Source organism: Pseudomonas putida (assembly GCF_001976065.1).
Classification (GTDB): Bacteria; Pseudomonadota; Gammaproteobacteria; order Pseudomonadales; family Pseudomonadaceae; genus Aquipseudomonas; species Aquipseudomonas serbica.
In genome coordinates this window covers 630,103-745,445 of record NZ_MNAH01000001.1, presented here as the reverse complement: position 1 = coordinate 745,445, position 115,343 = coordinate 630,103, and the positions used below count along the sequence as shown (strand labels likewise).

At 59.9% G+C, this 115,343-nt stretch carries 107 protein-coding genes and 7 pseudogenes (1 of these 114 running past the window's edge); 79 read left to right on the top strand and 35 right to left on the bottom strand.

Annotated features, from left to right (window positions below; translation table 11 throughout):
- The 6 genes from BKX96_RS03460 to BKX96_RS03435 form a co-directional block, all read right to left on the bottom strand.
- Positions 1-241, bottom strand: partial view of a 3-hydroxybutyryl-CoA dehydrogenase gene (locus BKX96_RS03460; protein ID WP_046815603.1) — the beginning only. It extends 758 nt beyond the left edge of the window; the window shows 241 of its 999 coding nt (coding positions 1-241); it begins with the start codon at positions 239-241; the stop codon falls past the left edge of the window.
- Complete coding sequence (locus BKX96_RS03455; protein WP_046815604.1) at positions 241-1,347, bottom strand: NAD/NADP-dependent octopine/nopaline dehydrogenase family protein; 1,107 nt, start codon at positions 1,345-1,347, stop codon at positions 241-243. The genes BKX96_RS03460 and BKX96_RS03455 overlap by 1 nt, the downstream gene beginning before the upstream one ends.
- A 95-nt stretch (positions 1,348-1,442) precedes the next feature.
- A complete protein-coding gene (locus tag BKX96_RS03450) occupies positions 1,443-2,417 on the bottom strand; it encodes an AraC family transcriptional regulator (protein WP_046815605.1) in 975 nt (324 codons plus the stop codon).
- Between the two features lie 82 nt (positions 2,418-2,499).
- Positions 2,500-3,855 carry a spinster family MFS transporter gene (locus BKX96_RS03445; RefSeq protein WP_077182704.1) on the bottom strand — a complete coding sequence of 452 codons (1,356 nt, stop codon included), beginning with the start codon at positions 3,853-3,855 and terminating at the stop codon, positions 2,500-2,502.
- Between the two features lie 160 nt (positions 3,856-4,015).
- Positions 4,016-5,266: an OprD family outer membrane porin gene (locus BKX96_RS03440; RefSeq protein ID WP_077182703.1), complete on the bottom strand. Its 1,251-nt coding sequence runs from the start codon at positions 5,264-5,266 to the stop codon at positions 4,016-4,018.
- 330 nt (positions 5,267-5,596) lie between these two features.
- Positions 5,597-6,313, bottom strand: a complete 717-nt coding sequence (locus BKX96_RS03435; RefSeq protein WP_077182702.1) for a FadR/GntR family transcriptional regulator — start codon at positions 6,311-6,313, stop codon at positions 5,597-5,599.
- Between the two features lie 384 nt (positions 6,314-6,697).
- Between BKX96_RS03435 and BKX96_RS03430 the strand changes: the two genes are divergently transcribed.
- The 8 genes from BKX96_RS03430 (at position 6,698) to BKX96_RS03395 (ending at position 17,071) form a co-directional block, all read left to right on the top strand.
- Complete coding sequence (locus BKX96_RS03430; RefSeq protein WP_077182701.1) at positions 6,698-8,065, top strand: MFS transporter; 1,368 nt, start codon at positions 6,698-6,700, stop codon at positions 8,063-8,065.
- Between the two features lie 42 nt (positions 8,066-8,107).
- A complete protein-coding gene (gene gudD, locus BKX96_RS03425; RefSeq protein ID WP_046815610.1) occupies positions 8,108-9,460 on the top strand; it encodes a glucarate dehydratase in 1,353 nt (450 codons plus the stop codon).
- 125 nt (positions 9,461-9,585) lie between these two features.
- Positions 9,586-10,338: a histidine utilization transcriptional repressor HutC gene (gene hutC / locus BKX96_RS03420; protein WP_046815611.1), complete on the top strand. Its 753-nt coding sequence runs from the start codon at positions 9,586-9,588 to the stop codon at positions 10,336-10,338.
- Between the two features lie 393 nt (positions 10,339-10,731).
- Entirely contained in the window at positions 10,732-12,411 is a 1,680-nt protein-coding gene (hutU, locus tag BKX96_RS03415) for a urocanate hydratase (protein ID WP_077182700.1), read from the top strand.
- A 145-nt stretch (positions 12,412-12,556) separates the two neighbouring features.
- Entirely contained in the window at positions 12,557-13,723 is a 1,167-nt protein-coding gene (locus BKX96_RS03410; protein WP_077182699.1) for a CaiB/BaiF CoA transferase family protein, read from the top strand.
- On the top strand, positions 13,713-14,855 hold the full coding sequence (locus BKX96_RS03405; protein WP_046815256.1) for an acyl-CoA dehydrogenase family protein: 1,143 nt from the start codon (positions 13,713-13,715) through the stop codon (positions 14,853-14,855). The genes BKX96_RS03410 and BKX96_RS03405 overlap by 11 nt, the downstream gene beginning before the upstream one ends.
- 93 nt (positions 14,856-14,948) lie before the next feature.
- Entirely contained in the window at positions 14,949-16,370 is a 1,422-nt protein-coding gene (locus BKX96_RS03400; RefSeq protein ID WP_046815255.1) for a purine-cytosine permease family protein, read from the top strand.
- An 80-nt stretch (positions 16,371-16,450) separates the two neighbouring features.
- Positions 16,451-17,071, top strand: coding sequence for a TetR/AcrR family transcriptional regulator (locus tag BKX96_RS03395; protein WP_077182698.1), 621 nt, complete (start codon positions 16,451-16,453; stop codon positions 17,069-17,071).
- A 28-nt stretch (positions 17,072-17,099) separates the two neighbouring features.
- On the opposite strand, the gene BKX96_RS03390 is transcribed toward BKX96_RS03395, so the two are convergent.
- Positions 17,100-17,798, bottom strand: a complete 699-nt coding sequence (locus BKX96_RS03390; RefSeq protein ID WP_077182697.1) for a potassium channel family protein — start codon at positions 17,796-17,798, stop codon at positions 17,100-17,102.
- 294 nt (positions 17,799-18,092) lie between these two features.
- Between BKX96_RS03390 and BKX96_RS03385 the strand changes: the two genes are divergently transcribed.
- Positions 18,093-19,295, top strand: coding sequence for a cation:proton antiporter (locus tag BKX96_RS03385; RefSeq protein WP_077182696.1), 1,203 nt, complete (start codon positions 18,093-18,095; stop codon positions 19,293-19,295).
- 291 nt (positions 19,296-19,586) lie between these two features.
- On the opposite strand, the gene BKX96_RS03380 is transcribed toward BKX96_RS03385, so the two are convergent.
- The gene (locus BKX96_RS03380) at positions 19,587-20,492 is read right to left on the bottom strand and encodes a MerR family transcriptional regulator (protein ID WP_410454519.1); all 906 of its coding nucleotides are present in this window, start codon (positions 20,490-20,492) and stop codon (positions 19,587-19,589) included.
- Between the two features lie 172 nt (positions 20,493-20,664).
- Between BKX96_RS03380 and BKX96_RS03375 the strand changes: the two genes are divergently transcribed.
- From BKX96_RS03375 to BKX96_RS03345, 7 genes are all read left to right on the top strand, one after another.
- Entirely contained in the window at positions 20,665-21,111 is a 447-nt protein-coding gene (locus BKX96_RS03375) for a PAS sensor domain-containing protein (protein ID WP_046815250.1), read from the top strand.
- Positions 21,112-21,235: 124 nt separating this feature from the next.
- Positions 21,236-21,658 (top strand): nuclear transport factor 2 family protein, encoded by a 423-nt coding sequence (locus BKX96_RS03370; protein WP_077182695.1) that lies wholly within the window; start codon positions 21,236-21,238, stop codon positions 21,656-21,658.
- A complete protein-coding gene (locus tag BKX96_RS03365; protein WP_077182694.1) occupies positions 21,655-22,404 on the top strand; it encodes an SDR family NAD(P)-dependent oxidoreductase in 750 nt (249 codons plus the stop codon). The genes BKX96_RS03370 and BKX96_RS03365 overlap by 4 nt, the downstream gene beginning before the upstream one ends.
- Positions 22,405-22,410: 6 nt before the next feature.
- The gene (locus BKX96_RS03360; protein WP_046815247.1) at positions 22,411-23,658 is read left to right on the top strand and encodes an NAD(P)/FAD-dependent oxidoreductase; all 1,248 of its coding nucleotides are present in this window, start codon (positions 22,411-22,413) and stop codon (positions 23,656-23,658) included.
- Entirely contained in the window at positions 23,655-24,467 is an 813-nt protein-coding gene (locus BKX96_RS03355) for a DUF1365 domain-containing protein (RefSeq protein WP_077182693.1), read from the top strand. Before BKX96_RS03360 ends, BKX96_RS03355 begins: the two co-directional genes overlap by 4 nt.
- Complete coding sequence (locus BKX96_RS03350; RefSeq protein WP_077182692.1) at positions 24,442-25,701, top strand: SAM-dependent methyltransferase; 1,260 nt, start codon at positions 24,442-24,444, stop codon at positions 25,699-25,701. The genes BKX96_RS03355 and BKX96_RS03350 overlap by 26 nt, the downstream gene beginning before the upstream one ends.
- Before the next feature lies 1 nt (position 25,702).
- Positions 25,703-26,194 carry a DUF2878 domain-containing protein gene (locus BKX96_RS03345; protein ID WP_046815244.1) on the top strand — a complete coding sequence of 164 codons (492 nt, stop codon included), beginning with the start codon at positions 25,703-25,705 and terminating at the stop codon, positions 26,192-26,194.
- 16 nt (positions 26,195-26,210) lie between these two features.
- Here BKX96_RS03345 and BKX96_RS03340 read toward each other — a convergent pair whose 3' ends face one another.
- Positions 26,211-26,747, bottom strand: a complete 537-nt coding sequence (locus BKX96_RS03340; RefSeq protein ID WP_077182691.1) for a DUF3833 domain-containing protein — start codon at positions 26,745-26,747, stop codon at positions 26,211-26,213.
- A gap of 10 nt (positions 26,748-26,757) precedes the next feature.
- A complete protein-coding gene (locus BKX96_RS03335; protein ID WP_077183126.1) occupies positions 26,758-27,276 on the bottom strand; it encodes a chalcone isomerase family protein in 519 nt (172 codons plus the stop codon).
- Between the two features lie 228 nt (positions 27,277-27,504).
- Between BKX96_RS03335 and BKX96_RS03330 the strand changes: the two genes are divergently transcribed.
- Positions 27,505-27,750: a hypothetical protein gene (locus tag BKX96_RS03330; protein WP_046815242.1), complete on the top strand. Its 246-nt coding sequence runs from the start codon at positions 27,505-27,507 to the stop codon at positions 27,748-27,750.
- Between the two features lie 48 nt (positions 27,751-27,798).
- Here the strand turns inward: BKX96_RS03330 and BKX96_RS31840 are convergent.
- From BKX96_RS31840 to BKX96_RS03310, 4 genes and pseudogenes are all read right to left on the bottom strand, one after another.
- Positions 27,799-28,059: pseudogene (locus tag BKX96_RS31840) on the bottom strand (nucleoside deaminase); the annotation flags it as partial.
- Positions 28,060-28,164: 105 nt separating this feature from the next.
- Positions 28,165-28,416, bottom strand: a pseudogene (locus BKX96_RS03320) (solute carrier family 23 protein); the annotation flags it as partial.
- Positions 28,417-28,706: 290 nt separating this feature from the next.
- A complete protein-coding gene (locus BKX96_RS03315) occupies positions 28,707-30,041 on the bottom strand; it encodes a sensor histidine kinase (RefSeq protein WP_046815240.1) in 1,335 nt (444 codons plus the stop codon).
- A complete protein-coding gene (locus tag BKX96_RS03310; RefSeq protein ID WP_046815239.1) occupies positions 30,038-30,697 on the bottom strand; it encodes a response regulator transcription factor in 660 nt (219 codons plus the stop codon). The genes BKX96_RS03315 and BKX96_RS03310 overlap by 4 nt, the downstream gene beginning before the upstream one ends.
- 132 nt (positions 30,698-30,829) lie before the next feature.
- Between BKX96_RS03310 and BKX96_RS03305 the strand changes: the two genes are divergently transcribed.
- From BKX96_RS03305 to BKX96_RS03285, 5 genes are all read left to right on the top strand, one after another.
- The gene (locus BKX96_RS03305; protein WP_046815238.1) at positions 30,830-31,153 is read left to right on the top strand and encodes a PepSY domain-containing protein; all 324 of its coding nucleotides are present in this window, start codon (positions 30,830-30,832) and stop codon (positions 31,151-31,153) included.
- Positions 31,154-31,245: 92 nt separating this feature from the next.
- Positions 31,246-31,716, top strand: coding sequence for a DUF2271 domain-containing protein (locus BKX96_RS03300; RefSeq protein WP_077182690.1), 471 nt, complete (start codon positions 31,246-31,248; stop codon positions 31,714-31,716).
- A gap of 25 nt (positions 31,717-31,741) precedes the next feature.
- Positions 31,742-33,922: a PepSY domain-containing protein gene (locus tag BKX96_RS03295; RefSeq protein ID WP_077182689.1), complete on the top strand. Its 2,181-nt coding sequence runs from the start codon at positions 31,742-31,744 to the stop codon at positions 33,920-33,922.
- Entirely contained in the window at positions 33,912-34,877 is a 966-nt protein-coding gene (locus tag BKX96_RS03290; protein ID WP_077182688.1) for an FAD:protein FMN transferase, read from the top strand. The genes BKX96_RS03295 and BKX96_RS03290 overlap by 11 nt, the downstream gene beginning before the upstream one ends.
- A 69-nt stretch (positions 34,878-34,946) precedes the next feature.
- The gene (locus BKX96_RS03285) at positions 34,947-35,648 is read left to right on the top strand and encodes a VIT1/CCC1 transporter family protein (RefSeq protein ID WP_077182687.1); all 702 of its coding nucleotides are present in this window, start codon (positions 34,947-34,949) and stop codon (positions 35,646-35,648) included.
- A gap of 96 nt (positions 35,649-35,744) precedes the next feature.
- Here BKX96_RS03285 and BKX96_RS03280 read toward each other — a convergent pair whose 3' ends face one another.
- On the bottom strand, positions 35,745-37,058 hold the full coding sequence (locus tag BKX96_RS03280) for a sigma-54 interaction domain-containing protein (RefSeq protein ID WP_077182686.1): 1,314 nt from the start codon (positions 37,056-37,058) through the stop codon (positions 35,745-35,747).
- 235 nt (positions 37,059-37,293) lie between these two features.
- Here BKX96_RS03280 and BKX96_RS03275 point away from each other — a divergent pair, with 235 nt between their 5' ends.
- Genes BKX96_RS03275 through BKX96_RS03255 form a run of 5 tightly spaced genes read left to right on the top strand, consistent with a single transcriptional unit; the run spans position 37,294 to position 41,606 of the window.
- Positions 37,294-38,172, top strand: a complete 879-nt coding sequence (locus BKX96_RS03275) for an MBL fold metallo-hydrolase (protein WP_077182685.1) — start codon at positions 37,294-37,296, stop codon at positions 38,170-38,172.
- 51 nt (positions 38,173-38,223) lie between these two features.
- Positions 38,224-39,894 (top strand): bifunctional protein tyrosine phosphatase family protein/NAD(P)/FAD-dependent oxidoreductase, encoded by a 1,671-nt coding sequence (locus BKX96_RS03270; RefSeq protein WP_077182684.1) that lies wholly within the window; start codon positions 38,224-38,226, stop codon positions 39,892-39,894.
- Between the two features lie 28 nt (positions 39,895-39,922).
- Positions 39,923-40,723: a sulfite exporter TauE/SafE family protein gene (locus BKX96_RS03265; RefSeq protein WP_077182683.1), complete on the top strand. Its 801-nt coding sequence runs from the start codon at positions 39,923-39,925 to the stop codon at positions 40,721-40,723.
- Between the two features lie 26 nt (positions 40,724-40,749).
- Positions 40,750-41,184, top strand: coding sequence for a YeeE/YedE family protein (locus BKX96_RS03260; protein ID WP_077182682.1), 435 nt, complete (start codon positions 40,750-40,752; stop codon positions 41,182-41,184).
- Positions 41,185-41,186: 2 nt separating this feature from the next.
- Positions 41,187-41,606, top strand: a complete 420-nt coding sequence (locus tag BKX96_RS03255; protein ID WP_046815228.1) for a DUF6691 family protein — start codon at positions 41,187-41,189, stop codon at positions 41,604-41,606.
- A gap of 97 nt (positions 41,607-41,703) precedes the next feature.
- Here BKX96_RS03255 and arsA read toward each other — a convergent pair whose 3' ends face one another.
- Positions 41,704-43,464: an arsenical pump-driving ATPase gene (gene arsA, locus BKX96_RS03250; RefSeq protein ID WP_077182681.1), complete on the bottom strand. Its 1,761-nt coding sequence runs from the start codon at positions 43,462-43,464 to the stop codon at positions 41,704-41,706.
- Between the two features lie 347 nt (positions 43,465-43,811).
- On the opposite strand from arsA, the gene phaC reads away from it, so the two are divergent.
- Positions 43,812-45,488: a class II poly(R)-hydroxyalkanoic acid synthase gene (phaC, locus tag BKX96_RS03245; RefSeq protein WP_077182680.1), complete on the top strand. Its 1,677-nt coding sequence runs from the start codon at positions 43,812-43,814 to the stop codon at positions 45,486-45,488.
- Positions 45,489-45,530: 42 nt separating this feature from the next.
- Here phaC and BKX96_RS03240 read toward each other — a convergent pair.
- The 4 genes and pseudogenes from BKX96_RS03240 to BKX96_RS03225 form a co-directional block, all read right to left on the bottom strand.
- Positions 45,531-46,134 (bottom strand): annotated as a pseudogene (locus BKX96_RS03240) (LysR family transcriptional regulator).
- Between the two features lie 165 nt (positions 46,135-46,299).
- Positions 46,300-47,754: a TrkH family potassium uptake protein gene (locus tag BKX96_RS03235; RefSeq protein WP_077182679.1), complete on the bottom strand. Its 1,455-nt coding sequence runs from the start codon at positions 47,752-47,754 to the stop codon at positions 46,300-46,302.
- Between the two features lie 141 nt (positions 47,755-47,895).
- Entirely contained in the window at positions 47,896-48,633 is a 738-nt protein-coding gene (locus BKX96_RS03230) for an SDR family oxidoreductase (RefSeq protein ID WP_046815224.1), read from the bottom strand.
- Positions 48,634-48,763: 130 nt separating this feature from the next.
- Positions 48,764-49,333 (bottom strand): NADPH-dependent FMN reductase, encoded by a 570-nt coding sequence (locus BKX96_RS03225; RefSeq protein ID WP_077182678.1) that lies wholly within the window; start codon positions 49,331-49,333, stop codon positions 48,764-48,766.
- A 145-nt stretch (positions 49,334-49,478) separates the two neighbouring features.
- Between BKX96_RS03225 and BKX96_RS03220 the strand changes: the two genes are divergently transcribed.
- Positions 49,479-50,387 (top strand): LysR family transcriptional regulator, encoded by a 909-nt coding sequence (locus BKX96_RS03220; protein WP_077182677.1) that lies wholly within the window; start codon positions 49,479-49,481, stop codon positions 50,385-50,387.
- A gap of 93 nt (positions 50,388-50,480) precedes the next feature.
- Here BKX96_RS03220 and BKX96_RS03215 read toward each other — a convergent pair whose 3' ends face one another.
- On the bottom strand, positions 50,481-51,350 hold the full coding sequence (locus BKX96_RS03215) for a helix-turn-helix domain-containing protein (RefSeq protein WP_410454518.1): 870 nt from the start codon (positions 51,348-51,350) through the stop codon (positions 50,481-50,483).
- A gap of 352 nt (positions 51,351-51,702) precedes the next feature.
- On the opposite strand from BKX96_RS03215, the gene BKX96_RS03210 reads away from it, so the two are divergent.
- The 19 genes from BKX96_RS03210 (at position 51,703) to BKX96_RS03120 (ending at position 73,120) form a co-directional block, all read left to right on the top strand.
- Positions 51,703-52,467 (top strand): SDR family NAD(P)-dependent oxidoreductase, encoded by a 765-nt coding sequence (locus BKX96_RS03210; protein WP_046815221.1) that lies wholly within the window; start codon positions 51,703-51,705, stop codon positions 52,465-52,467.
- Positions 52,468-52,684: 217 nt separating this feature from the next.
- Entirely contained in the window at positions 52,685-53,083 is a 399-nt protein-coding gene (locus BKX96_RS03205) for a hypothetical protein (protein WP_046815220.1), read from the top strand.
- A gap of 525 nt (positions 53,084-53,608) precedes the next feature.
- The gene (locus tag BKX96_RS03200) at positions 53,609-54,445 is read left to right on the top strand and encodes an ABC transporter ATP-binding protein (RefSeq protein WP_046815432.1); all 837 of its coding nucleotides are present in this window, start codon (positions 53,609-53,611) and stop codon (positions 54,443-54,445) included.
- Positions 54,446-54,481: 36 nt separating this feature from the next.
- Positions 54,482-55,483, top strand: coding sequence for an ABC transporter substrate-binding protein (locus BKX96_RS03195; protein WP_077182676.1), 1,002 nt, complete (start codon positions 54,482-54,484; stop codon positions 55,481-55,483).
- A gap of 28 nt (positions 55,484-55,511) precedes the next feature.
- A complete protein-coding gene (locus BKX96_RS03190) occupies positions 55,512-56,288 on the top strand; it encodes an ABC transporter permease (RefSeq protein ID WP_077182675.1) in 777 nt (258 codons plus the stop codon).
- Entirely contained in the window at positions 56,285-57,052 is a 768-nt protein-coding gene (locus BKX96_RS03185; RefSeq protein WP_143512380.1) for an SDR family oxidoreductase, read from the top strand. Before BKX96_RS03190 ends, BKX96_RS03185 begins: the two co-directional genes overlap by 4 nt.
- 19 nt (positions 57,053-57,071) lie before the next feature.
- The gene (locus BKX96_RS03180) at positions 57,072-57,611 is read left to right on the top strand and encodes a cupin domain-containing protein (RefSeq protein ID WP_046815217.1); all 540 of its coding nucleotides are present in this window, start codon (positions 57,072-57,074) and stop codon (positions 57,609-57,611) included.
- Positions 57,612-57,615: 4 nt separating this feature from the next.
- The gene (locus BKX96_RS03175) at positions 57,616-58,500 is read left to right on the top strand and encodes an alpha/beta fold hydrolase (protein ID WP_077182674.1); all 885 of its coding nucleotides are present in this window, start codon (positions 57,616-57,618) and stop codon (positions 58,498-58,500) included.
- Positions 58,497-59,333, top strand: a complete 837-nt coding sequence (locus tag BKX96_RS03170) for an IclR family transcriptional regulator (protein WP_008054905.1) — start codon at positions 58,497-58,499, stop codon at positions 59,331-59,333. Before BKX96_RS03175 ends, BKX96_RS03170 begins: the two co-directional genes overlap by 4 nt.
- A gap of 1 nt (position 59,334) precedes the next feature.
- On the top strand, positions 59,335-60,132 hold the full coding sequence (locus tag BKX96_RS03165; protein ID WP_046815215.1) for an SDR family oxidoreductase: 798 nt from the start codon (positions 59,335-59,337) through the stop codon (positions 60,130-60,132).
- On the top strand, positions 60,125-61,807 hold the full coding sequence (locus BKX96_RS03160) for a thiamine pyrophosphate-binding protein (protein ID WP_046815214.1): 1,683 nt from the start codon (positions 60,125-60,127) through the stop codon (positions 61,805-61,807). The genes BKX96_RS03165 and BKX96_RS03160 overlap by 8 nt, the downstream gene beginning before the upstream one ends.
- Positions 61,808-61,817: 10 nt before the next feature.
- Positions 61,818-62,621, top strand: a complete 804-nt coding sequence (locus BKX96_RS03155) for an aspartate dehydrogenase (protein WP_046815213.1) — start codon at positions 61,818-61,820, stop codon at positions 62,619-62,621.
- A 9-nt stretch (positions 62,622-62,630) separates the two neighbouring features.
- A complete protein-coding gene (locus BKX96_RS03150; protein WP_077182673.1) occupies positions 62,631-64,127 on the top strand; it encodes an aldehyde dehydrogenase in 1,497 nt (498 codons plus the stop codon).
- On the top strand, positions 64,124-65,104 hold the full coding sequence (locus tag BKX96_RS03145) for a VOC family protein (RefSeq protein ID WP_077182672.1): 981 nt from the start codon (positions 64,124-64,126) through the stop codon (positions 65,102-65,104). Before BKX96_RS03150 ends, BKX96_RS03145 begins: the two co-directional genes overlap by 4 nt.
- Position 65,105: 1 nt before the next feature.
- On the top strand, positions 65,106-65,333 hold the full coding sequence (locus tag BKX96_RS03140; protein ID WP_077182671.1) for a recombinase-like helix-turn-helix domain-containing protein: 228 nt from the start codon (positions 65,106-65,108) through the stop codon (positions 65,331-65,333).
- A 21-nt stretch (positions 65,334-65,354) separates the two neighbouring features.
- Entirely contained in the window at positions 65,355-66,389 is a 1,035-nt protein-coding gene (locus BKX96_RS03135; protein WP_077182670.1) for a Rieske 2Fe-2S domain-containing protein, read from the top strand.
- 68 nt (positions 66,390-66,457) lie between these two features.
- A complete protein-coding gene (locus BKX96_RS03130; protein WP_077182669.1) occupies positions 66,458-67,417 on the top strand; it encodes a PDR/VanB family oxidoreductase in 960 nt (319 codons plus the stop codon).
- 390 nt (positions 67,418-67,807) lie between these two features.
- Entirely contained in the window at positions 67,808-69,037 is a 1,230-nt protein-coding gene (locus BKX96_RS03125) for a putative porin (RefSeq protein WP_046815207.1), read from the top strand.
- A gap of 213 nt (positions 69,038-69,250) precedes the next feature.
- On the top strand, positions 69,251-73,120 hold the full coding sequence (locus BKX96_RS03120) for an autotransporter outer membrane beta-barrel domain-containing protein (protein WP_077182668.1): 3,870 nt from the start codon (positions 69,251-69,253) through the stop codon (positions 73,118-73,120).
- A gap of 46 nt (positions 73,121-73,166) precedes the next feature.
- On the opposite strand, the gene BKX96_RS03115 is transcribed toward BKX96_RS03120, so the two are convergent.
- Both BKX96_RS03115 and BKX96_RS03110 read right to left on the bottom strand, forming a co-directional pair.
- The gene (locus BKX96_RS03115) at positions 73,167-74,030 is read right to left on the bottom strand and encodes an MBL fold metallo-hydrolase (protein WP_077183123.1); all 864 of its coding nucleotides are present in this window, start codon (positions 74,028-74,030) and stop codon (positions 73,167-73,169) included.
- 304 nt (positions 74,031-74,334) lie between these two features.
- A complete protein-coding gene (locus BKX96_RS03110; protein ID WP_077182667.1) occupies positions 74,335-75,837 on the bottom strand; it encodes a sensor domain-containing diguanylate cyclase in 1,503 nt (500 codons plus the stop codon).
- Positions 75,838-76,094: 257 nt separating this feature from the next.
- Between BKX96_RS03110 and BKX96_RS03105 the strand changes: the two genes are divergently transcribed.
- The 9 genes from BKX96_RS03105 to BKX96_RS03065 all read left to right on the top strand — a co-directional run bounded on the left by BKX96_RS03105 (position 76,095) and on the right by BKX96_RS03065 (position 83,255).
- On the top strand, positions 76,095-76,919 hold the full coding sequence (locus BKX96_RS03105; RefSeq protein WP_077182666.1) for an AraC family transcriptional regulator: 825 nt from the start codon (positions 76,095-76,097) through the stop codon (positions 76,917-76,919).
- Between the two features lie 72 nt (positions 76,920-76,991).
- Complete coding sequence (locus tag BKX96_RS03100; RefSeq protein WP_046815203.1) at positions 76,992-77,378, top strand: cupin domain-containing protein; 387 nt, start codon at positions 76,992-76,994, stop codon at positions 77,376-77,378.
- Between the two features lie 176 nt (positions 77,379-77,554).
- The gene (locus BKX96_RS03095) at positions 77,555-77,830 is read left to right on the top strand and encodes a metal/formaldehyde-sensitive transcriptional repressor (protein WP_046815202.1); all 276 of its coding nucleotides are present in this window, start codon (positions 77,555-77,557) and stop codon (positions 77,828-77,830) included.
- 19 nt (positions 77,831-77,849) lie between these two features.
- The gene (gene dmeF / locus BKX96_RS03090; protein WP_077182665.1) at positions 77,850-78,800 is read left to right on the top strand and encodes a CDF family Co(II)/Ni(II) efflux transporter DmeF; all 951 of its coding nucleotides are present in this window, start codon (positions 77,850-77,852) and stop codon (positions 78,798-78,800) included.
- Entirely contained in the window at positions 78,787-79,158 is a 372-nt protein-coding gene (locus BKX96_RS03085; RefSeq protein ID WP_077182664.1) for a hypothetical protein, read from the top strand. The genes dmeF and BKX96_RS03085 overlap by 14 nt, the downstream gene beginning before the upstream one ends.
- Before the next feature lie 2 nt (positions 79,159-79,160).
- Entirely contained in the window at positions 79,161-79,343 is a 183-nt protein-coding gene (locus BKX96_RS03080) for a DUF1289 domain-containing protein (protein ID WP_046815199.1), read from the top strand.
- Between the two features lie 463 nt (positions 79,344-79,806).
- Positions 79,807-81,141 carry an MFS transporter gene (locus tag BKX96_RS03075; protein ID WP_077182663.1) on the top strand — a complete coding sequence of 445 codons (1,335 nt, stop codon included), beginning with the start codon at positions 79,807-79,809 and terminating at the stop codon, positions 81,139-81,141.
- Between the two features lie 126 nt (positions 81,142-81,267).
- Entirely contained in the window at positions 81,268-82,458 is a 1,191-nt protein-coding gene (locus BKX96_RS03070; RefSeq protein ID WP_248686964.1) for an OprD family porin, read from the top strand.
- Between the two features lie 83 nt (positions 82,459-82,541).
- A complete protein-coding gene (locus BKX96_RS03065; RefSeq protein ID WP_046815196.1) occupies positions 82,542-83,255 on the top strand; it encodes a GntR family transcriptional regulator in 714 nt (237 codons plus the stop codon).
- Between the two features lie 8 nt (positions 83,256-83,263).
- Here BKX96_RS03065 and BKX96_RS03060 read toward each other — a convergent pair whose 3' ends face one another.
- Together BKX96_RS03060 and BKX96_RS03055 are read right to left on the bottom strand one after the other, a co-directional pair.
- A complete protein-coding gene (locus tag BKX96_RS03060) occupies positions 83,264-84,214 on the bottom strand; it encodes a PDR/VanB family oxidoreductase (RefSeq protein WP_077182661.1) in 951 nt (316 codons plus the stop codon).
- 76 nt (positions 84,215-84,290) lie between these two features.
- Positions 84,291-85,349, bottom strand: coding sequence for a Rieske 2Fe-2S domain-containing protein (locus BKX96_RS03055; RefSeq protein WP_046815194.1), 1,059 nt, complete (start codon positions 85,347-85,349; stop codon positions 84,291-84,293).
- 245 nt (positions 85,350-85,594) lie between these two features.
- On the opposite strand from BKX96_RS03055, the gene BKX96_RS03050 reads away from it, so the two are divergent.
- Entirely contained in the window at positions 85,595-86,932 is a 1,338-nt protein-coding gene (locus BKX96_RS03050; RefSeq protein ID WP_046815193.1) for an MFS transporter, read from the top strand.
- A 259-nt stretch (positions 86,933-87,191) separates the two neighbouring features.
- Positions 87,192-88,097 carry a universal stress protein gene (locus BKX96_RS03045; protein ID WP_077182660.1) on the top strand — a complete coding sequence of 302 codons (906 nt, stop codon included), beginning with the start codon at positions 87,192-87,194 and terminating at the stop codon, positions 88,095-88,097.
- 344 nt (positions 88,098-88,441) lie between these two features.
- On the opposite strand, the gene BKX96_RS03040 is transcribed toward BKX96_RS03045, so the two are convergent.
- Together BKX96_RS03040 and BKX96_RS03035 are read right to left on the bottom strand one after the other, a co-directional pair.
- Positions 88,442-88,879 carry a bleomycin resistance protein gene (locus tag BKX96_RS03040; protein WP_077182659.1) on the bottom strand — a complete coding sequence of 146 codons (438 nt, stop codon included), beginning with the start codon at positions 88,877-88,879 and terminating at the stop codon, positions 88,442-88,444.
- Positions 88,880-89,302: 423 nt separating this feature from the next.
- Entirely contained in the window at positions 89,303-90,232 is a 930-nt protein-coding gene (locus BKX96_RS03035) for a LysR family transcriptional regulator (RefSeq protein WP_077182658.1), read from the bottom strand.
- A gap of 176 nt (positions 90,233-90,408) precedes the next feature.
- On the opposite strand from BKX96_RS03035, the gene BKX96_RS03030 reads away from it, so the two are divergent.
- The 13 genes and pseudogenes from BKX96_RS03030 (at position 90,409) to BKX96_RS02970 (ending at position 99,485) form a co-directional block, all read left to right on the top strand.
- Complete coding sequence (locus BKX96_RS03030; RefSeq protein WP_046815189.1) at positions 90,409-91,479, top strand: alpha/beta hydrolase; 1,071 nt, start codon at positions 90,409-90,411, stop codon at positions 91,477-91,479.
- A gap of 82 nt (positions 91,480-91,561) precedes the next feature.
- Complete coding sequence (locus tag BKX96_RS03025; protein WP_046815188.1) at positions 91,562-92,692, top strand: MFS transporter; 1,131 nt, start codon at positions 91,562-91,564, stop codon at positions 92,690-92,692.
- 25 nt (positions 92,693-92,717) lie between these two features.
- Positions 92,718-93,206, top strand: coding sequence for a cyclophilin-like fold protein (locus tag BKX96_RS03020; RefSeq protein WP_248686926.1), 489 nt, complete (start codon positions 92,718-92,720; stop codon positions 93,204-93,206).
- An 80-nt stretch (positions 93,207-93,286) separates the two neighbouring features.
- Positions 93,287-93,784 carry a (R)-mandelonitrile lyase gene (locus BKX96_RS03015; RefSeq protein WP_077182657.1) on the top strand — a complete coding sequence of 166 codons (498 nt, stop codon included), beginning with the start codon at positions 93,287-93,289 and terminating at the stop codon, positions 93,782-93,784.
- Positions 93,762-94,550 carry a carboxymuconolactone decarboxylase family protein gene (locus BKX96_RS03010; RefSeq protein WP_077182656.1) on the top strand — a complete coding sequence of 263 codons (789 nt, stop codon included), beginning with the start codon at positions 93,762-93,764 and terminating at the stop codon, positions 94,548-94,550. The genes BKX96_RS03015 and BKX96_RS03010 overlap by 23 nt, the downstream gene beginning before the upstream one ends.
- Positions 94,551-94,557: 7 nt before the next feature.
- Positions 94,558-94,734 (top strand): annotated as a pseudogene (locus BKX96_RS03005) (2Fe-2S iron-sulfur cluster-binding protein); the annotation flags it as partial.
- A gap of 170 nt (positions 94,735-94,904) precedes the next feature.
- Positions 94,905-95,291, top strand: coding sequence for a putative quinol monooxygenase (locus tag BKX96_RS03000; protein WP_077182655.1), 387 nt, complete (start codon positions 94,905-94,907; stop codon positions 95,289-95,291).
- Positions 95,292-95,566: 275 nt separating this feature from the next.
- Positions 95,567-95,962, top strand: coding sequence for a DUF1330 domain-containing protein (locus BKX96_RS02995; RefSeq protein WP_077182654.1), 396 nt, complete (start codon positions 95,567-95,569; stop codon positions 95,960-95,962).
- Positions 95,963-96,076: 114 nt separating this feature from the next.
- Entirely contained in the window at positions 96,077-96,604 is a 528-nt protein-coding gene (locus tag BKX96_RS32765; protein ID WP_179092120.1) for a hypothetical protein, read from the top strand.
- Positions 96,605-96,723: 119 nt separating this feature from the next.
- Entirely contained in the window at positions 96,724-97,128 is a 405-nt protein-coding gene (locus tag BKX96_RS02985) for a DUF6632 domain-containing protein (RefSeq protein ID WP_077182653.1), read from the top strand.
- Positions 97,129-97,368: 240 nt separating this feature from the next.
- Positions 97,369-97,887: a cysteine hydrolase family protein gene (locus BKX96_RS02980; protein ID WP_077182652.1), complete on the top strand. Its 519-nt coding sequence runs from the start codon at positions 97,369-97,371 to the stop codon at positions 97,885-97,887.
- A gap of 129 nt (positions 97,888-98,016) precedes the next feature.
- Positions 98,017-98,394: a c-type cytochrome gene (locus BKX96_RS02975; protein ID WP_077182651.1), complete on the top strand. Its 378-nt coding sequence runs from the start codon at positions 98,017-98,019 to the stop codon at positions 98,392-98,394.
- A 107-nt stretch (positions 98,395-98,501) separates the two neighbouring features.
- On the top strand, positions 98,502-99,485 hold the full coding sequence (locus BKX96_RS02970; protein ID WP_179092119.1) for an NAD-dependent epimerase/dehydratase family protein: 984 nt from the start codon (positions 98,502-98,504) through the stop codon (positions 99,483-99,485).
- Here BKX96_RS02970 and BKX96_RS02965 read toward each other — a convergent pair.
- Entirely contained in the window at positions 99,451-99,864 is a 414-nt protein-coding gene (locus BKX96_RS02965; protein ID WP_077182650.1) for a MerR family transcriptional regulator, read from the bottom strand. The two genes, BKX96_RS02970 and BKX96_RS02965, sit on opposite strands and share 35 nt — an antisense overlap.
- Before the next feature lie 251 nt (positions 99,865-100,115).
- On the opposite strand from BKX96_RS02965, the gene BKX96_RS02960 reads away from it, so the two are divergent.
- Entirely contained in the window at positions 100,116-100,661 is a 546-nt protein-coding gene (locus BKX96_RS02960) for an NMCC_0638 family (lipo)protein (RefSeq protein WP_077182649.1), read from the top strand.
- 100 nt (positions 100,662-100,761) lie between these two features.
- On the opposite strand, the pseudogene BKX96_RS02955 reads toward BKX96_RS02960, so the two are convergent.
- Positions 100,762-102,061: pseudogene (locus BKX96_RS02955) on the bottom strand (IS110 family RNA-guided transposase).
- 288 nt (positions 102,062-102,349) lie between these two features.
- Positions 102,350-103,528, bottom strand: a complete 1,179-nt coding sequence (locus tag BKX96_RS02950) for an MFS transporter (protein WP_077182648.1) — start codon at positions 103,526-103,528, stop codon at positions 102,350-102,352.
- Between the two features lie 94 nt (positions 103,529-103,622).
- On the opposite strand from BKX96_RS02950, the gene BKX96_RS02945 reads away from it, so the two are divergent.
- From BKX96_RS02945 to BKX96_RS02925, 5 genes and pseudogenes are all read left to right on the top strand, one after another.
- Positions 103,623-104,516 (top strand): LysR substrate-binding domain-containing protein, encoded by an 894-nt coding sequence (locus BKX96_RS02945; RefSeq protein ID WP_046815182.1) that lies wholly within the window; start codon positions 103,623-103,625, stop codon positions 104,514-104,516.
- 203 nt (positions 104,517-104,719) lie between these two features.
- On the top strand, positions 104,720-105,175 hold the full coding sequence (locus BKX96_RS02940) for a GNAT family N-acetyltransferase (RefSeq protein WP_077182647.1): 456 nt from the start codon (positions 104,720-104,722) through the stop codon (positions 105,173-105,175).
- A gap of 5 nt (positions 105,176-105,180) precedes the next feature.
- Positions 105,181-106,350, top strand: coding sequence for an NAD(P)/FAD-dependent oxidoreductase (locus BKX96_RS02935; protein ID WP_410454517.1), 1,170 nt, complete (start codon positions 105,181-105,183; stop codon positions 106,348-106,350).
- Positions 106,304-106,639, top strand: a pseudogene (locus BKX96_RS02930) (Mut7-C RNAse domain-containing protein); the annotation flags it as partial. The gene BKX96_RS02935 and the pseudogene BKX96_RS02930, both read left to right, overlap by 47 nt.
- Positions 106,632-106,946, top strand: a pseudogene (locus BKX96_RS02925) (GNAT family N-acetyltransferase); the annotation flags it as partial. The pseudogenes BKX96_RS02930 and BKX96_RS02925, both read left to right, overlap by 8 nt.
- A 137-nt stretch (positions 106,947-107,083) precedes the next feature.
- On the opposite strand, the gene BKX96_RS02920 reads toward BKX96_RS02925, so the two are convergent.
- The 5 genes from BKX96_RS02920 to BKX96_RS02900 all read right to left on the bottom strand — a co-directional run bounded on the left by BKX96_RS02920 (position 107,084) and on the right by BKX96_RS02900 (position 113,032).
- Complete coding sequence (locus BKX96_RS02920; protein ID WP_077182643.1) at positions 107,084-108,154, bottom strand: threonine aldolase family protein; 1,071 nt, start codon at positions 108,152-108,154, stop codon at positions 107,084-107,086.
- A 112-nt stretch (positions 108,155-108,266) separates the two neighbouring features.
- Complete coding sequence (locus BKX96_RS02915; protein WP_077182642.1) at positions 108,267-109,082, bottom strand: helix-turn-helix transcriptional regulator; 816 nt, start codon at positions 109,080-109,082, stop codon at positions 108,267-108,269.
- Between the two features lie 341 nt (positions 109,083-109,423).
- Complete coding sequence (locus tag BKX96_RS02910; protein ID WP_077182641.1) at positions 109,424-110,587, bottom strand: lipase family protein; 1,164 nt, start codon at positions 110,585-110,587, stop codon at positions 109,424-109,426.
- Positions 110,574-111,611, bottom strand: a complete 1,038-nt coding sequence (locus BKX96_RS02905) for an LssY C-terminal domain-containing protein (RefSeq protein WP_218639271.1) — start codon at positions 111,609-111,611, stop codon at positions 110,574-110,576. The genes BKX96_RS02910 and BKX96_RS02905 overlap by 14 nt, the downstream gene beginning before the upstream one ends.
- A gap of 239 nt (positions 111,612-111,850) precedes the next feature.
- Positions 111,851-113,032, bottom strand: a complete 1,182-nt coding sequence (locus BKX96_RS02900; RefSeq protein ID WP_218586520.1) for an LssY C-terminal domain-containing protein — start codon at positions 113,030-113,032, stop codon at positions 111,851-111,853.
- A gap of 781 nt (positions 113,033-113,813) precedes the next feature.
- Between BKX96_RS02900 and BKX96_RS02895 the strand changes: the two genes are divergently transcribed.
- On the top strand, positions 113,814-115,052 hold the full coding sequence (locus tag BKX96_RS02895) for an FAD-dependent oxidoreductase (RefSeq protein WP_077182639.1): 1,239 nt from the start codon (positions 113,814-113,816) through the stop codon (positions 115,050-115,052).
- Positions 115,053-115,343: the final 291 nt, after the last annotated feature.

Genomic DNA, 115,343 nt, shown 5'->3' with positions numbered 1-115,343 from the left:
TCAACCGCGACAGCGCGATATCCGACTGCTCCGACTGGAGCACGCCGAGGCGTACCAGCATCTGCAGCTCGCCGCGCAGGTTGGTGCGCACCCGCTCGAAGTAGCCGTGGCGCTCATCCTCGGCGCGATCCTTGATGTCGATGAGGGTTACTGGCAGGCCCGCATGGATGAACGCCAGGGCAATGCCCTCGCCCATGCGGCCGGCGCCGACCACGGTGACTTGGGGCAGCGCGGCGCTCATCAGTTGTAACCCCTGGTCAGCAGTTCGGTCATCTGCGCCCGGCTCAGCGTGGCCAGACCCAGGTTTTCCAGGGTGCGGCCTTCGGCGTAGAGATCGCGCCCCGCAACGACCGAGGCAATGCTCAGCAGGCCTTGGGCAACCGGGGTCGGCACACCGGCCCAGCGGCCAACGGACACCAGGAAGGACAGGCCCAGGCGGGTGTCTTCGAGCATGTAGCGATGTTTTTGCAGGTCGATGTCTTCGCGCCAGTCGCCGCTGTCGGTGAGCTTGCCATGGGCACCGCGACCGTACATCCATTCCTCGCCAGCGCTGCTGTTGTAGTGATCAGCCAGCGGGAAGTGCGGCGCGCCGTAGGTCAATGCTTCGCGCACGGCCATGCGTTCGGCATCGAGCTGGTTGGTCACGCGGCGAATCGACGGTTGGGTGCCTTCGTTGTGAATGTCCCAGGCCTCGAAATGCTCCAGGGGACCGGCGTTCATCATGATCAGCGGCGGGTGGATGATGGGACCTGCGTTCATCAATGCACCGCTCAGGGCGTCTTCGATCGGCTCGATGCTCGGGTAGGCTTCACGCAGCACCGCAAAAGCATGCTCGGACAGGTGGCTGGGGAACACGCCAGTCGGCAGACGGCTGGCATAGCAACTGATCACCAGGTCACTGGCGCCATGCTTGCGCACCAGGTACGGCAGCGTGCCGGTCTCGGCGAAGGCGACCTTGCTGCGGTTGCCGGCGTCGGCCATGGCCTTGGCGAACACGTAGCTGCCAAAAGTGCCCGGTGGCAGGAACACCACCTGGCCGTCGCGCAGATGCGGCGCCACGTGTCTGGCCAAATCTTCGTGGGAGGTCGCTGGCAGCGGGATGATGATCAGCTGCGCGTCGGCCAGGGCTTCGTCCAGGTTGTCGGTCAGTGACAACTTGTCACCTGGATTGCCGACCGATAGCTGGCGAGTGCCGCGATAGTCCTTGATGGTCAGGCTGCCGATCGCCAGCAGCTCTTTGAGCGCAGCAGAATCGCGACGCCACAGGCGGGTCTGATGCCCCTTTTCAGCCATTTCGACAGCAGCGGCATAACAGCCGTGTCCACCACCCAGCACCGTAATCTTCATGGAGTCACTCCTCTTGTAAGAGACTCGATGCTAGCGAGTGGTGCCGCCGCAGGCTTATCCGATTGCGCAGCCGACTCACGGATTACGCAGGCGTCTCAATGTTTCTTGCGCCGCAAAGTGTCCGACGGCAGGCAGCCATAACGTTGACGATAGGCACTGGAAAAATGCCCGAAGCTGTTGATGCCGTGACGCAACAGGATATCGGTGACGGATTCGCAGCCCTTGCCCTGCTGCAGCGACTCGTGGATCACCGCCAGGCGCCGGTCGCGGATGTACTCAACGGGCGCTTGCTGGAGAAACTGCTTGAAGCCGTTTTGCAAGGTACGCACCGAGACACCACACAGCTCGCTCAGGGTCGCCAGGCTGATCGGTTGGTCGAGGTGCTCCTCGATGTAGTCGCGGGCCTTCTTCACGTGGTGCGGCAGCGGCGCGCGCGAATCGAGCAAGAGCTCCGCGCCGTAGTTATGCGGCAACTGGGTGAGCAATAGTTGCATCAGGTAGTCGGACAGGCCGCTGGCGAGGCGCGAACCGTCGACGCCGCTGCCGTAGAGCCGGCAGATGTAGTCCAGGGTGTGATAAAGGCTGACGATGCCGGCACGCCGATGATCGACGCTGACATCGAAGATCACCGCTTGGCGCAGGCTGCGACCGAGCAAGCGTTGCAATTGCATCTGCAGGGCATCACGGTCGATGCGCAGGATCAGGTTGCGGCACTCGCCATCGGTGACGATGCGGCTTTGCGCGAACGGCGAGGAAACGCTCAGGTAGCCCGACTGCATTGCCGCGCTGCGCCGACCGTGGGCCACTTCGCAATGCCCCTGCAAGGTGATGCGAAACAGGTACTGATCGGCAATGTCGCCGATCGTGATCTCCACCGGCGCGCCATAGCGCAGGTCGAGCAGCGCCGAAGTGCCGAAGAACACGCCGTTGAGCCGGGTATGAATGGGCTCGTCACGCAGCACGTTGAAGCTGTGCGGGCACAGGTAGTGGCTGACCTTGTCCTTGATCTCACGGTAATCGGCTGAACTGAGCAGGCTGTGCCGTTCCAGCAGGTGTACGTCATTCAACATCAGAGGCTCTCCTGACCTGAAGCGGATCAGCCCCGCTGCGTTGTACGGAGCGAGGCTGAAGCACCACTATGGACTATTTACTTCACGCCTGGGCAGGGTACTCCCGTGCATAGCTTTCGCGGAAACGGCGGCAGCCGTGCCATAGCAGCAGCACAGTCAACGCCGACGCCCCGCAGATCACCAGCGACATCGACGAACCTACCGCCGCGGGCGATCCGAAGTAGCGGTCGGTCAACAGCGCCACCAAGGTGGTGCCCAGGCCCAACCCCAGCAAATTGCTGATCAGCAGGAACACCGCCGAGACCTGTGCACGCACCTGGTTCGGCGCAAGAATCTGCATCGCCGCCGTGGACGCCGGCATCGGGAACGAGGCGAAGAACATCGCCGGCACCAGCAGGGTCACCGACAGCCACAGTTGATCAGCCTGGGGGAACAGCACGGCTGGCACCGCCATGCCGAGGGCGCCGATGACGCCGGTGCGCATCGCGGCATCCTGATGTCCTTTCCTGGCCAGGTAATCGGTGAGCCATCCACCGAACAGCACCCCGGCGGTGTTGGCCAATAGCAGTACGGTGCCGAGCATGTAGCCTGCTTCCATCGGCGACAGGCCGAACTTGCGGATATACAGCGCCGGGCTCCAGCTCATCATGCAGAACAGCACCATGGCGTAGAACGAAAAGCCCAGATAATGGCAGGCGAAGGTGGCACGGTGACGCCCGAGGAAACGCAGGCCGTCAGTCATCCCGACCTTCCTGGCCCTGCCCTGCGCATCGACCTGCAGGCCCTTGCGCGCCGGGTTACGCACGGTGAGCCAGATCAGCAGGCCGACCACGATGCCGGGCAGGCCGACAATGAAGAACGCCAGCTGCCAGGCTTTCATCGCACCGAGAAAGGCCACCTCGATGGTGTTCATGTCCTTGAGCATGGCGATCACATAGCCACCCACCAGGAAGGCCAGGCCGCCACCGACGAACGAACCGATCGAATAGATGCCGACTGCGCGGCCGAGTTTTTCCTTGGGGAACATGTCGCTGAACATCGAGTAGGCCGAGGGCGACAGGGCCGCTTCGCCGACGCCGACGCCAATGCGGGCGAGGAACATGTGCAGGAAGTTCTTGCTCAAGCCGCAGGCAGCCGTCGCCAGGCTCCAGAACACGACGCCGACGGCGATGATTTTCGGCCGGGAGAAACGGTCCGCCAGATAGGCGATGGGCATGCCCATGAAGGCATAGAACAACGAAAAGGCCAGCCCGTGAAGCAGGCTGAACTGAGTGTCGCTGATCTGCAGGTCGGCTTTGATCGGCTCGATCATCAGCGCCAGGATCTGTCGATCAACAAATGAAAAGATGTAGGCGATCATGCACAAACCGACCACGTACCACTCGTAGAGGTAGGTTTTCTTGTTTTGCAGGACCGTACTGTCGACCTGGATATTCACTAGTGTTTGCTCCTTCTGGAATCCGCTCATGGGCGCAGCGCGCCGGGTAACGGTGCACGGCGCGCCGACTGGAAAGTTGCAGGGCAGATGCAAAGGACAATGGGTTCGAACATGGTCAGGCCTCTTATTGTTATGGGGTCAAGCGCTGGCTGGACTGGACTTACCAGAACTTCCAGGTGTAGGTCGTGGCGACACGGAATTCGTTGTAGTCGTAGCCGTACTTCTGTTTCACATCGATGTTGCGCAGGTCCAGCCCGAGGCCTGCCAGCGCCCCGCTCTGTACCACGTAGCTGAGCCCCAGGAAACGTTCGCTTTCCTGATTGTCGCTCAGGTTGCCGCCACGGTCCCAGTTCGTGCCCTTGATGTAGCGGGTGTAGAGCTTCAGCCCTGGCATGCCCATGCCGGCAAAGTCATAGCTGTAGCGCGCCCCCCAGGACTTTTCATCCGGGCGGACAAACCCCAGTGACGACCAGTGCACCAGGTAAGGTTGCGGGATGTAGCCGTTCATCGTCGGGAACACACTGTCGCCGAGCATGCGCTGGTAACTGAGGCCAAACATGTGCGCCCCCTTGAGCAGGGTAAACAAGGCACCGTAGGAACGGTTGTCGATCTCACCGTTCAAGGCACTGCCGTCTTCATTGTTATTGAAGTAACGCAAGTCGGTCTTGAGTTTGTAGCCGTTACCCAGATCAGCCATGTGCATCAGACCGAAATAGTGCTGCTGATAAATGTCGTGCAACACGCCGTAGAAGTAACTGGCTTGCAAAGTCTTGGTAATGTCGTAAGTAACGCCGCCAAAATCCAGGCCGTCGCTGTCGAGATTATCGGTGGAGCCAAACTTGTAGAGTTTCTCGTGATTGGATGATTCGCGGGTCACCGCAGACCAGAAACGCCCGCCGGTCATCGTCAATCCGTCCACTTCCCTGGACTCGACCACAGCCCCTTGGTAGATGGTATCCAGTTGCCGGCTGGTGTCATCGAACGCCACCGGCAATTGCGGGCGAAGATCGCCGACCTTCAACTCGGTCTTGCTGTAGCGCATCTTGAAAGTGGCACCGGCGCGACTGTAGTCATCGGCCGTCTGCTGCTCGCTCACGCTGTAAGGCAACGAACCGTCATTGCCCGACGAATCCAGGCGCACGGCGTATTGCGCATCCACATCCAGGCCAATGGCCAAGGCCGTATCGGTGTAACCGGAGGTGAACTGCGCATCGAAACCCTGGGACCAACTGTGCACTTCGGAAACCGGCGCATTGGTATTGGTGTAGTTGCGATTCAAGTAAAAGTTACGCGTATCCACTTTGAAGTGACTGTCATCGATAACATCGGCCTGTGCGGCCAATGGCGAACAGATCATCCCCAACACGCTGGCAATACCGAGCCCTCGGCAAGACTGCTTTACCTGATACATCCAACATCTCCACATCTGTATGTGCCTGGGCACTGTATTTATAGGAGCAGTGTCAAACGAAACACAAAAACCGCTTTCTTGTTGTTATGGCGCCAGGCGAGCTCAATGGACAATCCACTACGACGACACGTCCGGGGTCTACGCAAGGTAAGCGAGTAGACGCCGCGCCGGTATCAAGATGAACAGCATCCGAAAGGGGGAAATCTCCAACCCGGCTAAAGGTTTCCCTTAGTCGGCCCGCAGGAGGAATGTGGTGCGCAGGCACGGCGGCGCTGCCACTCGATGCGTGGAGGCTGAAGGAACAAGGGGGTGAATGCGCAGGTTACGGGATTACAGAGTTTCTCCCGAAAAACGATCCCGGCTGTTGGTCAGGTGCAAGACCATCGCAGCCCGAGCCGCATCGGGATCCTGCCGCTTGATCGCGTTGAAAATAGCTTCATGTTCCCTGTTCGCCAGCTGCCCCAATTGCGCAAAGTCGGCGCCTCCACGTTCGTCACCCTTCACTTGGGTGCGAGGAATCATTGCATTGCCCAGGTGCTGCATGATCTCGGTGAAAAAGGTATTGCCGGTGGCCTCGGCAATGATCTGATGGAAGCGCTTGTCCTCCTCGACGCAACTGTCGTTGTTGGCCAGCGAAGCCTGGTAATCACTCAAGGCCTGGCGCATGCGAGCGAGCTGATCATCAGTCCTGCGCACCGCTGCCAGTGCAACAGCCTGCACCTCCAGGCCCAATCTCAGTTCGAGCATGCTCCTGACGCTTGCCACCGTATCCACATGCAGGCGCAGCCCTGGCTGCGATGGTTGCGCCAATACAAACGTGCCGATGCCGTGGCGTGTTTCTACCAGACCCGCCGCTTGCAGCTTAGAGATGGCCTCCCGGACAACGGTGCGGCTCACGCCATGCTCGAGAACGATGGTGGATTCCGAGGGCAGCTTTTCGCCTGGCTTCAATTGGCCGAGCAAAATGCGCTGGGTCAGCGCCTCGACCACGCCCTGGGCCAGGTTGGTAGAACGTCTACGGACAGGGATGCCGTTTTCAGTTTGCATAGGTTTTGAGTCCACGGAATTTCGCTCTTGAGAGCTTAACACCCGCGCGAACGTACTCCGCCGGACTTGATCAAAAATAGCGCCTACTTGTATGACAACACATCAATAAACTGAATCGCAGCTGCAGGCCTTTCCCTCCGACCAGCTTGCGAAAGCGCACCGAACCGCTCTACCTACAGGGCAAACACCCCAATAAACATAGGCTTTATAACCTGATGACTATTTTTCGCCGTCCATTACGTCAACAAAACGCAGCCCACCGCATTGCGATTCAGAAAAGCCACTTGTATGATGTCTATCAACACAAGGCGCACCACAGATCCCAACAAGCCGCCGGTGTCACGCTAAAACCCGCATAAAAATAATCAGTGGGAGAATTGAATTTTGAACAATTCAAGCAACGCATCCGTCGTTCCAGAAAGTGATTCAGATCTCGCGCGGGCCGTGAGCAAAGTAAACAGACATGTGCTCCCGCTTTTCGTGATCATGTTCATCCTCAACTACATCGACCGGGTCAATATCGGTTTCGTGCGCACGCACATGGAACATGACCTGGGTATCGGCGCTGCCGCCTACGGACTGGGCGCAGGCCTGTTCTTCATCGGCTACGCGCTGTTCGAAGTGCCCTCCAACATGCTGCTGCAAAAAGTCGGCGCACGTATCTGGCTGACCCGCATCATGTTCACCTGGGGCATCGTCGCCACGCTGATGGCGTTCATCCAGAACGAAACCCATTTCTACATCCTGCGATTTCTGCTGGGCGTGGCCGAAGCAGGCTTTTTTCCCGGCGTGATCTACTACTTCACCCGCTGGCTGCCAGGCGTGGAGCGCGGCAAAGCCATTGCCATTTTCCTCAGCGGTTCAGCCGTTGCTTCGCTGATTTCAGGCCCTCTCTCGGGCGCCCTGCTGCAGATCGAAGGTTTCGGTTTTCACGGCTGGCAGTGGATGTTCGCCATCGAAGGCCTGGCCTCTGTAGCCCTGGGCTTTTTCGTCTGGTTCTGGCTTGACTCAAAACCCCACGACGCCAAGTGGATGACGCGTGAAGAGCAAGATGCACTGGTCGGCGCCATCGATCAGGAACAACGCGAGCGCGAAGCACTGAGCACAGTGAAACCGACCCTTGGCAAGCTGCTCAAAGATCGTCAGATCCTGCTGTTTTGCGCCTTGTATTTCTGCATTCAACTGACGATCTACGCCGCAACCTTCTGGCTGCCCAGCATCATCAAGAAGATGGGAGACTTGAGCGACGTGCAGGTCGGGTTTTTCAACTCGATTCCCTGGCTGATCTCGATCATCGCCATGTACTCCTTCGCCACCCTGTCGAGCAAGTTCAAGTTCCAGCAAGCCTGGGTTGCCACCGCCCTGCTGATTGCTGCGGCCGGCATGTTCCTGTCCACCACCGGCGGGCCGATCTTTGCTTTCGTCGCCATCTGCTTCGCGGCCATCGGCTTCAAGTCGGCGTCTTCGCTGTTCTGGCCAATTCCCCAGGGCTACCTGGATGCACGTATCGCCGCCGCTGTCATCGCGCTGATCAACTCGATCGGCAACCTGGGCGGCTTCGTGGCACCGACAACCTTCGGTTTCCTGGAGCAGACCACCGGGTCGATCCAGGGCGGCCTCTATGGCCTGGCCGGCACTTCGGTGCTCGCCGCGATCCTGGTGTTTTTCGCCAGGACTGCGCCGAAAGCATCCTCCCTGCTGACGCCGCCAACCACCGCTGCAACGGGTGCGACCCTGAGCAAATCCCACTGATCCCCTTGATCCCTGAACGACCATATTTCGCAGGAATTTGCCATGAACGCTGAACATGCCGCCAACACCACCCAGTCCCCTGTCGTCACCAGTTTCCAGGTCATCCCCGTCGCGGGGCACGACAGCATGCTGCTCAACCTGAGCGGTGCCCACGGGCCATTCTTTACCCGCAACATTGTCATTCTCAAGGACAGTTCCGGTAACACTGGCGTGGGCGAAGTACCGGGTGGCGAACGCATCCGCGAAACGCTCGAAGACGCTCGCAGCCTGGTGATCGGCCAGCCCATTGGCCAGTACCAACGCATCCTCAACCAGATGCGCAGCACCTTTGCATCCCGTGATGCGGCGGGTCGCGGCCTGCAAACCTTTGACCTGCGGATCACTATCCATGCGGTGACCGCGATGGAAGCCGCGCTGCTCGACCTGCTGGGTCAGTTCCTCGAGGTGCCGGTGGCAGCATTGCTGGGCGAAGGGCAGCAACGCGATGCAGTGAAAATGCTCGGCTACCTGTTCTACATCGGCGACCGCAATGTCACGGACCTGGCCTACCGCAACGAGCCCGACGCTGAAGACGAGTGGTTCCGGCTACGCCACGAGAAAGCCATGAGCGCCGAGGCGGTCGTGCGCCTGGCTGAAGCTGCAAAGGCCAAATACGGCTTCAACGACTTCAAGCTCAAGGGTGGCGTACTGAGCGGCGATGAAGAAATCGAAGCGGTCACCGCCCTGGCTGAACGCTTTTGCGACGCACGCATCACCCTTGACCCGAATGGCGCCTGGTCGCTCAAGGAAGCCATCCGCCTGTGCCGGGACCAGCATCATGTCCTCGCCTACGCCGAGGACCCGTGCGGTGCTGAAAATGGCTACTCAGGGCGCGAAGTGATGGCCGAGTTCCGCCGTGCCACGGGCCTGAAAACCGCGACCAACATGATCGCCACCGACTGGCGCGAAATGGGCCACGCCATTCAATTGCAATCGGTCGACATCCCACTTGCCGACCCGCACTTCTGGACCATGCAGGGCTCGGTTCGTGTGGCCCAGATGTGTCACGAATGGGGCCTGACCTGGGGCTCTCATTCCAACAATCACTTCGATATCTCCCTGGCCATGTTCACTCAAGTAGCGGCCGCCGCACCGGGTGAGATCACCGCGATCGACACGCACTGGATCTGGCAGGATGGCCAGCGCCTGACCAGGGAGCCGCTGAAAATCGAAGGTGGCTACGTCAAGGTGCCGACCCGGCACGGCCTGGGGGTAGACATCGACATGGACGCCGTGGCCAAGGCGCACGAACTCTACAAAGGCATGGGCCTGGGTGCGCGGGATGACAGCGTCGCGATGCAGTTCCTGATTCCTGGCTGGAGCTTCAACAACAAGCAACCTTGCCTGGTGCGCTGATCGTTGGGGGCACCCAAGGTGCCCCACCCCTGCGCCACATTGTTTACACATAGGCGTATCTGTCGTAGCTCGGTAAACTGGCCGCCAAGCTTGTCGGGGTAATTTTTTTCAATTCAGGAATAAACGTGGCCAAATCTATTGAGGACAATGCGCCTCTCGAGTCCTTTTCTCTCGAGAGCCCCTCCCCCCTGTATGCGCGGGTCAAGCAAATCATCATGCAGAAGATCCGCTCCGGTGCCTGGCTACCCAATTCCAAGGTTCCGTCTGAAAGCGAATTGCTGAATTTGCTGGGGGTCAGTCGCATGACCATCAACCGCGCATTGCGCGAACTGACCATCGAAGGCGCGCTGGTGCGCATGCAAGGGGTTGGCACCTTCGTGGCGGAGCCCAAGGGGCATGCCGCGCTGTTCGAGATCCACAACATCGCAGAAGAAATCGAGGCCCGGGGTCATGAGCATCGCTGCGAAGTGATCGTGCTTGAGGAGATGCCGGAACGGGCCCGCGCGTCCATGCCCTTCCCCCTGGAGGGGGTCAAGCGCCTGTTCCATTCGGTGGTGGTGCACCACGAGAATGGCGTGCCGGTGCAGATTGAAGAACGCTTCGTCAATGCCGAGGTCGCACCCGCTTACTTGCAGCAGGACTTTACCAAGGTCACGCCCTACGCCTATCTGATCCAGCTGGCCCCGCTGACCGAAGGCGAACACGTGGTCGAGTCGATCCATGCCAAATCTGCGGAATGCAAGCTGTTGCAAATAAAACGGTACGAGCCGTGCCTGTTGATTCGCCGCCGTACCTGGGCCGCCAAAGGCCAGGTCGGCTGTGCGCGACTGGTCTATCCGGGTTCGCGTTATCGCCTGGAAGGCAAGTTCGGCAGCTGATTCATCCGTCGAGCGGCCCCCGCTTGCCGCTCGACAAGGCTGCTGTTGCAGACACCCTGCAGGGGCTGTTACTGCCAGGGCCAAATATGGCAAAAAAGTGACAACCCAGCGTTTCTTTTCGCACAAAAGTGTTACGGGATGCTCACCGCCGCAGCAAACCCTTGCAAAGTTGCAACAGAATTTTCGTGCTTCTTTGCATTTCCCTCTTTTTCTTGTTTTTGTTAACTAACTGTTTTAATTCAATTTTTATTCGATTCTGAATTGCGCTGCATCCGTTCAGAACGATTTTGGCCCTTCACTTGCATTCACTTGTACATACAGGTTGGTATAAGCATACATGTACATCCTTGTTTGCCGATGCCACGCCACTGACCGCTGAATGAGGAGATGACCATGACGACCAAGACCCCACGCTTTCGTGACGTTGAAATCCGCGCTGCCCGCGGTAACACGCTGACCGCCAAGAGCTGGCTGACCGAAGCGCCGCTGCGCATGCTGATGAACAACCTCGACCCTGAAGTCGCCGAGAACCCTAAGGAACTGGTGGTTTATGGCGGTATCGGTCGGGCGGCGCGTAACTGGGAGTGCTACGACAAGATCGTCGAGAGCCTGACCAACCTGAACGACGACGAGACCCTGCTGGTGCAATCCGGCAAGCCGGTCGGCGTGYTCAAGACCCACGCCAACGCCCCGCGCGTACTGATCGCCAACTCCAACCTGGTGCCGCACTGGGCGAGCTGGGAGCACTTCAACGAACTCGACGCCAAGGGCCTGGCCATGTACGGCCAGATGACCGCCGGCAGCTGGATCTACATCGGCAGCCAGGGCATCGTCCAGGGCACCTACGAAACCTTCGTCGAGGCCGGTCGCCAGCACTACAACGATGACCTCAAAGGCAAGTGGGTACTGACCGCCGGCCTGGGCGGCATGGGTGGCGCCCAGCCTCTGGCTGCGACACTGGCCGGTGCCTGCTCGCTGAACATCGAATGCCAGCAGGTGAGCATCGATTTCCGCCTGAAAAGCCGTTATGTCGACGAGCAAGCCAAGGATCTCGACGACGCGCTGGCCCGCATCGCCAAGTACACCAAAGAAGGCAAGGCGATCTCCATCGCCCTGCTCGGCAACGCCGCTGAAATCCTCCCGGAACTGGTCAAGCGCGGCGTGCGCCCGGACATGGTCACCGACCAGACCAGCGCCCACGACCCGCTCAACGGCTACCTGCCGGCCGGCTGGACCTGGGACGAATACCGCGCGCGCGCCAAGACCGAGCCGGCTGCCGTGATCAAGGCCGCCAAGCAATCGATGGCCGTGCACGTCAAGGCGATGCTCGACTTCCAGAAAATGGGCGTACCGACCTTCGACTACGGCAACAACATCCGCCAGATGGCCCAGGAAGAAGGCGTGGAAAACGCCTTCGACTTCCCGGGTTTCGTACCGGCCTACATCCGTCCGCTGTTCTGCCGCGGTATCGGCCCGTTCCGTTGGGCGGCGCTGTCGGGCAACGCCGAAGACATCTACAAGACCGACGCCAAGGTCAAGGAACTGATCCCGGACGACGCCCACCTGCACAACTGGCTGGACATGGCCCGCGAGCGCATCAGCTTCCAGGGGCTGCCGGCCCGTATCTGCTGGGTGGGCCTGGGCCTGCGCGCCAAGCTGGGCCTGGCGTTCAACGAAATGGTGCGCAGCGGTGAGCTGTCGGCGCCGATCGTGATCGGTCGCGACCACCTGGACTCCGGTTCCGTAGCAAGCCCGAACCGCGAAACCGAATCGATGCAGGACGGTTCCGATGCCGTGTCCGACTGGCCACTGCTCAACGCCCTGCTCAACACCGCGAGCGGCGCGACCTGGGTGTCGCTGCACCACGGCGGCGGCGTCGGCATGGGCTTCTCCCAGCACTCGGGCATGGTGATTGTCTGCGACGGTACCGATGAAGCGGCCGAGCGAATCGCTCGCGTGCTGCACAACGACCCGGCGACCGGCGTGATGCGTCATGCCGATGCCGGTTACCAGATCGCCATCGACTGCGCCAGGGAGCAGGGGCTGAACCTGCCGATGATCACCGGCAAATAACGCATTAGCCCACCCTGTAGGAGCTGGCTTGCCAGCGAATGACGCACCCAGGTGTGTCAGGAAAGACGCCTTCGCGAGCAAGCTCGCGCCTACAGGGGTGCACAACCCGCAATGACTATCCAGCCCCTTTCCCGAGGAAACTGCCATGAGCAGCACCCCGTTTACCCAACAACTAAAGGGCGTTCGCGTACTGGACCTGAGCCGCGTACTGGCCGGCCCCCACTGCACCGCCATGCTGGCGGACCTCGGCGCCGACGTCATCAAGTTCGAAGTGCCGGGGCACGGTGATGACAGCCGCCACCTGGGCCCGTTCAAGGATGGCGAAAGCGTTTATTTCGGCCTGATCAATCGCGGCAAGCGCAGTGTCGAAATGGACTTCAAGTCGGCCCCGGACCTGGCCCGCCTGTATGAGTTGGTGCGTGACGCCGACGTCGTCGTGGAGAACTTCCGCCCCGGCGTGACCCGTCGCCTGGGCATCGACTTCGATACCCTCAAGCAATACAACCCCAAGCTGATCTACGCGAGCATTTCCGGCTTTGGCCAGCACGGCCCCCTGTCCACCAGGCCCGCCTATGACATTGTCGCGCAAGCGATGTCCGGGCTGATGAGTGTCACCGGTTTTACCGAGACAGGGCCGACGCGCAGCGGCGAGTCCATCGGCGACCTGTGTGCCGGTGTCTATGCCGCCTGGGCGATCAGCTCTGCGCTGTTCGCCCGCGAGCGGCACGCCCCGGGCGCGCAATTCATCGACGTCGCCATGTTCGATGTGTTGTTCAGCCTGCAAATGACCGGGCTGTCCAGTCTCTTCGCCCACGGCGTTGCCCCTGGCCTTGTCGGCAACCGCCATCCGGTCTCGACCCCCTTCGACACCTACACCGCGGCCGACGGCCAGGTGGTCATCGCAGTGGCGAGCGACAAGCTGTTCCAGCGCCTGTGCGAGTGCATGGGCAAGCCTGGACTGGCCACCGACCCACGCTTCGCCGAGGACCCGCAACGGACGTTGAACGAGCCGGCGTTGCGCGCGCAGATCGAACACTGGACGCGCCAACTGAGCGTCGAGCAGGCCTGCGACATTCTGCTCGATGCCGGCGTGCCGTCCTCCCCGGTGTGGAACCTCGCCCAGGCCGCCGACAGTGAACAGGCGCACGTGCGTCAACTGCTGATCCGGCCCGAGGGCGCACCACAACCCCTGGTGCCGCAACCGGTTTTCTTCAATGGCCACAAACCTCACGCCGTCACCCTCGCCCCACGCCTGGGCGCCGACAACGCGGCCTTCGGCATGAACAAACAGGAGCTTTGCCATGAACTTTGAACTGGATCAGGTCGAACTGGCCGTTATCGAATCCGCCGAAAAACTGGCCCGCGAGGTGATCCAGCCCCGCGCCCAGCATTACGACGAAACCGAAACCTTCTGTGCCGAAAGCCTGCAAGCCTTGGCAGCGTTGGGTGGCATGGGCATCAACTTGCCTGAGGAATATGGCGGCCTGGGGATTGGCAGCCTGGCCATGAGCCGAGTGGTTGAGGCGGTAGCAGGCGCTTGCGCCTCCACTGCGTCAGCCTTGACCGCGCACTTCCTCGCGACCGACTCGATTCTGATCGGCGGCACCGAAGCGCAAAAGCAGGAATGGTTGCCGCGCGCCGCCAGCGGCGAGTTGCTCGGCGCGTTCGCCCTGACCGAACCGGCAGCGGGCTCCAACCCGGCCGACATGCGCTGCCGGGCGCAACCGCAAGACGGTGGCTGGAGAATTCGCGGCAGCAAGCACTACATCACCAACGCCCGCGAAGCCGGATTCATCGTGCTCTATGCCAAGACCGACGCCGAGGCCGGGCACAAGGGCATCAGCGCTTTCATGATCCCCCAAGGCACCGAGGGCATCAGTTTTTCCAGCCCGGAAAAAACCATGGGCCTGCGCGGCAGTACGATCTATGAGCTGTCCCTGGACTGCTGGCTGCCCGCCTCGGCACTGCTCGGCAGCGAAGGCGCCGGCTTCAACACGGCCATGGCAGTGCTCGATCGCGGTCGTGTCGAAGTGGCGGCGATGTCCCTGGGGGTTGCCAATGCGGCACTGCAGGCAAGCCTTGGCTGGGTCCGCGAACGGCAGATCGGGCCCAAGCCGCTGGCGGCCTATCAAGGCACGCAATGGCGCCTGGCCGATATGCACACGCAACTGGAAGCCGCACGCATGCTCACCTGGAAAGCCGCCGCGCGCCGCGACAGCGGTGAACGCTTCAGCCTGGAATCGGCCACCGCCAAGCTGTTTGCCGCCGAATGCGCCGGCTTCGTCACCGATGCCGCGCTGCAGTTGCACGGTGGCTATGGCTACATTCGCGACCTGCCGCTGGAGCGCTACGTTCGCGACGCACGCATCCTGCGGATTTTCGAGGGCACCTCGGAAGTGCAGAAGATCATCATTTCGCGAAGCGTGCTCGACGCCCAGCGTTAACAGAGCGAGAACCGGGGCCTGATCCCAGGCCCCGCCCTTGATATCCCAACCCGAGAAGGCTGTCGTATCCCACGACACCCGAGAGGAACCGCCATGTCCGCCTCCAAAGAAAGTGCGCAGCGCAAGACGTATATAGAACGGCGATCCATCGATTACATCCCAGAATCAGAGCGCCACGGCCGGCTGCTCAGTCAGTTCACGCTATGGTTTGGCGCCAACCTGCAAGTCACCGCGATCGTCACCGGGGCCCTGGCCGTGGTGCTCGGTGGCGACGTGTTCTGGTCGTTGATCGGCCTGCTGGTCGGGCAACTGCTGGGCGGCGCGATCATGGCCCTGCATGCGGCCCAGGGCCCGCAACTGGGCCTGCCCCAGATGATCTCCAGTCGCGTGCAGTTCGGCGTCTATGGCGCCGTCATCCCCATCGTGCTGGCCTGCCTGATGTACGTGGGGTTTTCCGCCAGCGGCTCGGTGCTCGCCGGCCAGGCCATCAGCCAACTGATGAACGTCAGCGATGCCAGCGGCATCCTGATATTCGCGGCGATGATCGTGGTGTTGACCGTGCTCGGTTATCGGACCATCCACTTGATCGGGCGGTTGTCGAGCCTGATTGGCGTGGTGTCGTTCTTCTACCTGTTCTATCGGTTGCTGTCGGCCCATGACATCGGCGAACTGTTGGCCAACCGGCATTTTTCCCTGAGCAGTTTCCTGTTGGCCATCTCGCTGTCGGCCTCCTGGCAAATCGCCTTCGGCCCCTACGTCGCAGACTATTCGCGCTACCTGCCGCGCACCACGTCAGCCATGAAAACCTTTCTCGCCGTTGGCCTGGGATCGGTGATTGGCACACAGATCTCGATGATCTTCGGCGTGTTCGTCGCGGCACTGGCGGGCGATCAGTTCGCCGGCCATGAGGTGTCCTACATCGTAGGCCTGGGTGCGAGCGGGTTTGTCGCGTCGCTGCTGTTCTTCAGCATCGTGTTCGGCAAGGTCACCATCACCACCCTCAACGCCTACGGCAGCTTCATGTCCCTGGCAACCATCGTCAGCGGTTTCCGCGGCAATCAGGAAATCTCCAGGACCCTGCGCTCGGTCTACATCCTGATCATGGTCGGACTGGCGACGGCACTGGCATTGATGGGGCGGCACTCGTTCCTGCATGACTTCTCCGCCTTCATCCTGTTCCTGCTGGCGTTTTTCACCCCCTGGAGCGCCATCAACCTGGTGGACTTCTATCTGGTGACCAAAGAGCGCTACGACATACCCGCCCTGTCCGATCCAGATGGCCGCTATGGGCGCTGGAACCTGCCCGGTATTGCGGTCTACACCCTTGGGGTGCTGATTCAGATGCCGTTCATTGCCACCAGTTTCTACACCGGTCCCTTGGTCGAAACCCTGGGTGGCACCGATATCTCATGGCTGATCGGCCTGACCGTTCCCGCCGTCGTTTATTACTGGGTGGCGCGAGGTTCGCGGCAACGCATTCCTTCGCGACTGATTCTTCCGCAAGAGACCCTTTGATCCACTCAAGACAGGGCTGCTCGCCCGGGCCGCCCTGTACACGAAACCGATCGATCGATTTTTTCCTTGAGGGGAACGCCATGCTTGCCGTCAATGCATCCGTCATATCGCCACTCAACGCTCGCGACCGGCTCGTTCACGCTGCAGTCGAGCTCTTCGCAACACGCGGCTTCCAGGCCATTGGCCTGCGTGATCTGGCAGGTCACGTAGGTTTGCAAGCCGGGTCGCTTTACCACCACATCGAAAATAAACAGTGTTTGTTGTTCGAGCTCATCGAGTCCGCCTTGTCAGACCTGCTGGTCACGACCAAGCGCCGCATGAAGGGTGCCAGGACCCCTGCCGAACGGGTACGTCGTTTTGTCCAGGCCTTCGTCAGCTTTACCTTGCACGAGAAGTACCGATTGATACTGGTGACCCGCGAGTTCGTTAACCTCGACGAGGAACACAAGCTCCACGCCGACAAGTTGAAGCGTGCGCACAGCGCGCTGCTGAACGAAATCATCACCGAGCAATACCAGCTGACGGGCAAGCCAGATCCCCAGACCTGGCTGATCACTCATGCAGTGATGGGCATGCTCTATGGCCAATTGCAATGGAACGAAGTGGAGATTACGCAGCAGCACCTGACAGAACTGCTCACGGGTTGCGTCATGCGCATTATCGCCAGCGGCAGGGAAAATGCTCGAGAGGCGAGGTTTTGAATCGCACCCGAGCCAGGCAACTCGACAGTCACTTCGCCTGATAGGACGGATAAAGACCGGCAAGCCGCGCAATCACAACGCCAACGTAAAAAACCCCGGAAAACTCTTCGACCATCACAAGCGAACGGGCGTGGTTGGTCAATGGGAGAACATCGCCGTAACCGGTGGTGGTGAGTGTCGTGAAGCTGAAATACATCAGTTTGAAGAAGCTACCGGGCTGTAGGAAGTCGAGGCGACCAGGACCGAATGAGCCCGCGCTCTGTATCTCGACCAGGGCGTAGACGAAGGACCAGACGAAAGCCAGCATGATGTAACCGGCAAGCGCACCATGCAGCTTGTCGGCAGTTATCGGCCCGCGCTTGAGAACGTAGCGAAGCACTCCGCTAAACGAGACGGTAAGAGATGCCGTATAAACGATCCCGGCCAGATTGAGAATCCTGATACTTTCAGTCCACAACGCTGCCCATAGAAGGCCCACCCCAAGCAACGCCAAGCCCAGCTTGATGATCACCCCTCGCCGAGTCTGCCTGGCGGCGAAAGCGCCCACGAACAGCACGATTGAAAACACGATGCCGAGTAGCGTGCGCGCCAGGATGCCTTCCTCAAGAAAGGGAAACAGCAGAATCAATCCCAATAACAGCAACATCAGATAAGTGCAGGGCCCATGCCCGATTACCAGCTGGGCCAGATCCGCTTCGGATTCGGCTTTATCTTGCGGATTTTTCATACCGGTTTCCCAGGGAAGTAACGGCCCAAAGCGTATTTTCCAGTCGGTGGTCGAGTCTGCCTTTTAGCGTTTCAAGGTCATGTGTCAACGCTGCACGGCAGGCCCAAGACAGGGAGACCGAATAAAAATCTTCCTGCCCAGGGACCAAGTCTACAATTTGGTAACAACGTGAAGAGAAGTACGGTATTCAACAGATGTACAGCACCAATGACCTGACTTTTCTGTGTTTCGAGCATTGTGCCAGTTGGCAATGACTCCATTGCCGTAGCATCAACCTGGACAAGCAGGTCATCGATGTACCAGAACCTAGCCCTGCTTGCCGCTTTCCTCCTGACCTACAGCATTTTTGCCGGACGCCTGGAATCTCGCCTGCTCAATGGCCCCCTGATGTTCATGCTTGCCGGCCTGATTCTCGGCCCGGCGTTACTGGGCATTCTGCAACCCCGGATTGACAAGGACGGCCTCAGGATCCTGGCAGAATTGACATTGGCGATTGTTCTCTTCAGCGATGCGGCCAACGCCGACCTCAAGGTTCTAAGAGCGCACGAAGGATTGCCGGTGCGCTTGTTGATGATAGGGCTTCCCCTGACCATGCTCAGTGGGTGGCTGGTCGGCCTCTGGCTGTTGCCACAGGTACCCCCGGTGGAACTGGCAATACTGGCGACCCTCCTGGCGCCCACCGATGCTGCGTTGGGCAAGGCCGTGGTGAGCAATCCCAAGGTAGCCGCATCCGTACGTGAAGGATTGAACGTCGAAAGCGGGTTGAATGATGGTATCTGCGTTCCGGTGCTGCTGATGTTCCTGGCCCTGCTGGTCGAAGAGCAGACACAGTCTCCCCTCTCGCTGGCAGTGGAGTTGGTGATCGAGGAGCTGGGCATCGGTGCAGTCGTCGGTGTCGCGCTTACGCTGGTTGCATGGCTGTTGCAGCGCTACTCGGCAAAACACGCCTGGCAAGCTCCCATGTGGTCACAACTGACACTGCCCGGGTTGGCGATTCTTTGTTTTGCCACAGCGCAAGCAATGGGTGGAAGCGGGTTTATCGCCGCATTCGTCGGTGGTTTGCTCGCCAGTTATCTGTTTACCGAACAAAAACATCAGCTGCTCAAGGCCAGCGAAGAGTTCGCCAGCCTGCTATCGGTCGTTACCTGGGTCGTATTCGGTGCCCTGGTGATCCCCAGGGCCTGGAGCAGTATCACCCTGGACATCTGGCTTTATGCCGTGCTCAGCCTGACGGTGATTCGCATTCTGCCTGTGCTCATCAGCCTGGCGGGGACCCGTTTCGATTTTGAAACCCGCCTGTTCATCGGCTGGTTCGGCCCGCGCGGCCTGGCGAGCATCGTCTTCGCAGTGATGATATTGGACTACCCTCTCCAGGCCAGTCGCACTCTGGTCGCTGCCGCCGTCTGCACCGTTTTGCTCAGCGTGTTGTTACATGGCTTGAGTGCCAATCCATGGGTCTCACGGCTGGCCCGTCGAACAGCGGACAAAGCCGATTGAAGATAGATAAAACCTCTACAGCGCAGTAAAATCTGTACAGAACTTGTAGAGGTTTTATGGCCATGACACCTTCCGAGAAACTCGTTGCATGGCACGGAAACTGGATTCTTTCGCAAACGAGGATCGTCTGCAGGAACTGCAGGGCAGAGCAGTCCGAGTCAGACAGAGAACTCAAATTCCCTCACATTCCCCAGTGTTCCAAGTCAGGCGCTCTATCCAACCCTTGGCAGGAACTGGCCGAGGTTTGCAATGCAGTTTCAGACAAGCCTCCTTAACGGAAAACGACTGGCCTCAAATTTGCAGTGTGCCCCTTACCAGGGCTTCCAGTCTGGGCAGGATACTTGCGTGGTCATTGCCCAAAATGGCAATGGAAGAACCACGCAACCCTGCCGACGAAGCGGCAGCGGCGTCGCCGGCCAACGCCACCGGGCACGTAACGCCCATTTGCAGGGCACGCAGTCGCTTGAGCGCATCTGCCTGCAGTGGCGCCTGGACCCACAGCACCAGCGCGGCGGGTTGTATCGCTTTACACAGCAACGGCAGTTCTTCCAAGGGCTGGCCCGTGCCCAGCACCTCGATGCGCAGCTGGTCATTGCTCATCAACAAACCGGCGCACAGCAACTCCAGTTCGTGGGCATGGCCCGAGCCGTCTGCCAGCAGTACGCAAGCACCATTGCCCGGGTTCATCTGCAGTCGCAGTAACATCCGCGCACGCAAGAAGGCGTCCAGGTACAACCACTGGCTGCGTCGGCCGAAAGCGTTGCCGGATGCCAGGCTGCGCCACACCGGCAGCACAATAGCCTCCAACACCGTAGCCTTCGGGTAGATCGTGAACAGCTGCCCGTGAAGGCGCTCCAGCTCCGCGCCATCAAACGCCTGCGTGGCACGATGAACCGCCTCTTGCCACTGGACCAGGGGCGCTTCGGTCGAACCTGATGCAGCGATACCGGGCGTGTCCTGCTGGCGGGCGAGCAAAGCGCCTATCTTGCTGATCGGCAGGCCACGGCTGGTCCAGAGCATGATGCTACGGATATGTTCGATGTCCTGTTGCGAATACAGGCGATGCCCTCCCACCGTGCGCACGGGTCGGATCAGCCCGTGGCGGCGCTCCCACGCCCGCAGGGTGATCGGGTTGACGCCGGTCAGGCTGGCGACTTCCCGCATGGGGAGCAAGACGTCGTCGGAGGCAGATTCGATGGGTTCGGTCATTGAAGGTCGTTGCGTCCTGAGTGTGTCGGCATTCTAAACCAGCCATGACCCTTTTTAACCAGCAGCAATCGATGCTGGCTCCCTGCCCTGCCATCTAGGCATGGCTGCCGCTGACGACTACGCTGTGGGGCACACCCACGAACCACCGCGAGACCGGACCATGATTGACGCCAAACTCCTGCAACTGATGGTCGAAGCCTCCAATGACGGCATCGTCGTGGCCGAGCAGGAAGGCAATGACAGCATCCTCATCTATGTCAACCCTGCCTTCGAGCGCCTGACCGGCTACAGTGCCGACGAAATTCTCTACCAGGATTGCCGGTTCCTGCAGGGAGACGATCATGACCAGGCCAGCCTCGAGGCCATCCGCGAGGCCATCCGCCTGGGCCAGCCTTGCCGCCAGGTGCTGCGCAACTATCGCAAGGATGGCAGCCCGTTCTGGAACGAGTTGTCGATCACTCCCGTGTACAACGATGCCGACCAGCTGACCTACTACATCGGCATACAGCACGACGTCAGCGACAAGATGGCCGCCCTGGAAAGAATCGAGTCACTTGAGACCGAGGTGGCCGAGCTGCGCCGCCAGCTGGCAAGGCTCGATGGCTAACGACGAATAGCGCTAAACCGATAGAAAAAGTGTACAAGAATATTGACTTGTACAATTTTCCCCGTAGGCTTCAGATAAACCTGTACAGTTTTTTCGAATTGTACAATTTTGCCTGGAGCCTGCCATGTCTGCATATCTCCGCCATTTCGCTGAAACGTTCGCAACGCTGAACCTCGACTCCCTGGATCGACTGGGCGAGCTCTACAGCAACGACGTTCAATTTCGTGATCCCTTGCATCAGCGGGATGGCTTGCCGGCACTGCGTAGCTACTTTGAAAAGCTGTACACCAACGTCCAGGATATCCGCTACGACTTCCTTGACGTGGATGAAATCGCCCCCGGCCACGGTTATCTGCGCTGGATCCTGCATTTCCGTCATCCGCGCCTTTCCCGCGGACAGCCGATCAGCCTGCAAGGCTGCAGCCACCTGCGCTGGGCGACTCATGTCTACCTGCACCACGACTACTTCGATGCCGGCGCCCTGCTCTACGAGCACGTACCGGTTGTCGGCGGCGTGATCGGCTGGATCAAGGGAAGGCTCGCATGAGCCGCTGCTGGCTGACAGGGGCCTCTAGCGGCCTCGGTGCCGCCCTGGCGGAACAACTGCTGGAGCAAGGCCATTCGGTGGCCTTGGGTGGACGGCGGGCCGAAGCTCTGATGCCGCTGGTGCTGCGCTACCCTGAGGCCCTGCTCGCTACCGGCGATGTCACTGACCCACGGCAGGTCGCGGCGATCGGCGAGAACATCGAGCATGCGTGGGGCGCACTGGACCTGGTGATCCTGAACGCCGGCACCTGCGAATACCTGGTGCCGGGCAGGTTCGAGGCCGAGACCGTCGAGCGTGTGATGCGCACTAACCTGCTGGGGGTCAGTTATTGCCTGCAGGCGGCCCTGCCACTGCTGCGCCGCGGGCAAAGACCCCACCTGGTCGTGATCGGCAGCTCGGTGACCTGGCTGGCGCTGCCGCGGGCTGGCGCCTATGGCGCGTCCAAGGCGGCCCTGCGTTATCTCGTTGAATCCCTGCGCCTGGATCTATACGCCGAAGGCATCGATGTAACGCTGGTCAGCCCGGGGTTCATCGACACCCCCCTGACCCGGCGCAACGGCTTTGCCATGCCACAACTCTGGACGGCCGACCGCGCCGCGCGGCATGTCGTCGCGCGCCTGTCGCGACGACCGTTGGAGATCAACTTTCCACGCTTCTTCATTCTTGTCCTGCGCTTGCTTGGCGCCCTGCCAGCGCGTTGGCGCCTGGCCCTGGGCCGTCGACTGGCGCGAAACGAAAAGGAATAGCGTCATATGCGTATCGCCATCATCGGTAGCGGGATCTCTGGGCTGACCTGTGCCTATCTGCTGTCCCGTCGCAATGAGGTCACCGTGTTCGAAGCGGCGGACTGGATCGGCGGTCACACCCATACGGTCGACATCGAATGGCACGGCCAGCGTTATGCCGTGGACACAGGTTTCATCGTCTTCAACGACTGGACCTACCCCAACTTCATTCGCTTGCTGGATCGCCTGGGCGTCGTCTCGCGCCCCACCGAGATGAGCTTTTCCGTCAACGATCCGCGCAGCGGCCTGGAATACAACGGCAATAACCTCGACACCCTCTTCGCCCAGCGCGGCAATCTGCTGTCGCCGGGCTTCTGGGGAATGTTGCGCGATATCCTGCGCTTCAACCGCCAGGCGGTGGCCGACCTTGACGGCCAGCGCATCGAGCCCGGCATGAGTCTGGGTGATTACCTGCACACGCGAGGCTACGGGGAGCGTTTCATCCATCACTACATCGTGCCCATGGGCTCGGCCATCTGGTCGGTCTCAAGGGCCGACATGCTGCACTTCCCGCTGCACTTCTTCGTCCGCTTCTTTCGTAACCATGGCCTGCTCTCGATCAGCCAGCGGCCACAATGGCGAGTGATCGAGGGTGGCTCGCGCAGCTATGTGGAGCCGTTGTGCAAGACCTTCAGCGAGCGTATTCGGCTCAATTGCCCGGTGATGAGCGTGCGCCGGGACGACACCGGCGTGGTGATCACCAGCGCCGCGGGCCAGGAGCGCTTCGACAAGGTGGTGTTCGCCTGCCATAGCGACCAGGCCTTGGCGCTACTTGAGCAACCGACAACCACTGAGCACGAGGTGCTGGGCGCCCTCGTCTATGCCGCCAATGAAGTTTTGCTGCACACCGACACCCGCCTGCTGCCCAACCGACGCAAGGCCTGGGCCAGTTGGAACTATCGCCTCGGCGGACCGGCCGATGCCCCGGCGGCCGTGACCTACAACATGAACATTCTGCAAGGCCTCGACGCCCCGGTAACCTTCTGCATAAGCCTCAATCAGGCCAATTGCGTGGACCCGTCGCAGGTGCTGGCACGCTTCAATTATGCGCATCCACAATACAGCCTTGCCGCCATGGCGGCACAGGCGCGCCAGGGGGAGCTTCAGGGAAACCGGCACAGCTACTTCTGCGGTGCCTACTGGGCAAATGGCTTCCATGAGGATGGCGTGGTCAGCGCACTGGACGTCGCCCAAAGGTTCGGGGAGCGCCTGTGAACAGCAGCCTTTGCTACGGTTGGGTCAGCCACCGGCGTTTGGCACCGCGGTTCCACGGATTCCGCTATCGCAGCGCCATGCTTTACCTGGACCTGGACGAACAGGACCTGCTGCTGGGCCTGTCCCCGCTGCTCGGCGCTTCTCGCCTGGCGCCGTTGTGCTGGCGAGAAACCGATTACCTGCCAGCCTGGACGCGTCGCGGCATGCCCTTGAAGGACGCGGTGCGCGAAGTGGTGGCCAAGGCCCTGGGCCAGGCGCCGTGCGGCGCCATTCATTTGCTGACCCAGCCGCGCAGCTGGGGAATCTCGTTCAATCCGGTCAGCTTCTATTTTTGCCACGACAGCGATGACCTCCTGGCGGCGATTGTACTGGAGGTGCGTAACACGCCCTGGCGTGAGCGCTTCCACTACGTGTTGCCTGTGCTGCCCGGTCAGCCCTGGCACTTTTCGGTCACCAAGGCATTCCATGTCTCGCCGTTCATGCCGATGGACATGCAGTACCACATGCGCTTCCACAGCGATGGCGCGCACGTGCGCATCCACATGGAAAACCGCCGCGAAGGGCAAAAAGTCTTCGAGGCCGACCTGGCCCTGCGCCGGCAGCCGCTGGATGCCGCCGCACTGCGCCGCCACGTACTGGCCTTCCCCTGGATGAGCCTGCGCACCCTCGGCGCCATTTACTGGCAGGCAATGCGCCTGCTGCTCAAGCGCACCCCGCTCTACGCCCACACGTCCAGTCAGAGCAACCAAGACCTTGGCCATCACGTCCACGAGGAGCCCGAGCATGTCCGATCCAACCCTGAGCGTTAGCAAATCCTTTAGCCTGGCGCCGTTATTCGGCGGCCTGGCCAGAAGCGCCGTGCTCACTCAGCTTCGCAACCTGCGCCAAGGCCGTCTGCGCCTGATCTGCCAGGGCCAGGAGTGGCTGTTTGGCGATGTCGGCAGCGCCCTGCACGCCGAGGTCGAGATCTTCGACGAGGCCGCCTGGGGCATGGTGGCTACCAACGGCTCGATCGGGGCCGGCGAAGCGTACATCCACGGTTACTGGCGTACCCCGGACCTGGCCGCGGTCACCCGCCTCTTCGTCGCCAACCTGGAGGTACTCGACGCCCTTGAAGGCGGGTTGGCGCGCCTGGGCCGTCCGGTCCTGCGCCTGCTGCATTGGCTCAATCGCAATAACAGGCGCGGCGCGCGGCGCAACATTCTCGCCCATTACGATCTGGGCAATGCCTTGTTCGAGCGGCTGCTGGACCCGACCATGATGTACTCGGCAGCCATGTTCGACAGTCAGGAGCAGAGCCTGGAGCAAGGCCAACTGAACAAGCTTGAGCGAATCTGCGAAAAACTCGCGCTGCGCCCCGACGATCATCTGCTCGAGATCGGTACCGGATGGGGAAGCCTGGCGATCCATGCCGCCACGCGCCACGGTTGCCGGGTGACCACCACCACGTTGTCCGAGGCGCAGTACGCCCATACCCTGCAACGCGTCCGCGATCTTGGCCTGCAAGAGCGCATTACCGTCCTGCGCGAGGACTACCGCGACCTGGGCGGACGCTTCGACAAGCTGGTCTCGATCGAGATGATCGAGGCGGTCGGGCACCGTTATCTGCCGGTTTACTTCCGCCGCTGCGCGTCACTGCTCAAGGATGACGGCTTGATGCTGCTGCAGGCCATCACCATCCGCGACCAGCGCTATGAACAGGCCCAGCGGTCGGTGGATTTCATCCAGCGCCACATCTTTCCCGGCGGTGCCCTGCCCTCCTTGAACGTCATGCTGCAGACCGCCAGTCGGCATACCGCGTTGAACCTGGTGCACATGGAGGACTTCGGCCTGGACTATGCGCGGACCCTGCAGCACTGGCGCGACAACTTGCGTCAGTCGCGCAGCGCCCTGGTCGAGCTGGGCTATGACGACACCTTCCAGCGCCTCTGGGAGTTCTACCTGTGTTACTGCCAGGGCGGTTTCGAGGAGCGTGCCATCGGCGTCGCGCAACTGCTCTGGGCAGCCCCGGCCGCACGCCGCGCATCGCTACCGGGTGCCTGACTTGAGCCGGGCCTGGTTGATCGGCAACGCGCTGTGGATGCAGGCCGCCTGGTGGGCTTGCGTGCTGAGTGAGCGGCATCCCTGGCTGCTACTGGCGGTGGTGGCAGGCTTGTTGGTGCATGTGGCTGCTTGCCCACGGCCGGGCGACGAAGCGATCACTCTGGCCTGCGTGGGGTTGGCTGGCTGTTCACTGGATGCCAGCCTGGGAGCCCTGGGCGTTTTCGATTTTGCCCAGCGCCCCCTACCCTTGTGGCTGGCCGTGCTGTGGCTGGTGCTGGCCAGCGGGCTTCGCCACAGCCTGGCCTGGGCTCGACGTCCTGTGTGGTACGGGGCGTTGCTAGGGCTGTGCGGCGGACCGTTGGCTTACATCGCCGGCGCACCGCTGGCCGGGGTCGGCCTGCCTTGGGGCACCCTTGGCACGGCCCTGCTGCTCGCGCCACTGTGGGCGGTCTGGATGCCGCTCATCCTGCAAATGGCTGCGCCCCGCTCCTGAATCTGTTTACCGAGGGTCACGGCAGCGCCTTCGGCTCGCGGCGGAAGAACAGAATCACTTGTCCCAACTCGACACCTAGCTTGCTCATACTCGAGCGGTTGATCATCGTGTCTTCGTCCATCAGGTACATCCAGTCGTCCAGATCCACTTCCCAATGCCGGCCGTCAACCGGCAGGTCAAGGCGATAGCGCCAGCGCAGCGCATTGCCAGCGATCTCGCCGCTGGCCTCTCCTACAACGTCATCCGCACGACCACGCCAACGCCCGTCGCCGGCCGGTTGCAGCGTCCAGACGCGGCGTTGACGCGTGCCATCGCTGTAGAGAAAACGCTCGTCAAGAATCAGCTGCTGTCCCTCGACGCGGCTTTCGATCTGGACATGGAATCGCTTGACCACCTCGCCCGAGCGATTCTGGAACAGCCCCCAGGCCTGTACCGGCCGTGAGAAAAACGCCACCAGATCCAGGGTCGGTCGCTCCTGCGCGTAGTGCTCCACGCCAACATTGTTGCAGCTGACCAGCAACAGGCTAACGAACAGTACCAATACTTGACGCATCTCAACCTCCTCAGTCAGCCGGCGCGGACATCCCCAACAGTTGTTGACGCAACAGCTTGTCCCGCGTGCGCGGACCCAGCCAGATGTCGAAGAAGGCTCGGGCGAATGCAGGGTCCTCTACCCGCCGGCGCAGTTGGCCGTCGACGAAGAACGTGCAGCCTTTGCCGGGATGATAGAGCCCGGTGATGCGCATTCCGGGCCGCACATCGACGAAGGCGCCACGCATTTCACCGGACCAGCGCTGGAGGGTGGACTCATCTGGACGCGCCTCGGCCATGCGACGCATTTCCTTGAGGCTGGCCTCCACCAGCGTGTCCCTGGAAAAGACACGGTGATACGTCAGTTCGAGTGCAAAGGGCTGATCCCAGGTCAGCGGCAACCCGGGGCTCCACAACCGCGCGGTGTATAGACTCACACCGAACCAGGTAAAGTCGCCGCTGCCCACCAGACGCCCATTGGGCAACCCGGGATGCCAGTCCGCCCAGGCTGGTACGGCCAGTACCAGCACGAACAGCCAGCTTCTGGACAGACGATGTACGTGAAAGCACCTGGAGTCAGCCACGATCTTCAACGCCTCGGCCCACTTGAAAATACTATACAAGAATAGCTCAATGTATAGTTTTCCGCCCCTCAAGCAGAGAGTATGTACAACTTTTTCACCCTCAAAAAGATTGAACGGCTATTGAACGCGCTCGCCTAATGATCAGCTTGTGGATAATCCCATAGGCCATGTGCCAATACCGGCATACTCCGAGAGGTGGTCAACGTGGCTAAAGACGAGAAAAAAAGCAAAGGCGAGTCCTCCAAAGCCAGCAAGGATTTGAAAGACAAAAAGTCTTCAACGACGAAGAAATCAGCGGCGTCGGCTCTTTCGAAAGCGGCCGAAAAGAAAGACAAGAAAAAAGATACCGAACCCAAAAAAGCTGCAAAACGAGCTGATAGCAAGCCAGAAAAGGCCAAGAAATCAGACAAGGCAGAAAAGCCGGCGAAAAAGAACAAGTGACATCTGCTGTTTGCTAGGGCTTTACGCCCTAGCTTCCTCTCGCGGTGGCTCCGACAAGGCATAAACCACCCGCCCGATCCCGGTCCAATACACCGCGCCGGCACACATGCAGCAGGGTTCGGCACTGGTGTACAGCGTGGGGTCGCCCTGCGGCGGCATCGAATTGTTGCCCGCTTCGACAATCACCTAGCCATTGCGGTCCGCCACCCACGCCGCGAACGGATGACGGCCACGCTCTTTTGATGCCTGCAGCAACGCCAGATCCAGATCGCTGACGCCGGCCGGAATAAGCTGGGTGAGTTGATTCATGGGGTAACTCCTGGGCAGTGGAAAAACAAAAGATCAATCGACCCATTCAACCGCAGAGACGTCGACGCTGTCGGTCGATTTTTTTTCATTGTTGAGCAACACGTTGAGCAGAATGGTTGCCCCGGCAGCGGCCACGACGAAGCGGCTCTTGACGTTGGAGAGCGCAATCAAACCGGTGTTCTGCGTGAAGGCGTTGTAAGGGAAACGGTTGAACAAGCCACCGAGCATGGTCGACAGGCCATCAGCGCGGAACGCATTGCCGAGGGTTTGCGGGGTGGTCGGCTTGCCGGTCAATTTGCCGATGGCCAGGCAGTTGCCCGTGGTCTCGGCCATGATCACCAGCATCGCCAGGGTCATGCCCGGGTGATCGATTCACCGGTTACGTTCAACAACATGGTTAATGCAGTATTGGCAGAGTTGAGGGACTGAACGTCAGCGAACGCATTCGCACATCACTGTCAGTGCTTTCAGGGTCGGCTGTTGTTATCAGAATAGAAACAAAAAACCGGTTCGTACTAACCTGGCTGCAATAACGAAAAATCCCGGGAACAGAGATGTCTCCAAGGATTTTTTTTGCGCGAGATTCGTCGGCACTGCATAGGGCAGATTCACATCGATACAAGAACGTTGGCGAGCCCCTCAGTCTTTTATGATGGGGCAAGCGGCAACCAGACGCAGACTTCGAACCCATCTTGCCGGCCTGTTGCCGGGGAGAACAATTTCATTCTGGCGTCTACCCCCTGCACTATGGTTTTGGCAATCGCCAAGCCCAGTCCTGAACCACTGATCTCACTGTGACCGCGTACAAAACGCTCAGTCAGGTGCTGTAATTTCGACTGTGGCACCGCCGGGCCGCTGTTGACAACCCGTAGCTGTGCCTGTTCAGTGAGACTGACTTCGATCGGTTGATCCGATGCACCATACTTCAGCGCATTCTCAATCAGGTTGCGCAACAGGATGCCGAAGGCGTCCGGGTCAATGGTCGAGTACACGCCGGCCTGGCTTGGCAGGTGCAACTCAATGCGCTGCCCGCTACGTTGGTTCCACTCGTCCACTCCGTGGGCAAGCAACGGAATCAGGTCTTGTGGCGTTTCGGACAACAAGCCGCCGCCTTCAGCTTTGGCCAGCTGCATGAGTTTTTCTGAAAGCCGTGAAAGCTCGCGCAACGCGTTCTCGATCTTCTGCGCACGCACTCGCAACGGGCCTTCGGGGGCTTCGTGGTGTAACCGCTGGATCTGCGCCAGGGTCGAGGCCAATGGTGTGCGCAGTTCATGGGCACTGTTGGCGGTAAAGCTGCGCTCGGCCTCAAGGGCGTTGCGTAAGCGCTCCAGCAGGTGGTTGACCGCCTCAGCCAACGGATCGATTTCCGCCGGCAGGCGCACCACCTTGATTGGCGACAGATCACCCACACCGCGCGCTTCAATAGCACGACGGTAAGCCAACACGCTGCGCAGGCTGAAACGCACAAATAACCAGGTGCCCAACAGGCTGACAGGAATCAACACCAATAGAGGCAACAACAAGGCAAACAAGGCCTCCCGCGCTGCTTCTCGACGATGACCAAGCGGTTCGGCTATCTCGATGAACAGCGTCTGGCGCAATGCACTGGCGCCATACAAGCGGTACTTTTCAGAGGTGGAAAAACCTTCAGTCGGTTGTCGATTGAAGATCTGCGGGTTGGCGTCGTGAGATTGCATCAGAATCTTGCCCTTGGCATCGCGCACCAGGTAGGTCAGGTATTCGTTGTGCATTTTCAGGGTCGCGACGTGTTGCGCCGTCCGCGGTTCTTCCCGGTTGCTGATTTCCAGCACGGCCAAGGGCAGGATGCGTTGTGCAGTCTCTTCCAACGCGCTGTCGAATGCTTCGTTCAATTCATGTTGCACCACCAGCCAGGCGCCGACTGTCGCCCCCAGCCAGAGTAACGTCATACCAAGCGTCAACCCTAGACCGAGACGTGTTTGCAGGCTTGAAGACGGCTTCATGCTGACATCAACCGATAGCCCATGCCCCGCACGGTTTCAATCAGGTCGCGCCCGAGTTTTTTTCGCAGACGGCTGATATAGACCTCGATGGTATTGCTCTCGATTTCGGCGCCGAAAGCATACAGCCGTTCTTCCAGCTGCGACTTGGACAGCAGCGCGCTGGGGCGCTGCACAAACGCCTCGAACAGCGCCCATTCCCGCGCGGTCAGGTCCACCGTCGCACCGGCCCGCTGCACCGTACGGGCACTCATGTCGACCTGCAAATCACCGAGCTTGATCTGCGGATTGGGATTGCCGCTATAACGCCGTGCCACCGCCGCCACACGGGCCGAGAGTTCAAACAGGTCGAACGGTTTGACCAGGTAGTCGTCGGCGCCCGCGTTGAGGCCAGCGATACGATCGGAAATCTGATCCTGGGCAGTCAGGATAATCACCGGGGTCACGTCCCCTGCCGAGCGTTGCTGGCGCAAAAAGTCCAGCCCGCGACCGTCCGGGAGCATCAGGTCCAGCAGGATCAGGTCGTAAGGCGTGGTGCGCACGCTGTTGCGCGCGTGGTCCAGGCGCTGCACCCAATCGACGGCGTGACCGTCATCGGCAATCTGCTCGCGCACCGCCTCCCCCAAACCTGGAGCGTCCTCGACCAATAAGACCCGCATCTGGCACCTCCTGTGATGGTTGTCGTGCAGCACCTTAATCGCCCTGCCTGACGTGAATCTGAAGATTCAGCTGGTTGTCAGGAATGCACCTTAGGGTATGCCACAGACGCCGACCGCGGCAGGAGACAGATCATGAAATCAGGTTTTATTGCCAATGCCACGCTGTTGAGCCTGCTGCTCAGCGGTTACGCCCTGGCCGATGACGACTGCAGCGACCCGGTGAGCGACTGGCAACCGCGCGAAACCTTGCGTCAGCAGGTCGAGCGGCAGTACGGCTGGAGCGTGCAGCGCATCAAGGTCGACGACGGTTGTTACGAGCTCAAGGGCCTGGACCGCAAAGGCAATGCCATCGAAGCCAGCTACTCACCGGCATCGCTGCGCCTGCACACACTCGAGATCCATTTCCGCGACGACGGCGATGCCAGGGATTACCTCGGCAGCCCGCTCGCCGAATGACGCCTCACCTGTCGATGAGTTTTTCCTGTGTTTCAGGTTGCTGTCAGCAAGCAGGTCCAGGCTCTCGACCTAACGATCAAAAGGACACCCTCATGAAAAAGATCATCGCAGCCACCTGCCTCGCCGGCGCCATTGCCCTGCCGGGGTTGGCCCAGGCCCGTGAAGTGACCTTGACCACACAGCTCAAGGACTACAGCGGCAATGATGCCTACCTGGCGATCTACGTCACCGACGCCAATGGCCAATACCAGAAAACCCTCTGGGTGGCCGGCAAGAAGGCCAAGTACTACAAGCACCTGGGCGACTGGGCCCGTGGCAGCGGGATGAACCCGAGCGAGTTTGACGGGGTCAGCGGCGCCAGTGTCGGCAGTGGGCGCACACTCAAAGTCAGCGTCGAACTGGCAGACACCCTGATTGATGCCGGGTATCAGATCCGCATCGACAGCGCCGTCGAGGACAAACGTGACGCCCGCGCCGATGTCAGCGTGCCCCTGACGTCCAAGGGTGCAGGCAAGCCGGCGACCGGCAGCACCTACGTCGAGTCCTTTACTTACGACTTGTAGCACCTGCTATTTCTGGAGGCTGAACATGCTTCGTCAGTTCCATTCCCTTCCTGGCCTGATCGCCGCCCTGTTGGTCATGCTGTTGGCCATCAGCGGCGCGATCCTGTCCGTCGACCCGGTGTTGGAACGCCTGCACAGCACGTCCACTTCTGCCGGACAAGTCAACGTCGGCCAACTGGCCGGGCGCGTTGCCAGCCACTTTCCGGGCGTGGAGCAGATCCAGCGCACAGCGTCCGGGACGGTGATCGTCTACTACAACCAGAACGGCCAGGCCGGGGCGGAAAAGGTTGACCCACTGACCGGCCAAGGTCTCGCCCCTTATGAGCCATCCGAGTTCTCCCGCTGGGTGAAAGACCTGCACCGCTCGCTGTTCCTTGGCACGCCGGGCCATGGGGTGTCGGGTGTCGGCGCGCTGTTCATGCTGATGCTGTCGGTGTCCGGCGCGCTATTGCTGGCCCGCCGCCTGGGTGGCTGGCGCAACCTGCTGCGGCCGCTGCGGGGCACTTTCAGCCAGCGCTGGCATGCTGAAATCGGGCGAACGGCCTTGCTCGGGCTGCTGCTGTCGGCATTGAGCGGGCTCTACATGTCCGCCACCACTTTTGGTTTTATCGCCGACGGCAGTCAAAGTGAACCCGCCTTCCCCGCCCACGCCAGCACCGGCCCGGCCTTGCCGGTGGCGAAGCTGCAAGCCTTGCAGGCCACCGACCTGAACGACCTGCGCGAGCTGGTCTACCCAAGCCCCGGCAACCCACGCGATGTGTTTTCCCTGCGCACGGCCCAGAGCGCCGGCTACGTGGATCAGGCCAGCGGCGCTTTGCTGTCCTATCAAGCCCACGACTCGATGCACAACCTCTACGAATTGATCTATCAGCTGCACACCGGCGAAGGCCTCTGGTGGCTGGGCCTGCCGCTGGGGCTCTGCGCCCTCTGCGTGCCGTTGATGAGCGTGACCGGCATCCTGTTGTGGTGGCGCCGCCGCAAGGCTGGCCCGAACATTCGCCACAACAGCCCTGCCCACTGCGCCGACAGCGTGATTCTGGTGGGCAGTGAAAACAACAGCACCTGGGGCTTTGCCAAAACCTTGCACGACGCCTTGCACCAGAATGGCCACCAGGTGCATAGCGCGGCGATGAATGAATGGGTGGGCGATTACCGCAATGCCCAACGGGTGTTGATCCTCACCGCGACCCATGGTGACGGCGATGCACCGGCCTCGGCTTCGCAGTTCCTGGCGCGGCTGGCCAAAACAGGCCTCAAGCCCTGCCTGCCCTTTGCTGTGCTGGGCTTTGGCGAGCGCCAGTTTGCGCAGTTCTGCCAGTACGCCCATCAGGTGCAGGACGCGATGTTGCAGGCCGGTGGCTCGCCACTGCTGGGGCTGGAAACCGTCAACCGCCAGTCCTCCCAGGAGTTTGCGCGCTGGGGCCACGCGTTGGGCGAAGTGCTCCAGCATGACCTGACACTGGTCCATACCCCGCAGCGGCCGCAGACCCATCCGTTGGAGCTGACGGAGCGCATTGTCTACGGTGAACAGGTGAACGCGCCGACCCACGTTCTGCGCTTCAAGGCACCCGGCAAACTGCCGGATTTTCTGGCCGGTGATCTGGTCGGGATTCTGCCACCTGGCAGTCCGATCCCGCGTTTCTACTCGCTGGCCAGCGGTTCCCAGGACGGCGTGCTGGAGATCTGTGTGCGTAGACACAACGGTGGCATGTGCTCGCAGTTCCTTCATAGCCTGGACATCGGCGCGCAGATCGAAGCCTTCATCCAGCCCAATCCGCAATTCCGTCCGGCATCGGGCACGCATCCGGTGATCCTGATCGGCGCCGGTACCGGCATCGGTCCTCTGGCCGGTTTTATCCGCAACAACAAGGCCCGACACCCGATGCACCTGTATTGGGGCGGGCGCAACCCGGCCTCGGACTTTCTCTACGAACCGGAGCTCAACCAATACTTGTCGGACCGCCGCCTCACGGCACTGTGCGCCGCTTTCTCTCAGGTTCAGGACCGCAGCTACGTGCAAGACCGGCTGATCAGCGATGCCCTGACCTTGCGCCGGCTGATTGAAAAAGGTGCCCAGGTGCTGGTGTGTGGCAGTCGCGAAATGGCCAAAGGCGTGATGCAGGCCCTTGATGAAGTATTGGCGCCTCTCAACCTGAGTGTGCTGAACCTGAAGGCACAAGGACGCTACCGTGAAGATGTCTACTGAGCTGCTGCGCTATAGCTTGAACGGCGAAACCATGGGCACCCGCTACACCGCCCTGTTTTATGCCGGGGCCGGGATCGATATCGACGAAGTTGGCCAGCACCTGGCCCGCGCCGTGGCCCGGGTGGACCAGCAAATGTCCACCTGGAAACCCGACTCGGACCTCAACCGCCTCAATGCCGCCCCCGAGCAGGAATGGGTCTCGGTGCCCAAGGAACTGGCCACGGTGCTGTCTGCTGCATTGCGCGTCAGTCAGCAATCCGGCGGCGCCTTCGACATCGCTGTCGGTGACCTGGTGAACGCCTGGGGCTTCGGCCCCGGGGAGCAGACGGTCACAGAGCAGGCGATCGGCACGATTGCGCCGCGCGCCCGGCCGTTAGCCAGCGCCGCATTGGTGGTTGAGCCGCAACGCAATCAGGTGCGCAAACGCGTGCCGTTGAACCTTGATCTGAGTGGCATCGCCAAAGGTTTTGGCGTGGATGAACTGGCCCGTTGCCTGGAGGGCTGGGGCATCACCCGCTATCTGGTCGGTATTGATGGCGAGATGCGCGCCCGGGGCATCAAACCTGACGGCCAGTGTTGGGTCGTGGCCCTGGAAAAGCCCCACCGGGGCGTGCGTGAAGTCATGGGCGTGATGGAACTTGGCGATGCCGCTATCGCGACCTCCGGGGACTATCGACACTGGGTCGATGTGGCCGGTCAGTCCTATGCTCACACCATGAACCCGGCCACCGGCGCGCCGTTGTGCAACCCGCTCGCCGCCGTCACCGTGGTGGCGGCCTCGTGCATGCTCGCCGATGCCTGGGCCACGGCGCTGATGGTCCTGGGCGAAACCGAGGGCCCACGCCTGGCTCAGGAACGCGGGATGGACGCGTTGTTCGTGCTGCGCGAGGGTGAACACTTCAAAGAAATATCCATTGTCGGCGGCCAGTTGCAGGCGCAAATTGAAACCCGCTGACGCCGATCGCCGGCCCGCTCGGAACCCGTCCGATGTGAACCGCCGAATGACAGGGAATCGCGTTAAACAATGAAATTCATGCACAGGCACACCGAGGCACACCGGACCGATCGAATCGGCTGGCTGCGCGCCGCCGTCCTTGGGGCCAACGACGGAATCGTCTCTACCGCCAGCCTGCTGATCGGCGTCGCTGCCGCCAACACCAGCCATGCCACATTGCTGGTTACCGGAATGGCGGGGCTGGTGGCCGGGGCCATGTCGATGGCCGCTGGCGAGTACATTTCCGTGCACTCCCAGGCCGATACCGAGCGGGCCGATCTGTCCCGCGAACGGGCAGAACTGGCCAGCGACCCGAAAGCCGAACACATCGAACTCGCCAACATCTACATGCATCGCGGGGTATCACCCGAACTGGCGCATCAAGTGGCCGATCAATTGATGGCCCATGACGCACTGGGCTCCCACGCCCGGGACGAGTTGGGTATCAGCGCCACCCTCACCGCCAAACCCTTGCAGGCCGCCTTGGCCTCCGCCGCCAGTTTCGTGGTGGGTGCCGCGTTGCCGCTGGGGGTGACGTTTGTCGCGCCGGAGCACAGCGTGGTGCCCTGGGTATCGGGCATGTCATTGGTGTTTCTCGGGACATTGGGCGCCATCGCCGCCAAGGCCGGCGGGGCCAACGTCATGACCGGCGCCTGGCGGGTGACCTTCTGGGGGGCGCTGGCCATGGGCATTACCGCACTGGTAGGGCACTTGTCTGGCGCGGTGGTCTAGCGGGCACCTTTTACAGAACAGCAGTGTTGCGGGGTATGCGGTAACGGATCCGTTCGCTGGCAGTCAATGGCAGACTTGCGGCACGAGCGCTGGCTACTAGGCCAGCCCCTGCTCTTTCAGGCGTCTGTACAGGGTTCGTTCGCTAATCCCCATGTGCCTGGCCAACTCACTGCGGGTACCTTTGAAAGTAGCCAGTGCCTGTGCCAGCGAGCTGCCGTCGAACGCAGTTGAAGCAGAGGCCCGAGCCGATGCCCGTGGCAAATGGACGGAGCGGATCACACCATCGTCAGCGAACAGACTGGCTCTCTCCAGAACATTGCGCAGTTCACGAATATTTCCGGGCCAGTGATACCGCTGTAATTGCGTCAGCGCCTCGGCTTCCATTGTCAGCGGGCGCTTGCCGGTAGCGGCACGCTGCAGGAATGAATTGACCAGCAACCCAATGTCTTCAACCCGGTCGCGCAAGGGGGGTAAATGAATTGGAAAGGCGCTGATGCGGTAGTACAGGTCCTGCCTGAACTCACCTTCCACCATCATTTTTTCCAATGGCTTGTGGGTCGCAGCAATTAACCTGAAGTTAGCGTGAAGCGTCTCGACACTCCCTACACGGCGATAGGTACCCGATTCAATCAGGCGCAACAGCTTCACCTGCATTGCCAGGGGTACATCGCCAATCTCATCGAGAAACAACGTGCCGCCCTGGGCCGTTTCGACCAAGCCAGGCTTGCGCGTGGTGGCACCGGTGAATGCTCCTTTTTCATGGCCGAACAGTTCGCTCTCAAATAACGTTTCGGTCAATCCAGAGCAATCGACGACGACAAAGGGCCCAGTGGCCCGCTCGCTGGTTTCATGTACGGCGCGGGCGAACAGCTCTTTGCCCGTGCCGGACTCGCCTAGCAGCAGCACCGGCAGCATTGAAGGTGCCACCCGCTGCAACTCCGACAGGGCACGATTAAAGGCGGGTGAACGGCCGACCAACCCTTCGTTGCTGGGTCGTGCTGATGCACTGCGGACCAGGGTGAGACGCTCCACATAGGCAGTAATAACACCCTGCTCGTCCAGAATCGGGCGCAATTCGACGTCGACATGCTCAGGACCGCGAGGCGTGTGGTGAATGTGCAAAACACGATCCGGTCCGCGCATCTCCTGCGCCTTTTTCATCGGGCAGTTCTCACCCGCCTGATCACACGGAACGTCGTAATGGTGTGAGATTTGATAACACTTATGGCCGATAAAGGGTTTGTCAGCGCTGCCAAACTGCCGTTGATAGGCGGTGTTGGCAGCCAGGATGTTGTAGTCCGGATCGAGCACGATCATCGGCTGGGGTTCGTGCTCAAGAAACGAGACAAGTGCCTGCACTTGATCCGAGTGCGGGAGCGAATGGCTGGGGATGGGCAGGACAGTCTTCATCGTGGCTCCTGAGTATCCTAGCATCCTGCAATGGCACTGCCACCTCTGTCAACACAGACTGCCAATGGCAGTAAATCCAGGTAAATGTAGAAAGGATCAAGCCGCTTTAAAAAATTAAACACAATAAAATCATATAGATAAGCTCATATCTCTCTACAGCTCCGGCCTGGCAGACTTATTGCTATGTCAGTCCTTAGTGTGAGCGGCTTGGTGAAAGCCCCCTAAGGAGACAGTCATGAGCGTAAAACTTCACGTGGAAGGATTCTTCGATTCCGCGACCAATACCGTCAGCTATCTTGTGCTGGATGAGGGTACCCACCACTGCGCTTTAATCGACAGCGTACTTGATTACGACCCTAAGTCCGGCCACACCGCCACAACGTCTGCCGACAAGTTGATTGCGAGGGTGAACGAACTCAATGCAAGGGTCGACTGGATACTCGAGACCCACGTCCACGCAGACCACCTCACGGCAGCGCCCTACCTGAAGGAAAAGCTTGGTGGAAAAATAGGCATCGGCAGCCACATTTCGACGGTGCAGGAAGTGTTCGGCAAGCTGTTCAACACCGCTGGCGATATGGCTCGCGACGGAAGTCAGTTCGATCACCTGTTCGTCAATGACGAGCCGTTTGCCATTGGCTCGCTGCAATGCCATGCGCTCCATACCCCCGGCCATACACCCGCCTGTATGACTTATGTAATCAGCGATGGCACCGAAACGGCGGCATTCGTCGGCGACACCTTGTTTATGCCTGACTACGGTACTGCACGCTGTGACTTTCCCGGTGGCAATGCGCGCACGCTGTTCCAGTCAATCAACAAGGTGCTGAGCCTGCCGGCCAATACGTTGCTCTACATGTGCCACGACTATCAGCCGGGTGGCCGCGAGGTGCAATTCGTCAGTACCGTGGCCGACCAGCGCGCCCACAACGTTCACGTGCGTAACGGCATCAGTGAGGAAGCGTTTGTGGCGATGCGCACAAAGCGCGATGCATCGATGGAAATGCCGACGCTGATCCTGCCATCCGTTCAGGTCAACATGCGAGCCGGGCATTTGCCTGAGCCTGAAGCGAACGGGACGCGCTACCTGAAAATCCCGCTCAACGTCGCCTGACGTTGCCTTCCCCAAACTACACATAAGAAAAACCCCATAACGGAGTCACTTATGGACATTCGCCACCTTGCGCCCGGACTGTCGGTATCCGAACAGATTTTTCCCAACCAATTGGCTGAACTGAAAGAGGCCGGTTTTCGCGCCATCGTCTGCAACCGTCCCGATGGCGAAGGCAGTGATCAACCCTTGTTTGCCGAAATCGAACGAGTCGCCCAAGCGCTCGGCATCGAGGCGCACTACCTTCCCGCCGAATCAGGCAAAGTCACCGACGAGCAAGGTATTGCCTTCGGCAAGCTCCTTGAAACACTGCCAAAACCGGCGTTGGCCTATTGCCGTTCCGGCATGCGCTCGACAACGATGTGGGCACTTTCACAAGCAGGTAAACAATCCCTGCCACACATCATCGAGACGGCCAAGAAAGCCGGGTTCGATATGAAAGGTGTCATTCGCCGGATTGCCAATCAGGGCCGCACGCCGGTCGAAGTGGCTGAGGCGCAGCATGCCGTGGTCATCATCGGGGGCGGTGCGGCAGGTATCGCCACTGCATCCAGTTTATTGGCGCGAGATCCCGGGCTCGACGTTGCCATCATCGACCCGGCCGATGTGCACTACTACCAGCCTGGCTGGACTCTAGTCGGCTGTGGAGTCTTCGATGCGTCCCAAACTGCCCGCACGATGGGTACGACCATCCCCCGCGGTGTGCATTGGATCAAGTCGGCGGTCGCCGCTTTCGAACCCGAAAGAAATGCCGTCATTCTTGATGGATGCAGAGTCGTCAAATACGAGCAACTGATCGTGTGCCCTGGCCTGAAGCTCAATTGGCATGCAATCGAAGGTTTGTCGGACACTCTGGGCCGCAACGGTGTGACGTCAAATTACCTGTATCACCTTGCGCCATATACGTGGGAACGGGTGCAGCAACTGCGTGAAGGCCGGGCGATTTTCACGCAACCCCCGATGCCGATCAAATGTGCCGGGGCGCCGCAAAAAGCGATGTACCTGTCTGCCGATCATTGGAAGCGTACCGGTGTCCTGGACAACGTCGAAATCGAGTTTTGCAGCGCTGGCGCGGTGCTGTTCGGAGTGCCCGACTATGTGCCAGCTCTGATGGAATACGTCACCGCCTATGGTATCGACCTGAATTTCAGCAACACACTCACCAGCGTGAACGGACCTGCACGGACTGCAACGTTCAACTGCGTTAATCCGGATGGTAGCTCCCGTCTTGTAAAGCGCGACTTTGATCTCCTTCATGTGGTGCCACCGCAGATTGCGCCAGATTTCGTCCGGGTCAGCCCTCTCGCTGACGCGGCTGGCTGGATCGATGTCGACCCTGCCACTTTGCGCCATAAAACCTGGGTAAATATTCACGCACTGGGAGACGCCACCAACTCCGGCAATGCCAAAACTGCGGCAGCAGCACGCAAGCAAGCGCCCGTCGTTGCTCATAATGTGTTGGCTGCAATGGGTAAAGCGAAAGGCAGCGCCCATTACGACGGTTACGGCTCCTGCCCGTTGACGGTTGAACGCGGCAAGATCGTACTGGCTGAATTCACCTATGGCGGCAAAGTCGCCCCCAGCTTTCCATCCTGGCTGATTGACGGTACCCGGCCATCGAGGCTGGCATGGCTGCTCAAAGAGCGGATTCTTCCCCCGCTGTATTGGAAGGCAATGCTCAAGGGCCACGAGTGGATGGCGAAACCCGAGATGGCAGACCTGTGAAACCAGGCCTCAAAGAAAGGAACCTGAGATGATCCTCGTCTTACTGCTCGGGCTTACTGTCGGGGTTATTCTGGCCCTGACCGGCGCCGGAGGAGGAATACTGGCTGTTCCATTGCTGGTGTTTGGAGTGGGGTTGAGCATGGCCGAGGCAGGGCCAATTGGTTTATTGGCTGTCGGACTGGCCGCGACCCTGGGCGCCGTAATGGGACTTAAAAACGGCACCGTCCGCTATAAAGCTGCGCTTCTAATTGCAGGAGCGGGGATCGTGTGTTCTCCACTTGGCCTTTGGCTGGCGCAGCGCACGCCTAACCGTCCGTTGACGATCATCTTTGCCTTTGTGCTGATGTACGTTGCATTGCGGGTCTATCAACGATCGCTACCTTCCTCCACGGAGTCGAAGCCCCCCGTCACATCCAAACCGCCGCCTTGCCTATTGGACGTGAACCGAGGAAAGCTTAACTGGACGGGTCCGTGTGCATGGGCACTCACCGTCTCTGGCGTTGTCGCGGGCGGGCTTTCCGGCTTGCTCGGCGTGGGCGGTGGCTTTGTGATGGTGCCGGCGCTCCAGCGATACACCAATCTGACAGCGCAGTCGGTACTGGCAACGTCTCTTGCCGTCATTGCGCTGGTTTCGATTTCCGGCGTTGCGGCAAGCTCCGCAGCCGGGCACTTGCAGTGGGCAGTGGCCATTCCGTTTTCCACTGGGGCATTGGTCGGAATGCTCGGCGGGCGTCTCATCGCGGCACGGCTGGCGGGTCCACACTTACAAAGAGGCTTCGCCGCGGTTTCCATGGTGGTGGCGGTGGCCTTGCTGGTGAAAGCTATTTAGTTACATTTTTGCTACGGAGAAGCTTCATGAATGTCGACTGGCTCAACTTCACGCCCTGGTCATCCCTTGCCGGAGGCGCATTGATTGGCCTGGCGGCCAGCCTATTCGTCATCGCCAATGGGCGTATCGCAGGTATCAGCGGCCTGATCGGCAGTCTTCTACAGCGAGGGAGTGAGGGGGTGAGTGAGAAAGCACTTTTTCTCTTGGGCCTGCTTATCGCGCCGCTTCTATGGGCCTTGTTTGCCACGCTGCCACAGATTGAGTTCAAAAGTGGCTGGGTCGGACTGATCGCCGCCGGTGTACTGGTAGGCATCGGTACACGATACGGATCAGGCTGCACCAGTGGTCATGGGGTATGCGGCATATCGCGCCTTTCGCCGCGATCGATGGTTGCCACTGCGTGTTTCATGTTCAGTGGTTTCGTCACGGTGTTTATCTTGCGTCATCTGCTGGGGGGTTGAACATGACCAAACTGACTGCGTTCATTGCTGGCCTGCTGTTCGGCTTGGGCCTGCTTCTGGCAGGCATGGCCAACCCCGGCAAAGTACTCGCTTTCCTGGATCTAGCCGGTGCCTGGGACCCTTCCCTGGCGTTGGTCATGGTCGGGGCAATTGCTGTGGCCATTGGCCCGTTAACCTGGGCGCGACGCCAATCCAGTTCGCTGCTGGGAAGGCCGATGCAGCTACCGATCAAACGTGAGTTGGACCCGCGCCTGATTGGCGGGAGTCTGTTGTTCGGCGTCGGCTGGGGAATAGCGGGCATCTGTCCGGGCCCCGCAGTGGCAATTCTGCTGACAGGACGCTGGCAAGCGATCGTATTCATGTTGTCCATGCTGGCCGGCATGGTGTTGTTTACTGCGCTGGAGAGCCGGCGCAGCCATTGATCGGGCGAACGCCATGAACGCGAACGTTGCTGGCATGCAACCGAACCAGCCTTTCGCTGATGACATTTGGCTTTGTGATTGGGTCGACGCTGGCGCTTCAATCCAGCAGGCGCTTTAGCGCAGCGACGCCAACAGGCGGCTCCGCGGTCCAGGGCACCACGATGACAGCATGGTTGGTTTGTTCGGCTACCCGCGTCATCTGCTTGCGCTCGCTATCCAGGCGCGCTCGCAGCAGCGGATCATTTGTGTCTGTGGCGAGCAGAGACTTATTGACCACCCAGGCAAACGGTTCGATGTTGGCCCTGCGCAAGTCATCCTGCAGCCCTGCCGCCTGAGACACCGGCGTGGCTTCGGGCAGTGTTACCAAGATGATTTTGGTGTAGACCGCATCTTGCAGTCGCATCAATGGCGTGACGATGTGGTCCGAGGCCTTGCCTTTGAATTCCCGAACCATCTGGCGGTGATAGGCGCCTGTGGCATCCATCAGTAGCAGCGAGTGACCCGTGGGGGCGGTGTCCAGCACCACGAACGAGGTTCTGGCTTGAGAAACCACGCGGGAGAAAGCATGGAAGACCGCCACCTCTTCGGTGCAGGGCGAACGCAGATCCTCAATGAGCAAGGCTATTTCATCTTCCGTCAGGGTCGAAGAGCGGGAAGCTACGATCTTGTCCACGTATTTTTGGGTCTCGACCTTAGGGTCGATGCGGCCGACGCTGAGCCCTTGCACATCGGCATTAAGGGTCACAGCCAGATGCGCCGCAGGATCCGTCGTGCTCAGATGCACGGATTTGCCGTGCTGGACCAGACCCAGCGCGATGGCTGCAGCAATGGTGGTTTTGCCAACACCACCTTTGCCCATGACCATGATCAACCCGCGCTCATCATTCGCAAGCTCGGCAACCAGTTCCGAGAGCTTGGGATGTTCGAGGCGTGAGGGCTCGTGGGGTGCAGTGCTTGCTGGCCGAACAAGATCCGGGGCAAGCAGCCCGCGTAGCGCGGGCAAGCCAACGCAATCCACGGCTTTGAGCGGGATGTAGTCGGCTGCAAGCTGGCGCAGCGAAGCTGGCATCTCGTCGAGTGCCTGCTGGCCATTCGCTTCGATGGCCGCGGCGATCGGATCATTCAAGTCGCTGCGCTTGAACACAGCGTTCACGACCAGACGTTGGTTTTCCAGACCCAACTCACGAAGCTCGTCGGAGGATCGCGCAGCCTCGCCGAGCGCGCCTCTTTCAGGGCGAGCCACTAGCACGATAGTGGTCAGGGATGGATTGTTGAGCGCAGCCAAAGCCTGATTGAAAAGCTGCTCCTGCATTTTCAAGCCCGAGTGGGGCCCCAGGCATGACGCACCACGATCATTGCCTTTCAGAAATCCGCTCCAGGCTTTGGGCAGGCTCAACAGCCTGAGCGTGTGTCCCGTGGGAGCGGTATCGAACACGACGTGGTCATAGGCCGCGCCGCCTTGCGACAAGAGGTAAGAGAATTCATCGAAGGTTGCGATTTCGGTCGTGCATGCCCCCGAGAGTTGCTCGCGCACAAGAGCAATGTCTTGATCGCTTGCCTCAGAGCCCATTTGTTCGACCACTCTGGCTCGGTAATCGATGGCGGCGGTCGCAGGGTCGATGTTGAGTATGAACATTCCAGGAACGTCCGGCACTGCTACAGGCTGATTGCTCAGTCTTACGCCGAGCATCTCATCAAGATTCGAAGCCGCGTCTGTGCTTACGAGAAGCACCTTCTTGCCTGCATCAGCCAATGCGATTGACACCGCTGTGGAGACCGACGTTTTGCCAACTCCGCCCTTGCCAGTGAAGAACATGTATTGGGTGGGTTGATCGAGCAGTTTGATGGTGGACTGCATGGCACGCTAGCCTCGCGAGGAGCACAACTGAGGCTCAGAGTTTAGACCGATGTTCGGCACCTCCCCCTTTATCTTATGAATCAAGCTGAAAATTTTAGCCATCGATTGGCCGCGCACCGCTTTGATCAAACAGGCGACTGACTGATGGCTCTGATCCCGGATCAAAGGTCATGGGTTGTCACGAAGTGAAAAGGCGTTGTCGTCAAATGAAATGTTTGCCGCTTCCCCGTCTATAAGCTGCTCCACAGATCTGCGCGGTCAGCCCTGCCTTTGAGCGGTACACCCGGTTGGCCCGCAGCCCTATAACTGTCGGGTGCCCGTCTTGGGTACCTTGCCGGAGTGGCACAATGAACAAGAAGAATAAAGATCTCTCCCAGCAAGCCGCGATGCATACGTTGAGCTTGAACCCGGTGGTCGGTCCTCGCGGGCGCGACCTGCTCGGCACTGCCCGCATGGTCCTGCGACAAGTGTTGAAGCAGCCCGTGCATAGCGCTCGGCATATGGCTGCATTCGGCCTTGAGCTGAAAAATGTCCTGCTCGACCGCTCGCCGCTCAAGCCAGCGGCGGGAGACAAGCGTTTCGACGAGCAGACCTGGCAGCGCAACCCGCTCTACCGTCGCTACATGAAGACGTATCTGGCCTGGTGCCAGGAGATGAACGACTGGATCAGTACCAGCAGCCTCAGCGAACAGGACGCTCATCGTGGTCAGTTCGTCATCGGCCTGCTGACCGATGCGATGGCGCCGACCAACACCCTCGCCAACCCGGTAGCGCTCAAGCGTTTCTTTGAAACCGGCGGCAAGAGCATCCTCGATGGCTTCTCACAGCTGACCCGGGACCTGATCGAAAACGGCGGCATGCCCAGCCAGGTGGACAAGACGGCGTTCGAGGTGGGCCACAATCTGGGCATCACCGAAGGTGCGGTGGTGTTTCGCAATGAAGTGCTGGAGTTGATCCAGTACAAGCCCCGTACCGAGCAGGTGCAAGCGCGTCCGTTGCTGGTGGTGCCGCCACAGATCAACAAGTTCTACCTGTTTGACCTGACGCCGGAGAAGAGCCTGATCCGTTTTCTCCTCGACAGCGGTATCCAGACCTTTGCCATCAGTTGGCGCAATCCCGGCAAGGCCCAGCGTGAATGGGGATTGTCCACTTACGTAGATGCCCTGAAGGAGGCGGTCGACGCGATTGTGTCGATAACCGGCAGTACCGACCTGAATACCTTCGGAGCCTGTTCCGGAGGCTGTACCCTGTCCTCGCTGTTGGGAAACTACGCCGCCCTGGACGAGAACAAGGTCAATGCCTTTACCCTGGCGGTCAGCATGCTGGACATACGCCCCGACACCCAGGTCGGGATGTTCGCCGACGAGAAGACCCTGACGGCGGCCAAGCGCCGTTCGTATCAGGCGGGCGTGCTGGAGGGCCGCGAGCTGGCGAAGGTCTTCGCCTGGATGCGTCCCAATGACTTGATCTGGAGTTACTGGATCAACAACTACCTGCTGGGCAACGAGCCGCCAGCATTCGATGTCCTCTACTGGAACAACGACACCACCAACCTGCCCGCCGCGCTGCACGGCGAATTCATCGACATGTACCAGACCAATCCGTTCGCCCGCGCCGGCGCCATGGAAGTTGGCGGCACACCGATAGACCTTGGTCAGGTCACCAGTGACTTCTACTGCATCGCAGGCCTGACCGACCACATCACCCCGTGGGAGGCCTGCTACCGCTCCATGCATCTGTTTGGCGGCCAGGGCGAGTTCGTGGTGTCCAGCAGCGGACATATCCAGAGCATCCTCAACCCGCCGGGCAACCCCAAGGCGCGCTTCATGACCGGCAGCAACCTGCCAGTCGAGGCTCAGGCGTGGATGGACGCTGCCAGCCAACACTCAGGCTCCTGGTGGCCACACTGGCTGGCCTGGCTGCAGGCACGCTCCGGCGATAGTAAAAAGCCCCCCCGGAAACTGGGCAACAGGGCATATCCCGCGGCTGAGGCTGCGCCGGGTACCTACGTGCACATGCGCTGAGTCGTTTGGGCCGGCCATGGAAGATGGCCGGTCCAGGCTTGCTCAGGCGTTTTGGTAACGCAACGCATCCACCAACAAAGCAAACGCAGGGGACGCCTGACGCCGACTCGGGTAGTAGAGGTGAAAACCGGAAAACCATGGCGACCAGTCTTCCAGCACTTGAATCAGGCGCCCGGCTTGCAGGTGTGGCGCGACCACGTCATGGGGAATGTAGCTCAAGCCGAAACCATCCAGTGCCGCTTCCAACAGCTGATAGACGCCGTTGTAGGTCACCTGGCCTGTCACTCGGACCTTGAGACGTTCGTCATCCTTGGCGAACTCCCAGGCATACAGCCCGCCGTTCGTGGGCAACCGCAGGTTATTGCACAGGTGATCGGTGAGTGCCCGAGGCGTCATGGGTAATTCACGGTTGGCAAAGTCCGAAGTGGGGCCCTACCCGTCTGATCAGGCGATCACCGGCCTCGGTAGGCGAAACGCTGCGCGTCGTTCGCGTCAACAAACGCAAGCCAAGCCGCGCTTCCAGGCCCCGAATCGTGTGGCTCAGCGCTGATTGAGAGACCCCGAGCCTGGCAGCGGCCTTGGTGAAGCTCCGGTCCTTGGCGACGGCGAGGAAGGCAAGCAGATCACTGGCGTTTTCCCTGAGCATTGATGAGGCCCCAACATAAGTATTTTCATACTATATCGCCTGATCATACTAATGAGGTCTTGATAGATTGGCTCGCTTCAGATGCCACTGCCCCTTGGGTGGGTATCGACAAATTTATTGTCGTGCCACCCAGGACCTTTCAGACTCAAACGCCGACAAGGTGGGTCAATATCTCCAGAAAACCGGCGTGACAAGTACCAACACCGTCAGGATTTCCAGCCTTCCCAGTAGCATTCCAACGGTCAGTAGCCATTTGGCGGCATCCGGTAATGATGAGAAATTACCTGCCGGCCCAATGATCGTGCCAAGCCCAGGCCCGACGTTACACACCGCAGTGGCGGCGCCGCTCAATGCCGTTGTCCAATCAAGTCCAATGAGCGCCAGGCCCAAGGCGATGGCGGCGATGGTGATGGTGAAGAAAAACGAGAAGGTCAAAAGCGAACGCAGGATTTCCTCGTCGATGGGATGACCGTTGTATTTCTTCTGGATCACGGCTCGAGGATGGATCAACTGCTTCAAACTACTGACCAGCAGGGCGCCAGCCACCTGAAAACGGAAGATCTTGAGACCGCCTGCCGTTGAGCCTGAACATCCACCGACAAAGGTCAGATAGAAAAACAGCAAGACCGCGAAGCTGCCCCATAACGTGTAGTCGCCCACCGCAATGCCGGTGGTCGTGACGACCGAGGTCACGTTGACTGCCACGATACGAAACGCATCCCACCATCCGTAATCGCTGTGAAAACAAAGCCAGGTACCCACAGCCAGCGATGTGACGAGCAAGAACCCAATGAACCCGCGTACCTGGTGATCCTTGATCAGGGCACGGCGATTGCCCCGCAATGTCGCAACGTACAAGGTGAATGGCAGGCTGCCCAGAATCATGATCGCCACTGCCACCCAGTGAATCGCTGGCTGCGTCCAGTGCCCAAGCGAGGCGTCCGACGTGGAGAATCCTCCGGTGGAGATCAACGACATGGCGTGGTTGACCGCTTCAAATGGCGTCATTCCAGCGAGCCAAAGCGCCACAGCGCCGATGCCGGTAAGGCCCAGGTAGAGCAGAAGAATGTACTTGGCGGCGACATGGGAACGCGGTGTCACTTTCTCCGACCAATCCGAGGACTCTGTCTGGAACAGGCGCATGCCGCCTACTCGCAACAGTGGAAGGATCGCCACCGCCATGCCGATAAAACCGATGCCTCCCAACCAATGCAGCATGGAGCGCCATATCAGCAAGCCGGGAGACGAGGTATCAAGACCTGTGAGTACGGTCGAGCCAGTGGTCGTGATGCCCGACATCGTTTCAAAGAATGCGTCGGTGTAGCTGATATCGCTGATGAACACCATCGGCAATGCTGCGAAGGTGCACACAACTACCCAGCTTGCCGTCGTCAGCAGGTACATATCCCTGGGACGAAGCTGGCCAGTCTCCGGACGCCCCCGCACGATCAACAGGAGGCCACAGACGAAAGTAATCAAACTCGACCAGAGAAATGCCGACAGATCGTCACTACGCTCATAGGCCACCAGTGTGATCATGGGAAAAGCCATGCTGACGGCCAGCGTGATCAGGAAAATGCCCAGGATGAAGCCGATAAGCCGAATTGCTGCGAGGGACATGACAGTAGCGTTCCAGATTTGCACCGCGCAGTATCGGATGCCCAACCTGAAAGCCGCGTAAATTTTGCGTAAAACTTCTACAAACAACCAGCCGGGCTGCGTGCGTCAAAGGGCAACTTGGGGTCGCAATGACGCACTCCGTCAGAATGGGCTCGCTGTGGGCCGAACGATCAGCTCGCTTACATCCACATCGGCAGGTTGTTCAACGGCATAGGCGATTGCCCTTGCTATGGCGTCGGCCGAGATCGCGATCTTGCGAAACTCTTTCATCTCGGCGCGCCCCCCCTCATCAGAGATACTCTCGGCCAGCTCGGACTCCGTAACGCCTGGAGCGATCACGGTAACCCGAATATCGCCTCCAACCTCTTGCCGAAGACCTTCTGAAATGGCCCGGACGGCGTACTTGGTGGCGCAGTAAACGGCTGCAGTCGGACTCACTGCATAGGCACCAATAGAGGCAATATTGATGATCTGCCCGGCCCGTTGACGCTGCATCAGCGGCAGCGTGGCAGCGATACCGTGCAGAACGCCGCGAATGTTCACGTCAATCATGCGGTCCCACTCGTCTACCTTGAGTGCCTCGAGTTTGGATAGAGGCATCACACCAGCGTTATTCACCAGCACATCGACCCGATCGAAGCGGGTAACGGCGAAATCGATGAAGTCCTGGACATCCTTTCTGTCCGTGACGTCCAGAACCCGGAATTCAGCCCTGCCACCGGCGGCGTTGATATCGCCAGCAAGCCTTTCAAGCCGGTCGGTACGACGAGCGCCGAGCACGACTTTCGCCCCTTGGCTAGCCAGCAGTCGCGCGGTAGCCTCACCGATACCGCTGCTGGCGCCGGTGATTGCGATGACTTTGTCCTTGATGTTCAACATGATCGGTTTCCTCTTCTGTTTGCCCGGGGAGCGGGCCTGCAAACAAGGTTAGGGACGGGCAACAAGTTGCCGTTAGTCGAATACTGCTTAACCTTTGCCCAATTCTGCAGCGAGGCCTTTGCACCAGGGCTTATCTCACCCGTTCATAGGGCATCTGTTCGCGCGCAGCCTTCAGGGCTCTCGCCCACCAGTTCAGCTGGACCAGCATTCGAGCCATTGGAAGCCTGGCCTGATCAGGCTGACGTATTGCCCCTGCCCCATCGATCAGTGCCCAAGGATCAGGGAAAGACACGACGTTGCAGATGGGTACCGCGTGCTGTCCGGCCAGTACCTGGCGCAGCTGACTGATCGCGCACAGTCCGCCCGACGCGCCGCCGTAGCCGATGAATGCAACCGGCCTTGCTTGCCAGCGAAGCGAAACCTGGTCAATGAAAGCTTTCAGCTCGCAGTGATAAACATTGCTCTGTTCAGATGTAATGATCAGGAATGCATCAGCTTCGGCCAAATGGCGAAGGCTTTCCTGTCGTTGTATAACCGCCGCATTGCCAGGCCTGACCAGGAGGCTGGCGGGTTCTACTAACCAAGGCTCGAACTCGGCTCGTTGCGCTAAAACATCCGTCACCCATTTCATCAGCACAGGCCGGAATCCTTCTTCATCCTCACCACTGTGAATCAGGACCAGTTTCATCTCGCTGTTCATCTCATCCTCCAGACTTGGCATCCAAGTGGTGGCACGTCATTTGCTGAAATTCACCTGCACCGTTCAGCCTCTGGATTAGAGTACGAGTGGGCAACGCGGCTGATATAGCCGGGTCTGGGGCATACAACTTGTGATCTGAATTCATATGAGACGACTGGACATAAACTGCTTCGCCGAAATGAACGTGTTCGTCAGGGTCGTTGAAGACGGCGGCTACACGGCTGCCGCCAAGAACTGTGCGATGACCCCATCAGCGGTCAGCAAGCTAGTCACAAGACTGGAAAACCGCCTGGGTACGCGTTTACTCAATCGCTCGACAAGGCGACAGTTGCTCACGCCTGAAGGGGCAGCATTCTATGAGCGCAGCCTGACTATCCTGGCGGCGCTCGATGAGGCTGAGCTGGAAGCGGCAGCCAGCTCCGCCCCCCAGGGAACAGTGCGGGTCAACTGCAACGTCGACATCGGGCGTTTGTACCTGCTACCGCTATTGACGACGTTCCTGCAACACCACCCTGGCGTATCGGTGGAGGTTTTCCTCAGTGACGAAGTCGTCGACCTGATCAGCGCACGAGCTGACGTAGCCATCCGCAGCGGCCCACTCAAAAGCTCCAATCTCGTGGCCAGGCGCTTGGGCGAGACAAGAGGCCTTATCGTGGCGTCACCGGCCTACCTTGAGGCACACGGCACACCAAAAATTCCAGCCGATCTTGCAGACCACAACTGCCTGGGATTCACCTTCGGCCAACCGATGATGGAGTGGAACTTCCTGAGCGAGGATGGCCAACTGACCCCGGTATCCGTTACCGGTAACGCACGGGTCAGTGACGGCAACGGAGTACGAGAACTTGCAATCCTCGGGCTTGGCCTCGCGCGCGTCGGATTTTGTCAGGTTGAGCAAGATCTGGCGCAAGGCCGCCTGCTTCCGGTTCTAGAAGATTTCATGCCTGTCGCGAAGAGTGAAGTGCATGCGGTCTACGTAGGGCAAGGAGGAAAATTGCCCACGCGTGTCAGAGCCTTCATGGATTACCTGGCGGCAAACCTCAAGATCCACTAATTGCACAGGGTTGGTAACGCGCCGCCACTTGCGTGTGCAGACGAAGTACTCGCGCCGGGTGCGCGCCTCAAGGCGCAGAACTTGCCGGAACTGTCACGCTTGGCGGTAGGCGCTAGGCGTGACACCCACCTCGCGACGGAAAACCTGGGAGAAATGGCTGGGGCTGGAATAACCCACTTCCAAGCCAACATCGATAATGCTGCGCTCGGTCTCAAGCAGTAGATGTCGGGCGCGACTCATGCGCAGGCGGATGAAATACTGCGATGGCGCCAGCCCCGTGGCACGCTTGAACATCCGGCTGAAGTGATACTCGCTCAAATCGGCGACATGAGCCAAATGCGCAAGGCGGAACTCATCGGCCAGGTGTTCATTCATCGCATCGATGACGCGTCGCAGCTTGTACGCTTGTAGTGCGTTGCTGCGACGGGTAGTGCTTTGTGGATCGAGATAACGGCGTATCAGGTGGACGGTCAACGCCTGGGCCAGGCTGTGTAAGAACAACAGGCTGGGCTTACGCTCCTCGATCAACTCGAAGCGCAACTGATTGAGCATGAAATTCACCCGCTCATCCTGGGCCCCGGAGATATCGAGGAAGGTCACCGGAGCGGTGTGCTCGCCCAGTAGATCACGGGCAGCCTGGTCGATCAGTGGAAGGCCGAGATACAGATGCATCACTTCGAAGGTGTCGCACCCGATTGTCTGCCAGCGCATCTCGTAGGGCTTGCTTGTGTTGGTGAGAAAGAAGTCGCCAGCCTGCACCTTGACGGCTTGCCATGCCCCACCGAGGGAGCGCTCCTCGACCCTGGCCGTGCCTGCCAGGACCAATACCAGCAGAGGCTCCACCACGGCAGGTACCAGTATCGGCTCGGCGCTGCTGTGATGGCTGAACAACTGCACCATCACATCCTGCAGCTGCGGGAGCAGCGGCAATGCCTGCGCAGATCCTGGCAGGTGATGCGGCATCGATTCAGCCGTGATGAGCCGAGCATCGCTCGGTGTCAGGTCTTCAAATTCAGGCTGGTGCACAGGAGGCTCCATCGAAAAGCCCTCGGATGGGGGTTGGCGTCGATAGGGTAACGTGGCATCGGCATACTTGAACAAGGCCGTTTTCAACGCTGACCCGTGCGACAGCAAACGAAATTTGCACAGGCTTCCCTCAGTCATTTTAACGTTGGCGCAAAACTCCGACAGCTTCGGCAAGCCTGCGAAAGCCCCCTCCTCCCCTTTGCGAGACAGTGAACCCGTCGATAACGACAGCGCCTCACGGGCGCTGAGCCGCCGAATACTTCGTCGGCTTGCAAGGCAGGAGAGCACCATGACTGAGATCAATCACAGCATTCCCAACGAAGTAGAAGGCAAAGTCGCGCTGGTCACAGGTGCCGCCAGTGGCATCGGCAAGGCTATCGCACTGTTACTTCACGCGCGTGGCGCCAAGGTCATTGCTGAAGATCGCAATTGCGCCGTCGAAGAACTCGCCCGCCCCGGGTTAGTGCCACTGGTGGCCGACATCACCGAAGACGGCGCCGCCGAGCGCGCGGTCGGTTTGGCCGTCGAGACGTTCGGTCGACTGGACATTCTGGTGAACAACGCCGGGATCATCATCAACAAGTTGGTCATCGACATGACCCGCGAAGACTGGGAGCGCATCCAGGCGGTCAACGCCACCGCAGCCTTCCTGCACTGCCGCGAAGCGGTCAAGGCGATGATGCCCAACAAATCGGGAGCCATTGTCAACATCGCCTCTTACGCATCCTATTTCGCCTTTCCAACCATTGCCGCCTATACCGCTTCCAAAGGCGCATTGGCCCAGTTGACCCGCACGCTGGCCCTCGAGGCGATCGAGCATGGCATTCGCGTCAATGCCATCGGCGTCGGCGACGTGGTGACCAACATCCTCAACGACGTGGTAGACGACGGCCCTGGCTTTTTGGCCCGACACGGCGAAGCCGCTCCCATTGGTCGTGCCGCGCAGCCTGAGGAAATCGCTGAAGTTGTGGCATTTCTCGCGTCGGACCGTGCGAGCTTCGTCGTCGGCTCCGTGGTCATGGCCGACGGCGGCATGACCGTCACCGCCGGTTGATCAGGATTGCCTGAAAACGATCAGGGCGCCTGTACGGCGCCCTTCTTGTCATACCCAAGAGCAGGGCCAGCTGCTATTTAAACAGTCGCCCCTTAGAACTTTTCCCTGTTTATCGGTCTATGTGGATAGGCACATTTGCTCAGCAAGCGCGAACCCGCAGGCTTGCGGTTACCAGATGGCCACACGTCCAATTGCCAAACAGAGGTTGTCTTAGCTCATGAAATTCCATGACCCACGGGTGGTGCTTTTCGGCCTGTTCGCGCTCGCGGCAGTGGGCTCGGCATCAGCAACACAGATGAAGGCCTCAACCCCTGTTTTCGCCCCTGAAGTCACCGCCGTTGAGGCGCCTGTCCAGGCTGCCGGCAACCCTTGGCCGACCTTGGCCAGTGTGGCCGACAAGCAGCCAGGGCCGTTGCTTGCCCACGACGACCGTTACTGGCACGACGGCCGTTGGCACAATCGCAGGGACGATTGGCGCCGGGACGAATGGCGCAGGAATCAGTGGCGTAGAGAGCAAGCCCGCCGGGAAGCTGAGCGCCATCGTGATTGGGATCGCCACCAGGATCGAGCCATGCGGCACCGCTACGAGGACGATCGCCGCTACTACCGTCGCTAGGGCGAAGGAGGTCACACTGACGGCTGTAGATGGTCACGCGCGCAGCGTTTCGACCATTCGCCTGACCTGACTCAACAGATGATCGTCATCCTCGGCGGTGGTCGCGAACGAGGTGACAAAGCGCACGATATCTGGCCCCCAGCGATCATGTAGACGCCGAACCCGGCCTACGCAGGGCTTCGAAAAAAAAACGGGCGCCTTACAGGGCCCGTTTTTCCTTCCAGTCAATCTTGTTTCACACATAAAACAAATTCGTCATTCCCCCACACTCAGCGTTACCTGAAAAAGCACCGCTGCGTCGCAAATTCCTGAACCTCGCACGGCTGATGTGCAATTTCGTGCCATACAAGAAACCACGTTTCATATATGAAACGCCGATAAATTTCAATTTATTACTTAACTCGTTAATTTAAAACGATTTTTAAACAAAGTAACGGTACAGCCAATCTCTGGCATTGTTCATGCACTAAACGTCGTATCACCTATAAAACAGACCAGAGACCCTTCCCAATGGCTGTGAAAGAGATGTACGCCGTCGCCCCGCAATGGAACAAACCCGCTCCCAAGGAAGACCTGGAGCCCACTGAGATTGAATTCCGCAATGTCGGCAAATGTTTTCCGGCCAAGGGCAAGCCCGAAGCTCCGTTTGCCATTCGCGGGGTCAACTTCAAGATTCGCCGTGGTGAAGTGGTGTCGATCATCGGCCCTTCCGGTTGCGGCAAAAGCACCATCCTCAATATGGGTTCCGGACTCTACCGTCCCTCCGAAGGCGAAGTGTTCGTCGGCGGGGAAGCGGTCACCGGCCCGGTCCGCCAAGTCGCCTTCATGCTGCAAAAAGACCTGTTGATGCCGTGGCGCAGCATTCGCCGCAACGTTGAACTGGGCCTGGAGATTCAAGGTGTGGCGGCTGCCAAACGAAAGGCCGTGGCTGAAGACCTGATTGGTCGTTGCCACCTGCAAGGCTTCGCCGACCATTACCCGTTCCAGCTGTCGGGTGGTATGCGTCAGCGCGCGGCCTTGGCCCGCACCCTGGCCATCGACCCGCAAGTGCTGTTCCTCGACGAGCCGTTCTCGGCGCTGGATGCGCAGACCAAGATGATCCTGCAACAGGACATGGCGCGCATGCTGTTCGACGAAAAGAAGACCGCACTGTTCATCACCCATGACCTGATCGAAGGCATCGCCATGTCCGACCGCTTGCTGGTCATGAGCGCCCGTCCCGGCACCATCATCGAAGAAATCAACATCGACCTGCCGTTTCGCGACAACCCGCTGGAGCGCCGCAAGCTGCCGGAGATCGGCCCGCTGGTGGGTCGCCTGATGGAGTTGCTGCAAGTCAGCGAACACACCGAACTGCATTGATCACGCCTGAAGGCCCGCAACCGATTAGGAGTACGCATGTTCAAGTCCCTGTTTCAACGCTTCAGCCAGGTCACCGCCATCGCGCTCGGCCTGGGCATGGCTTGCGCCGCCCAGGCGCAATCGACCGACGTGACTTACCTGTTGCCGGCGCCACCGAACCTGCCGGCATTTGCTCCGTGGATCATCGCGCAGCAGAAGGGCTACTACGCCGCACAAAACCTGAACATGACCTTCATCGCCGCCAAGGGCGGCGTGGACGTGGCCAAACAGATCGGCGCCGGTAACGCCATGCTCGGCGGTGCCCTCGGCGATACCCCGATCGTGGTGCGCGCCAATGGCATTCCGGTGCGTGCGGTGGCCGTGCTGGGCGCCGGCGGCGTGACCATGATTGCCACCAATGCGGCGCAAAACATCAATTCCATCAGCGATCTCAAGGGCAAGACCATGACGGTGATGTCCTACTCGGACACCACCTACTACGCCCTGCTCGCCTCCCTGCGCAAAGCCGGCCTGAGCAAGAACGACGTGAATATCCAGGCCGCCGGCCCGGCCGGTGTCTGGCAATTGTTCTCGGCCAATAAAGCCGAGGCGATGGCGGGTGTGCCGGATTGGGTGGTCAACGCCGAAGAAGCCGGGTTGAAGATCAAGCTGATACCGCAATCACAGATTTTCGAAAGCATGGCGCAGTCGATCCTTGCCTCCGACGATGCCATCAAGAATCACCCGGATATCGTTCGCGGCGCGGTCCAGGCCACGCTGCAGGGCATGCGCGACATCATTGCCGACCCACGCGCTGCCGCAGTGACCTTTGCCAAGGCGGTGCCCACCTATGCCGGCAAGGAAGATTCGCTGGAGAAGATCTTCAAGCTCTACGTCGAGCATGTGTATGCCAACCAGACCGTATTGGGCCGCGTCGATCCGGCGCGACTTGAAGCGGTCCGCCAGTTCTATGTCAGCGAAGGCATCGTCACCCAGGAGCCCAAGCTGGACGACCTGTACACCAACCAGTTCATCGACACCCAAACCGCCGCGCAATGACGGCCAGTGACAACAAGGTAACGACACGATGAAAAACCTCAATAACTCCATGCTCGGCAGCGTCGCCCTGCTGGTCCTGTTCCTGGTGCTCTGGCAGTGGGGCCCGGGATTGCTCGGCATGCCCGAATTCGTCATGCCACAACTGAGCCGCGTGGCCCAGGAAAGCCTGGTGATGTGGCATAGCGGCGGGCTGTGGCAGCACACCCTGGTCACCGCCTTCGAAATCATCGTCGGCTTTGGCCTGGGTGCCCTGCTCGGCGTGGTGATCGGGGTGTCGCTGGGCCTCTCGCCCGCCGCCGAGGCCATGCTGTCGCCGTACATCCTGGCGCTGCAGATTGCGCCCAAAGTCGCCTTCGCCCCGCTGTTCGTCATGTGGCTGGGCTACACCATCTACCCGAAGATCCTGATCGCCATCCTGATCGTGTTCTTCCCGGTGATGATCAACGTGCTGTCGGCCATCCGTACCGTGGACCCGGACATGATCAACCTGGTGCGGACCATGAACGCCAGCCGCTGGCAGATCTTCCGCCTGGTGGAGTTTCCCTCGGCCATGGCCGCGCTGTTCTCCGGCCTGCGCATTGCTTCGACCCTGGCCGTCATCGGCGTCACCGTCGGTGAACTGGTCGGCGGTAACCAGGGCCTGGGCTTCCTGCTGGTCGATGCCGAAGGCCAGGGCAATACCGCGGGTGTGTTCGTCGCCATCGTCATGCTCACGCTGATCGGCGTATTCGCCTACGGCGCAGTGGTCTGGGCCGAAAAGCGTGTCCTGCACTACATGCCCAAAGCCATGCTGAGTACCCAATGATGACGACCTTCAATCGCTTGCTCGAAGGCCGCCGCGTGCTGGTCACCGGCGGCGCCCGCGGGCTGGGTTACGCCTTTGCCCAGGCCATTGGCCGCGCCGGTGCCCAGGTGGTGATCGCCGACATCCTCGCCGAACGCGTGCAGCAGTCGGCCGCCGAACTGGTCGCCGAAGGCCTGAGCGTGCACGGCGTCACGGTTGACCTGGCGCAGCCGGATTCGATCGATGCCTGCATCGCTGAAACTACCCGTTTGCTGGGTGGGCTCGATGGTTTGGTCAACAACGCCTCGATCACCAATTCCGGCGGCAAGACCTGCGAAGAGCTGACCCTGGACACCTGGGATCAGGTGATGCAGGTCAACGTGCGCGGCACCTGGTTGATGACCAAGGCCTGCCTGCCGGCCCTGCGCGCCAGCGGCCAGGGCGCCATCGTCAACCTGGCCTCCGACACCCCTCTGTGGGGCGCGCCGAACCTGCTGGCGTATGTCGCGAGCAAGGGCGCAATCATCGCCATGACCCGCAGCCTGGCCCGTGAACTGGGAACCGACAACATCACGGTCAACGCCATTGCCCCCGGCCTGGTGCTGGTCGAGGCCACGGCCTATGTACCCGAGGCGCGCCACCGTTTGTACAACGATCAACGGGCCATCCAGCGCCCACAACTTCCCGAAGACGTCAGCGGCGCCGTGCTGTTCGCGCTGTCCGACCTCGCCCGTTTCATCACTGGACAAACCTTGCCGGTCAACGGCGGGTTCGTCATGCCTTGACTTTGATCTGGAGACAGCCATGACCGATTTATCAGCACAGCAAACCACCCCGAAAAGCTGGGAACAGCCGGCCGGCAGCGATCTGGAAAGCTGGATGAACACCCGCATCGCCCGTTACGAAACCCGCAAGTACGACTGGAATGCCCTGAAATTCCAGGCTGACTACGACCCGAAATTCCGCCGCGCGCAAATGCGCTACATCGGCACCGGCGGCACCGGCGTGACCTCGGACATGAACACCATCCCGTCGGAGAACTTCACCTTCTCGACCATGGTGATCCCGGCCGGCCATGAAGGCCCGCCGCACCTGCACACCGACGTCGAAGAAGTGTTCTTCGTGCTGCGCGGCAAACTCAAGGTGGTGATCGAGAAGGACGGCGAGCGTTTCGAAACCATCCTCACCGACCGCGACGTGATTTCCGTGCCGCCCGGCGTGTACCGCGAAGAGATCAACATCGGCGATGAAGATGCGCTGATGTGCGTGATGCTCGGCGCGAAAAAACCGCTGACCCCGACCTACCCGCCAGAACACCCCCTGGCCTCGATCAAGCGCGGATAAGCCCATGTCGCACGCCATCGATCATCGCGCTCCGTCGCTCACCGCCGATCTTCAGGCGCAGCTGGCCCTGCAGTTTCCATTGCGCACAGTGGAGCTCGCCGGCGCTCGCCAGGCCTTTCGCGAATGCGGAAGCGGGCCGGCCATTGTGTTGTTGCACGGGATCGGCTCGGGCTCGGCGTCGTGGCTGGAGGTGGCGCAGGCGCTTGGCCGCAGCGCCCGGGTGATCGCCTGGGACGCGCCCGGCTACGGCGACTCCTCGCCCCTGCGAGCCCTGGCGCCGGATGCGTCGGACTATGCCGAGCGGCTGCTGCAGATGCTCGACGCCCTGGGCATCGAGCGCTGCGTGCTGGTGGGGCATTCACTGGGGGCCATTACCGCCGTCGCTTTCGCCAGCGGCGTGCAGCAACAGCGCATCAGCCGCCTGGTGCTGATCAGCCCGGCCCAGGGCTACGGCCATCCATCGCGCGCCGTGCAGCGCCAGCAAGTGCGCGACAAACGCCTGCACGCCTTGCAACAGCTGGGCATTGCACAGATGGCCGAGCAACGCAGCGCCTACATGCTCTCCCCGGTGGCCAGCCCTCAAGCGCAGGCCTGGGTGCGGTGGAACATGGCACGGCTCAATCCCGAGGGTTATCGCCAGGCCATCGAACTGCTGTGCGGCGAAGACCTGTTGCGCCATGCACCGCTGACCATGCCTTGCGAAGTGCATTGCGGCGACGCCGACGGCATCACCACCCCCGACAACTGCCGGACCCTGGCCAAGACCCTGGGCGGCACGTTCGCGCTTATCAACGATGCCGGACATGCCAGTCCCATCGAACAACCTCATGTCGTGGCGGGCCGCCTGGCCTTCGCCATCAAAGAATCCCTGACAGGTGCATCGCTATGAACGATTCAGATCTGCTGAAGGACGCTCAGGACAAATACATCGTGCCGGGCCTGGAGCGCGGCCTGCTGCTGCTGTGTGAATTCAGCCGGCGCAATCGCACGCTGACCGCACCGGAACTGGCCCGACGCCTGTCGCTGCCGCGCTCGACCATCTTTCGCCTGCTGACGACGCTGGAAACCATGGGCTTCGTCACCCGCAGCGGCAACGAATACCGCCTCGGCATGTCGGTGCTGCGCCTGGGCTTCGAGTACCTCGCCTCACTGGAGCTGACCGAGCTCGGCCAGCCGCTGCTGGCCCGCTTGTGCGACCGCCTCAACTACCCGAGCAACCTGGTGGTGCGCGACGGCCGTTCGATCGTCTACGTGGCCAAGGTGTCGCCGCCGTCGGTGTTCTCCAGCGCGGTGAATGTCGGCACGCGCCTGCCCGCCCACGCCACCGTCCTCGGGCGCATCCTGCTCGAAGACCTGTCGCTGGCGGAGTTGCGCGAACTCTACCCGGAAGATCACCTGGAACAGTTCTCGCCGTGCACGCCGAAGACCGTGATGGAGCTGTTCGACATGGTCCAGGCCGACCGCCAACGCGGGTTTGTCAGCGGTGAAGGCTTCTTCGAGTCGGCGATTTCCTCGGTGGCCGCACCGGTGCGCGATCAGTCCGGGCAGATCGTCGCGGCGCTGGGCGTGACGATTCCGACCACCCAGATCGCCCACGTCAACTTCAACGAATTGCTCCTGCAAGTACGCCGCAGCGCCGACGAACTGTCGCGGTTGCTCGACTACAACAGCGCGACCGGGCACGACGGCCACAACCGCGTAACGGCGCTGATGAGGGATTGAGATGAGTCTCTATCAACTGCAAGACAGCACCGCGATCGTCACCGGTGGCTCTTCGGGCATCGGCCTGGCCTGCGTCGAACTGCTGCTCGAAGCCGGCGCGGCCGTGGCCTTCTGCGGTCGCGACGAAGATCGCCTGCGCAGCGCCGAAGACCAGTTGCGTGAACGTTTTCCAAAGGCGCGCTTGCTGGCCCAGGCCTGCAACGTCCTGGACGCCGACTCGGTCAACGCCTTTGCCGCCGCCAGCCTGGCCGCATTGGGGCCAGCCAGCGTGCTGGTCAACAACGCCGGGCAAGGTCGCGTATCGACCTTCGCCGACACTACCGACAGCGCCTGGACCGAAGAACTGAACCTGAAATTCTTCTCGGTGATCAACCCCGTCCGCGCCTTCAAGGCACAGCTGCAAGGTCAGGCGAACGCCGCCATCGTCTGCGTCAATTCGCTGCTGGCCAGCCAGCCGGAACCGCACATGGTCGCCACCTCGGCCGCGCGCGCCGGGGTGATGAACCTGGTGCGCTCGATGGCCACCGAATTTGCCGTCGATGGCATTCGGGTCAACGGCATCCTCATCGGCCTGGTCGAGTCCGGGCAATGGCGCCGCCGTTTCGAAGCCCGCGAAGAACGGGATCTGGACTGGAGCCAATGGACCGCCCAGCTGGCACAACGCAAACACATTCCCTTGGGGCGCCTGGGCCTGCCGATCGAAGCGGCCCGCGCAATCCTGTTCCTGGCCTCGCCTCTGTCGGCTTACACCACAGGCAGCCATATCGATGTTTCTGGAGGCCTGTCCCGCCATGCGTAATGAAAATACTGTCACCGTTGGCGCTGCCATCACCGCGTTTCTCGAGCAATGCGAGGTCAAGGCCGCATTCGGTGTGATCTCGATCCACAACATGCCGATCCTCGATGCGTTCGCCGTGCGCGGCAACATCCGCTTCGTCATGGCCCGCGGCGAAGCCGGCGCGACCAACATGGCCGACGCCTATGCCCGTACCACCGGTGGCCTGGGTGTGTGCCTGACGTCCACCGGCACCGCAGCAGGTAATGCTGCGGGTGCGATGGTCGAAGCGCTGACCGCCGGCACGCCGTTGCTGCACATCACCGGGCAGATCGAAACGCCGTACCTGGACCAGGAATTCGCCTACATCCATGAGGCCCGCGACCAGCTGACCATGCTCAAGGCCGTGTCGAAGGCCGCGTTCCGGGTGCGCAGCGTCGAAACCGCAATCAGCACCCTGAAGCTGGCCGTGCAGACTGCCCTGACCGCGCCGACCGGGCCGGTCAGCGTGGAAATCCCGATCGACATCCAGTCGACGTTCATCCCGATGCCGACAGACCTGTCGCCGCTGCCGATTCCGGTGGCCGTGCCCGCACCCGAAGCGCTGGACCTGGTGGCCGAGCGTCTGGCCAGCGCCACTCGCCCGCTGTTGTGGCTTGGTGGCGGCGCGCGGCATGCCGGCCCGCAGGTCAAGCGCCTGCTGGACATGGGGGTCGGCGTGATCACCTCGACTCAAGGTCGCGGTGTGGTCAACGAAGATGACGAGCGTTGCCTCGGTGCGTTCTCGCAAAACAAACTGGTCGAGCAGTTCCTGCAAAGCTGCGACGCCCTGCTGATCGCCGGTTCACGCCTGCGCAGCAACGAGACCTTCAAATATGCGCTGAAGCTGCCACGCAACACCCTGCGCATCGACGCCAACCCGGCCATCGAAGGGCGCAGCTACAACAGCGAACTGTTCATCTGCGGCGATTCGGCGCTGGCGCTTGAAGGCCTGGCGGATCGCCTGGAAGGTCGCCTGCACATCGACCCGACGTTCCTCGCCGAGCTCAAGCAAGTGCGTGAAAAGTCTCGCACGCAACTGATCGCCGACCTCGGCCCGTACTCGGCCATGGTCGAACAGCTACAAGCGCTCACCGGGCGCAATTTCTCCTGGGTGCGCGACGTCACGCTGTCCAACAGCATCTGGGGTAACCGCCTGCTGACGCTGTACCACCCGCGTGCCGGCGTGCATGCACTCGGCGGCGGCATTGGCCAGGGTTTGTCGATGGGCATTGGCGCGGCCGTGGCGGCAGCGGAAACCGCGCCTGAGCGCAAGGTCTTCGCCCTGGCCGGTGACGGCGGTTTCATTCTCAACCTCGGCGAGCTGGCAACGCTGGTGCAAGAGAACGCCAACGTGGTGATCCTGCTGATGAACGATCAGCGCTACGGCGTGATCCGCAACATCCAGGACGCGGTGTACGGCAGTCGCCACTGCTACGTCGACCTGCACACCCCGGATTATTCCAAGCTGGCCGAATCGCTGAACCTGCGCCATGGACTGGTCACCGACCTCAAGGATTTCGGCAAGGTGGTCGACGGTGCGCTGTCGCAGCCAGGTCCGTTCCTGCTGGAAGTCGACATGCTCAGCGTCGGCAGCTTCGCCACCCAGTTCGCCGGTCCGCCCAACAGCGAAACCAAAGCGCAAAAAGCCACGGCTTGAGGACTTCGCCATGTTGCATATCACCATGATCGGCTGCGGCGCCATCGGCGTCGGCGTGCTCGAGCTGCTGGAGAAAGACCCGCAGTTGTGCGTCGACTACGTCATCGCCTCGGCCGGTTCCGAAGAGCTGGTACGGCAAAGGCTGGCCAGTTTCAAACAACCGCCGCAAGTGCTCACGGCCCTGCCGGCCGACGCACGCCCCGACCTGCTGGTCGAGTGTGCCGGTCACAAGGCCATCGAAGAACATGTGTTGCCGGCCCTGGAGCGTGGCATCGCCTGCCTGATCGTCTCGGTCGGCGCGCTGTCCGAAGTCGGCCTGGTGGAGCGCCTGGAGGCAGCGGCCGAACGCGGTCAGACCCGCATCGAATTGCTGCCCGGCGCCATCGGCGGCATCGACGCCTTGTCGGCGGCCAAGGTCGGCGGCCTGGACTCGGTCAACTACACCGGACGCAAACCGGCCCGTGCCTGGAAAAACACCCCGGCGGAACAGGCGTTCGACCTGGACAGCCTCAGCGAAGCCACGGTGATTTTCCAGGGCAGTGCCCGCGAAGCGGCCCGCCAGTACCCGAAAAACGCCAACGTCGCCGCGACCTTGTCGCTGGCCGGGCTCGGCCTGGATCGCACCCATGTGACCCTGATCGCCGACCCGCTCTGCGAAGAGAACGTGCATCACTTCGAAGCCCGTGGCGCCTTTGGCGGGTTCGAACTGAGCCTGCGTGGCAAACCGCTGCTGGCCAACCCGAAAACCTCGGCGTTGACCGTCTACAGCGTCGTCCGCGCCCTGGGCAACCACGCCCACGCGATTTCGATTTAGGGAACTGCGATGACTCTCGAACAGACGTTACCCATTTGCATTGCCGGCCAATGGCAACTCGGCCGGGGTGAGCGCTACGCCACCTGCTACCCCGCCACCGGTGAAGCCGTTGCCTGGCTCAACGCCGCCAGTGTCGAAGACGTGGAAGAAGCCGTGCAAGGCGCCCACCAGGCGTTTTTGCACAGCGGCTGGGCGCAGCGCAAACCCCATGAACGCGCCAGCGTGCTGTACCGCATCGCCGAACTGATCCGTGAGCGCAGCGAAGAACTGGCACAGTTGCAGCGCCAGGACAATGGCAAGCCGATCAACGAAACCCGTGCCCTGGTGGCCAGTGCCGCCGGCACTTTTCAGTTCTTCGCTTCGGCCTGTGAAACGCTCGAAGAAACCATCACGCCATCTCGCGGTGATTTCGTCAGCATGAGCGTCTTTGAACCGATGGGCGTGATCGCCGCGATTACGCCATGGAACTCGCCCATCGCCAGCGAAGCGCAGAAAGTCGCTCCGGCGCTGGCGGCTGGCAACGCCGTAGTGATCAAGCCGGCGGAAATCACTCCGCTGATGGCCTTGCAACTGGCACGCATCTGCGAAGACGCCGGGCTGCCCAAGGGCTTGCTCAGCGTATTGCCGGGCAAGGGTTCGCTGCTCGGCGATGCACTGACCCGTCACCCGCTGGTCAAGCGCGTGTCGTTCACCGGCGGCACCAAAACCGGCAAACACATTGCCCACATCGCCGCCGACAAGATGATGCCGGTGTCCCTGGAACTGGGCGGCAAATCGCCGACCATCGTTCTGGAAGACGCCGACCTCGACCACGCGGTGGCCGGCGTGTTGTACGGCATTTTCAGTTCGTCGGGCGAAGCCTGCATCGCCGGGTCGCGGTTGTTCGTCGCCCGTGCGCTGTACGAGCCGTTCATGACGCGCCTGGTGGCAGCGGCGGCCGCATTGCGCGTCGGTGATCCGGCGGATGAGCGCACGCAAATGGGCCCATTGATCAGCGCCGCCCACCGCGAGTCGGTGGAGCGTTATGTGGCACTCGGACTGGCCGAAGGCGGACGCCTGCTGCTCGGTGGCCAGCGCCCCAGCGGCGGTGTTCTTGATCAGGGTTACTACTATCCGCCGACCATCCTCGAAGGTCTGAACAACAGCCAGCAGGTGTGCCAGGAAGAAATCTTCGGCCCGGTGCTGGTGGCCATGCCATTCGACGACGAAGCGCAATTGCTGGAGCAGGCCAACGACAGCCTGTACGCCCTCGCCGCCGGCATCTGGACGCGTGACTACAAGCGCGCCTGGGCACTGGGTCGAAAAATCCAGGCTGGCACGGTGTGGATCAACACCTACAAGCAATTCTCCATTTCCACCCCCTTCGGTGGCTGGCGCGACAGCGGCCTGGGTCGTGAAAAAGGTCGCCTGGGCATCCTGCAGTACATGGAACAGAAAAGCCTTTATTGGGGCATGAATGAACAGCCACTGGCCTGGGCCGGTGTGCAACCAGAGGTAGGGTTATGAGCGTTTTAGGCATTGATGAAGTCACCTATGGCGTCGAGGACCTGGCGACCAGCGCTCGGTTCTTCAGTGACTGGGGCCTGAGTAAAGTCAGCGAGCAGGCAGACGAGGTGATCTTCGAAACCCTCAACGGTTGCCGTGTCGTGCTCGCTGACATCAACAAGGTGGGCCTGCCACCGGCGATCGAACCCGGTTCAACGGTGCGCGAAGTGGTCTGGGGCGTCGAAAGCGATGCCGACCTCAAGCTTTACAGCGAACGCATCGCCAACGACCCGGGCTTCATCGAGGCGAACGGCCGTGTTGGCTGCACCGACCCCAATGGCCTGGCGATCCGCCTGCAAGTGACCCGCAAGCGCGAACTGGACATCGAGTGCAGCGGCCACAACACCTGGCAAACCAAGGGCCGGATCAACAAGGCTGCGCCGATCTACGAGCGCGCCACACCGATCGAGGTCGGGCATGTGGTGTTTTTCGTCAAGGACGTCAACGCCTGCGAAGCCTTCTATCACGAGCGCTTCGGCTTCCAGGCCTCGGACCGTTATCCGGATCGCGGTGCGTTCCTGCGCACCGCTGAAGAAGGCGGGCACCACGACCTGTTCATGCTGCAACTGCCCGCCCCGCGCGCCGGCCTGAACCACGTCGCGTTCACCGTGCGCGATGTGCACGAAGTGTTCGGCGGCGGCATGCACATCTCCCGCTGCGGCTGGGCGACGGAAATCGGCCCGGGGCGTCACCCGGTGTCCTCGGCGTTCTTCTGGTACTTCAAGAACCCGGCCGGTGCATTGGTCGAGTACTACGCCGACGAAGACCAACTGACCGGCGAATGGCAGCCACGCACCTTCGAGCCGGGCCCGACCGTCTTCGCCGAATGGGCGATTGCCGGCGGCATCGATGGCAACACCCGACGCCAGCAAAATGTCGACGCGCCCCAGGGCAAGTTCCTGACTGACAAAGCGAAATCTTCAGACGGAGGTCAATGAGATGCGTAATACCGAACCCTACCTGGAGCCGCATCAGGCCCGTAAACGCCCCAATACCCAGTTCGAGGACCTGCTCGGCGACTCCATCGAGCGCGCCTTCGGCAACGGTGTGACCGAGTTGCCCGAGCTGCTCGCGCACCTGAACCTGGCCGGGCCGCCCTGCCCGCTGACCAGCGGTGAGTGGACAACGGACGCCTATAAAACCCTGATGGCTCGGCTGGGCGAATGAACCGCCGGAGGTAAACAAGAAATGAACATGAACACAACCGTCGATCCTGTAGAACACCTCCTGGCAAACGGCTTGAAGAACCTCTGGTTCCCGGTCCTGCCTTCTGACCAACTGGGCGAGAAGCCGGTGTCGATCCGTCGACTGGGCTACAAGATTGCCCTGTGGCGCGACAATGACGGCAGCGTGCATGCCCTCGAAGACCACTGCCCGCATCGCGGCGCGCCGTTGTCACAGGGACCGGTGCTGGGCGACCGCCTGCAGTGCCCTTATCACGGCGTCGAAGTGCGTTGCGACGGCACAGTCACCAAGGTGCCCGGCAGCCCCGGTTGCAAACTCGAAGGCAGCCGCCCGACGCGCATGTTCCACACCCGTGAAGCCGCCGGCGCGATCTTTCTCTTCAACGCCGCCGAACCGCACGTGGACACCCCGCCGGAACTGGTGCTGCCCGAGCAACTGAGCTCCCCCGAATGGAGCAGCTTCCTGTGCTACGCCGAGTGGCAAGGCGACTACCGCTATGTCATCGACAACGTCATGGACCCGATGCACGGCACCTACCTGCACAAGATGTCGCACTCCATGAGCGAAGGCGAAGCCACCGCCAAATTCGTCACCCGCGACACCGACAAGGGCTTCTTCTTCGAGAAGGAAGGCCAGCGCGGAGTGAACTTCGACTGGACCGAATTCATGGACGACAGCTGCCACTGGCTGCGCCTGGAAATCCCTTATCCGAAAACCGGTGGCCCGGGCGGCAACTTCACCATCATCGGCAGCTACACGCCAAGCAGCACCTCCTTGTCGGCGGTGTTCCACTGGCGGTGCCGGCCACTGACCGGCTGGCAGCGCGACACTTGGCGCTTCCTCTACAAGAACCGTCTGGAAGCACGCCACTGGGCGGTGCTGGAACAGGATCGGGTGCTGCTCGAATTCATGGAACCGGACGCCAACCAGCGGGAAAACCTCTACCAGCATGACCTCGGTGTGGTGCGCCTGCGTCGCTACCTGAAGAACGCAGCCAAGGCTCAGCTTGAGCTGGTTGATGCGAAGCAGTTGCCATGAAGCCGATCGTGCATTGTGTTCTGGCCGGCGCGCGTGTCGATTTGCGAACTGTCGAAAAGAGGTGACCGATGTCCCATTCCTCCCCCATTACCGCGCTCGTGCACACCTTGCGCTACGAAGCCGAAGGCATCATCAGCGTCGAGTTGCGGCCCTATGGCGATACCGTGTTCGCCCCGTTCGAAGCCGGCTCGCATATCGATCTGCATCTGCCCAACGGCCTGGTGCGCAGCTACTCGTTGCTCAACTCGCCGAGCGACCGTGGCCGCTATGTGGTCGGCATCCTGCGTGATCGCAACAGCCGTGGCGGCTCGGAATATGTGCACGGGCAACTGCGGGTCGGCATGCAACTGCCGATCTCGTCGCCGCGCAACAATTTCCAGCTCGACCTGAGCGCCAGGCACAGCGTGCTGGTGGCCGGCGGTATCGGCATCACGCCGATCTACTGCATGTTCCGCCAACTGCTGGCCCTGGGAAAATCCGCCGAGCTGATCTACTGCGCCCGTTCGCGCCAGGAAGCCGCACTGGTGGAAGAGCTCAGCGGCCTGAGCGCCAAGGTGGTCTACCACTTCAATGACGAAAAAGGCATGCCGCCGGACCTCGGCACCTACCTGGCTGGCCAGCCCGACGACACGCATTTTTATTGCTGCGGGCCGACGCCGATGCTCGATGCCTTCGAAAGCACCTGCGAAGGCCTCGGCTATCCCCATGCGCACATCGAGCGTTTTGCCGCGGCAGAACTGCCGCCGTCCGAAGACGCGCAGAGCAGCTACAGCGTCGAGCTGAAGAAATCCGGCAAGACGCTGTCCATCGAGCCGGGGCTGAGCCTGCTCGATGTGCTGCTCGAGGCCGGTTGTGACATCGAGCACAGTTGCCGCGAGGGGGTGTGCGGTTCGTGTGAAACACGGGTCCTGGAAGGTGAAGTCGACCACCGGGACGGCGTGCTGACCAAAGCCGAACGTGCCGCGAATAAATCGATGATGGTCTGCGTATCGGGATGCAAGAGCCGGCGACTGGTACTCGACTTGTAGCAAGTTTGCGTTATTTCATCCGTTGAACAGGCCGGCTTTTTAGCCGGCCTTTTTAATGCGCGTAAAGTAATCGCCGCACAACGAACGTGCAGTTTGGTTACCCCCCGAACGCGCTGTTTCGCAGGCAATACATAAAAATGCGTTTCCCATATAAACAATTGTTTTAACTCGATTTTTTAGTTAACAACATGGGATTGCAGGACTGGCATGGTTTCTGCTCTATCCCTGTCAGGTTCATAGGTCAGACACCGTATTACCGACGAAACAGCCAAACAAAAACACACTGCATAACAGCAACACATCAAGCCTTCCGTTCATTGCCACTTCCAGGGCGAGCGGGAAAGTGTTGCCGGTCACTTTGTAGTGCTCAACAGCGCAGGGGAAGTCAGCATGAAGAAGTACGTTATAGGCCTGGGACTGATCATCAGCAGCAGCGTCAGTTTCGCCGGCGAACCCGGCCCTGCCGCCCCCGAGACGTCGACCACCGCCAAGAAGCCGTTTCCGCATATCGCCTGGCGCAGCGATGACGGCCAGAGCAGCCTGGACATCGGCGGTGCCTTGCGCACCAACTACCGCGACGAGCACTGGGACACCACCGAAAACAACGGGCGGTTCCTGTTCGACACCTTCCGTGTCGATGTGCAAGCGACTTACAAAAACCTCTACAGCGATGTCGGCTACTGGTTCCAGGACGACGGCAAACGATCCATCGATCGCGGCTTCGTTGGTTATCGCCTGAACAGTAATTCCAACCTGCAAGTGGGCGCGCCGTTCAAGCCCTTCGGGCTGGAACCCTACCCGCAATTCGGCTGGAGCTATCACCTGCCCTTCTTCATGGGTTACGGCGTCAGCGCCGGCACCGGCTTGAAGTACAGCTACAAGGACAAGGACTGGGACCTGCAACTGGGCTACTTCCCGCGCATGTTGCCGTCCGACATTCGCTACTCGCCGGAAGTCGGGCGATACGCCGACCTCAAGGACAATGCCATCCCCTTCACCCAGTCGCGCCAGGACAACGAGAAACACAACCAGCTCAACGCCCGCGTCGCGCGGACCTTTGTCAACGATGGCTGGAAGACCGAAATCGGCGCGTCGTTGGCCACCGCACAGCTCTACAACGCTACCACCAAAGATGACGGCGACTATTGGGCCGGCGGCATCCACGCCATCATCAACGCCGGCCAGTGGACCGTCAGCACCCAGGGCATTCGCTACGAGTATGACCCGAAAAATCCGGCCGGCGTCAGCGACAATTCGATACTGATGGGCAGCAACGGCCTGACGCCCGCCTACCTGATAGCCGCCAAGGCCACCATCGCATCGCTGAACGTCGCCTACGACATTCCCACGCCGAAACTCGGACCGCTGAAGAAAATCAAACTCTACAACGACTACAGCCGCATGATGAAAGACGAGAGCGGCTGGGACGACTCGCAGATGTACACCGTGGGCGCACAGTTCCTGGCGATGCCGATCATGGGGTGGGTTGATTTCACCTGGGCTAAAAACGCCAACCCCTATGGCGGCGCGGAAAACGGCACGGGGTTCACCAATACCAGTTCGATCGGCAGTAACCAGTGGTACTACCGGACCAACATCAACATTGGGTACTACTTTTGATTTCGTAGGAGCTGTCGAGTGCAACGAGGTTGCGATCTTTAAAGGCAAGAGCAAAAGATCGCAGCCTGCGGCAGCTCCTGCAGGCGCAAGAGTGAACTGGCCTCGTTTCCTTCCCCAATCTGCGAATTACCAACTAAGGTTTATAGCGGTAATCGCCATGCCATCGCCCATTGGCTGGCAGGCATCGGCAAGCGGTTGAACAGGGAGGTTTTGATGAAAAGCGCTCGCAACCATTTCCATGTCGGGTTTGCCCCCCATTTCAAACGTAGCGCCTTGCTGGTCGCCATGGCCAATGCCCTGATGTTGGCGGACGCCCAGGCCGCCTGTGGGCCGCTTGCCGTCGGCACCTACAATGTATCGCAAACCTGTACGCCTGCCGCCGGCGTCGACGCCTCGATCAGTACTCAAGCGGGTACGGCCATCACCACCACTGCCGGATCCTCGGTGCTCAGTCGAGGCAACAACGCCAACTCAACCGTCACCCTCAGCGGCACCACGATCAACAGCACGCCACCGACGGCTGCAAACGCGGTGTTCTCTAACGTAATCGGATCTACCGGCAATGCGTCCCTGAGCGTCGATGGCGGTACCAACACGGTCAACGTGGGTGGCAGCGCACTCGACGCAATGGCCATCACCAATGCCAGCAGCGGGCTGTCGACGTTCTCCGTCACTTCGGGCACCACGCTGAACATCCTCAACAGCGTGGTTGGCAATGAACATGACGGGATCGATGTGAATGCCAGTGGCGGCGGTGGGATCAACGTTACCCACGACGGCAGTGGTCAGATAACACTGCTCGGCGGCAACGGCATCTGGACCAAGGCCACCGGCAGCGGAGCAACCAGCGTCAGTGTGGGTGCCGGGGTCAGCATCCTGGTCAACAACGACGATGCGCTGTCCGCCGGCGATCCCATCACCGATGACACCTTGCCTACCGCTGGCGTCGGCAACCACGCCGGCGTCCACACCCGCGCGGTCAATGGCAACACCACCCTGGTGAACGCGGCGACTGTCCAGGCCGTCGGCATGAACGCCTTCGGCCTGTTCACCGAAGGCGGCGCCGGCAATACCCGGTTGAGCAACAGCGGGACACTCAGCGCCAATGGCGTCAATGGTTTCGGCATTCGCTCCTTTTCCACCGTTGGCAGCATCGACATCGTCAACACCGGTGCGATCACCACCACCGGGGGCGGCGGACATGGTATCTATGCCAACGATAACGTTGGCGCCACCGGCTCAATCAGTATTGAAAACAACGCCGCTATCAACGTCGGCAACACGGCCAATACAGCCGGCTCGCGGGCGATCTACGTGATCAAGCGCGGCACCGGTGACGCGACCATCACCGGCAGCGGCAATCTCACCGTACTCGGCGGGCTCAACACCACGCGCGCCTACGGCATCATCGTCAGCGCCGAAAACAACAATGTCCTTATCGATTATTCCGGCAACATCTTCGCCAGTGGTTTTGGCGCGGGCGGCATCCGGGTCGACTCGACGGGCGGCAATGTCCGGGTCGACTACTCCGGCGACCGTATCGAAACGATCAACAGCAATGCCAACGGGATCTATGCCTCGACCCAATCACCCACAGGCACCGTGGACGTCAACGCTGGCGGCACGATCATCACGCATTCCGATGCCGGGTCGGGCGACGGCAGTGGCATTGGCTCCTTTGGCATACAGGCCCTGACCCTGGGCGGAAATACGAATGTTGCGTTCACCGGGCCGCTGATTGACGTCAATGGCCAGGGCGCGGCGATTCTGGCGGGCAATGCGTTCAATTCGGGCACTGGCGTGGGTACCCTGAATGTGAGTAACAGTGGGGAACTGATCGCTCGGGGCAATCAGCAGCGTGGCATCCGTACGTTGTCCGTCAGTGGCCAGCAGACTATCGTCAACTCCGGGCCGATTCAGACGCTGGGTGCCAGCGACAGCCAGGGCATTCTGGCGCAAGCATCCGGCGCGGCCACGCTCTCGGTCACCAACACCGGGGCAATAACCACGAAGGGCACGGGGTCGTCGGCGATCGATGCGTTGACCGAAGGCGGAGCGGTCAGCGTCAGCAACAGCGCAACCCTTCAAGGTGGATGGGCAGACAGCAACGGCGTGACCCTGGGCGGTGCAACCCAGACGTTGACGAACACCGGCGTGATCGGCGCGCTCAGCGATTCAGCGGTGCGTGCCGATGCAACCACGCCCGGGACGAATTTCATACTCGACAACACCGGTCAGATGACCGGTTCGGTCAATGCCGTCAGTGCCGCCAGTACCGTGACCAACAACGGCACCTGGATCTTGCGCAATTTCGCCGACAGCACCGGCAGCGGCACCCGTGATACCTGGGGCGTTTCGACCAGCAACCTGGGGTCGGCGGGCAACAACAGTATCGACAACAGCGGCGTCATTCGCCTGGCGGCGCAACCCGCTACAGGCATCGTCAATTTCAATGCCAGCGGTGCCTATCTGCCCTTGGGCCAGGCGGCCAATACGCCGACGCCGGGTGGCGCGGTACAGGGCCAATTGCTCGGCGTGAACAGCTTCACCCATAGCGGCACGCTCGACCTTGCGGCCGGCACCAGCACCGTGGGTAATGTGCTGCTGATCAGTGGCGCGACCACCGCCGGTACCGATGGCGGCGGGACGTTCGTCTCCAATGGCGGCAGTCTGCTGCTCAACACCACCTTGAACGCAGGCGGCAGCAACAGCCGTTCCGACATGCTGGTGGTGGACTCCACCAGCACCGGTAGTGGCGGTGCCACCCGGGTTACCGTGAGCAATGTCGGCGGACAGGGCGAGTTGACCCAGGGCAACGGCATCGCTGTCGTCGAATTGCTCAACAAGACCGATGGGGCAAGTGACCCCAACGCCTTTCGCCTGGCCAGCCGGGCCGTCGCGGGGCCCTATGAGTATCGCCTGCAACAGGGTGCCGAGGATGGCAGCGCCAGGGACACCTGGTTCCTGCGCTCGGATGCGCCCACGCCTCCTGCCCCCCCTGTTCCGCCAGACCCGACCCCCGATCCGACGCCGGACCCTGATCCAACGCCTGATCCCGCTCCGGTTCCCGATCACGTGCCGAATTTTCGTCCGGAGGTTTCGCTGTACGGCGCGGTTCCGGCGCTGGCGCTGGTCTACGGCAGGACGATGGTCGATACCTTGCACGAGCGGGTCGGCGAAGAGCGTCTCAACGCCGGCGATCCATTGCCCAAGGAAGATGAGTCCACTGTGGCCCCGTCCATGGGCTGGGGAAGGGTGATCTATCGCAGTGGCAAACAGGACGGCGATCGCAAGAACGCCCTGGGCAACACCCCCGAGTACAACTACGACCTGACCGCCTTTCAGGTCGGCACCGACCTCTACCGTAAAGTCAGGACCGATGGCAGTCATGAACAGGCCGGTGTGTCGCTGTCGGCGGGCACCATCGACGCAGGCGTCAGCCACTACACCCGCCGTCCCGCCGGTGAAGACACTTTGCGTGCCTATGGCGTGGGCGCGTACTGGACGCACTTCGGCCCGTCCGGCTGGTATCTGGACGGCGTGCTGCAGGTCAACCGCTTCGACATCGAGGCCAAGCCCAACGACCTGGCCAAGTTGAAAACCCGCGGTTGGGGCTACACCGCCTCGCTGGAAAACGGCTACCCCTACGAGTTCGACAAAGACTGGTACGTCGAACCGCAGTTGCAGGCCATCTACAGCTACGTCGATCTGGACAGCAGCGACGACGTCGGCGCCAACATTCGTTTCAAGGACGTGGATTCGCTGATCGGCCGGCTCGGCGTGCGCATCGCCAAGGACTGGGACACCGAGGGCGTCGACAAGAGCGAACGGCGCACCAACGCATGGGTTCGCCCCAGTGTCTGGCATGAGTTCAAGGGCCAACCGAAGACCGAGTTTTCCTCTGAATCAGGTTACGTCCCGTTCGAAGCCGACATCCAGGGCACCTGGGGCGAGGTGAATCTGGGGGTGGATTACCAGGCCAACCGGCGCACCACGATCACGGCCTCGGCAGGTTATCGCCAGGGGTTCGATGGGGACAGCCATGGATATGACGCGATGCTCGGATTCAAGATCAACTTTTGAAATCTTGCGCACTGAACGCCGTTGCGCCCTATGTGAAACGGCGCTCTCAGCTGTCGAATCGACTCAACGAGGTGTAGGGATCGAACGGTATGTAGCGTGACTGGCGGTCACGCATGACTTTGACCATGGCAACGTCCGGGTCCTGGGAAAAGATCAGGCGACCCCGTGTAGCCACCAGATGATCGAGCAAGCGCTCCTTGTCGCCGACCACGCATTCCGGGTAGCGATCATAAGCGCTGTTGACGTTCAGGCTCAGCCAGTGCGTTCCCGGGATCAGTTCGCCGACAAACACCACAGGCCCGCCCGGCAGCAGGATTTCCGGCAACAGTTGCCCCGGTGTGTAGCCGTCGCTGAAATGAAAATGCCAGCCGTGACCGAGGCGGTCGCAGCTATGGCCATCGATCAGGATCAGCCGCCCGCTGTTTTCCAGGCGATGCAAAAGCGGCGAGATGAACAACTCCCGATCACGTGGGTGGGGTTGGCGTGCACGCACCCAGTGACGTTCGCCCACCAGGTAATGCGCCTTGCGAAACAGCAGCCGTGGCATCTCCCCTTCCCTGACCCGCTCAAGCAGCTCTTCGGACAGGGGTGCATGCAGGTGGGTCAGCACCACCGCATCGATATCGTCCTCGCCCAGGCCATGCTGCGCCAGGCTTTCCAGCAACCCTGAAACGGATGGCTGGCAGCGGCAGGCACGCGGTATCGGCGCCAGCAATGCATCGGCACCGGCCAGCACGAGGATGTTTTTCCCCTCCTGCTGCACCAGCAATGCACGTGACGCAAGGTCGACCCGGTTGTCCAGGTCTGGCGTCATCCATTGCGACCATTTCTGCCGCGGTGTATGGCCGAACAGAACGCCGCCGTCCAGTTTGCGACGGGTGCCTGCCAGAGTGGAAATGCTACGACTCACGACGCTCAACCCCTTGCTCCTGACAGCCCCGCACACTGCGCACGAGGCCTCTAATCAGGGTTGCAGGTTACGCCATGGCCACCCGACACCGACCCACCCGCGTGGGGTGGGCCGGCTCATCCACGCTTGCGGGCGACAATGCTGACTTCTGCCCACCCCTACCCATTACAGGTGGTTTCGCCGGGCGCCCTGGTTGTCCATCATCAAGCCTGACTCTCGTTTCACAAGCTTCGTAGGAGCAGAAATGCCTTGATGGAGTGGGCGGTCACCCTCCTCTATCGAAAATTTTCTGTTCCTACTTTTTTCACCCGCCCCTTACAAACTGGTTACGCCCCAACGCCTTGGCGTTGTACAGCGCCTGGTCTGCCAGCTTGACCAAGGCTTGCAGAGGGTCCAGCTGGGACCCCGTGGCTGCAGCAATGCCGATGCTCACCGTCAGCCGTCCGAACGGGCTGGAGTGGTGCGTTATATTCTCCTGTTGCAAACGATCGAGGATACGCTGCGCCACCACCGCGGCACCGTCACCGTCGGTGTCTGGCAATATGATGCCGATTTCCTCTCCGCCAAAACGTGCCACCAGGTCTGACGGCCGCCGCACGCACGCCTCGAAAATTCGACTCACCGTCTGCAGGCAGGCGTCGCCAGCCACATGCCCGAGCGAGTCGTTGAAGCGCTTGAAGTAGTCGATATCAATCATCAGCAAGGCCAGCGACGTTCCCTCACGCTGTGCTCGCCGGGCTTCCATGGCAAGGCTCTCATCGAAGCAGCGCCGATTGGCCAAACCGGTAAGGGCATCTTTCATGGCAAGCAGCTCGAGTTGCCGATTCGATGAGAGCAACTGCTGCTGGGCCCCACGCAACCGATCTTCGGCCTGGGTACGCCGACGGATATCCAGGATCAGGAACCAACCGATGAGACCGGTCAGTCCCAGCAGCCCCGTCACCACCACCGCGGACAGCAAGGCCTCGGTTCGCCACGCGGCGAGGGCTTCGTGCTTGCCGAGTGCCACGGTCGTGACCAGCGGCAGCAGCTCACTCTTGCGGAAGGCGTAAAGCCGCTCCACGCCGTCCAGGCTGGAGGCAAACGACGCGGTGCCGACTGATCGATCGACGAGGTACTTGGCGAAGATGGGCGACCTGGAAAAATTGCGCCCCATGTCCTGCTCGCGAAAAGGATAACGAACCAGCAACGTACCGTCGGTATAGGACAAGCCGATAGCGCCCTCCTGCCCGACGTCGATCTTGCCAAACAGGCGCAGGAAGTTTTCAACCCCCAAGGTGACCGCCACGACGCCGGCAAACTCGCCGCCAGGACCATTGAAACGACGGCTGACGGTGATCACCCATTCGTGATTGGAACGGCTCTGGATGGGCGGGCCGATAAAGATCTCGCGGGAGGGGTCGTCGCGGTGATGAATGAAATAGTCACGATCAGTGCTGTTCGCCCCGACTGGAATCGGCCGGTTGGAAGACATCAACCAGCGGCCCTGATTATCGTAGATCGTGATGCCACTGAGCTGTGGCATCAGCGGCACCTGCCGGTCGACCAACGCACTGAGCCGCTCAATCTGCGCAGGGCCGCTGCCTTCGGTTTCCAGGCGTTCGACAAGCCCGAGCAACAGCAGCGAGCTTTGCCGGACAATGCCTTCGGAGTAAGTCGCGAGCGCCTGGGTGAGGTTCAAGCCATGGACATCCACGTCCTGCAACGCCTGTTCTCGAGAGGCCACTACCTTCCAGACAGTCAGTGACGCCAGGGAACAACCGATAACCAGCAGCAACAGCACAACAAGATGGGTATCACGCTTCACATTACTACCTTATGGAAAGTCCGCTTTTCCGTTCCAGCGACTATCGGGCCAGGCCCATAGCGGCAGCCATTCGTCCTTGAACAAGGATACAAGTAGAGGTGAAACGCTGCAGCAACTGAATGATGAGGCGCTGCTTACCGGAGCTGATTTCGACCCGTAACGAACGCTCAAAGGACAATTGAACCGAGGCAGCGGTATAGTTGCGCACGTTAGATGCCGTATACCCTACAAGATGGCACCCGCGGAAAAATCTGATCATGAAAGGAACAGCAGGTCGGCCAGCCACCTCAGATTGGGTCATGCGTAGCGCTCAACCTGGCAGCGTGGAACGCATCGAAGCGTGGTTCGGCAGCCATGGCTACGACCCACATCGCCACGATACCTACTCGATCGGCCGCACCCTCGCTGGCGTGCAGAGTTTTCACTACAAGGGCGCGCTGTGCCACGGCGTGCCGGGCAACACACTTGTGCTGCACCCTGACGAAATCCATGACGGCATGGCGGGTACTGATGCGGGTTTCCGCTACCGCATGGCCTACATCGATCCGGCGCTTATTCAAAACATTCTCGGCGGTGAGCCGTTGCCCTTCATTGCTGGCGGACTGTCATCCGACCTGCGCCTGTACCGCGCCAGTGAAGCCTTCGTGCAGGCACTGGATCATCCTCTGGAAAGTCTTGAGGAGCAGGACGCCCTGTACGACCTGGCAATGGCATTGCGTGCGGTCGGTGGCAAACCATGCGGCCGCAAACGCCTTGATTACCGCTCGGCCGAGCGCGCGAGGGCGTTCATCATGGAGCACCTTCACCAGGGCATTACCTTGGAGATGCTGGAAAAGGCCAGTGGGCGTGAACAATGGAGTCTGTCACGGGACTTCCGGGCACTTTACGGCACCAGTCCCTACCGCTTTGTCACGCTTCGGCGCCTGGACAGTTTTCGTCGGCTGATCCTCGATGGCTTCACGCTGGTCGATGCCGCCCTGGCCGCAGGCTTTCACGATCAGAGCCACATGACCCGGCACTTTACTCGCAGCTACGGCGTGTCGCCTTTGCGCTGGCTTGAACGCTTGCGTCCTGCCTGCTGACTTGCAGGATCGTACAAGAGCTGCAGGCTTTTCGTTGGATAGGCTGACCACTTCAACTACAGAGGATCAGTCATGTCCGACTTCAATCAGCAACGCGCACCACACCCCGTGAACCTGGCCCAAAAGGCTTCACTGATCGAGCAACAGTGGAGCCCAAGGGTCGTCGCAGAAATGAACGACTACCAATTCAAGGTGGTGCGAATCGAAGGTGAGTTCGTCTGGCACTCGCACCCGGAGACTGATGAAGCATTCCTTGTGCTCGAAGGCATTTTGCGCATCGATCTGGCGCAGGGCTGCGTTCATGTACACCCGGGTGAACTGTATGTCGTGCCGCGTGGAGTGGAGCACAGGACAGCAGCGCACGGAGAAACGAAAATCATGATGATCGAGCCGCGAGGGGTTCTGAATACCGGTCACGAAGGTGGCGAGCGGACGGCGTTGAACGACGTCTGGATTTGAGTCGACGGCACCTGCCGGGGTGCCACTGCAGGCCTGACTGAAAGTAGAGCCCCTAAAAGGCGGGCTGACCCGAGAGGCGACAAAGGGTCGAAAAGCCCGCCTCTGCACTCACGGAGTTTGCATAGGTATAGGGGGTATACCTATACTTAAATCTGCACAGGTAAAGGGGGTATACCGTGGGTCATATTGCTGCCAACAAAGACGATCTCCTCAAGCGCGTCAAACGCATCGCCGGACAAATCCAGGCCGTTGAGCGCGCATTGGAATCGGATCTCGACTGCGCGAAAACATTGCATCTGGTCGCTGCCACACGCGGCGCTATCAACGGATTGATGGAGGAAATCATCGAGGATCACGCCCGCGAGCATGTAGCGAACCCTGCGCTCAGCGAAGCGGAACGCAACCAGGGTGTCGAAGAGCTGCTTGAAGCCATTCGCCGCTACTCAAAATGAAGTCGACAGGTACCGCTTCATGAACAACTCCAGCCTCAATCACGTACACGACCACGTATTTCTTGGCGCCTCCCACGATGAGAATGCCAAGCGCACCCTCTGGGTCGTGGCGCTTACCCTGGTGATGATGGTGGGTGAAATTACCGCCGGCTACATCACGGGCTCGATGGCGTTGCTCGCCGATGGCTTCCACATGGCGACCCATGCCGGTGCGTTGGGTATCGCGGTGGCGGCTTACGGCTACGCAAAGCGCCACGCCTCGAACAAGCGTTACAGCTTCGGTACCGGAAAGGTTGGGGACCTGGGCGGGTTCGCATCGGCGCTGATTCTCGGCGTGGTGTCCCTGGCGGTCGGAATAGAGTCGGTCATGCGGCTCTTGCAGCCGACTGAGGTTCAATTCGGCACGGCGACGCTCATTGCGATTGTCGGCCTGATCGTCAACATCGTGAGCGCGCTTCTGCTTGGCCACGGTCACAGCCATGACCATGACCATGACCATGACCATGACCATCATGGCCACGGACATCACGGGAACGACAACAACCTCAAATCAGCCTACTTCCACGTCGTGGCGGACGCGCTGACGTCTGTCCTGGCCATTGTGGCATTGCTCGCTGGCCGATACCTCGGATGGGTATGGCTGGATCCGGTAATGGGCATCGTGGGGGCCATTGTCATCGCACGCTGGGCATGGAGCTTGATGGGCGTCACCGCCAGCGTATTGCTCGATCAAACCGATGAGCTCGTCGCAGAGGAAATCCGCGAGCTGGTTGAGAGGCCTGGCGATGCCACCATCACTGACCTGCATGTCTGGCGGGTTGGGCCACAAGCGCATGCCGCGATCGTCAGCGTCATTGGCCAGGCCACAGCAGACGCCGAGAGCATTCGTGAACGATTGAAGCCTGTTCACGAAGTCAGCCACTTGACGGTCGAGTTTCGATCTGAAGGAGCTCGCCATGCCCTTGGGTAAACGTGAACTTGCACGGATCGAGCGCCGCTTGATAGCGACACTGACCGACGCCTGCGAAACAGCAAAATCTGAAATCAAGGGCTTTACCTGGCTCACCCATACGGCTGACTTGAACGCGCTTGCCCTAACGCTGAAAGTGACCTGGGTGTTCGAAACGCTGGCCGACAGGAAACTCGCCGAGACTACCGCGAAAGTGCGGATTCTTGAGCTGACGGCCATCGCGCTGAAGGAGGCAGACATCGATCTTGTGCCCTCAGATCGCACTGTGCGCTTGGACTCTGAGGAGGAGTGCCAACGCACCCAGGGTGGCGATTGGCACAAGCGCCTGGCGCAATTCAGCGTGTCCAAGGGTTATTGACAATGGCCAAGGAAATCGAAAACCCATGCATCTCGGTTTGCCAGTTGAGCGGCGACCTGTGTGTGAGCTGCGGGCGCAGCAAAGACGACATCAGGCAGTGGAAACGCATGAAGCGACCGGAAAAAATGGCCGCGGTACAAAGGGCTAAAGCGCGTTTGAAAGGGCTGAAGAAATCACGCGGGTGAACTGTATGGTTTTCGAGCCCGATGCAACAGGCACAACACCGGTGCCACATTGAACACAGCCAGCGTACCGAGTCCGTTGCCAGCGCCATGACGTACAAGTCCGACAAGCTGCCCGGGCTGGAAATCAGGAATTAATGGATCCTTTATCAAAAAACCATCGAAAAAAGTTGAAATGGCCGATAATCGAACACTTTATAAAACACGATAACTATTTGTTTTATAACGAATTAAAGCAAAAAATAAAAAATAAAAAGATAAAAAAACCTCACAACCCACTTCTCAATGGATCCATAAATTGATTGACTGGCACTGTACGGTGTCAGGTACAGCGCCTGCCCGCTCATAAAAATAACAAGGGTGTCGGGATGAATGACTTCTCAATCGGGTTCGAGCTTCGGCTTGCACCCACCTTCGTGTGCCTTTCTCGCTTTACCTTTAGCCAGCCTCGTCTCGAGGGGCAGCCATGAGTGTCGACCTGAAGCGCGTGGTAGATGAGCGTCCCATGGCGCACTTCCAATGGCTGGCCGTGGGCATCTGTATTGTCCTGAACATGATCGATGGCTTCGACGTGTTGGTGATGGCTTTCACGGCCTCCTCGGTGTCTGCCGAATGGGGCTTGAATGGCGCGCAGATCGGTTTGCTGCTGAGTGCCGGATTGTTTGGCATGGCGGCAGGCTCGCTGTTCATTGCGCCGTGGGCGGATCGTTATGGACGTCGGCCATTGATCCTGTTTTGCCTGCTGCTTTCCGGTGCCGGCATGCTGTTGTCGGCCCTCAGCCAGACGCCGCTGCAACTGGCGCTGCTGCGCGGGTTGACCGGCCTGGGGATCGGCGGAATCCTGGCCAGCAGCAACGTGATTGCCAGTGAATATGCCAACAAACGCTGGCGCGGGCTGGCGGTCAGCCTGCAATCCACCGGTTATGCCTTGGGCGCGACCCTGGGCGGGCTGTTGTCGGTGTGGCTGCTGACGCAGTTTGGCTGGCGTTCGGTGTTCATCTTCGGGGGCGCCGTGACCCTGGCGGTGATTCCTTTGGTGCTGCTGTATTTGCCTGAATCGCTGGACTTCCTGATCGCCCGTCGCCCCGCAAATGCCCTGGTCCGCATCAATCGCCTGGCCGCCCGCCTCGGCCAGCCCGCATTGCGCGATCTGCCCGTGGCCCTCTCGGCGCCAACTTCAGGTCGTGGACGCCTGGCGCAGTTGCTCTCGCCGGATTCACGGCGCACCACCCTGTTGATCTGGCTGCTGTTCTTCCTGGTGATGTTCGGCTTCTACTTCGTGATGAGCTGGACGCCGAAGCTGCTGGTCTCGGCAGGTCTGTCGGCACAGCAAGGCATCAGCGGCGGCGTGCTGCTGAGCGTCGGTGGCATCTTCGGCGCCGCGCTGATTGGCGGCCTGGCCTCGCGCTGGCGGCTGACCCGGGTGCTGTCGCTGTTCATGCTGATTACCGCGGGCCTGCTGGTGCTGTTTGTCGGCTCCGCTTCATCGGTATCCATGGCACTGGGCCTGGGCCTGCTGATCGGACTATTCGCCAACGGTTGCGTGGCGGGCTTGTACGCGCTGTCGCCGATTGTCTACGACGCTTCCGTGCGCACCACGGGGGTCGGTTGGGGCATCGGTATCGGGCGCATCGGCGCGATCCTGTCGCCCACCGTCGCCGGCCTGTTGCTCGACAGCGGTTGGCAGCCACTGCACCTGTATGGGGTGTTTGCCGTGGTCTTCGTGATTGCCGCCGCCGTGTTGCTGCAACTGCGGCCCAAGGCACCGGCGCAACCGGCCGCCCAACCCAGCCAGGCTTGACCATTACAAAGCAGTAGCGAGGCCCTGCCCTCGCTGCTGACAACATCCTCCAGGAAAACAACAATAATGACTTACTTTCCTCTCCCTCCCCGGGCCCTGCTCGGCGGTGCAATAGCGCTTGCCCTGATGCCTTCGGTGCAAGCTCAAAGCAGCGGTTTTCTTGAAGATTCCAAGACCAGCCTGACCCTGCGAAATTACTACTTCAATCGCGACTTCAACGATCCCGGTGCCAGCAAGAGCAAGATCGAAGAATGGGCCCAGGGCGCGATCCTCAAGTTCAGTTCCGGTTATACCCCGGGGGTTGTCGGCTTTGGCCTCGACGGTATCGCGATGCTGGGCATCAAGCTCGACAGCGGTCCGCAACGCAGCGGTTCGGAGCTGCTGCCGGTGCACGACGATGGCCGCGCCGCCGACGATTACGGGCGCGCGGGGCTGGCGGCGAAAATGCGCGTTTCCGACACCGAAATGATGCTCGGCGAACTGATGCCGGATATTCCCCTGCTGCGCTACGACGACGGCCGCCTGCTGCCGCAGACCTTCCAGGGCGCCATGCTGGTGTCCCGGGAACTCCCCGGCCTGAGCCTGCAGGCCGGTCAATACAACGCCGTGAGCCTGCGCAACTCCTCGGACATGCAAGACCTCTCGGCCTGGGCTGCGCCCACCGTCAAGTCGGACGGCTTCAACTATGCGGGCGCCGAATACCGCTTCAACGAACAACAGACCCAGATCGGTGCCTGGTACTCGCAACTGGAAGACATCTACCAGCAAAGCTATCTGAACCTGCTGCACAAACAGAAATTCGGTGACTGGACCCTCGGCGCGAACCTGGGGTATTTCATCGACAAGGATGACGGCAGCGCCCTGATCGGCAACGTGCAGAGCCATACCGCCTATGGGCTGTTCTCGGCCAACCTGGGTGGCCACACCCTGTACCTGGGGCTGCAGAAGGTCAGCGGCGATACCGGCTGGATGTCCGTGTACGGCAGCAGTGGACGGACCCTGGGTAACGACATGTTCAACGGCAACTTCAGCAACGCCGACGAGCGTTCCTGGCAGGCGCGTTATGACTACAACTTCGTCGCCGTCGGCATTCCCGGCCTGCTGCTGATGACCCGCTACGGTCACGGCGAGAACGCCACCACCAAGGCCGGCAGCAATGGCAAGGAGTGGGAACGTGACACCGAGGTCAGCTACACCTTGCAAAGCGGCCCGCTGAAAAACCTCAGCCTGCGGGTCAACAACGCCACCAACCGTCGCAGTTTCAACAGCGACTTCGATCAGACCCGCGTGATCGTCAGCTACCCCCTGTCACTCTGATCCCCCGCCAGGGGCGCGTGTCGCCCCTGTATCTCTCCCCTCCTTGCGCTACTATGGCGAACCTACCACTGGAAGTCGCCTGCATGAGCAAACCGGGTCAAATGGTGCTGGTCGCACTGCGCAAGATGATCGCTTCGGGCGAACTGGCGGCCGGCGAACGGCTGATGGAAATCCCGACGGCGGAACGCTTCGGCGTCTCGCGCATGCCGGTGCGCATGGCCTTCGTCACGCTGGAGCAGGAAGGCTTGCTGGTACGCCATGGCGGGCGGGGTTATCAGGTGCGCTCGGTGAGTGCTGACGATATCGCCGGCGCCGTGGAGGTACGCGGGGTACTGGAGGGTCTGGCGGCGCGGCAGAGCGCCGAACGCGGCTTGAGTGAACAAGCGCAGGCGGCGCTGCGCGAATGCCTGGTGCAAGGCGATGCACTGTTCGACAAAGGCTACGTGACAGAAGAAGACCTCGAGGCGTTCCACGACCTCAACATGCGCTTTCATCAGGTAATCGTCGAGAGCAGCGCCAACCCGGCGATTGCCGAAGCCTTGGCGCGCAACGACCATCGCCCCTTCGCTTCAGTGTCAGCGCTGGCGATCGATCGCCAGGACATGGCGCGCGAATATCGGCGCTTCAACTTCGCGCACATGCAACACCACTCGGTCTACGACGCGCTGGTCAGCCGCCAGGGCGCACGCGCTGAAGCCATCATGCGTGAGCACGCCAATGCCACACTGCGTTACGCCGAGGTCTTCGGTGCGATCAGCAACAGCGACCGGATGAAAGTGATCGCGCGCGGCGAGTGATCGGCGGGTTAGAGGTCCAGCACCAACAGCCTGGTCTTGGCCCTCGAGCAGCAAGGCGTGAACTGATCATTGGCCGCTTGCTCTTCTTCGGTGAGGAACAGGTCACGGTGATCCGGCACCCCTTCCAGCACACGGGTCAGGCAGGTGCCGCAGATGCCCTGCTCGCAGGAAAGCGCAATCTCGACACCGTGGCTTTCCAGCACCTGGACCACCGTCTTGTCGGCCGGAACGTCGAACACCTGCCCGCTGCTGCCCAGCTTGACCTGGAACGATCCATCAGCACTGGTATCCACCGGCGCTGCGGCGAAGTACTCACGGTGTAACTGGCCATCGCTCCAGCCCTGGGCCTTGGCACTGTCGAGCACATGCTGCATGAACCCCGAAGGACCGCAGACATACAGGTGCACATCAGGCTGCGGATGGGCCAGGACCCTGGCGGCATCCAGGCGCGAATCGGCCTCTTCATCAAAATGCAGGTGCACGCGATCGGCAAAGGAGGCCCCTTTGAGTCGCTCGACGAACGCCGCGCGGTCACTGGAGCGGGCACAATAATGCAGCTCGAAATCGGCACCGCTGTGGGCCAGTTGCTCGGCCATGCACAGGATCGGGGTGATGCCGATGCCGCCAGCGAACAACAGGCTGCGCCGCCCCTCGGCTACCAGCGGGAACAGGTTGCGCGGTTCGCTGATGAACAGCCGATCACCGCTGTTGACCTGCTCATGCAGGCCTTGGGATCCACCGCGTGAGGCGGAGTCCTTGAGCACGCCGATCAGGTAGCGATGACGCTCTTGCGGGTGATTGCACAGCGAGTACTGGCGGATCAATCCGCCAGGCAGGTGCACGTCGATATGGGCCCCGGCACTGAAACCGGGCAGTTGCCCGCCTTGTGCACAGGCCAGCTCGTAGCTGCAGATATCCAGCGCTTCGTTGTTGCGGGATGTCACGACGACTTCAATCATGGCGCACCTTCAGGACCGGCCACCGAAGTGGCCGTGAACAAGATCAATAGGAGAGGACTGGTTTAGCGCCCCAGGGCTAGTTGGCCGTGGCGATCAGCTCGGCAGCCGGCGCGCGCTCACGGGCGATGATTCGCTCCAGCACGCGACGGGACTGCACACCACCGGCGTCGATATTGAGCTTGAGCAGGTTGCGCTGGGGATTGGCCAGCAGGTTCTTCTGCTGTTGTTCGAGCATGTCGAGGTCTTCGCTGAAAATCTTGCCCTGGCCCTCGCGGATGCTGGCGGTCAGTTCTTCGTCGTGGGGATTGAAATTGCGCGCCATGCCCCAGAAGTACCAGATCGACGTCTCGGTTTGCGGGGTAATGAAGTCGACCACGATGCTCGCGGCCTTGTGTTGCGGCTCGGCGTGATACCCGCCCTTGCCGGCATGGGCCACGCCCACCTCGATCAACACGTGGCTGGGCGGGGTAAAACGGCAGATCTGCCAACGGTCTACCGGCACGTCGTCGGCCAGGTTGTTGCCGCGCAGGGCCATGCGCCAGAACGGCGGCGCCATGATGTTTTCCATGTGCCGCGCGGTGACCACCTCGTCACCCTCGACGGTGGTGACCGGCGCCGCTTCATCGATCTCCTTCTGGCCGATGCTCGAGGCGTGCACATAGGTTTCGTGGGTGAGGTCCATCAGGTTATCGATCATCAACCGATAGTCGCAATTGATGTGGAACAGCCCGCCGCCGTAGGCCCACTCGTCGCTGACCGCCCACTCCAGATGATGGATCAGTGCAGGGTCAGCCTTGTCCTGCTCGCCGGGCCAGACCCAGATGAACCCGTAACGCTCTTCAACGGCGTAGGTCTTGTTGCACGGAAAACCCCGTACGCGCTGCCCCGGCATTTCGACGGTCTTGCCGTCACAGCCCATGACCAGTCCGTGGTAGCCACAGACCAGGTTGCCGTTTTCGACATAACCCAGCGAAAGCGGGGCACCGCGGTGCGGGCAAAAATCCTCGACGGCGGCAACGCGCCCTTCATGGCCACGATAGAAAACGATTTTCTCACCGCATATCTGCCGCCCCAAAGGCTTGGAAGCGATCTCGTCAGGGGTGCAGGCGACATACCAGGTGTTTTTCGGATACATAGGGTTCTCCGGGACAGGCTTGTTTTTATGGATCCATTTGATCGGATAAACCTGATATCCGTCAAGCTTTTTACGGCGCCGACAACTCTAATGGATCCATTAAAACCAAAACACCGATATTCGACCTTCGAACACCTGAGGCACGCCAAGTCGGTCCTGACTACGTGGATGACACTTTTGAAGCCAACCGCTTCAACGCCTGCCTCGATAATCGATAGCTTACTGACGAACTGTCGAGGTCAAGCATGACGAGCACAACTACGGAACAAGTCAGCCCGAAAACACTGAGAAGAGTGATAGTGGCTGCCGGCATCGGCAATTTCGTCGAGTGGTTCGATTTCGCCGTCTACGGTTTTCTGGCCACGACCATCGCCCAGCAATTTTTCCCCAGCGGCGATACCAGTGCCGCGCTGCTCAAGACCTTCGCGGTATTCGCCGTAGCTTTTGCATTTCGGCCCCTTGGCGGGATTTTCTTCGGCATGCTGGGCGACAGGATCGGCCGCAAGCGCACCCTGGCGATGACGATCCTGCTGATGGCCGGTGCGACGACCTTGATCGGCCTGCTACCCACGTATGCCGCGATCGGGGTCACGGCGCCGATTCTTCTGTCCCTGATCCGTTGCGCCCAGGGCTTTTCCGCCGGCGGCGAATACGCAGGAGCCTGTGCCTACCTGATGGAGCACGCACCGAGCGATAAACGCGCCTGGTACGGCAGCTTCATTCCGGTGTCGACGTTTTCCGCCTTCGCCGCGGCCGCCGTGGTGGCCTACGCACTCGAGGCCTCTTTGTCGGCCGAAGCGATGGGCAGCTGGGGCTGGCGCTTGCCGTTCCTGATTGCCGCGCCGCTGGGCCTGGTGGGTCTTTATTTGCGCTGCAAGCTCGATGAGACACCGGCATTCCAGGCGGTGACCGAGGAACATGCCGTGGCCCATTCCCCACTCAAGGAAACCTTGCGCAACCATGGCGCGGCCATCTGTTGCCTGGGCGCCTTTGTGTCGCTCACGGCGCTGTCGTTCTACATGTTCACCACCTACTTCGCGACCTACCTGCAAGTTGCAGGTGGCCTGAGTCGCGCGACAGCGTTGCTGGTGTCGCTGATTGCCTTGCTGTTCGCCGCGGCGATCTGCCCGCTGGCCGGGCTGTATTCGGACCGGGTCGGGCGGCGAATGACAGTGATGACCGCGTGCGCCCTGTTGATCGTTGCCGTGTACCCGGCGTTCCTGATGGCCAGCTCCGGCTCGTTCGCAGCGTCCGTTGCCGGCGTGATGCTACTGGCGGTCGGCGCGGTATTGTGTGGCGTGGTCACCGCGGCCCTGCTCTCGGAAACCTTCCCCACCCGCACTCGCTATACCGCCTCGGCGATCACCTACAACATGGCCTACACCATCTTCGGCGGCACCGCCCCCCTGGTGGCTACCTGGTTGATCAGCACTACCGGTAGCAACCTGTCGCCGGCGTTCTATCTGATCGCGATTGCCTTGCTGGCGCTGGCGGGTGGACTGGCATTGCCGGAGACGTCACGGATTTCCCTGCATGACGTGCAGGCGCAGGGTAAAGGTGCAGGTGTGAGGGCTGCGGCCTGAAACACCGATTGCCGAACAGCCTCATCACGCCGGGGGTTATCGTGGCGTGCCGCGCGTTTCCAGCAATCCCGTCTCCTGCTCGATCGTGCTGCAAAGGTCTGCTACCCCCTTCGACAGCCTTGGCAACTGGTAAGCCGGCGATGCAGGCGTATATTGGTAGTGTCGATCCAGGTAGTTGGGCGATAAAAGATCGCCAATGGTGGGACAAGCGAGAGTGCTGGGGGCGCTAGCGGATAACCCGGAACGTTGGAGGTGTCACATGAGGCAGTATCAACGACTCTTTCTGATCGCAGGTCCCACAATGCGTCACTCGCCGGCGATGGAGCGGGCGATCGCACTGGCCGACGCTACAGGCGCAGCGCTGCATATCGCAGTGTTCATCGAAGACTTCGACCTTATGCGGCTAATGAGCAACAGCGAACAACTTCGTGAGAGTTGCCGGCAGGAGAACCTGCAGTGGTTGACGGATGAGGCCGAACTCATGCGCAGGAAGGGCATCAATGTGACCATCGAAGTTGCATTGACCCGTGACCCGCTGCAAGAGATCCTTGGGCATGTGGCTGTAATGCTGCCGGACATGATTATCAAGGACGTACATCATGAATCAGCGCTCAAACGCGTATTCGTCACGCCTTTGGATTGGCAGTTGTTGCGTGGATGTCCGACCCCCATACATCTGGTCAGCGAAGTCAGGTGTCCGCTTCCTCGGGTGATTGTGGCGGCGGTTGATCCATCGCATCCAGAGGGTCAGATCAGCGGAATCAACGACAGCGTCATTCAGGCGGCGAACGAACTGGCTACGCAATGTGAGGCTGAATTGCACATGCTGTATGCCTACGAACTGACACACACACATTTCTCTGATGCAGGTGCTGGTGCCGTGACGATGCCAGGCTTCAGCGACGACGTGCGCCGGTCACTTGAAAAGTGCTTTGTTGCCTTGGCTGGACGCCACGGCGTGCCACCTGAGCGACAACACTTCATAGCAGGGCCGCCAACCAAAGCAATGGCCGATTTTGCCACTCATACTCGAGCGGATGTCTTCGTAATGGGAAATACCCATCACAAAGGGGTGGACAAGCTGGTTGGCAGTACCACGGAGCATGTTCTTTATCAGGTGCCCTGCAGCGTTTTGGCCATCAAGGGAGAAGCGGATCTCAGGTAGGTCAACGATTTCCGTTAGCTTGGATCAAACCGAATCAGCGCCAAAAACCGCTGCTAGTCAGCAACACATCACAAAGCAAGGAAAACACTCAGCCCCGAGAGGTCGTCGAACGATGCCAGGAGGAAGTCAACAGAGATACAGGCCCGGCAGCCGGGAAAAACATTATCGCGGACGTTTGTCGAAAGCTGGAGGACGAATTCCGCAAGAGTTTGAGCCTCGCGCCATAGGAAAAGCCGTTTACGAAGCCCGCTATTGAGCGGGCTTTTTTGTCCTTGGCATCCGGCAGTAATCGGCCAGAAGCGGTCGTTGAAATGCTCAGAATCGCGCTATGCAACGTCACTTGTTCAGGCTATTGCTTGATGCTCGACTGCTCTGAAACCTAAGCTCTGAGTGAACCGCAACAGATAGCCATCTGGATCAAGCACCAAAAAATTAAGCTCTCCGTGCAGGCGCTCTTTATCTCGGTACCAGCACTCTTCAATGGGTCTGCGCAATTCAATACCAGCATCTTCGATGGTCCTAGCCAAAGCTTTGGTATCAGAGCACTGGATCGAAAGATTCATCCCTCGGCCATAGGGTGATAATAGAGGGCCAACACGCCATGGAGACTCTTCCAAGTCATCCTGCTCCAGCATCAATTGGCTCCCTTGAAAGGACAGGAAAGTGAACTTGTCCTCAGGCCTTTCGTATTCAATTTTGAAGCCCAGAATCAGGCAGTAAAAATCTAAGCTTCGTTTTAAGTCAGAGACAATCATCTCTGGAACTAATGTGTTCATCTTCATGAACGGACTCCTTGTCGTTGATAACACCCCACAAGCAGTGGGATGGCTGCCCATCTCTGCTCGGCACTGTTTGTACCACGATATCTACTTATGGTCGCAATTCCGCGACCGACCGTTTTGGATCGGTTTCAGCCGGTCGTGACAGGCAGAAATCGGCCAAAAGCGGACATGCCCCTCGCGCATCTACCGATGTAAACGCTCATTGCATTCCCTACATTGCAAATGTCAAAACCTCATTTTGAACCCCATCAAGTCAGAACCCTGCGCATTGCCCTCGAAGCTTTGCTGATATCCCGCTGCTAAGCACCGTGCGTCAGCACCCTAAGTAGGTTAACTACTCGCCAGTTCGTCAAGAACGGCGATCTGCATGTGTCCCGTGCAAACGCTAGGCGTTTCTCCGCGTACTCGCTCCAATCGTCGTGGTCACGCATCCGAGGCGGTCAGGCTGTCATCCGGTGGCAAGCGGTCCACCCGTAATGCCTCAACGACCAGCGAAAACGCCTGGGAGGGTTGTCGGCGGCTGGGGTAATACAGGTGAAAACCGCCGAAGGGTTCACACCAGTTCTCCAATACCCGAACAAGTCGCCCTTCGGTTAGATGCGGGGCAAACTCATCCTCGGGTAGATAGGCGATACCCAGTCCACTCACCGCAGCATCGGCGATATGGGTGGTGGAATTGAATACCAATTGGCCGTCTACCCGCACTTTCAGTTTCTTGCCCTGGCGCTCGAATTCCCACGCGTCCATGCCGTCATAGGTGGGGAAACGTATGTCGATGCAGCGATGTGCTGCCAGATCGCGAGGGTATTCAGGGACAGGGTTTTGGGCGAAGTAGCTTGGCGCTGCCACTACGGCCATTCGTATAGCCGGACCAATGGGCACGGCAATCATGTCTTGGGCCACCGTGTCACTGAAGCGCACGCCAGCATCGAAGCGGTCGGCGACGATATCGCGAAAGCCATAGTTGATATCGAATTCCAGCTTGATATCCGGGTACATCTGCAGCAGCGGCGTCAGCTTGGGTAGCAGCGTGGTCTTGATGATGTTGTCACCGCAGGTTATCCGTACCGTGCCGGCCGGTTTGTCGCGCAACTCGGTCAAGGCTTCCACTTCGGCTTCGATTTCATCAAAGCGATGGCCCACCGCTTCCAGCAGCCGCTCACCCGCCGTAGTCAGAGAAACGCTGCGCGTGGTGCGGGTAAGCAAGCGAATTTTTAGACGTGCTTCCAGGGCCGAAACCACCTGACTTACGGCCGATTGGGTCACCCCAAGTTGCACCGCAGCGCGGGTAAAGCTGCCCACACGTGCCACGGTCACAAAGGCCAGCAGATCGTTGAAATTGTGTTTAGCCATAGCGATAGCCTCGGGCTATTGATTAGGCATACTTATATCCGCATTAAGCATTCATTAGCTAATCAAAATCTCAATATTCAGCAACAATAGCTGGCATCCCAGGCCTGCGTGAAGAGGGCGAAGCCTCGCGCTAACTGCCTACGTCGCCGTTAACTTTCCTCTGAAAAGGTCGCTGCATGAAAAGACTCGTCGTAATGCTCGGGTTTCTGCTCAGTTCATTCACCGCGTTAGGAGCCGATATGTCCAACGGTGCAGATAATTTCTTCAAAAGTGACAAGGTGACCGTGCAAAAGGTCAGCTTCAAAAATCAGTACCAGCTCAATGTGGTGGGTAATCTGTTCATCCCTAAAGGTCTGGACAACGCCACTCGTAGCCCGGCGATTATCGTGGGCCACCCGATGGGCGCGGTGAAGGAGCAAAGCTCCAACCTGTATGCGCAAAAACTTGCGGAACAAGGCTTCGTCACCCTGGCGCTGGATTTGTCGTTCTGGGGCGAAAGCGAAGGCATGCCACGCAATGCGGTGCTGCCGGACATGTACGCCGAGGACTTCAGCGCCGCCGTGGATTATCTCGGCACGCGGCCCTTTATCGACCGTCAGCGCATCGGCGTGCTGGGTATCTGTGGCAGCGGTAGCTTTGTGATCAGCGCGGCCAAGATCGACCCGCGCATGAAAGCCATCGCCACTGTCAGCATGTACGATATGGGCGCCGCCAACCGCAACGGTCTCAAGCATTCGCAAACGCTTGAGCAGCGCAAGCAGGTCATCGCAGCTGCGGCCGAACAGCGTTATGTGGAATTCACAGGCGGCAAGATCGAATATACCGGCGGCACCGTGCAGGAGCTCAATGCCGACACCCACCCCATTCAGCGTGAGTTCTTTGACTTCTACCGCACCCCGCGTGGCGAATTCACCCCGACAAACTCCACATCCCAGCAGACCACCCGCCCGACGCTGAGCAGCAGCACCAAGTTCATGAATTTCTACCCATTCGTAGATATCGAGAGTATTTCGCCCCGCCCGATGTTGTTTATCACAGGTGAAAACGCCCACTCCCGCGAGTTCAGCGAAGAGGCGTTCCGCCTGGCGGGTGAACCTAAAGAGTTGGTCATTGTGCCCAACGCCGGCCATGTCGATCTGTATGACCGGGTAGATCTGATTCCTTTCGCCAAGCTGACCCAGTTCTTCCAGAACCACCTGAAGCAACCGGCAGGCACCCCCAAGGCTAATCAACCCCACGATGAATAACACTTGCGCTGATACCCGCTTGGGCGCCACCTCAGCCAGCGAAACAGGCACGCGTGCTGGTCACTGGGGCGGCGTTTATGCGATGACATTGTGCGTGTTCGCACTGATCGCATCGGAGTTCATGCCAGTCAGCCTGCTGACTCCATTGGCAGACGACCTGCAGGTCAGCCAAGGCTTGGCGGGCCAAGGGCTTGCCATCTCTGGCGCGTTTGCAGTGTTGGCCAGCCTGTCCATCAGCTGGATCGCCGGCACCGTAAATAGAAAGACGCTGCTTCTGGCGCTAACTGGCTTGATGGCTGTATCGGGCACCGTTGTGGCACTTGCACCGAACTACCTGATCTACATGGTTGGGCGTGCCCTGATTGGCGTGGTGATTGGCGGTTTCTGGTCGATGTCGGCAGCCACCGCGATGCGCCTGGTTCCGGCCGCTCAGGTGCCCAGGGCGCTGGCTGTTTTCAACAGCGGCAACGCCCTGGCGACAGTGGTGGCAGCGCCACTGGGCAGTTATCTGGGTTCAGTAGTAGGTTGGCGTGGTGCATTTTTCTGCTTGGTTCCGGTGGCGCTGATTGCCCTGGTCTGGCAATGGATCAGCCTGCCAAGTATGGCAACGCAGGAGCGCTCGCCAGGTGCTGGCAATGTTTTCAAACTGCTGAAAAATCGCACGGTGGCACTGGGCATGGCCGCCAGCGGCCTGTTTTTTATGGGCCAGTTTGCGCTGTTCACTTACCTGCGCCCGTTTCTGGAAACAGTCACCCTGGTCAACGTGCCGACCCTTTCTCTGCTGCTATTGGTGATCGGCATAGCTGGCTTTTGTGGCACGACGATGATCGGCGTGGTGCTGAAACGCAGCCTGTATGGAATCCTGAGTACTATCTCACTGCTGATGGCCGTGATTGCTTTGGCGCTGATTCCTGCTGGCACTTGGGTTATCGCCGTGGCGGTGCTGCTGGGGCTTTGGGGATTTATCGCGACGGCAGCGCCAGTCGGCTGGTGGAGTTGGATCGCGCACGCTTTGCCAAATCACGCCGAGGCGGGCGGTGGACTGATGGTGGCAATCGTGCAGTTGGCCATCGCAGTGGGTTCCATCGTGGGCGGCGTACTGTTTGACACTCTCGGCTACCAGAGCACTTTCATCGCCAGCGCAGCGCTATTGATGCTAGCCGCCTTGTTGACCTTTCTGACCTCCCGCTCGCCGGTGCCGCATACCCGGTGACCCATCCACTCGACGGAGCAAGGCCATGCATACGCGCAGTCTTGGCACCGATTACTCCCAAGGCTGGAAGGGCCTCTGGCTGGTGACATTGATGCCATTTGCCCTATCGGCTTCCCCCCTCGCCGCTGTGACGGAAATCGCAAGCCCTCCAATAGGCATGGAGAACACAACGATGTGGATGACCGTCGGCCAACAGCGCTTCGCCATATCTCTTGAAGACAACCCGACCACTCGTGAGCTAGTCGCCCGATTGCCGCTCAGCCTGGACATGACGGAGCTGCACAACAACGAGAAGTACGCCACCTTGCAGCATCCATTACCCACCCAAGCCTACCGGCCAGGAACCATCCACAGCGGTGATGTGCTCTTGTACGGAGCAGACACCTTGGTGGTCTTTTATACAACCTTTACCTCGTCCTATTCCTATTCCCGTCTCGGCCGCATCGACAACTCGGCAGGCCTTGCCAAGGCCCTAGGCCGCAACGATGTTCGCGTGACATTTTCCGTTGACTAGGGATGCAAAGTTAACGCGACCACGACTACTCAAGCGCTGCACGTCAGCCCCACACTTGAACTTTGATTCAGGAGTTTTCCATGACGCCCACACGCTCCGCTTCAACCCTAGCCGCACTGGCGCTGCTCACGGGCACGTATTTCGGGCCAGCCGCCGCGGCCGAGCAGAACTCGACTACTCAGCAAATCACTCGTGCGGGAGAGCAAGCCTCGATGACAGGGCCTGCTGATTATTTCACTGGCCGCGTTCGGGTTGACCCGTTGACTGCCGTAACCGCCGACCTCAATACCTCAGCGGTCTACGTCACCTTTGAGCCTGGCGCTCGTTCGGCTTGGCACACGCACCCTGCTGGACAATATCTGGTCGTGACAGCGGGGGTAGGACGTACTCAGGAATGGGGAAAAGTCGTGCAGGAATTACGTCCTGGTGATGTGGTGTGGTGCCCGCCGGGGGTCAAGCACTGGCATGGCGCCGCGCCATCGACTGCCATGACGCACATGGCTATCACCGGCACGAAGAATGGTAACAACGTCAATTGGATGGAGAAAGTGAGCGATGAACAGTACCCAGCCAAGTAACCGCTGCGATGTCCGGTTAGGCGCGCTGGGCTTCGTAATCCTGGTCAGTTTCGCCTGGGCCCAGATATCCAGCGCCAATACCTCCCATGAACCGGAGAAACAACTAGTGAGTGAGCAGCCTTTAACCGCCAAGCAACAGGTAATTGCCCCAATTGGCGCCAGCATGGCGGTCGGCGATATGTCCCGTTTGCACGACGCGCTCAATCGCGGCCTCGATGCCGGGCTGACGATTAGCGAGAGCAAGGAGATCCTGGTTCAGCTCTATGCCTATGCCGGGTTCCCGCGCAGCCTCAATGCCTTGTCGTTGCTGATGAAAGTCCTGGAAGACCGTGCCGTACGGGGTATTCATGACGCGCCGGGGCGCGATCCAGGCCCTGTTCCCTCGGGGCGCGCTTTGCTCGATCTTGGCACCGACAATCAAACCCGGCTGTTGGGCGCGCCGGTGTCAGGACCGCTGTTTGAATTCGCCCCCGCCATTGATCAGTTTTTGAAAGGCCACCTGTTTGGCGACATTTTCGCCCGCGACAACCTTGAATGGACTGACCGTGAACTGGCCACCGTAGGGGCCATCGCCGCGATGCCAGGGTTAGAGCCGCAGCTGGAGTCTCATCTGAAAATCAGCATGAATGTTGGCCTGACAGTGCAGCAGCTGCATCAGGTGGCTAGCGAACTGAAGACAGCCGGTGAGCCGGATGGAGCTGAGCGTATTTTAGTGGCCTTGGAAAAAATCAGCGGCAGAGCGCGGTATCAGGCAGGGACCGATTGAGGGGCCGTGCGGCTATTGCCAGTCTGGTCAGGTGATGGCCGCGACAGCCTTGCTTAAAGGTACCCCCAAGCCCAGCGATGTGCATATCCAAGTGACGATAGTCAATCTGTGTCGCCGCGTTACCTACGACGCCATCCATGCTGCCGTCCACGAATTGGCCGCGCGCTTAGCAGTGAAGGACTAGCCAAATGGCCAAATGTGTTCTCCGCGATGCCCGTATTCAAGGAAGTCTTTGCGGGCAGGAGGTGATACGTGAGGCAGTCGTCTGATAATAGTTATCTGCTGCGCTCATGAATGCCTAGAGGGCTGGCGCTGTAGAATCTCTGGCTTCAATCTTGAACAGGAATGAATTGAATGCGGATGCCAGCCTTTCTGGGTGTGTTTGCACTGTCTTGCATGTTGGTGCAGACAGCCATTGGTGCTGAGCCAACTGACAAAGTTGTGCGAATCGCACAGATTGTTATCGACCCGGCCCAACTGGACGCTTATCACGCTGCTGTCAAAGAAGAGATGGCCGATTCAGTACGCCTCGAACCGGGTGTGATATCGATCTATTGTGTTGCCGAAAAAGACCATCCGAATCGACTTCATTTCTTCGAGGTTTACGCGAGTGAGACGGCTTATCGTAGCCACATTGCGTCTGCTCATTTCCAGAAGTACGTAGCCACGACAAAGAACATGATTTTGTCCAGGGAGCTAATCGAGACCCAACCGGTACAGCTTAGCGCCAAGGCGCCCTGATGTCGGTCAGTGCTCGACTTTCCGGGGAGTCTAGAGAGCCAGCCTCGGTAGCGAACCTGTATTACGCCCAGCCTCTTTTGGCTGTCTTGTACGTCACCAGCATCTTTCTAGGCGGGTCGCTGGGTGCCTCTCTTGCGAGCCTCGGTTGGGCGCACGCTGAATATGGTCATCCGTATGTGCACTGGGGCTAGTGCTGTCGTTGATAGCGCTTGGAGCCCATCGACTGGGACAACGTCGGAATTAATCAGTCGAGTATTAGTTGGAGCAATGAATAGATGAATCTCGCAAAGGTCGTTACTGCAACACTGGCGGGGCTGGCACTTTTCTCGACTGGCAGTAGTCTCCTGTATTCAGCGCAAGCCGCAGCTGTACTGCCCCATGCCTATTATGTGGCGGAATTCGAGGTAACCGATCCCGAGGGTATACAGCCTTACAGCACCCATGTTGAATCGACATTCAAATCTTATGGTGGCCACTTCATCGTGCGCGGGGGTAAGACCATCTCATTGGAGGGAGACGCCCCGAAACGTCGGCGCGTGGTTATCGAATTCGATAGCGTTGAGAAAGCACAAGCCTGGTACAACTCTCCTGAGTACACGGAGCTGAGAAAGATACGTCAAAGATCTGCGAAGGCAGACGTCTACTTGATCGAGGGGGTGGTTGAGAAATAGCAGGCCATTTGATGAATTTCATGCATTGGTACAACTTATCGTAGACGGCTAATGTGCGCTGCTGCCCTAAAAAATGACCTTCCATTCTTCCGCATCTGCGTTTGGAAGGTTCTTATGAGTAACAACCCTGCGGGATGGACGGTCAAGGGTGTGTGCTCATTGATTGTCGATCTTCAGCTCGGGTCGGTAGCACTCGCTGACGCGACCCACATTGGATCTTTCGGCCATCCAGAGCAGGGGTTGAAAGCAAATAGAAGGTCAAGCAGAGTGCAACTTTGCGGGCTATCAGATGCTAAAGCAGCCGTTTCCGGCGCGATTTGGTCCCTTACCGCACATCACGAACGTCTACTCTTGGCCGGTTTCTGTCTGTCCCCACCGGCCGCTTTAGGATCGATTACTGCCCATCGTGACAGGCAGAAATCGGCCGATTCTGTTGAAAAAGTCGGTTCTTCCAGACCGCCCACATACTGTCCGCTGAAAATGCGTTCTTTGCGCGCTGCTACGCGAAATCTGAGCCCGAAATCCTCTGCTGAAAGTAAAGATTTCAATCTCAAGCGCGTACTTTTCTACCGTGGAAACGATGGCCGACTTTTTCAACAGAATCGGCCAAAAGCAGCCGGTGGACGGAGCGATAGCAAATGAGTAGCTATGCTTGGTCTACTGCCGGAACTGATTGAGCAGATTATTATCCACCAAGCCCGTGAAGGCGTTATTACCCCACTTGGGGTCAAATTAGAGTCAGGCTCAAAGAGGAGTCCGCCATGACCTTAGTCGATCGCCTCAGGTATTTGCGTGTCGTTCTGGTTTTGGCTGGCCTCGCGTGCCTTGCTCTCTACCCACTTATGTTGTTCTGGCCGTCCGGCTGGGCCTGGCACGTCGGTCACTCGGACTACCCGATGATGATCGTTGGCATCTACGCCACACTTGGCGTGTTCTTGATCCTGGCCGCACGTGATCCATTAGCCAATCTGAGCCTGATCTGGTTCACCGTGTGGTCCAGCGCCGTACACGGAGCAATCATGGCCGTCCAGACGGTCACCCAGCCGGGGCAAATGGGGCACTTGGCAGGTGACGTGCCGGCGCTCTTCATCGTGACGGTTGCCTTGGCCATCTTGACGCCCCGCTCGCAATTGGCCGCTCGGCCCGGGACACACAATCGGGCCTGAGAACAGGCATGAAACGACTTTCATCCCGGGTATGCTCACTTGCAAGGCCAGCGCGTCAACGTTAAGGTCTGCGTCATGACTACGCCACGCATCGAATCGACCACAACCTTCACGACCGCCACAGGCGGGTCGTGGGAGGTTGCGTGAGTTAAAACAACGCATAACCCCGAAGACCCGCCAGTAATGGACCGGGTCTTTTTTTTGCCCCGGATTTATTGGCACAAACGTAAGGAAACGCACATGTTTGCACTACTGATTCTCGACATGCAGGTAGGGCTCGTTCACGGCCCGGACAGGCCCTGGGGCCGTGAAGCGCTTCTCGATACATTGAACAGGCTGATCAGAAACGCACGGGAGGCCGGCGCCCCCATCTTTCTCGCCCGCCACCTGGGTCCGGCCGGATCTCCTATTGAGCCGGGCAGTCCGCTCACCGAGCTTGTCCCAGAGTTGCAGCTAATGGGTGACGAAGTAATTTTTGAGAAAAATCGTCCCAACGCCTTTGTGGCGACCGGGTTGGCCGGTCAGCTACGCGAACGCGGCTGTGAAGGCATCGTCGTGACAGGCATGAAAACTCAATACTGCGTAGACAGCACTTGCCGTGCTGCCCGCGATTTGGGCTTCGATGCTGTACTCATCGCCGATGGGCATACCTGCTCTGATACTCCAACGCTTAAAGCAGAGGCCATCATTGCCCACCACAATGCAACTTTGGCGGGGCCATTCTGCCGAGTCGTTCAGGCTAAGGAATGGAGTTTTTAGGACACTCCCCTGATCGACCCCAGCCAAGGGTCGATCAGGCCGCTTGGGTGCTGACGCGACGGCTGATATCTTTCCCGCGCACCAGATCGCGTCCGATCGACGCTGAGCCCATCAAGGAAGATAAAAACAATGAAAATACTATTCATCGCTTCGCTAGGAATTTTATCGCTGACTCAAACTTCACTGGCCTTCGCGGATAATGCCAATGGAAAAAATCTCTATCTACAGCGATGCAGCATGTGCCACGGAACAGATCTCAAGGCAACAGGACCACTGGCCAATAAAAGCAATCCGCCTACGCCTGATCTGACAACGTCCGCTTTCAAAAAGCGATTGAATGATTATCCGGGCGTGATTGTCTCTTCGATAATACTTCGCCCAAATGGCGACTTAATTCCAAGAACCTTGCGTGAGAATGGTGTAAAGCTATCACCGCACTCATGGAGCGTTAAGGATCTGCGCGATTTGAATCAATACATGGGTGGTGTGATTTCACAAAAACGATGATCTTTAAAGTGCCTGGTCCTGACGCCAGCGCTTGACTCTGTCCCTTGGGGCAACCCCTACCCTGCCTTGTCCATATCAGGTTCCGCCGTCAGCGGATAAGGCAATCCATGAATACATTATCGCTGGTCACCGGTGCCAATGGGCATCTGGGCAACACCCTGATCCGGGCACTGCTCGCCCGGGAGCAACAGGTGCGCGCCGGGGTCCGTGACCCGCAGAGAAGCGCAGCCCTGAACGGGCTCGACTGCCAGGTGGTACGCGCCGAACTGCAGGACCCTGACTCCCTGCGCCAAGCCATGCAGGGGGTGGACGTGCTGTATCAAGTAGCGGCAGTGTTCAAGCACTGGGCGAGGAACCCGCAGGCCGAGATCGTCGACGTCAACGTACAAGGCACGCGCAATGTACTGCGGGCCGCGGCAGATGCTGGGGTCCGGCGCGTGGTCTATGTGAGCTCCGTGGCAGCGGTGGGACACAACGGCCAGCGCCTGGATGAAAGCAGCTGGAACAACGACCAGGACAACCCGTACTACCGCTCGAAAATCCTCTCTGAACGCGCGGCCTGGGAAACCGCCCAGGCCTGTGACCTGCCGATGGTCGCGGTGTTGCCCTCGGCAATCATCGGCCCTCATGCCACGCGGCTGCTGACCGACACGATGGGATTTCTTGCCGCCGTGCTGGCGCGCAAGCTGGTGCTGGACCCAAACTTTCATTTCAACTTTGTCGATGTGCGCGACGTGGCCGATGGTCTGATCTGCGCCGCTGAACAAGGCCGTCCCGGCCAGCGCTACCTACTGGCCAATCAGCGGGCCTCATCACTGGCTGAGGTGATCGAGGCGCTCAACACGTTATGCCCCGGCTATCGCCTGCCGCGCCGCGCACCCAAAACCTTGCTGTTGCTGATCGCCTGGCTGCAGGAACAGCGGGCACGCTACACCGGCCAGCCAGCCGAGCTGCTGCTCAGCCAGGTGCGGATGTTTTATGGAGTGCGCCAGGTCTACTGCATCGACAAGGCCATCAAAGAACTGGGCTACCAGCCGCGCTCGCCGCAGGACGCTCTCAAGCAGGCGTTTGCGCACCTGTTGGCGCGCTGATACCAGGCCCGGCGCCAGGCACTGGCGTGGAGGCGAATTGCTGGTTGATATGTTGTTGCAACAGAGTCAGTTGCCGCTCCCGATCCTGCAAGGCCAGGATCTGCGCTTGCAGTTCCAGGCGCTTGACCTCGATGCCCTGATTGGCCAGCGCCAGGGGAAACGGTGCCTTGTGTTGCTTGGCCGCCAGCAGCTCGCTCATCTCCCCCAGTTTAAACCCCACCGCCTGGGCCGTGCGGATCATCTGCACCAGCGTCAGATGATGGGCCGTGTACAACCGATAACTGCCACGGCGCTGCGGGCTCAGCAGGCCCATCTGCTCATACAAACGAATGGCTTTGGCAGTGCACCCCGACAACCTAGCCAGTTCACCTATGTACATGTGACGCTCCTTCCTGATCCAGCTGCGGCCTGCAGTTTACTGGCTGTGGCTGGAAGTTGTCCTGGTTCACGCGGTGTTCATGCGGAGTCGGTCAGGGGCACCGAGACAGGCAGAAAACGGCCAGGAGCGGACTCTATAATTTGAGTCTCGAACCTTTCTGGTCTCTGCATTTTTAGGGAGGCAAATGATTTGGATGGCAACTCTCTGAAACCCTGCTTAGCTTGATCGTGATATCTCCAGGGAGGGTTCGCATGTCCAGAATTTTCGCCACTTTACTCATGTTCACTCTAGGTACGAATGCTTGCCTTGCCAGCGAAGGGGATGACCAAGCCAACTCGTTCGCCAAAATTTACGCATCGCTTTGTATGAAGAACCTTCCAAATCTGGGAGCACTCCGAGAAAAGCTCAGGCCAATCCCTAGCCTTCCTCCCGAAAAGGCGGCGCTGTTTCTGGCAGGTGATCCTGGCGACGCTTGGCCTGTTCCAGACAAGTTCGGAACGTTTGTGTTAGCGCTTCCTAGCGGCAAGAATTTTTGCGCCTTGCATGTCCGCAGGGCAAGTACGGAGACCGCTATCAAGCTGTTCACTGGAATGGTCGCAAATCCGCCCCCTCCGTTTACCTCAACGCTGGTAAAAAACGAGCAAACGCAATCACCCTCAAATGGACAAACTCAAACCCTTTCCTACGAATGGTCAGTTCCAAGCGCGACACGGAAAATGTTGTTTACCATCACCACCACCGCATCTGAATCCGCACAACTTCAAGTGCTTGGCTCAGCAGCAATCATCAGCCAATAGAAGCAACCACTGCGTGCAAAGGATTGCACCGCAACGACAAGCAGCAGTCATCCATTTTTAGCCAATGCTGACCGGCAGCTTCACGCCCTGAGGAAGTCAGTCAACCTAAATCGAGGTTCTTCAGGAGCGGTGAACCGCGCTTCCTCAAGGCATTCAAATAGGTCGTTTCATCGTAGAGCGTCCTGGTCTGCCAGCACCGATATAGAATCCGAATCCACTTAAACGCGAGTGCGCGTACAGCAGCTTGATAGGTGCTCCCTTTGGCGCGTTGCTGCCGGTAGAAAGCCCCAGCCCAAAAGGATTTATTGATGGTCTGCCCCGCCCATTCCACGAAGGTCTGACGAAGAAATGTTGGACATTGCCAGCGCCAATGCACCCAGCTCTTCTTACCGCTCCGTTCCGTCACCGGGGCAATGCCAGAGTATTTTTGCAACTCGTCCGCGCCATGGAAACGCTCACGTTGCTCTCCGAAGGCTGCGAGTAAACGTGGCGCTAGATGCGGGCCTGCGCCCGGCAAGCCACGAAACAATGCGTAATCCGGTAGTGCAGAAGCGACCCGCTCGATTTCCTTATCGAAGCGATCGATCACCGTGAGGACGGTGCGTAGTTGCTCCACCAACGCGAGGGCGTGTAAGCGGCAAGGCTCGATAATGCCGGCATCTTCTGTGAGCGCAGATGCCGCACGAATTGACGCCAAACGCGCCTCGATCAATGTGGCGCGACGCCCGTTGTGGGCATAAAAGAACGCCTCAAGCGTGGCTTTACGCGCCCGTTTGGCTGACAGGAGTGTCGGCCAGCGAGTGAGGAAATCGCAAAACAACAGAGTTGTCTCGCTGCTCGAACCATTCCAGTGCCTGCGGGTAATATTGCTTGAGGGTGTTGCATAAACGGTTGGTAAAACGCGTCTTGTCATTGACCAGATCCCGGCGCTGTTCGATCAGGCTAAGCAGCGAACGCATGGCCACACTCTGCGGCCTGAGCGCGGTGAACCGTTCAGGATGGCGAAGCAGTAGATCGAGTGCTAACTCCGCATCGGTGGGATCATCCTTGGCGCGACTCGGCTTGAACGCCACGCGATATTTGGCAAGCGTCGAGGGATTGATCGGGAACAGCACGAAAAAGTCATACTTCAGCAGAGCCGACACAATAGGCCCTTTGGCCAACTCCAGAGCTACAGCGATAGGGCCACCGAAGCGCAGGTGCAATGCCTTGGCCCACTCATCAATGCGATCAACCTGGTGCGGAATACAGTCGAACTGACGATGATTGTCATCCCCAGCCTGTAGGCAAATATCATGTTTGGTATCTGCCCAATCAATGCCGACATAGGCTGTGAAGTGCTGACTCAAGGACGCTGTCACGTGAACCTCCGCAAGCGATAAAATATCTGCTAGGGACATGCATGCTTGCGTTCAGCGAAGGCAATATAGTGAGCCGGTGCGACGGCGAACCCTGAGTATTCGTTATCGAGCGCAAGCGCACCTGTAGACTCGGAACTAAAGCTGCAAACGTCATGCGTTTGGGTCGTTTTATTCGTAGTCTACAGGTGCATGTTCCACCCTCGCTGACAGCTACCTGCCAACCGTTACCAGTATCGATGAAAGTGGGACGGACTATCTATACTGGGTCGTTTGCACTCCTTCGCGACAGGCAACAACTGGCCGCTAGTCGTCACTCATCAATGGTGACTAACACCCCCCTCTCACCACCGCAGCTGCAATCGTTCTGGAACGCCAAGCAAAAGCCAACACCATCAGCAGCCCCAGACCCGCCACTGCCGCTCCGGCCAGGGAAATCGCCGGATAACCCAGACCCGTATTGATCACCGCTCCACCCAGCGCCGCACCAATCGCGTTGCCCAAGTTGAAGGCACCGATGTTCACCGCCGAGGCCAGATTGGGCGCGTCCTTGGCAGCCTCCATGACGCGCATCTGTAGCGGCGGCACCAGGGCGAAGCTGGCGATACCCCATATCAGGATGGCAACGGCGGCCGGCAGCGGCCAACGCATCAGCACGGTGAACGCCAGCAAGACGAGAATCAGCACACTCAGCGAAACGATCAGGGTGCGATCTATCGAGCGGTCGGCGGCCTTGCCGCCCCACATGTTGCCCAGCGTCAACCCCACACCGAACAGCACCAGCATGGCGGTGATGTAAGCGGTGGACGCGTGGGTCTCGCTACTGAGGATTGGCGCAATGTAGGTGAAGACGGTAAACATTGCGCTCGATCCGACCACGGTCAGGGCCAATGCGCCCAGCACCGGACCACGCCCCAGTACCCGAATTTCGGCCATTACACCGACGCTTTGCGGTGTCTTCAGGTTAGGCAGGGCGAACCACAATGCGGCCATGGTCATCACGCCGAGGCCGGTAATTCCCCAGAAAGCGGTGCGCCAACCGAACAGTTCACCAAACCAGGCGGCCAGCGGCACACCGCCGATGGTCGCCAGGGTCAGGCCCATGAACATCGCCGCAACCGCCCCGGCACGTTTCTCTGGGGCGACCACGCTGGCGGCGACGATGGAGCCAACGCCAAAAAATGCACCATGGTTCAGTGAGGTCACCACCCTGGCGACCATGAGGCTGTAGTAATCGGTGGCCAGGGCTGACATCAGATTACCCAGGGTGAAAATCGCCATGAGCCCGATCAGCAGATAGCGCCGGGGAATCCTGCCGGTGGTCAGGGTCATCAGCGGTGCGCCGAGCAATACGCCCAGCGCATAAGCACTGACCAGCAAACCTGCGGCGGGAATGGAAACGCCCAGATCCGCAGCGATACTCGGCAACATGCCCATGGGGGCGAATTCTGTTACGCCGATGCCAAAGGCACCGATGGCGAGCGCGACAAGTGGTGGATTGATACGCATGGAAGGCTCCTTATCTATGCCGCTAATGCTACGATCCAGTCTTTTCAGCCGGTAGATAGCATTTTTGGCAATCACCTTTGCGCAGGAGGCACAAGTGGATTTCAACGGCAGGTCAGGTGAGATGAGCGTGTTCACCACCGTGGCGCAGGAAGGCAGCCTGTCGGCCGCCGCGCGTGCACTGGGCCTGACACCCTCGGCAGTCAGTCGGATCATCGCGCGTACTGAGCAACGTCTTGGCACCCGCCTGCTGTTGCGCACCACCCGAACGATTACGTTCACTGCCGAGGGCGAAGCATTCCTGCGCGGCGCCCGGCGTATCCTGGCCGACATGGACGAGGTCGAAGAAGCCATCGCCGACCAGGGCGTACCCAGAGGGCGATTGCGGGTCAGTGCCGCCCTTGGCCATGGGCGGCTGGCCATCGTTCCCTTGGTTGCAGCATTCAGCGCCCGTTACCCGAACATCGTCGTCGACCTCACCCTCGGCGACGAAGTGGTCGACATTCTCGGCGGCCAGGCCGACGTCGCAGTCCGCTTTGGTTATCTGCCCGACAGCCCGCTGACCGCGCGCAGGATCGGCGACACCGGCCAGGTAGTGGTGGCCTCGCCCGAGTATCTGCAGCGCCACGGCATCCCCCAGGAACCGGAAGACCTGCTACAGCACAACTGCCTGCGCTTCAACTTCCGGCGTGCCGAACCCAACTGGCCGTTCATCCGCGATGGAAAGGAGTTTTCCCTGAAGGTCAGCGGCAACATCGAATGCAGCAGTGGTGAAGCGCTGGCACAACTCGCGCGAGTAGGTGCCGGCATTGCGCGTATCGGCGAGTTCAGCGTGAGCGAGGATCTGCAGCGCGGTGACCTGATACCGCTGCTGGAAGCCTGGAACCCCGGCGACCAGGAGCCGATTCATGCGGTGTTCGTAGGTGGCTCGGCAATGCCGGCCCGGGTGCGGTTGTTCGTGGACTTCTTGTTGGAACATCACCGCATGTAAGCGGTGGCGTCACTTGATCATTGCGGGTGCTCGTGATGCTGTACGCATCAAGCAGGTAGTGAACAGCCCATCGTTGGGCGCGCTATCAGTGGGTGGTCTGCCTGACTGGAACACAGCGTTCGCAATACATCAGGGGCCTTCATCCTCGCCAGTAACGCCACATCCCTTTACGATCAGGGGATCACACGCAAGGAGCCACCAGAATGAGTTGCCTGATTCGAAACGCAACGAACGCAGATGCCCTGGCAATCAGTCGGATCATCATTGGCACCCTTCGCGAGTCCAATGCCCTGGACTATTCATCCGCAATCATCGATCAAGTGGCGTTAAGTTTTTCTCCATCGGCGATCCTTGATTTCTTGACCCGGCGTCAGGTGCTTGTAGCAACAACCGACAGTCATATCGTTGCAACAGCCAGTCTTGATCAGGACGTCGTCCGAAGCGTGTTTGTCGACCCAACCTGGCAAGGGAAAGGCATCGGAAGACAGTTGATGGCGATGATTCAATCGATCGCCATAAAAGATGGCGTCAGCCTCCTGCGTGTCCCCTCTTCAATCACTGCGCAAGGTTTTTACGCTGCGCTTGGCTTCAAGAAAATCCGCGACGAATTTCACCAATCCGAGCGCACCATCATCATGGCGAAGACATTGGAGCACTAGCCCGGATCCAGTACTTTAATCAGGCCAACAGAACGGAAGCTGTCATGGAAAATAACGCAGGCAAGCGAGTGGTCGTCATCGGGGCAGGCATTGTGGGCGCGTCCCTGGCGTATCACCTGGCTGGTAAAGGCGCGAAGGTCACCCTGGTCGAGGCTGAAGGTATCGCGTCCGGCGTAACCGCAAGCTCATTCGCATGGATCAACACCTCCCATGGAGGTCCCGATGTGATTGCGCCATTGCGTGGCGCCGCTATCCAGGAATATCACCGCCTGCAAACCGAGCTGCCGGATCTGAACATACAATGGACAGGCTCGCTGTCCTACAGCGCGAACCTGGATGAAATGCTGCAAGCCCCAGGCAACACGCCGTCGGCAAGCCTGGTCTCTCGCCCGCGGATCCTCGCTCTTGAGCCGAACCTCAAGCATCCGCCTGAGCATGCCTTGCACGCAGCCGAAGAAGGCGCGCTGGACGCCGTGCAAGCCACTCACGCCTTGATCGCAGGCGCCTGCAAGCATGGCGCGAAAGTTTTTACCCATACGCGGGTGCTTGGCTTTTCAATTCAGAACGCCAGGGTGACGGGCGTCGAAACCTCAACGGGCATCATCGAGGCTGATGTTGTCGTGCTGGCTGCGGGAACAGGCATTCCTAAGCTGGCCGAGAAGTTGAACATGTTCCTGCCGATAGAGGCCTCTGCGGCCATATTCATTCGCTACAAGACCCAACCCGATCTGGTGAGGAGCATCATCTCCAGCCCGCAGATGGAAGTCAGGCAAAGCCCCGATGGGGCGTTGCTGGCGGCGGAAGATTATCTGGGAGACGCCCTGCAAAACCAGCCCTTGGAAATAGCCCTACGAACTGCCCGGGCCATCCAGGACGAACTGCATGGGATGACTTCCATTGAACCGGAGTTGGCTTGTGTCGGACTCAGGCCAATACCTGTCGATGGCATCCCCATCATCGGCTATCTGCCCGATATTGGCGCAGTGTACGTTTGCGCAATGCATCCTGGCGTCACGCTGGCGGCGATCGTGGGCCGACTTGCCAGCGAGGAAATAGTCGACGACAAGGTATCCCCTGCCCTTGAATCCTGTCGTCCCGAGCGATTCAGCAAATCGCGGATAAAAGCTGCTGCTCAAGGTGCGTGCGCAACCTTTACGGGTGCTGCGCGTCGCTGACACGCACCTTGACGGGCTGGCCCGGCTGCTGCGCATGAGCGGCTTCGACACCTTCTACGACAATGCCTTCGAAGATGGCGAGATCGCCGAGATCGCCGAGATCGCTGTGCAGCATGGACCCATCGTGCTGACGCGCGACCGCGAATTGTTCGAGCGCCTCGACCTGGCGCGTTGTGCGCGACCCTTCAGCCTGTGCCTTCACTGCAACCTGCCGCTGCACGAGATCAGCCCGGAACGGGCTCGGCCACGGGTGCCGCCACGCATTGCGGCCCTCCATTCGCACTTCCTGCCTGTTGCTACGCGACCCTGACAGTAACGAAGTTATTGGTGGGCTGTACGGCAAGGTCTCCTATCGATGGCTGCTCATCGATCTTGTCAGCGTTCCCGAGTCAATGCGTGGCCAGGGTATCGGAGAACGGCTAATGCGCATGGCCGAAGAAATCGCGCAGAAAAAGAACTGCACGGGTATCTGGTTGGAGACCTTCAGCTTTCAGGCCCCCGGCTTCTATCAAAAACTTGGCTACTGCGAATTCGGACGCCTGGCAGACTATCCACCGGGGCATACCCGGCTCTATTACCAGAAGTCGTTGTGCTGACTGCTATTTGAGTCCGGCCCGATGGCTGCTTCGTGGTATGCAGCAATCGGCCGGGAGCTAGTTCCCGGCGCCAAACAGCGTGAACGCCTTGGACAAATGCTTGCTGAAGGCGATCACACTAACGGCGCGGCAAACGCTTACGCGCTCAGCGTATCGATCACTCGCCGGACCTGATTCAGCAGATGATCGACATCCTCGGCAGTGGTCGCGAACGAGGTGACAAAGCGCACGATGTTTGGTCCCCAGCGATCATGATAGAACCCGAACCCGGCCTTCAGCAGGGCTTCGATGATTGCCGAATCCAGCTTGCAAAACAGGATGTTGGCCTCGGCGCCGGCCATGACTTCAACGCCTCGCAGACCCGCCAGCCCACGTGCCAGGCGCTGGGCGGCTGTGTTGGCCTGGCGTGCGTTACGTAGCCAGAGGTCGTCGGTGAGGTACGCATCGATCTGCGCCGACAGAAAACGCATCTTGGAGAGCAGATGGCCGGAGCGCTTGCGGCGAAAGCTCATCTCGGTGGCGAGCGTTGGGTTGAACAGGACGATTGCTTCGGCGGCCAGCGCACCATTCTTGGTAGCCCCGAACGACAAGGCATCCACCCCGGCTTTCCACGTCATCTGCGCGGGGGAGCAGTCCAGGGCAACCAACGCGTTGGCAAACCGGGAACCGTCCATGTGGAATCCCAGGGCGCTTGCCTTACACACCTCACCGATGGCGGCGATTTCGTCCAGGTTGTAGAGGCTGCCGACTTCAGTGGCCTGGGTAATGCTGACGCAGGCAGGTTGGGTGGTGTGCACGTCACCGACCTTTTCACCTGTCCGTTCGCGCAGGCGGGTTACATCCAGCTTGGCCGAGGGGCCGTCGATGGTCATCAGCTTTGCGCCGTTGGAAAAGAACTCCGGGGCGCCGCATTCATCGTTGTTGATATGGCTGGCGGGATGGCAATAGATGTTGCCCCAGGGTGGCGTCATCGCACTCAGGCACAGGCTGTTGGCGGCGGTGCCGGTAGGGACGAGAAAGACCTCCACGTCGCGCTCGAATATCTCGCTGAGCTTGAGCTTGACCTGCAGGGAGAGTTCGTCCGCGCCATACGCACTCGCCTGGCCGGTGCTGTGCCTGATCATGGCCTGCGCCACTTCCGGCGAAGCTCCCGCGATGTTGTCGCTGGCAAAACTCAATGCGGGCGGTTGGTTTGATTCAGCGTTCATCTACCTGTCCTCGGCTGCACGGGCGAAGAAGAGTCGTCCGGTTTTGCGCATCCTAGGGTGAGGGACGGTACCCAGGCTTGTAAAAAATTGCCGGCCGGTGAAATGTCGACACTCAATGTCTGTAGCGTGAAGGCGCGACGCCGAATGCGTGTCGAAACGCACGATTGAAGTGGCTTTGATCGTAGAACCCGACCGCATGGGCGACATCGATGATCGGCAGTTCGCTGCGCGACAGCAGGCCACAGGCTTGTTCAAGACGCAGTCGCAGCAGCCATGCGTGCGGTGTCATGCCGATGGTCCGTTTGAACTGCTTGAGGAACGAAAACCGGCCCAGCCCGCAAAGACCGGCGAGGTCATCCAGGGTAATACGCTGATCGATGTGACTGAAACAATAGTCCCTGAGGCGTGACCATTGCAGGGCCGAGAGCGCTCCAGAAATCACCTCGGGCACGATCACCCGCGACTGACGCAACAGACACTCGACAAGGGTCAGCCATTGCGCCTGCACCGCGAGACCGCCAGGGCCGATGGCCTGCTGCATGGCCTCGTGCAAGCCGCGCAGGTGGCCGGCAAGCCCGGTGTTTTCGAGCAACATGCCGGCCAGCTCCAGCTCACTGGGCCGACCACTGATGTCCTCTGCGAGGGTCGCGACCAGCGCCTGGGACAAACGGAATGTCTTGAGCGTGTAGGCGCCGCCGCCTTCGGCCACTCCGTCGTGGATTTCGCCCGGCGGCATCAGGGCAATATTGCCCGGCCCCAGCAGAAACGACTCGCCTTTGGATCGATGACGCTGGATGCCTTCGGTCACGAAGCCAACGTGGAAGTCGAGGTGGTAATGGCGATCGAAACCGGCATCCGTCAGGCGCGCCGAGCCCAGCACGAGGCCGGGCACTTCACTAACGTGGTGGTAACTTGCGTGCTCAGTCATGGAACTCCTACCAGGATCGGCGGCGAGGAAGGCCAACACATTCCAGATCTGCGCAAGATATGGATCTACAGGTTGTCAGCTAGTAACTGCCGCGAAGCACTGCTTATGGATGCCCGGAAGGTTACCCATTAGCTGTACTGCTGACCACTCAACAGCAAGCGGCGTTCTTATGCTAGTGGTAACGGGTACAGTACTTCCTGATGCCACTTGGCCAAAAACTCTCTCCAAGAGACTTGCAGATGATGCCTTAGGGTCAGCTGTTCGAAAACATTTTCAAACGGGGGTTACTTTTCTCATCGACGTTACAAAGGGCAATGATGTCGCACAGACATTGGTGGTATTTACTTAATGTTCAAATGCTCAGATGCCGCCAGATCCTCTTCGACGAAGCGCAGCATCGCCTCCGCCAGCGCCTCGCGCGGATAGGCATTCTGTGTCACCAATAGAGAACCCAGGGTCGAATGCGTTCGGGCGATCGGCACTGCCAGGGCCCAATGATCGGCGTTGATATAGCCCATCAGGCGGCTACCAGGGACTATCTGATCGTAGAAGATCACCTGGCTGTCGTTGCGCGCATCGATGCTCGCCAGCTTGTTGTAACTCGATTTCAGTATGGCCGAGATGTGATCCGGCTGCGGAAAGGTAACGAGCGAATAGTAGTTCAGTTCGGACGGCAGCCGGTGCTGCGCCAGCCAGTTCTTGCGCGTTGCCGGTCGCAGGCTGTCGATCGCGCCACCGTCGCCCGAATCGCAGGTCGCACCGGGAAAGTGTCGCAACAGGTCCGCCTGGTACTGCTCGGCATCGTTGGCCAGTGCCGAGCCGCCGACCGAGCCGGCTGCGCTGACCACTGCCGCTACGCGGCCGCGGATTTCCGGGTAATTGACCATCGCTTCGAGAATGTCGGGCGCGCCCTTCGAATAACCGATCAGGACGAGGCGCGGCGGTCCGGCTTCGGCTGGCATCGCCATGATCGCGTCGCGTATTTGCCGAGCGTTCTTTGCGGAACTCGATAAGGCGTCGACCTTCATCTGCACCAGGTCATAGCCGAACTGACGCAGATGAATCCCTACGCTGCCGGGCGCTTGCAGCCATTGCTCGAAGCATTCGTAGCCGACGCCGGCCACCACAGCGCCGATCAGACGGCGTTTCGATTGACCGAGTTCGACGGGTTTGCCAGTGCCAGCAGGTTCGCTGCCGACGCGTGTCAGTGCCTCCTCGCAAGGGCGGCTATCGGGAATCTCGCTTCCTCGCGTATTGAGGATCGAGCAAAAAATCTCGCGAAAGCGCCCCCGCTTGTCCTGCACGCCGGCCTGCGACGCAGGGACCAGCACCAGCGGCGGTGTGTCCGGCGAGTAGGCCATCAGCGGCGCGGGTGCGCAGGCGGTGAGTGCATGGCAGCCAGCGATCATCAGCCATGCCATGCCAGCGCTGCGCAGCAACGGGTGGACACCGCGCAAACAGCCGGCCGAGTCATCCTGCCGGCCGAACAGGTTACTTGCGGGCATCGTCGATCTCCTTGCGTGCAGGCGATTGGCGCCAGTCCAGATACGGTTCCCAATCGAGCATCTGCACCTGCGACAGGCTGAGCGGCCGCGTCGCAAAGAACATGACCGCACGCAGACCGTCGCTGAAGTAATGGGCTCCGCTGAACGTCGTTCGCGGTTGTGCCTGGGATACGGGACCGACGCCGGTGACGAACCCGAGCTTGTCCAGGCCGGCCGAATACATCATGTCCTGGATCAGGAAATTCCTCGCCTCATCGACGTCTTCATGCAAGACAAGGTTTTGCGCCTCGCGCGGTGCAAAGCGTCCGCCGGTAGGTCGTGCGACCTGCGCGAGATAGACGGAGTGACCGTCGAAGCGCATTGGCGTGATCCACACACGCACCCAGGTCGCCGGCGCTCCGGCTTGCGATTGCTTGCGCACCACGGCATCGGGCATGCGGCCGAATGCACGCTCCAGCGCATCCGCGGGGTGCGTGGAACGCCGGTAGCCGCGACGCACAAAGGCGGTGGCGATATCGGCGAACTCGCCGACGAGAATCGCATTGAACGGATCGCCGTTCGCCCCGCCGTTCGCGTCAGCGGCGCAGCAGGGAAGGCGCTCCAGCGCGGCACGCAACGCGGCCAGATCGTCATAGTCCTTGATCTCGGAACCGTGAGGCTGGAACAAGCCTTCGGCAAACCATTTTTCCCCGGCATCGTCCGGCACCCGCAAGAAGAGAGAGAACGGGATCAGCGTCTTTCTCTGCAGCAGATCGATATTCAGCAGCCGCGTAGCGCGCTCCGGGTTGATGAACAGCAAGCCCGCTTTCGTTTCGCCTGGCAGGACGGGATTCTTGAACCCGAGTTGGTCCAGGTGTGCATTGATGCGCGCGTTTGCTGCCGGGGCGAATATCCCGTGCATGGACCAGGCGACTTCGAGTGGCGAGAAATAATCGGGATCGGTTCCCGGCCGCAGCAACATGAGCGGCTCGGCAGTCCGGTTCTGAACTTCGACCCACACGGGCTGCACGCGCGTCTTGTCCAACTCGACCCCCAGCATTTGCCGCCTGTCTTCGGCACTGAGCACGGCGGCGCTGACGCGTATCTCGTGACGGGTGGCCGTCTGCGCACGTTCTCGCAATCCGGAGGTACTGAAATCGGCAGGCGCCTGCCAGGTCGAACAAGCAACGACGAGCGCAAGAGTCGCTGCACAACTCAGGGTGCACAAGCAGCGTATTGCACATCGCAGAGTACCCCTGGCGCGAGGCGCGAATGGCAAGCGGCTCATGGCTTGACCCGCCCCGGTGGTTGTCCGCCATTCTCGTAGATGCCCTGTGATAGAAAGAATTCGATTTGCGCCAGGGAGGTGTGCGTCTGATCGAATACCAGGACACAGCGCAACCCATCCGTATAGTAAGGATCGGTCGTCAGGTTCTCGCGCGGCGCGCTCTGGGGCGCGGCCCCTACCCCCTTCACAAAACCGAATTTGGCCAGCGTCACCGAATACGCCATATCCTGTGTCAGCGCACTGCGCGCTTCGTCGACGTCAGGGTCGATCTTGTGCGTGGTCAGCGTCGCGGTATGCACGGTCATCCGGCTGCCGATATCACGGCTGATCTGTCCGACCCACACCTGCTTGCCGTGGTATTGCATCGGACTCAGCCACAGCCTCAGGTGATTGCGCTGGTGGACGTTGTCACGCGCCTTCTGCAAGGCAAGGTCCTGAGCCCGCCCGAACAGATAGAGATCGCTCACCGGCGCATAGGGATAGCGCTCGCCGGAAAGCGCCGAATTGACCACCTTCATGATCGACCCCGACCACTTCTCCTCGGTCCCACGCCAGCCGCGACGTGCGAATGCGGGAAAGGCATCATCGAGCCCGCCGACGACCACGAGGTTCAGCGGATCGCCGTTCCTGGAACCCTCCTCGTTGGTGACGCAGCACGGCAGAGCCTCCAGCGCCGCCTGGAAGCTGGCGTCATCCGTGTAGTTCACAATGTCCTGGGGCGGATAGATGCCCTGCCTGAACACTTCACTGATGTGGTAATCGGTGCGCAGGCCCGGAACGATGGCCAGGACAGAGAAATGCCTCGACCGCCCGTCTGCCACCAGATCGAGGTTAACGAACTTGAACCCCTCGTCGAGATTGGTTAACACGAAGCCCGAGGTTGTCGCGCCAGGTGCGACAGGGTTGCGAAAGGCCAGCCGACGAAAGTGCCGGTCGAGCGCGGTCCGCTCGTCCTGCGGGGCCCCTGAGAAAAATGCTTCGGCCGCCTCGGATGCGGGGAAGAAATTTGGATCGAGGCCCGGCGAAAGCAGATAGTAGGCGCGGTCTTCCTGATTTTTGACTTCGACCCAGACCGGCTGTATCGATCTATTCGCCAGAGGCACGCCGTAGACCGCCTCGCTTTCGGCGGCCGAGAGTACGGCGGTCGACACGCGCAAGCCACCATCGCTACGTGTCACGGCGCTGCTCTTGTAGTCAAGGCTCGCCGTCGGCGGAGGCTGAGAGGCGCAGCCAGCGAGCGCCGCTGCGACGGCCGTTGCTGAGAGAACGTGTCTCACCATGCGATGCATCGCGCAACCTCATCAACTGAGCTTTACCAATCGTCGCTGGCGCGCCTAGGTAATCCGTAGCTACTACGGACATTGGTTTCTACGTCGCAGCTTTTCATCAGGAACCGCCCCGGGAATTGCGCTGGCTTTTTGGGGTGGGTTTCGCCCGCCATGGAAGAATAGTCGAACTATCGATAGCAGGCCGCTTCGGCTTCTGCAGGTGATTCGTCGCCGATGGCTCCAGCGCCGTCGATGGTTGCCCTTTCCCGCTCCGCCCCTCTCGGCACGCTGCTGCCGGGCACCGCTGAGACCTCCCAGTGCCAATGCAAGAAACTCCCGACAGTATTTAGGACGTTTTCACACAGCCTGGGTCGATTTCTGACTTTCGTAACCGTCAGCTTTGTGTCGGTTGCTGTCCATCGTAACAGGCGGCAATCGGCCAGAAGCAGTCAGTCCGGAAGGCGGGTATCAAGCCAGGAATGGAAAAAAGATATCGCCTCAAATCCAGAACCATTGGCTTCGTGTTCATAAGACAAACGATAAATCTAGATACCTGGCATGGCATTTTACGATGCCTGATAGCGAAGTATGCGATTGGCGCTGCCAATACGAGGGTCGCTAAGGTATCTCGCAATGCGTTATCGCTCGCAACAGCAGCGCACAGATAAAAACAAAAGCGAGATATTCCAAGATGAATGAATCCAACGTCAGTGCACCGACCAGCTTAGGCATCAAAGGCAAGCGCGTGGCTGTAATCGGCGCCGGTCCTGGCGGTATCGCTGCGGGTGTGGCGTTGCACCAGGCAGGTTTTTCGGTGAAGGTCTTCGAGCGTCATCCCGAACTGCGACCTCTGGGTGGCGCAATTATTCTTAATGCCACCGGCATCGTCATCCTGCGCGGTTTGGGTGTACAGGTGGATGATATTTTTGCTGCTGGCCTTCCAGAGTTTCGCCGTTACGATGGACGAGTAAGGGTCAACTTTGACATTGATATGGACTTGTTGAAACAGGCCGGCGTAACCGGTTGGCAATCCGGAATGATGCGTTCCGAACTTTATGAGCGTCTGCTTGCGGCGGCCCCGGCAGACATGGTCGTACCCAACCACACCTTCAGCCATTACGAGGAACATGCCGAGGGCGTGACTGTTCACTTTGCAGAAGGACGGACTTACGACGCGGATCTTGTGATTGGCGCTGACGGTGTACAGTCAAAAGTGCGCGAGCAGTTGTGGGGAGCCTCAGAACTCAAGCACCTTGGCATCGCAGTCTGGCTGGGCTGGTGCGAACTTCAGGGGCCTGAGCGCAAAAAAATCGTCATCCAGCACAACCACGCCTATCAGATGGGCTACGCACCGCTTCGATACAAGGACAAGGACTGCTTTGAATGGTGGTTCGTCGAAAAATGCGAAGAGAACCAGGTTGAGCCGACAGATCCTGCTGCCTACGTACGTGAACGCATTAACGGATTTTCCTACCCTGTGCCGCAGATCCTTGAGGCTACGGATACCTCGCATAATCTGTTTCGCTGGGTAGTGAAGTATCGAGATCCACTCAAGCAATGGTCAAATGGGCGCGTGACAATCATGGGCGATGCCGCTCATCCGACGTCTCCTTACGCTGCGTACGGTGCCGGAATGGCAATTGAAGACGGTTATTTCCTTGCGAAGTATCTGCGAGGCCGCGACCTCAGCGACCCCAAGGCGCTGGAGATCGGGCTGCGACGGTATGACGACCAACGCGTTAACTACACCAATCAGACTACGGCGTTCGCTCGGTTCCTTGGGCGTCTTTATCACGGTGTGCCAGCTCCTTTGAATCGTCTGCGTGATCTTTTCCTTGATCACTCCAGCTTGCCAGAGAAGCTAATCAGCAAAGGCGTCACCAGCGAGGCGCAAGCGCTTTTGCGTGCGGTACTCAATCCTGTTGATTGAAAATGCTGAAGCAATTGCACCTTTCAACTCGCGCATAGGTAATTGCCGTGAACTGGCATACCCATGCGCGAGTTTTCCGAATGATGTTTACCTCGGGCTGCTGCTTCGAGCATGACTGGCAGCTATGGGTCGATTGTCGCCCTTTGGGATGGGCAACAATCGGCCAGAAGCGGACGTTGGTGGCCGGCATTTACCGGCCAAAAGCAATCACCCAGTCATTAAGGCAATTTAGACAAAATCAGCTTGGTCCGACTATTGGGCAGCAAATCTACAAGTATCCCCTAGCTTTGA

Excerpts from the sequence above, each read along its gene's own strand:
- BKX96_RS03340 (WP_077182691.1), bottom strand. The coding sequence starts at position 26,747 with ATGCGTCAAGTATTGGTACTGTTCGTTAGCCTGTTGCTGGTCAGCTGC.
- BKX96_RS03300 (WP_077182690.1), top strand. The coding sequence starts at position 31,246 with ATGAAAAAGATCATCGCAGCCACCTGCCTCGCCGGCGCCATTGCCCTG.
- BKX96_RS32765 (WP_179092120.1), top strand. The coding sequence starts at position 96,077 with ATGAGTAACAACCCTGCGGGATGGACGGTCAAGGGTGTGTGCTCATTG.
- BKX96_RS03130 (WP_077182669.1), top strand. The coding sequence starts at position 66,458 with ATGTCCCATTCCTCCCCCATTACCGCGCTCGTGCACACCTTGCGCTAC.
- BKX96_RS02995 (WP_077182654.1), top strand. The coding sequence starts at position 95,567 with ATGAATCTCGCAAAGGTCGTTACTGCAACACTGGCGGGGCTGGCACTT.
- BKX96_RS03205 (WP_046815220.1), top strand. The coding sequence starts at position 52,685 with ATGAAATTCCATGACCCACGGGTGGTGCTTTTCGGCCTGTTCGCGCTC.
- BKX96_RS03280 (WP_077182686.1), bottom strand. The coding sequence starts at position 37,058 with ATGAAGACTGTCCTGCCCATCCCCAGCCATTCGCTCCCGCACTCGGAT.
- BKX96_RS03395 (WP_077182698.1), top strand. The coding sequence starts at position 16,451 with ATGCTTGCCGTCAATGCATCCGTCATATCGCCACTCAACGCTCGCGAC.
- BKX96_RS03365 (WP_077182694.1), top strand. The coding sequence starts at position 21,655 with ATGAGCCGCTGCTGGCTGACAGGGGCCTCTAGCGGCCTCGGTGCCGCC.
- BKX96_RS03195 (WP_077182676.1), top strand. The coding sequence starts at position 54,482 with ATGTTCAAGTCCCTGTTTCAACGCTTCAGCCAGGTCACCGCCATCGCG.
- BKX96_RS03210 (WP_046815221.1), top strand. The coding sequence starts at position 51,703 with ATGACTGAGATCAATCACAGCATTCCCAACGAAGTAGAAGGCAAAGTC.
- BKX96_RS03150 (WP_077182673.1), top strand. The coding sequence starts at position 62,631 with ATGACTCTCGAACAGACGTTACCCATTTGCATTGCCGGCCAATGGCAA.
- BKX96_RS03185 (WP_143512380.1), top strand. The coding sequence starts at position 56,285 with ATGATGACGACCTTCAATCGCTTGCTCGAAGGCCGCCGCGTGCTGGTC.
- BKX96_RS03055 (WP_046815194.1), bottom strand. The coding sequence starts at position 85,349 with ATGTATCCGAAAAACACCTGGTATGTCGCCTGCACCCCTGACGAGATC.
- BKX96_RS03040 (WP_077182659.1), bottom strand. The coding sequence starts at position 88,879 with ATGAAGATGAACACATTAGTTCCAGAGATGATTGTCTCTGACTTAAAA.
- BKX96_RS03085 (WP_077182664.1), top strand. The coding sequence starts at position 78,787 with ATGCCCTTGGGTAAACGTGAACTTGCACGGATCGAGCGCCGCTTGATA.
- BKX96_RS02975 (WP_077182651.1), top strand. The coding sequence starts at position 98,017 with ATGAAAATACTATTCATCGCTTCGCTAGGAATTTTATCGCTGACTCAA.
- BKX96_RS02965 (WP_077182650.1), bottom strand. The coding sequence starts at position 99,864 with ATGTACATAGGTGAACTGGCTAGGTTGTCGGGGTGCACTGCCAAAGCC.
- BKX96_RS03360 (WP_046815247.1), top strand. The coding sequence starts at position 22,411 with ATGCGTATCGCCATCATCGGTAGCGGGATCTCTGGGCTGACCTGTGCC.
- BKX96_RS03285 (WP_077182687.1), top strand. The coding sequence starts at position 34,947 with ATGAAATTCATGCACAGGCACACCGAGGCACACCGGACCGATCGAATC.
- phaC (WP_077182680.1), top strand. The coding sequence starts at position 43,812 with ATGAACAAGAAGAATAAAGATCTCTCCCAGCAAGCCGCGATGCATACG.
- BKX96_RS02960 (WP_077182649.1), top strand. The coding sequence starts at position 100,116 with ATGTCCAGAATTTTCGCCACTTTACTCATGTTCACTCTAGGTACGAAT.
- BKX96_RS02915 (WP_077182642.1), bottom strand. The coding sequence starts at position 109,082 with ATGACTGAGCACGCAAGTTACCACCACGTTAGTGAAGTGCCCGGCCTC.
- BKX96_RS03060 (WP_077182661.1), bottom strand. The coding sequence starts at position 84,214 with ATGATTGAAGTCGTCGTGACATCCCGCAACAACGAAGCGCTGGATATC.
- BKX96_RS03265 (WP_077182683.1), top strand. The coding sequence starts at position 39,923 with ATGATCCTCGTCTTACTGCTCGGGCTTACTGTCGGGGTTATTCTGGCC.
- BKX96_RS03170 (WP_008054905.1), top strand. The coding sequence starts at position 58,497 with ATGAACGATTCAGATCTGCTGAAGGACGCTCAGGACAAATACATCGTG.
- BKX96_RS03455 (WP_046815604.1), bottom strand. The coding sequence starts at position 1,347 with ATGAAGATTACGGTGCTGGGTGGTGGACACGGCTGTTATGCCGCTGCT.
- BKX96_RS03190 (WP_077182675.1), top strand. The coding sequence starts at position 55,512 with ATGAAAAACCTCAATAACTCCATGCTCGGCAGCGTCGCCCTGCTGGTC.
- BKX96_RS03255 (WP_046815228.1), top strand. The coding sequence starts at position 41,187 with ATGACCAAACTGACTGCGTTCATTGCTGGCCTGCTGTTCGGCTTGGGC.
- BKX96_RS03165 (WP_046815215.1), top strand. The coding sequence starts at position 59,335 with ATGAGTCTCTATCAACTGCAAGACAGCACCGCGATCGTCACCGGTGGC.
- BKX96_RS03125 (WP_046815207.1), top strand. The coding sequence starts at position 67,808 with ATGAAGAAGTACGTTATAGGCCTGGGACTGATCATCAGCAGCAGCGTC.
- BKX96_RS02980 (WP_077182652.1), top strand. The coding sequence starts at position 97,369 with ATGTTTGCACTACTGATTCTCGACATGCAGGTAGGGCTCGTTCACGGC.
- BKX96_RS03275 (WP_077182685.1), top strand. The coding sequence starts at position 37,294 with ATGAGCGTAAAACTTCACGTGGAAGGATTCTTCGATTCCGCGACCAAT.
- BKX96_RS03270 (WP_077182684.1), top strand. The coding sequence starts at position 38,224 with ATGGACATTCGCCACCTTGCGCCCGGACTGTCGGTATCCGAACAGATT.
- BKX96_RS03025 (WP_046815188.1), top strand. The coding sequence starts at position 91,562 with ATGACATTGTGCGTGTTCGCACTGATCGCATCGGAGTTCATGCCAGTC.
- BKX96_RS03405 (WP_046815256.1), top strand. The coding sequence starts at position 13,713 with ATGAACTTTGAACTGGATCAGGTCGAACTGGCCGTTATCGAATCCGCC.
- BKX96_RS03200 (WP_046815432.1), top strand. The coding sequence starts at position 53,609 with ATGTACGCCGTCGCCCCGCAATGGAACAAACCCGCTCCCAAGGAAGAC.
- BKX96_RS03215 (WP_410454518.1), bottom strand. The coding sequence starts at position 51,350 with ATGCCGCATCACCTGCCAGGATCTGCGCAGGCATTGCCGCTGCTCCCG.
- BKX96_RS03260 (WP_077182682.1), top strand. The coding sequence starts at position 40,750 with ATGAATGTCGACTGGCTCAACTTCACGCCCTGGTCATCCCTTGCCGGA.
- BKX96_RS02895 (WP_077182639.1), top strand. The coding sequence starts at position 113,814 with ATGAATGAATCCAACGTCAGTGCACCGACCAGCTTAGGCATCAAAGGC.
- BKX96_RS03080 (WP_046815199.1), top strand. The coding sequence starts at position 79,161 with ATGGCCAAGGAAATCGAAAACCCATGCATCTCGGTTTGCCAGTTGAGC.
- BKX96_RS03155 (WP_046815213.1), top strand. The coding sequence starts at position 61,818 with ATGTTGCATATCACCATGATCGGCTGCGGCGCCATCGGCGTCGGCGTG.
- BKX96_RS03070 (WP_248686964.1), top strand. The coding sequence starts at position 81,268 with ATGCCTTCGGTGCAAGCTCAAAGCAGCGGTTTTCTTGAAGATTCCAAG.
- BKX96_RS03065 (WP_046815196.1), top strand. The coding sequence starts at position 82,542 with ATGAGCAAACCGGGTCAAATGGTGCTGGTCGCACTGCGCAAGATGATC.
- dmeF (WP_077182665.1), top strand. The coding sequence starts at position 77,850 with ATGAACAACTCCAGCCTCAATCACGTACACGACCACGTATTTCTTGGC.
- BKX96_RS03100 (WP_046815203.1), top strand. The coding sequence starts at position 76,992 with ATGTCCGACTTCAATCAGCAACGCGCACCACACCCCGTGAACCTGGCC.
- BKX96_RS03000 (WP_077182655.1), top strand. The coding sequence starts at position 94,905 with ATGCGGATGCCAGCCTTTCTGGGTGTGTTTGCACTGTCTTGCATGTTG.
- BKX96_RS03400 (WP_046815255.1), top strand. The coding sequence starts at position 14,949 with ATGTCCGCCTCCAAAGAAAGTGCGCAGCGCAAGACGTATATAGAACGG.
- BKX96_RS02910 (WP_077182641.1), bottom strand. The coding sequence starts at position 110,587 with ATGCCCGCAAGTAACCTGTTCGGCCGGCAGGATGACTCGGCCGGCTGT.
- BKX96_RS03135 (WP_077182670.1), top strand. The coding sequence starts at position 65,355 with ATGAACATGAACACAACCGTCGATCCTGTAGAACACCTCCTGGCAAAC.
- BKX96_RS03010 (WP_077182656.1), top strand. The coding sequence starts at position 93,762 with ATGAACAGTACCCAGCCAAGTAACCGCTGCGATGTCCGGTTAGGCGCG.
- BKX96_RS03440 (WP_077182703.1), bottom strand. The coding sequence starts at position 5,266 with ATGTATCAGGTAAAGCAGTCTTGCCGAGGGCTCGGTATTGCCAGCGTG.
- BKX96_RS03045 (WP_077182660.1), top strand. The coding sequence starts at position 87,192 with ATGAGGCAGTATCAACGACTCTTTCTGATCGCAGGTCCCACAATGCGT.
- BKX96_RS03350 (WP_077182692.1), top strand. The coding sequence starts at position 24,442 with ATGTCCGATCCAACCCTGAGCGTTAGCAAATCCTTTAGCCTGGCGCCG.
- BKX96_RS03390 (WP_077182697.1), bottom strand. The coding sequence starts at position 17,798 with ATGAAAAATCCGCAAGATAAAGCCGAATCCGAAGCGGATCTGGCCCAG.
- BKX96_RS03120 (WP_077182668.1), top strand. The coding sequence starts at position 69,251 with ATGAAAAGCGCTCGCAACCATTTCCATGTCGGGTTTGCCCCCCATTTC.
- BKX96_RS02985 (WP_077182653.1), top strand. The coding sequence starts at position 96,724 with ATGACCTTAGTCGATCGCCTCAGGTATTTGCGTGTCGTTCTGGTTTTG.
- BKX96_RS02940 (WP_077182647.1), top strand. The coding sequence starts at position 104,720 with ATGAGTTGCCTGATTCGAAACGCAACGAACGCAGATGCCCTGGCAATC.
- BKX96_RS03225 (WP_077182678.1), bottom strand. The coding sequence starts at position 49,333 with ATGAACAGCGAGATGAAACTGGTCCTGATTCACAGTGGTGAGGATGAA.
- BKX96_RS03375 (WP_046815250.1), top strand. The coding sequence starts at position 20,665 with ATGATTGACGCCAAACTCCTGCAACTGATGGTCGAAGCCTCCAATGAC.
- BKX96_RS03385 (WP_077182696.1), top strand. The coding sequence starts at position 18,093 with ATGTACCAGAACCTAGCCCTGCTTGCCGCTTTCCTCCTGACCTACAGC.
- BKX96_RS03140 (WP_077182671.1), top strand. The coding sequence starts at position 65,106 with ATGCGTAATACCGAACCCTACCTGGAGCCGCATCAGGCCCGTAAACGC.
- BKX96_RS03030 (WP_046815189.1), top strand. The coding sequence starts at position 90,409 with ATGAAAAGACTCGTCGTAATGCTCGGGTTTCTGCTCAGTTCATTCACC.
- BKX96_RS03235 (WP_077182679.1), bottom strand. The coding sequence starts at position 47,754 with ATGTCCCTCGCAGCAATTCGGCTTATCGGCTTCATCCTGGGCATTTTC.
- BKX96_RS03310 (WP_046815239.1), bottom strand. The coding sequence starts at position 30,697 with ATGCGGGTCTTATTGGTCGAGGACGCTCCAGGTTTGGGGGAGGCGGTG.
- BKX96_RS03180 (WP_046815217.1), top strand. The coding sequence starts at position 57,072 with ATGACCGATTTATCAGCACAGCAAACCACCCCGAAAAGCTGGGAACAG.
- BKX96_RS03075 (WP_077182663.1), top strand. The coding sequence starts at position 79,807 with ATGAGTGTCGACCTGAAGCGCGTGGTAGATGAGCGTCCCATGGCGCAC.
- BKX96_RS02920 (WP_077182643.1), bottom strand. The coding sequence starts at position 108,154 with ATGAACGCTGAATCAAACCAACCGCCCGCATTGAGTTTTGCCAGCGAC.
- arsA (WP_077182681.1), bottom strand. The coding sequence starts at position 43,464 with ATGCAGTCCACCATCAAACTGCTCGATCAACCCACCCAATACATGTTC.
- BKX96_RS02970 (WP_179092119.1), top strand. The coding sequence starts at position 98,502 with ATGAATACATTATCGCTGGTCACCGGTGCCAATGGGCATCTGGGCAAC.
- BKX96_RS03020 (WP_248686926.1), top strand. The coding sequence starts at position 92,718 with ATGCATACGCGCAGTCTTGGCACCGATTACTCCCAAGGCTGGAAGGGC.
- BKX96_RS03175 (WP_077182674.1), top strand. The coding sequence starts at position 57,616 with ATGTCGCACGCCATCGATCATCGCGCTCCGTCGCTCACCGCCGATCTT.
- BKX96_RS03450 (WP_046815605.1), bottom strand. The coding sequence starts at position 2,417 with ATGTTGAATGACGTACACCTGCTGGAACGGCACAGCCTGCTCAGTTCA.
- BKX96_RS03035 (WP_077182658.1), bottom strand. The coding sequence starts at position 90,232 with ATGGCTAAACACAATTTCAACGATCTGCTGGCCTTTGTGACCGTGGCA.
- BKX96_RS03305 (WP_046815238.1), top strand. The coding sequence starts at position 30,830 with ATGAAATCAGGTTTTATTGCCAATGCCACGCTGTTGAGCCTGCTGCTC.
- BKX96_RS03220 (WP_077182677.1), top strand. The coding sequence starts at position 49,479 with ATGAGACGACTGGACATAAACTGCTTCGCCGAAATGAACGTGTTCGTC.
- BKX96_RS03105 (WP_077182666.1), top strand. The coding sequence starts at position 76,095 with ATGAAAGGAACAGCAGGTCGGCCAGCCACCTCAGATTGGGTCATGCGT.
- BKX96_RS03295 (WP_077182689.1), top strand. The coding sequence starts at position 31,742 with ATGCTTCGTCAGTTCCATTCCCTTCCTGGCCTGATCGCCGCCCTGTTG.
- BKX96_RS03435 (WP_077182702.1), bottom strand. The coding sequence starts at position 6,313 with ATGCAAACTGAAAACGGCATCCCTGTCCGTAGACGTTCTACCAACCTG.
- BKX96_RS03015 (WP_077182657.1), top strand. The coding sequence starts at position 93,287 with ATGACGCCCACACGCTCCGCTTCAACCCTAGCCGCACTGGCGCTGCTC.
- BKX96_RS03050 (WP_046815193.1), top strand. The coding sequence starts at position 85,595 with ATGACGAGCACAACTACGGAACAAGTCAGCCCGAAAACACTGAGAAGA.
- BKX96_RS03290 (WP_077182688.1), top strand. The coding sequence starts at position 33,912 with ATGTCTACTGAGCTGCTGCGCTATAGCTTGAACGGCGAAACCATGGGC.
- BKX96_RS03145 (WP_077182672.1), top strand. The coding sequence starts at position 64,124 with ATGAGCGTTTTAGGCATTGATGAAGTCACCTATGGCGTCGAGGACCTG.
- BKX96_RS02950 (WP_077182648.1), bottom strand. The coding sequence starts at position 103,528 with ATGCGTATCAATCCACCACTTGTCGCGCTCGCCATCGGTGCCTTTGGC.
- gudD (WP_046815610.1), top strand. The coding sequence starts at position 8,108 with ATGAACGCTGAACATGCCGCCAACACCACCCAGTCCCCTGTCGTCACC.
- BKX96_RS03370 (WP_077182695.1), top strand. The coding sequence starts at position 21,236 with ATGTCTGCATATCTCCGCCATTTCGCTGAAACGTTCGCAACGCTGAAC.
- BKX96_RS03315 (WP_046815240.1), bottom strand. The coding sequence starts at position 30,041 with ATGAAGCCGTCTTCAAGCCTGCAAACACGTCTCGGTCTAGGGTTGACG.
- BKX96_RS03230 (WP_046815224.1), bottom strand. The coding sequence starts at position 48,633 with ATGTTGAACATCAAGGACAAAGTCATCGCAATCACCGGCGCCAGCAGC.
- BKX96_RS03410 (WP_077182699.1), top strand. The coding sequence starts at position 12,557 with ATGAGCAGCACCCCGTTTACCCAACAACTAAAGGGCGTTCGCGTACTG.
- BKX96_RS03160 (WP_046815214.1), top strand. The coding sequence starts at position 60,125 with ATGCGTAATGAAAATACTGTCACCGTTGGCGCTGCCATCACCGCGTTT.